Origin of the sequence: Paenibacillus sp. Marseille-Q4541, from assembly GCF_018310695.1 — a bacterium.
In the GTDB taxonomy this organism is placed as follows: Bacteria; Bacillota; Bacilli; order Paenibacillales; family Paenibacillaceae; genus Paenibacillus.
The window spans coordinates 57,672-140,205 of record NZ_JAGXCY010000009.1 but is presented as its reverse complement, the minus strand read 5'-3'; the positions used below and the strand labels follow the sequence as shown (position 1 = coordinate 140,205).

Sequence of the window (82,534 nt, the reverse complement as noted above, 5' to 3'; positions counted from 1 at the left end):
TAGAGCACCTGGTTTGGGACCAGGGGGTCGCATGTTCAAATCGTGTCATCCCGATTACGAAAAGGTTATTGCTTAGGCAATAACCTTTTTTTGTATATAAAGATTGGATCTCGGTCACAATAAACAAAAAGTGTGATAGAAGGGGATTCAATTGAACTTTCTTAGAAAATATAATTTAAAAAAGCGTTGGAAGCGAATAAAACGTACGCTGGTGACATTCACGATATGTATTCTACTAGCATTAATAGCCGGAGCTGGCCTACCTATTTCTCAAATGGTACAGTCGCTCTTAACTACACCAGGAAGTGTTGAAGTGCTTGAAGAGAATTCGAGTACAGAAGAAGAGACAGACTCCGTACAAACTAGTTTGCTTGAGCAAATCCGCTCCAGTGGAAAGTCCCTGAGCGTCTCTTTAGAAAAGAACTATGTTTGCGGGACAGAAACCGTAATTCTAGGAGATTTCACACCAGAAGAAATAGTGGCTCTAATGATGCAACATCCAGGATGGACAGGATATGTGGAGGCAGGAGACGAATTAGTAGTGCAAGAAACTGTCGATGATCTGTCTCCCCATTGCAAAGAAAATGCTTATATGAGCTTGGATAAAGAAGGGAACTTAACTCTCTTTGATGGAAAACCTAAAGAAGAGAAGGCAATCCGAACTTTTTTTCAACTTGATATTGGTTCAATGGAAACCTCATTACCAGCTGGGGTACTAGAACAATTGCAGGATGGCATTCGGGTGCAGGATATAGAGGAGTATAACAGTGTGCTCTCTACTTTTGGAGACTATGCAGTTGCTCCTGTAGGGAAAATTGTAGAATAAACTAATGAAAAGGCGGATGAATATCCGTCTTTTTTTGTTTTCATTCATGGAATATTCGGAGTTTTCGTCGAAGTGCAAACTTTTTCGTTATAGGGCTGGAACATTTGATATAATGAATAAACGATACATATGTTCGCAGTATGTTAAGGAGAGATGTGTTTGCGTTTTTTAGGAATTGACCCGGGTATTGCTATTGTTGGTTTTGGATTTATTGATAAAACAGGGAGCAAACTTACTCCCGTACAATATGGATGTATTCAGACGGAAGCCCATACACCAGATGAAGAAAGACTACTTCACGTGTATGAGGCAATGTTGCAATTAATTGATAAATATAAGCCTGATGCAGTAGCATTAGAAAAATTGTTTTTTAATCGAAATGTTACGACTGCGATGTCAGTCAGCCAAGCACGTGGTGTATTGATTCTTGCAGCTATACAGAGGGGATTGCCTATTGCTGAGTATACCCCAATGCAAGTGAAACAGGCTATTGTCGGTTACGGTAAGGCAGAGAAAAAACAAGTACAAGAAATGGTTCGCATGTATCTCAAACTGCAAGCGATCCCTAAACCGGATGACGTAGCGGATGCACTTGCTGTAGCCATCTGTCATGCTCATTCTTACGCCCTAAATTCCAAGTTAAATGAGGTTATGAAAAAATGATCGATTATATTAAAGGACCGCTTGTAATCGTTGAGAATGACTACGTCGTAGTTGATGTACAAGGAATTGGATATCAAATTTATTGCCCTAATCCATATATTTTTGCCAAACAGGAAGGCGTCGTTACGGTATACACACACCATCATGTAAGAGAAGATGCAATGCTTCTTTATGGTTTTGGAAGTCGTGAGGAACAACAGCTTTTTCGCAAATTAATTGAAGTCTCCGGTATAGGTCCTCGTGTAGCCCTAGGCATTTTAACTGGAGGTACACCAGAGCAACTGGTTACAGCAATTCATCAAGAGAATATTACCTTCTTAACCAAACTTCCAGGTATCGGCAAGAAAACAGCCCAGCGTATGATTCTAGACCTTAAAGACAAGCTGGATGGGTTTGGTGGGGCTATATTTGCAACAGGTCTGTTTGCTCCGAATGTAGCAGATGAAGGTGATGGCTCCTACTGGTCAGAGGCTAGAGAAGGCCTGAAAGCACTTGGCTATACAGACAGTGAGCTTGATAAAGTGTGGCTTCGCATGAAAAAGGATACAACCGCAGAAGATACAGCTGACTTGCTTATGAAGAAGGCTCTTAAAATGCTTTTCACAGGATAAACAGGATAGAATAGAGGGATAAGTATGGATGATCGGATTATATCCGCCAATCTGATGATGGAAGATCAAGCGGTGGAACTGAGTTTACGTCCCCGCTATTTAAATGAATATATTGGACAAGATCAGGTAAAGGAAAATCTTAAGGTATATATCGAAGCCGCCAAAATGAGAAATGAGGCACTGGATCATGTGCTTTTATATGGTCCGCCCGGTTTAGGTAAAACAACGCTGTCTAACATTATCGCTAATGAACTTGGTGTGAACCTTCGTACGACTTCGGGACCAGCGATTGAACGGCCTGGAGACCTTGCTGCTTTGCTGACCAATCTGCAGGAAGGGGATGTCCTATTTATCGACGAGATCCATAGGCTTAACCGCTCTGTTGAAGAAGTGCTGTATCCAGCAATGGAGGATTTTGCGCTCGATATTATGATCGGGAAAGGGCCGAGTGCGCGTTCTGTTCGATTAGATCTCCCTCCATTTACTTTGGTAGGTGCTACGACAAGGGCAGGCTTGTTATCTGCTCCACTTCGAGACCGGTTTGGTGTCATTAGTCGGCTTGAGTTCTATACGGTAGATCAATTAACGTACATTGTTTCTCGTACAGCTGATTTACTTGGTATTGAAATTGTTGGAGATGCAGCAGAAGAGATTTCGCTTCGGTCGAGGGGGACACCTCGGATCGCAAACCGGTTGCTCAAACGTGTCCGAGATTTTGCTATGGTGCGAGGGGATGGCATTATCACTTCGGCATTAGCTGAAGAGGCACTAAAAAGGCTACAAATCGATCCGCGTGGGCTTGACGATATTGACTATAAGATGCTGAAATCGATGGTTACGAGCTTTCGTGGGGGCCCTGTCGGACTAGATACCATCGCAGCTACGATTGGAGAAGAAAGCCAAACCATTGAAGATGTGTATGAACCTTATCTACTTCAAATTGGTTTTCTACAGAGAACACCGCGAGGCAGAATAGTGACACCGGCGGCTTATGAGCATTTAGGAATTCCGATGCCGACAGATAAGTAACTGGATGTTAGAGAAATGTAGATCTTTATGTACGTGCATCTTTCTGTTCCAGAATGATATAAAATAAGCAAAAGTTCGGGATCAACTATGGGGAGGAGAACGATAAATGAACCGAATGAAAAAAACTCAAAGTGTGCGTTCTTTATGGACAAAGGGAGCCAAAGTTACCCTTGCAGCGGTGCTACTGGCAGGTAGCTTATGGGGACCACTTACATCGGCGAGTGCAGCAGCAAACGACACGATTCGTGTCGCGCTTTTCGCCGATCTTGGAAGTAGCTATAAATCGACAACACCTGCGGTTACCATGCAAACTGCTGGAGATTGGTCTGCTGGAATAAACGGGGCTAATGGATATGAATCATGGATTTCATTGCCTGCTTCAACGCAAACTCGGTTTAGTGTAGATGGTTTTCGTGTGAAAGTGCTGGAAACAGATGCCTTCAAGACAGCTTCTGGAGCAGCGAAAGTGTTGCAAGGCACGGTAGATAAACCTATCATTTACCAAGCATCTAAAAATGGAAAAACAGTATATCAAGTCTATACTGGTAATTATACGACATCGGCTCTTGCTGAGGCGGCTGTGGTAAGAACGCAGAAGACAGCTGCTTCTTACCTAGCTGGACAAAAGCCAGTTGTGAAAGGAAGCAAGCATAGTCAGGCAGGTGTGTTTGCCAGTAAGAAAGACGCAGATACACTGCGTGATACCATAACTTCCAATGGCTACGATGCCTTTACGGTTATTCAGTCAGCAGGTAGCACTCCTGAATATGCGGTCTGGGTAGGCGAAGAAACAACAGATGCTTCACTTGCAGCTATAGAAAAGCTTATAAAACAGAAGTTACCCCAGCTTACACTGAGTTCTGTAGGAGCTGGAAGCAATGCTTTTATAATTCGGCAAGATGTGACTCTTAATTTGGTGTCTCCGGAAGTTACTAATCATTACATGGTAAGTGGGACAGGCACGAAGTTGATGTTGAACTCCAATGGTTCTGGTATACAAGTTACAGAGCGGTCGGCTCGCACGTACCGAGGGGATTTTGAAATAAGCACTTATAATGGACAACTTGCTCTTGTCAATCAATTACCCCTTGAAGAATACCTGTACTCTGTTGTAGGAGCTGAAGTGTACTCTTCTTGGCCTGTTGAATCATTGAAGGCACAGGCAGTAGCTGCACGGAGCTATGCACTGTATCAAGGGAATAAATTTAAGATCGCTAATGTGGTAGACACTACCTTAAGCCAAGCTTATAACGGAATCGGTACAGAACATCAGAATGTATCAGGTGCAGTAGATGCAACTGCTGGGGAAGTCATTCAAAGTGGTGGCAAAGTGATTGAAGCCATTTTTTCTTCTAATGCTGGAGGTAAAACCGCTGATCCATCAGAAGTATGGAACGGAGGCGGGACTCTTTTTGCAAGTGTAGATAGTACAGGGGATAAGGCAGCTCAAGAAGGTACATATAATTGGTATCACGTATTGCTAAATGACGGGAAAACAGGCTATGTTCGTGAAGATAATACCAAACTGCTTGAAGGCAAAACAGCAGCGGGACTTCCCAAACTCACGGTTACAGCCAAAAATACAAATGTTCGAAAAATTCCGCTGGTACAGTCGAACGTAAGTCCAGTCGCTCAACTGAATCCAGGGACAGAAGCCGTTGTGCTTGGGGTCACAAAAGAATCAGGTAGCTACAGCTGGATGCGCGGACCTTTTACATCTGCTGAGGTTGTAGCTATGTTACAGGGGAAAGTATCTACTACAGTTCCATCCACAATCGCTAGCCTTGAGGTAACGGGCCGTGGTCCATCTGGAAGAGCAACAGAAGTGAAGGCCAACGGTCAGGTGCTTGGAGTGAAATATGGAGATGCATATCGCAGCGCTTTTGGAAGTTTGCCGAGTACTTTGTTTGATATTACGAATACCGGAAGTTATACTGTACTAGGTGCAAATGGACAGACCCTAACGAAATCTGGGGCCTCTGGAGCTTCTGTTGTAACGGCATCCGGCACTTCATCTTATTCAGGAGACTCTATGGTAGTCATGAATGGAGATAACGAGGCGAGAGCTGTTAGTAAATCTCAGGCTTTTCTTTTTACAGGCCAAGGATACGGCCATGGTTTGGGATTGTCTCAATGGGGAGCCAAAGGATTGGCGGATGAAGGGTATGATTACCAGTCTATTTTGAAACACTATTATCAAAACGTTACTATAGTTAAGGAATGACGACCATAATGAATGTAGATTTATATGATTTTGAGTTACCTGAATCATTGATAGCTCAGACACCACTTGAGAATCGAACTGCATCGAGACTTCTAACGCTGAACAAAAACAGCGGAGAGATGGAACACCATACTTTTTCAGATATTATTAATTATCTTCATCCTGGTGATACTCTTATTCTGAATGATACGAGAGTTATTCCGGCCAGATTGTTTGGAGTAAAAGAAGATACAGGAGCAAAAGCAGAAGTTTTGCTGCTTCATAATCTTGGAGATAATCGCTGGGAAACTCTGGTGAAGCCAGGTAAAAGACTGAAAAAAGGAGCTGTTATTCGTTTCGGAGACGAGTTGTCAGCTACAATTGAAGAAGAAACGGACATGGGAGGCCGGGTCATCCGCTTCCACTATGAAGGTATTTTTCAGGAAATACTGGATCGTCTTGGTCAAATGCCACTTCCTCCCTATATTAAGGAGAAACTTGAAGACAAAGAGCGATACCAGACGGTTTATGCGAAGCATGAAGGGTCTGCAGCTGCTCCGACAGCAGGTCTCCATTTTACGAAGGAACTGCTTGAGGCAATTAAAGAAAAGGGAGTTTCCATTGGTTTTATTACACTTCATGTGGGATTGGGAACCTTTAGACCCATGTCAGTGGACGTAGTAGAAGAACATGTCATGCATGCGGAGCACTACTCTCTCTCTCAGGAGACTGCGGAGTTGATCAATGATACTAAGCGTAAAGGTGGCCGGGTCATTGCTGTTGGTACGACTAGCTGCCGGACATTGGAGACAGTAGGAAACCAATTTGAAGGCAAAGAAATTGGTGCAAGCAGTGGCTGGACAGATATTTTTATATATCCCGGCTATACGTTTAAAGTAGTAGATGCACTCATTACCAATTTTCATCTTCCTAAATCTACGCTTGTCATGCTGGTCAGCGCACTTGCGGGAAGAGATAAAATTATGAAAGCTTATGATGAGGCAGTAAGACAACAATATCGGTTCTTCAGTTTCGGAGATTCGATGTTTATTTATTCAGATAGAGGATGAGAGAACATATGTCAGCAGCGATAACCTATGAACACATTAAAACTTGTAAACAATCGGGAGCGCGTCTTGGACGTGTTCATACTCCACATGGAGTCATTGAAACTCCTATTTTCATGCCAGTAGGTACACAAGCAACAGTCAAAACTATGAGTCCTGAAGAACTGAAAGAGATGGAAGCACAGATTATTCTGAGCAACACCTATCATTTGTTCCTTAGACCAGGTCATGATATTGTACGCGAAGCAGGCGGATTGCATAAATTCATGAACTGGGATCGACCTATTTTGACAGATAGCGGTGGTTTTCAGGTATTCTCACTTAGTGAGATGAGAAAAATAACGGAGGAAGGGGTTCACTTCCGTTCCCATTTGAATGGGGATAAATTATTCCTCTCTCCTGAGGTTGCCATGGATATTCAGAATTCACTAGGTTCCGATATTATGATGGCTTTCGATGAGTGTCCTCCGTATCCGGCTGACTATGAATATGTCAAAAGATCATTAGAGAGAACAAGCCGCTGGGCTGAGCGTTGTCTTGAAAGCCATGCTAGACCGAACGATCAAGGACTGTTTGCGATCGTACAGGGCGGAATGCATGAAGATTTGCGTAAACAGAGCGCTCGGGATTTGACTTCCATGGATTTCCCGGGGTATGCTATTGGTGGACTGAGTGTGGGAGAACCCAAACATTTAATGTACGATGTTCTGGATTACACTATACCTTTGCTTCCTAGTAACAAACCTCGCTATTTGATGGGGGTAGGTTCACCTGACGCATTGATTGAAGGTGCAATTCGTGGCGTTGATATGTTTGATTGTGTGCTTCCAACTCGTATTGCCCGCAACGGGACAACGATGACAAGTCAGGGCAGACTCGTTGTTCGTAACGCGAAATATGCTCGTGATTTTGGTCCGCTTGATCCTGAGTGTGATTGCTACACATGCCGGAATTATTCAAGGGCTTATCTTCGTCACTTGATTAAGGCAGATGAAACGTTTGGCCTACGCCTTACAACGTATCACAACCTGCATTTCTTGTTAAACCTGATGAAGAAAGTACGTCAAGCTATTATGGATGATCGGCTGCTTGATTTCCGGGATGAATTCTTTGAACAATATGGATTGCATGATAATGACAAAGGGTTCTAAGTAACTACTTACAGTCCAAGTCTTGAAAGGGGGGAAACAGATGTTGAACTTCACAGCAGCAGCAGCACCTGCCGGTGGCGGTGGTTTGCAGCTCATTATTATGATGGTACTTATGTTTGCGGTGTTTTATTTCCTACTGATTAGACCTCAGCAGAAAAGACAAAAAGAACATCGTAACTTACTAGGGTCCTTGAAAAAGGGAGACAAAGTAGTAACGATCGGTGGTCTTCATGGAACGATCACAGAGGTAACGGACGATACCGTTGTTTTGCGTGTAAACGATGTCACGAAACTGACTTTTAACCGTAATAGCGTGAGCGCCGTATCTCCTAGAGAGAGCGTAGAAGACAAAGCGTAAGTAAGCTGAAAAGGGACTCCTGATAAGGGGTCCCTTTTTATTTTAGGGTCATATTCTGTGTTTAAGATTTGCCGGTGTTGACTCCAAAAATACCTCCAATAGCCCCAAGCACGAAGGCTGCACCCCATTGTAGCAGATCGTTTAGGTGGAAGGAGGAATCCAAAGCAAGAAACCCAATGATGAGAATAATAATTCCGTATACCGCTCCTGTTATTCCCCCATGGTACCATCCGCGTTCGTTTGATCGTTTACCTGAAATAAAACCTCCAAAAAGCAATGACACAGCATGCACCACGTAAGTATAGAATGATAAATCCTGTTCACGCATACCTGTAAGCCAAAGAAAGAGGGATAAAACGAATGCACCAACAAACATCCAGATGAAAGCAACATTTAATCCTGAGAGCAGAGGGCTGTTAAGGCGGATGGAAAACAAGCGGCGAACAAATTGCATGAAGGTGACCTCCTTGATCATTTGGATCTAATTAATACATTGTATGGCCAAGCTATCCATGATATGAACTGATTTTCCATTAATTAATTTGTATGACTTTCCCGCGTTCGGTCAAGCTATGAAATGTCATGAAAACAAAGGTTTTGACCATAACTGCGAGGGAGGTCTTTTTAGTAATGATGGAACACATCATGTTACATATTGGTAGAACAATACTCATGTATTTTATAGCCGCGTTTGCAATCCGACTGATGGGTAAAAGAGAGATTGGGAAGTTGTCTGTATTCGATTTGGTTATTTCGATCATGCTTGCTGAAATTGCGGTATTTGCAATTGAAGATGTAAAGCGGCCCCTCTATGAGGGGATCGTTCCCGTCATTACGTTGATCATATTACAAGTAGGTATCGCCATGATTGGTCTCAAAAGCCGCTGGTTTCGGCTCGCTCTAGATGGGAAACCGGTTATTCTTGTATCCAATGGCGAGCTGCAAAGAGAAGAAATGAGAAAGCAAAGATATAATCTTGATGATTTAATGCAGCAACTGAGAGAGCAGAGCATTGATAATGTAGATGATCTGCAGTTTGCTATTCTTGAGACGACAGGAAAGCTTACCGTTATTCCAAAAGAACAGAAACAATCTCATTCTTCTGGAACCTTGGGTGACACGAATGGGATGGGGAATAATAACAACAATCAATCCCAAGGAAATGAAGAAAGCAATGAACACATAAAAGCATTGCAAAACATGCGGTATGAAGCTTTGCCACTGCCCCTAATCATGGACGGAAAAGTGCAAGACTCCAACCTAGACTTAATTCAAAAAAATCGCTTCTGGCTTAAAAATCAGATTCAGGAAAAAGGGGTAAAAGATTTTAAAGATGTTTTCTTATGTTCTATTGATCATAAAGGACAGATCTACGTGAACGTAAAGAAAAAGCCATGACCTGTTTATTTACGCCCAATCCACGTACCTAGAATGGGAATACGGGACAAATCATGCAAATCAATTAAGCGACAAGCAGCCATAACCGATAAATAAATAACAAGACCTACAAAACTAGATGCTACAAACTGAAGGAACATTACATTTGACCACGGAAGGTGAATGAATAAATACTGGATTGCTGCGGCCATGATGATCATCCCAGCACCCACTTTAACGGCATCAAGCCAGCGAAAACGAAACCCAAGGAGCTGTTTAAGACTTCTGCCATGCAAAAGTGTGACCACCAGCGCATTAATACAGATGGCGATAATGGCTCCATAAATACCATATTCGGGTTTGGAAGCAAGGAAGAGAATGAGACTGATTTTTATAGTGGCACCGATTGCCGTATTAAATAATGCTTTACCCGGGTGTTCTAATGCTTGTAGTGCAGCTTGTAAAGGCGCTTGGGCATAAATAAACAGAGCAAAAGGTGACATTGTCCTCAACATATCAGCAATGGAACCATTGTTAAAAAGGAGCTGACATAAAGGTTCTGCGAGGACATACATAATAACAGCAAAAGGTCCACCGGTTACAAGAGCTAGCCGCAGAGATTGATGCATTCTTTTGTGGATCGTTTTGTAATCTTTTCTGGCGGCAGCTTCCGATAAAGAAGGAACCAGAGAAGTAGCAAGTGATGAGGTCAATGCTCCTGGCAGAAGCAAAAGTGGAATGACCATTCCTTGCATTGCGCCGTACTGTGCAGTTGCAATTGCCTTTGTAACTCCGGCTAATGCAAGGCTTTGTGTTGTTACAATGGTTTCAAGAAGATAAGAGATGGAACCAACTAAACGCCCAGCCGTTACCGGGATTGAAATAGACATGAGACGTTTGAAAATAGACATTCCTTCTTTTGATACTTGATTTGTTGGATCATTTACAGGCATTAGAACCCCGGATTTTCTATGACGCTCATGTTGCCAGAGTAAAACAAACATGCCTATAAGTTCTCCTGCTAGAGCTCCGAGCATCGCTCCGGCAGCTGCAAATTCGATTCCTTTCGGTAAGAGAAGGTAGGAGAACCATAAAACACATAGAATCCGTATGAGCGTTTCAGCGATGGAGGAACTGGCAGAGGGAATCATATTTTGTTTCCCTTGAAAATAGCCTCTGTATACCGATGAGACGGCCACAATCAAGATCATGGGTGTCATACTTACAAATGTGTAATAGACCCTTTCATCCGTAAGTATTTTACTGGTTACGAAAGGCGCGAATACGAGACATAAGGCTGTAAAGATGGCTCCTGCAGTTAACGTGAAAAACAAACTTGTTTTCAAAATCTTTTCGGATGCTTTTACGTCTCCAAGGGACTCCGCTTCTGCTACAAGCTTTGCGATGGCAAGTGGAATCCCGCCTGTAATGAGCGTAACAATGACGATGAAAAAGGGGTATCCTTGCTGATACAATCCAACACCTTCCGCACCAATAACCCTTGGCAATACGATCCGGGGGATAAATCCAAGGATTCGATTAATGAGTCCAGCAGCAAGCAGAATCATGGTCCCCTGGATGAACGTTTGTTTTTTCATAAGTGTTATTCCCTCTTCTCATGGGTTAGTACATAATAGAATTGTCATGTGGTACTAGCTCTTCTTCATAAATATGCCGAACCTGTCCAATCTCATGACTGGAAGTTAACAATCGGCTAATTTCCCTGATTTCACCAGTGGCTGCTCCTCTCATTTATGCAGGAAAACAGCAGGAAGAGGTCGAATACATAAAAAGGAGCACAAAAGGAGTGATTTGACGCCATGGAATCATCTATTGAAGAAATGGACGCCCACGAATTGGAGAAGGCAATTGAACTTTTATGCAGCAGTAAAGCTGAAGAGCTTCAATTAGTGGGATATGAATATGTAACTAGCAAGGATGTATGGAATTGTGTTAGTCATAAATACGAAAAACAAGGGATTCCCCCACTCCATCAACTGGTGAATGATATTTTGTCGCTGAAAGCTACCAGTTTTATGAACTATATGACAGTATCTGCATACCGCGGCTCCTCTTTCTAAAGGAAGAGGACTTTTTTAATGAAAATTGACTGAGATTTCCTGCATCGCTATAATGGGAATATTGAGAATGAAGGGGGAACTATGGACGGCATGAAGAGAATAGTCAGTTTCATTCTGGTCGTGCTTGTAATGGTCGGTTTAATGGCCTATACAAGTCCGGGGCTGCTGAAGGATATACGCTTGGGCCTTGATCTTAAGGGAGGCTTCGAGATTCTATATGAAGCACAGCCTCTTGAAGAAGGACAAGCAGTCACCAGAGAATCGCTTACACAAACCGCAAAAAGCTTGGAACAACGTGCGAACGCGTTAGGTACAAGTGAACCGGAAGTAACTACAGAAGGTACGAACCGCATTCGTTTGAAGCTTGCAGGTGTAACGGATGAGGTAGAGGTACGGAGTAAGATGAAAGAACCTGCTGAACTCACATTTCGGAGTGCAACAGAAGATGATAAGCCCGGAGAGTACAGCAAAATCGAGCTTCGCGGTAACGAATTTGTGGAGAACGGTGCTTCTGTCGTGTTTGACAGTCTGAACCAACCGATGGTTGACATTCAGGTGAAAGACAAAGAAAAATTTGCCGAGATCACAAAACGCCTTCAGGGTAAAGCTTTGGCTATCTACCTTGACGATGAGTTGTTGTCTGCTCCTGAGGTTAAACAAGCACTTACGGACGGCAAAGCTCAAATCTCAGGTAGTTATACAAGAGAAGAAGCAAATGAGCTTCGTGATACGATTAATCTAGGTGCATTGCCTCTTAAACTGACTGAGAAGTATTCCCAGAGCGTTGGGGCTTCTCTTGGACAATTATCGCTGGAACAAACGATAAAAGCAGGGATTATCGCTTCCGTCTTTATTCTGGTGTTTATGATTGCCCTATATCGTATTCCAGGCATTGTGGCAAGCTTTGCACTCATTACGCATACATGGCTTGTACTGGCTATATTCTATCTAGGTGATTTTGTTCTGACACTACCTGGAATAGCCGCCTTTATTCTAGGGATTGGGATGGCAGTTGATGCCAACATCATTACCTACGAACGGATTAAGGAAGAAATTCGCAGCGGAAAAAGCATTCTGTCTGCAGTTAAATCAGGTGAGAGAATCTCGTTCCGTACCGTCATGGATTCCAATATTACGACGATTATAGCTGCAGCCGTTATGTTCTGGCTCGGTACAGGAGCTGTAAAAGGCTTCGCTATTGTTCTAATTATTGATATTGTGACGAGTATCCTCACGAATGTCTTCTTCTCCCGCTTCTTATTGAATCTGCTTGTTAAAGCACATCTCATTAAGAAGCCTAGTTACTTCGGAGTGAAGGAGAGTGAAATTCGTGCGCTTTAATTGGGACTTTGATTATATTAAGGTTAGTAAATATTTCTATACTTTTTCCATTGTTGTTACATTGCTCGGTATTCTAAGTCTTGCGGTCTTTGGACTCAACTACGGAGTTGATTTTCGTTCAGGTTCAAACGTGGATATTTCAGCTTCCAAAACAGTGACGAAGGAAGAAATCGAACCTATTTTGGTTGAGACCGGACTCTCGGCCGATGAGCCTCAGATTTCTGCAGGAAGCGATCGAATTAGTATTCGGTTTCCTACTGTACTTAATGAAGAACAAGAAAGCAGTTTAAAGGCAGCATTTAATGAGAAAATTGATCCAAAGGCATCCTTTGAAGTCAATACCGTAGATCCAGAAATGGCTAAAGAGTTGGGTAGAAATGCGATTTACGCTGTTTTACTCGCAAGCTTGGGTATTCTTATCTATGTAACCATCCGTTTTGAATGGAGATTTGCGGTTGCGGCCATTGTGGCGCTTTTGCATGATGCTTTTATCGTCATTAGTGTTTTCTCCCTATTCAGGTGGGAAGTGGATCTTACTTTTATTACGGCAGTACTAACCATTGTCGGTTTCTCCATTAATGATACTATCGTTGTGTTTGACCGGATCCGTGAGAATTTACGATTCTCTAAAATTAAATCTCATAAGGATCTAAATGGAGTTGTTAATCGCAGTATTGCGCAGACGATGACTCGTTCACTGAACACAACGTTTACTGTATTTATCGCTTCGTTGTTTCTATTCCTGTTTGGCGGAGAATCCATACGGATGTTCTCACTTGCGATGGTCATTGGTCTAGTTTTCGGGGCCTACTCATCTATCTTCATCGCAAGTCCATTATGGGCAGTGCTTAAGAGCAAACAAAAACCAAATCAAAATAATCCTTCTAAGACGACTCCATAACTTACTAAAGGATTACCTGAAAGCCGCGTCTTCTTGTTATAGGCGCGGTTTTCTAATATTGCCGTCTTACGTGTAGAGGAGGGACACGGATGACCATCACACCACAACAAGCAATGAAAGTACCGTTTTGGACGGAATTTATTAAAAATACAGTGTTAACTATTCTAAAGGGGAGTGTAGGTTTTGCCTCGGGGAATAAGGCACTGCTGAGCGATGCTCTATATTCTGCAGGAGAAGCCGGATCACTTTTTACTCATCGATTTCATAAGCTGGGCGGTACAGGTTTATCTGAGGAATATTCGAAAAAAATGATAAGAACTGGGCTTTTTATGGCTTTAATTATTCCATTACTGGTTCTTCTGGGCGGGCTTCAACTTGCAATATCTGCTGTAAGAGTAATGATATCGGCGGAGCCGGAGCCCCCGCATATGAGTGCATTAATTGCTGCGATCATAGCATTTGCCATTGCTGAAATTTGGTTTCAGTATGAATGGCGCCATACATACAAAGACGCTGAGCGTTCCATCATGAACCATTATTTTGAGCAACATCGGTATGCATTTTACACGTCCTTACTTGTACTCATCGGAATTATTGTTGCCATGGTTGGTAAGACATTTGATTATTCTTTTCTATTGTATGCAGATCCCGTTGCCGCTTTAGTGACTTCAGGATTGGTGATCTGGAGGAGTTACTTACTGGTTGCTACCCAAGTAACACGCCAGGAAGAGAAAGATAGCCCTGTAGATACCTATGATTACATGGAGACAGTTCAGCGTGTTCATGGTATTGTTACCGTGGAGCACATTCGTGCCAGAGCGCGTGAAACAGGGATTAACATTGATATTACGATTACTGTAAATCCACGAATGTCTGTAGCGGAAGCTCAGGAAGTTGCGGAAAGATCCAAAGTGTTATTAATGGGACGTTTTGAACAAGTATCAGGGGTTCAACTTAAAGTCGTCCCATATCAGTCAGATTACCCATACAAAAGTAATTGTGAGCTTGCCGAAAGAGAGACAAACACGTTACTGCAATAAGAATGTAAAAGTAAAACTCAGGAAAATCTGAGTTTTGTTTTTTTTCTAGAAAGAAAGGTGATTAATGAGTGCTTTATTCTCAGTATCATTGGAACGAGCCGGATTTTACAGATGAGCAGGTAAGTAGCCTTTCGGAGGCGCTAGCTGTTTCTCACCTGATGTCAAAATTACTGCTAAATCGTGGAATCAGCAGTGTAGAAGCAGCAAAACAATTTTTGCAACCCTCTGATGAGGTGCTTCATGATCCTTTTCTTATGAAAGGAATGAAGGAAGCCGTTCCTCGCATCCGCGAGGCACTTGATCAGGGTGAACATATCCTTATTTACGGAGATTATGATGCAGATGGTGTATCAAGTACTTCACTTATGATCCATCTCATGCGAAAGCTATCTGCATCCTATGATATATATATTCCCCATCGTGCAAATGAAGGATACGGTCTTCACAATCACGCGCTGGATTGGGCACATCAACAAGGGGTTTCATTGGTAATTACCGTAGATACAGGAATCAGTGCGGTAGAACAGATCGCTTACGCCAAAACACTTGGGATGGATGTTATCGTAACGGATCATCATGAGCCACCGGAAGTTCTTCCTGACGCGTATGCCCTTATCAATCCTAAACAAGAAGATTGTCCTTATCCATACAAGGGACTTGCTGGAGTTGGAGTAGCAATGAAACTGGCAGAAGCGCTTCTGGGAACGATACCTCGTGCTTGGATGGAAATAGCTACGATTGGAACGGTTGCCGATTTAATGCCGCTTACGGATGAAAACCGAGTTATCGTCCAGCAGGGCCTCGAAGAAATGAGAAACAGCTCATTTCCGGGTATACGAGCTCTACTAGAAATCAGTGGTGTGGAAATATCCACAGTAAGTTCTACAAATGTGGCTTTTTCTCTTGCCCCTCGTATTAATGCCAGCGGTAGACTTGCTCATGCAGGCAGAGCAGTATCTTTGCTTACTACAGAGGACAGTGATGAAGCTGCCCATCTCGCAGAGGAACTGGACCTTCTTAATCGGGAGCGTCAGCAGGTGGTAGAGCAAATGACGCAGGAAGCATTTGAAATCCTTGAGCAGAAAAAAGTGAATGGTAAAGTTCCAGATGTAATTGTTGTTGCTGGTGAAGGATGGAATCCAGGAGTAGTAGGAATAGTTGCATCAAAAGTACTCGAGAGATACTATCGTCCTACTTTAATCTTAGGAATCGACCCCGTCACAGGGAAATGCAAGGGTTCAGCCCGTTCGATTCCCGGACTTGATATCTATGAGGCATTAACAGCTTGTAAGGACGTAATGGACCATTACGGTGGTCACCCGGCGGCGGCAGGAATGACGCTTCACCGCGATGAACTGGAATCCCTAGAGTCCAAACTGAATGAATATGCTAAAGAGGTCATGAAGCCAGAACATTTTATTCCGGTGTCCCAAACAGACGGGGAATGCAGGATATCAGAAGTACCACTTGCGGTTATTGAAGAGATGGAGCAAATGCAGCCTTTTGGTATGGATAATCCTACTCCTAAATTCATTATCCGGGATGCAAGATTGGTCGCAAGTCGTAAAATGGGGAAGGATCTTTCTCATTTAAAACTCACCATAGAGCAGGATGGACAGATGCTGGATGCCATCTCTTTTGGGAAAGGAAAGCTTGCTGATTATATTCCTGAGGGATCCGTTCTGGATGTGATGGGAATGCTCCAGATAAATGAATGGAATGGCTCTAGAAAACCGCAATTTATGCTCGAAGATGTCAGGTTGAAGGATCGCCAGGTGTTTGATTACCGGGGAAGTAGAGAACCTGCTCGTGATATGGAGACTATTGTGAAGGATCTATCTTTTAGAATTAATCCTAATGCTGGAAATATAGCTGTTCTTGTTCAAGAGAAAAACTTATTTTCTATAGAAAACCATTTGTATGAAAAGGCCGTTTGGGTATATGATAGGAAGGTTGGGATCGTTCCGTGGAACGATTCAGCCAAAGAATTTGGTGACAAGCATCCGGAAAGTCTGTTTGTGCTGGACACCCCTGAAACTGCCGAGCAATGGACAGCAATGCAAAGCATGATTGAAAAAGCGAATAATGTCATTCTTCTTCACGGTACGGTCCACCCAAAAGAACGATTACAACGGCCGAACCGTGATGACTTTAAACGTATATATGTCCTTATATCGAAGTGGGGACAGGAAGCTGTACCTGAAAAAGAGATGATTGAGGCTTTGAGCCGACAATGTGGATATTCTGTAAGAATGATGTCAAAAGTGATGGACGTGTTTGAAGAGTTGTCCTTTATTAAACGTCATTCAGGTACAATGACTTTTGTGACAAATCCGCCGAAGCAGAGTTTGACGGATTCTCGGAACTACCAGGCTATTGAACAGCTGGCTGAAATGGAAAAAGCCATGTTTGACTTGGCAACGCCCCAACTGATGCAATGGATGATATCGCGAATGAAGGGTGCATCCTAGCTCATTTAAATTAGGAGGAGATTATTTTGGATTTTAAAGAGTACATTCGGGTTATCCCTGATTTTCCACAGCCGGGAATTAGCTTTAAGGATATTACGACCCTGTTGAAAGACGGCGAGATGTATCGCAAAGCTATAGATGAAATGAAGGAACTTGTGTCTGATCTGAAAATCGATGTGATTGCAGGTCCGGAAGCACGTGGATTTGTAGTCGGTGCACCGCTTGCTTACGCACTAGGTGTTGGTTTTGCTCCAATTCGTAAAAGTGGCAAGCTGCCAGGTGAAACGATTGAGCTTGGATATGACCTTGAATACGGTAAAGACAAACTTGCTATGCATTCTGATGCGATTGAAAAAGGTCAAAATGTCTTGATCGCGGATGATCTGCTTGCAACAGGAGGAACGATTGCAACTTCGGTAAGCCTCGTAGAACAACTTGGAGGCAAAGTCGTTGGTGCTGCATTCCTGATCGAGCTTGAAGAACTAAAAGGCAGAAACAAGCTTAATGATGTAAATGTATATTCTTTGATGAAATACTAAGTTCTTTGCACTAATATTCTTCGAAGAATTTGAAGTAAACTTGATGCCAATAGGCGACAGGTTTCCCGGGAAATATTCATGGCTCTAACATTATAGTGTATGAAAAAAGGTATCCTTCGTTTATAACAAAGGATACCTTTTTTATTTAGTGGCTGCTTTTTTCAACGGATTCATTCATCCAACCGAGTTTTTGGAATAGTCCGAACAGAAGGCTAACGATCATACCAACTACAGTGGCAAGTGCCATCCCTTTTAATTGAATAGAATAAATTTGGAGCGTTGCTCCGCTGAGGCCAGTTACGAATACGAGTGTGGTTAACAGCATATTACTTGTTTTGGAGAAGTCTACTTTCTGTTCTACAAAAATACGGAAGCCGGATGCGGCAATGATACCGAAGAGTAGAAGAGATACACCGCCCATTACAGCAGGTGGGATATTAGCGATAACTGATGTGAACGTTCCCGAGAATGACAATACGATGGCAATGATGGCTGCACCGCCAATCACGAATATGGAGTATACTCTTGTCAAAGCCATGACCCCGATATTTTCTCCATAGGTCGTATTTGGTGTTGATCCTACAAAACCGGAAAAAATAGTTGAAATGCCGTTCCCAAGCAGAGAGCGATGAAGCCCTGGGTCTTTGGACAAGTCTTTCCCCACAATACTTCCCGTAACGAGCAGATGGCCGATATGCTCGACGATGACTACCAGTGCTACAGGTAAGATGGTAATAATGACACCAACATCCCATGAAGGGGTGGTCACTTGAGGCATTTCGAATAAGCGGGCTTCCGTAATGCTATGAATGTCTACTACTCCCATGAAGAAGGCAAGTACGTAGCCAGATACAATTCCGATCAGAATATGAATAATTTTGGCAAAGCCACGGAATAGAATGGCACCTAATACTGTAACGCCAAGGGTGACCATTGAGAGTGTAATTGTGGTAGCATCAGGAGTCCAATTGGGGTTCGCTACTGGATCCGAATTGATGAGTCCAGCCATTCCAGCGGCAACGGGGACAAGCTCAAGCCCAATCAGTGCAACTACGGCTCCCATCACAGCAGGTGGGAATAGGACATCAAGCCATTTAGTTCCCACTGATTTTACGATCAGGGCAATGAGACAGAAGATAATACCAGTGATGATAAATGCACCTAAAGCTAGGGAATATCCGTTGCCTGGGTGTTCTTTCAGTACCATAGATACAGGCGCAATAAAGGCGAAGCTGGATCCTAAGTAAGCGGGAATTTTCCCTCTACAGATAAAGATGTATAAGAGAGTTCCTATACCATTCATTAACAGAATCATGCCAGGGTCTACACCGAAGATGTTAGGAACAAGCACAGTGCTACCAAACATTGCAAATAAATGCTGGATACTGAGTAAAAATCCGGGTCCCAAAGGAAGTTTTTCATTAACTTGTATTTCGCGTTGCAAAATCGTCACTCCTTATTAAGTTTTCATGCACCCCGCTATGTAAGTCGTAGGCTCTACAATCTTTACTAGATTATACAGGTTCACGTCATTTTTCAATGAAATTTTATTCTTGATCAGAGATGACCGTGAATCCGTACTTTAGTAACGAAAAAAACAGGAAAATGTTGAGTATGATCAGAAGATGTCATCTTATGGCGATGGTTGACGTAGAAGCGGGTAAGCGTCATAATATTATAAAATCACTTTTTCGGGGAACCTGTGTAGATGTAAGATCGGCGGGTTCCATTTTATTATAGAAAGGAATCGGACAAATCTAGATGGGCATAGAGCAATTACTGGAGAAGGCTGGAGCCTATATCAAAGAACCTGAGCTTATCCTGATCCGTGAGGCTTATGACTTTGCAGAAGAAGCCCATCACGGACAGACTCGCAAATCAGGTGAACCTTATATATTGCATCCGCTGGCGGTGGCAGACATCGTGGTCAATATGCAGATGGACAGCATATCAATTATAGCTGCCTTGCTTCATGATGTCGTAGAAGATACTACAGTTCCTCTGGATGAAATCAGGAAAAAATTTGGCGAGACTTGTGCGATGTTGGTTGATGGTCTCACAAAGCTTGAGCGAATCAAGTTTCGTTCCAAGGAAGAACAGCAAAACGAGAACTATCGTAAGATGTTTATCGCGATGGCTCAAGATATACGTGTCATTGTTATTAAACTTGCGGATCGTCTTCATAATATGCGTACCCTTAAATATCAGTCAGAAGAAAGCCAGCGCCGTATTTCATACGAAACGTTGGAAATTTTCTGTCCTATTGCCAATCGGCTAGGTATTTCTGCGATTAAATGGGAGATGGAAGATATCGCCCTAAGATATCTGAACCCACAGCAATATTATAGAATTGCGAATCTCATGCATAAGAAACGGGCAGAACGTGAGCAGTATATTGATAACGTCATTGACCGGATTAACGAGAAACTGGGTGAAATGGGGATACAAGCCGATCTTTCAGGCAGACCCAAACACATATACAGTGTCTATAAAAAAATGACGACCAAGAACAAGCAGTTTAATGAAATTTATGATCTGCTTGCTATTCGTATTATCGTTGATAATATCAAGGATTGTTACGCAACTCTAGGTATTATCCATACGCTGTGGAAACCAATGCCAGGAAGATTCAAAGATTATATAGCTATGCCAAAAGCAAATATGTATCAGTCTCTTCATACTACCATTGTCGGACCGAATGGGGAGCCTACCGAAGTTCAGATTCGTACATGGGATATGCACCGGACTGCTGAGTTCGGTATCGCAGCTCACTGGGCTTATAAAGAAGGTGGAGCGAATAATCTAGAGGATAGTATTACTTTCTTCCGAGAGATCTTGGAGCTGCAAAATGAAGCGAAGGATGCTTCCGAATTCGTCGAATCACTTAAAATGGATTTCTTCTCTGATTTGGTGTTTGTATTTACTCCAAAAGGAGAAGTTATTGAGCTTCCAGCTGGATCGGTCCCGCTTGATTTTGCTTACCGGATTCATACCGAAGTCGGAAATCGGACGATTGGTGCCAAAGTTAACGGTAGGATTGTCCCACTTGATTATCAACTGAAGACCGGAGATATTGTGGAGATTCTGACTTCCAAACATTCGTATGGTCCAAGCCGAGATTGGCTGAAAATCGCACAATCGTCGCATGCACGCAGTAAAATCAAACAATGGTATAAGAAAGAAAAACGTGAAGAAAACGTTGAAAAGGGTCGAGAGAGCTTGGAGCGTGAGCTTAAACGCTTAAGTCTTGAACCTTCACAGTGGCTAACGGATGATAAGTTACAAGAAGTAGCCAAGCGGTTTTCTTTTAATGATATTGATGATATGTTATCTGCGATCGGATTTAGCGGTATTACTGCTTCTCAGATTGTCACTCGTCTTACGGAGAAGCTTCGTAAGGAGCAGGAAGAAGCAAGTCTTCTTGAACTGACTACGGAACGAAAAGAAATTAAAGTAGCTCCGGAGCGCAAAGCGCAGCATACGAATGGTGTACGAGTAAAAGGCATCGATAATTTACTAGTACGTTTTGCAAGATGTTGTAATCCTGTACCTGGTGATGAAATCGTGGGTTACGTTACACGCGGCCGGGGCGTATCTGTGCATCGAACAGATTGTCCTAACCTTCCATCGCTGGATGTAGAAGGTGAAGAGGCAGAACGTATCATTGAGGTAGAGTGGGAAACCGAAAGCGAAACAGCCAATTACAGCGTGGATATTGAAATTACGGGACATGATCGTAATGGTTTGCTGAATGAGGTACTTCAGGCTGTGTCTGAAAGCAAAACCAACATTTCCGCAGTGACGGGTAGAACGGATAAGAACAAACTGGCTCAAGTGCATATGACGATCCTTATTCGCAATACAGATCATCTTCAGTCTGTTGTGGAGAGAATCAAGAGAGTGAAAGATGTATACAGTGTACATCGAATTATGCAATAAGCGGTAAGTAAGGAGTTTGTAAAAATGAAAGTCATCATTCAGCGCTGCAGCAGCGCTAAAGTTACTGTGGACGAAGAGATCATTGGACAAATTAATCAAGGTCTTATGCTTCTTGTGGGTGTAACTCATGAAGACGTGGAGAAAGATGCGGATTACTTGGCCGATAAAATTGCTGGTCTGCGTATTTTTGAGGATGAATCCGGTAAAATGAACCACAGCGTGCTTGATATCCAGGGGGCTATTTTGTCCGTATCCCAATTTACGCTTTACGCGGATACACGCAAAGGAAAAAGGCCTAACTTCATGGGCGCTGCGAAACCGGATGTAGCGGAACCACTGTATGAGTACTTTAACGAACAGCTAAGAAAAAAAGGGCTGCAGGTAGAGACCGGAAAGTTTGGGGCAATGATGGACGTGTCTCTTATTAATGAGGGTCCCGTTACCTTGATTCTAGAAAGTAAAGCTTGAAGAACGCAAGGCGAGCTGATGGATTGAAGCTGTAGGTTAATAATAAAAGGACCAGGACATACTAGGGTTATAACAAAAGACCCGGTAAAGAGAAGGTGCTTCTATTATGCGTCAATCTTTTAAGCAAGCTAACATGAGCTACTCATCTATGCTATTACCGTGCAGTATTCCTGAAGCCATGCATATTGCACGGCTGGCATCGAGTAACATGCCTGCGATTTTTGAAACTAAACAAATGGACAAGCCGGCAAGAGAAAATATGCCTCGTCCATAACCATAGCTATCTTCCGTATAGACTGATCAACAGTCGATTAGGGGGATAGCTTTTTTGGTTTTTATGGCACTAAAATAAAAAGTTTGCTCATATTTTTTTGTCACCTCATGTTATAAATCCGGCACAGCAGGGTAATTACATCTCGAGGCACATTAGCCAGAGAGGAGACGATAATCGATGAGTAAAATCGCATTTTTATTAGCAGACCAATTTGAAGATTCCGAGATGAAGGTTCCTTACGATGAGGTGAAAAAAGCAGGACACGACGTCGTTATTGTCGGACTTGAAGCAGGAACGACAGTAAAAGGGAAACAAGGGAAAGCTGAATATAAAATTGAAAAAGCAATTTCCGATGTCAAAGCTAGTGAGTTTGACGGGGTAGTCATTCCAGGAGGTTCTTCACCAGAAGGTCTACGCGGTAATAAAGATATTTTGAACTTTGTAAAAGAAGTGAATAGTTCCAAAAAACCGATCGCTGCGATCTGCCATGGTCCACAAATATTGGCAAGCGCGGATCTGTTAGAAGGACGAACTATTACATCTTATCCACCGCTCAAAGACGACATGGTCAATGCAGGCTCCAAGTTCCGGGATGAAGAAGTTGTGGTTGATGGGAACTTCATCACTTCCCGTACACCAGAAGATGAACCGGCATTTGTTCGAGAAATTCTAAAAGCGATCTAAAGTGTAAATCTGATTTGCCTGGATACACCACATTAAAGGAGGGTTTGTCATGACAAAAATGATACAAGCGTACTTTAGAACCGAGGATGAGGCAGAAGGGGCAAGAACTTCACTACAAGTTTATGCGACAGAACAACTAGAGGTTGGAGCATTGGAATCCAATATTGGAAGGGAAAATCGCATATTAATTCCGTTTGTACCGAATAACACAGTAGGCGGAACGGGCACATCTGGGGGTGCTGGTGTAGCCGGTATGGGTACAGTCCAGGGAACTCCAGTTGTCCCAATCATTACAGATAACGAACGTGACGAAGTTGCTGCTGCTGATATTAACGGTAACCGGGAAGGCGGTATACTAAATGCGGAGGGTATATCATCGGATGATCTTGACGACCTCCATTATGTGCTGTCTTGTAAGGTGAAAGAGGATGAATATAATGATGTTGTAAACAAGATTCGTCAAAATGGCGGTTTTGTCGAAGTATTCGATTAAATCGACATTCATTTTGAACTAAAAAGTAAGTAACGGCTCAAGCATGATGTTCTTCCTTGATGGAAAGAGCATCATGCTTTTTTTATGAACAATAAGGAGTAAAATCGACAAAAAGGTTAAGCGCTTTCAATTCTGTAACATAGTTGTAATATAAACAACATCGTTCGTTAATATCCGCTGTTTATAATAACAGCATGACCCCCTTTTTTAATATATTTTACTTTTAACCTACAAACCGTTTTTGTAGGTTTTTTTCTTTTTTCTTTTAATATTGCAGATTAAAAGGAACTTTCAGATGGATATACATCACCTGCTGTGTAAATTTCTGTTGTGAAATGCTTGACTTTGACGTATGGGTTCATTACAATCGAACAATAATAGATGTTATAAATGATTTGATGACAGGACCAAGTACTCCGTGCCCCACATGCCTAGAGATGAATCCCACTGGCTGTAAGGATTCTCATGATGACCGGACGAATGACTTCCTCGAGAACGAGTGGCGAAAGAGATATCAACCGGTTTATAAGGTTTGGATATTCATGAGTAGCCATTACGCGCTGACGAGCGTTACACGTTGAAGCGATAGAAAGACTCGTTACTCTCATACGTTTGTATGGAGGATGAACTGGTCTAACTTTCGAAATGTGGGTGGTACCACGGTAGATTTGCGATTCAGCAATCTCTCGTCCCTGTTTCAGTAACTGAAACAGAGCGGGGGATTTTTTTGTTGTATAGATTTTATTAGGATGTAGTGGAGGGATGAAGATGGCATTTCAAAAACCGACAGGAACCCAGGATTTACTACCTGGTGTCGTGGAAAAGTGGCAATATGTCGAAGAGAAAGCAAGAGATCTCTGCAGACGATTCAACTATCGTGAGATTCGCACCCCTATTTTTGAACAAACGAATTTGTTTGAACGCGGTGTGGGAGAAACAACGGATATCGTAGAGAAAGAAATGTACACGTTCCGTGACAAAGGTGATCGTAGCATGACACTGCGCCCAGAAGGTACAGCAGGTGTTGTCCGCTCCTTTGTAGAGAATAAACTATACGGTGAACCTGACGTGACTAAATTGTATTATACAGGTCCCATGTTCCGCTATGAACGTCCACAAGCTGGGCGTCAGCGTCAATTTCATCAGTTTGGTGTTGAGGTGTTTGGATCAGTTGAACCAGCAATCGATGCTGAGGTCATTGCACTTGGATATCAATTTTGCCGTGAGCTAGGGCTTCAGGGCGTTAGTGTGGAGCTGAATTCTGTCGGAAATGCAGATAGCAGAGCTGCTTACCGGGAGACGCTGCTTAGCTTCCTGAATCCTATGAAGGATACACTGTGCAAGGATTGCCAATCTCGGATGGAGCGTAACCCACTTCGTGTACTGGATTGCAAAGTGGATCAGGATAAATTTACGGATGCACCTTCTATTTTGGATAGTCTTAGTGAAGAGGAAATGTCTCATTTCAAAAAAGTACAGCAGTTTTTGGATGAAATGGAGATTCCATATACACTTAATCATCGTCTGGTGAGAGGTCTTGATTACTACACCATGACGGCGTTTGAATTGAAAGCCGAAGGAATTGGTGCGATTGATACCATTGGCGGCGGTGGACGATACAACGGTCTTGTGGGAGATATCGGAGGTCCAGACCAGCCAGGTATTGGTTTTGGTATTGGACTTGAACGGATCCTGCTTATCCTGGATAAACAGGGAGTAGATCTGCAAGCGGTGAAACCACTTGATGTTTATTTTGTTGCCTTAGGTGAGGCAGCTGAGCATGAAGTGACTAAACAGATATTTAAACTGCGTCAAGCTGGCTTTAGCGCAGAACGAGATTATTTGGGTCGTAAGATGAAAGCCCAAATGAAATCGGCCGATCGCCTGAGTGCACGATATACCGCGATTCTTGGCGATGACGAACTTGAGCGCGGTGAAATTACGCTCAAATCCATGGAAAGCGGCGAGCAACAAGTCGTGAAGCTCAGTGATCTTGAGTCCACGCTCAAATAGCGCTGTTGTGCAATGTTGATCCTACTGCTCTAAGCGAAGCTAGAGCAGCACACCGCCGAAGGCGTTAAGCAGTCGAATGAAGCGACGTCCACGTATTTGCGAAGCAAATAGAGGACAGGGAGCGACTCCCAACATAAGCGTCAGTTTTTTTCCCATCCATCACCTGAGGTCATTTCGCTAGTTCCGGGTGTCCAGAGGGCAGAGCCCTATGGGGTCCTCCCTGGCAGGGAGAATTTAGTTGGGTGAATTTTCATTGAGTTTTCATATTTCATATAAGGGAGCAATTACAAATGCAAAGAAGTCATTATTGCGGTACGCTAACAACCGAACATATTGGACAAACAGTTACATTAAACGGATGGGTACAAACCCGCCGTGACTTGGGAGGCGTCCTTTTTATTGATCTGCGTGATCGCAGCGGGATTGTACAGGTAGTATTTAACCCGGCATACTCCGGTGAAGCGCTGCAAATCGCAGACCGCGTTCGTACCGAATATGTACTAGCGGTTTCTGGAACCGTTGTAAAACGTGATGATGAAACGATCAACGCCAACTTGCCAACAGGGCAAATCGAAGTTCAAATTACTGAAATTGAAGTACTGAATGCGGCGAAAACACCTCCATTTTTCATTGAAGATGGAATTGAAGTGGATGAATCTCTGCGCTTGAAATATCGTTATATGGATCTGCGTCGTCCAGAAATGCAAAAGACTTTAAAACTGCGTTCAAAAGCAGCTAAAGTGTTCCGTGACTTCTTGGATGAGCAAGATTTTGTTGAAGTAGAAACACCAATCCTGACAAAAAGTTCACCTGAAGGTGCTCGTGACTATTTGGTACCTAGCCGTGTGCATGATGGTGAGTTCTTTGCTCTTCCTCAATCACCGCAAATCTATAAGCAATTGTTGATGGTGGGCGGACTTGAGCGTTACTATCAAATCGCTCGTTGTTTCCGTGACGAAGACCTTCGTGCTGACCGTCAACCAGAATTTACACAAGTCGACATCGAGACTTCCTTCTTGCAGCAGGACGAACTGCTCCCAATGATGGAGGAACTGATGGTTAAATTGTTCCGTGAAACAAAAGGCGTTGAAATCGAGACTCCTTTCCAGCGTATTACTCATGCAGAAGCAATGGGCAAATACGGCTCTGACAAACCGGATCTTCGTTTCGGACTTGAACTCGTAGAAATGAATGATATTGTATCCACGAGTGGAGTGAAAGTATTTGCTTCCGTTATTGAAAAAGGCGGAGAAGTAAAATGCTTGAACGCAAAAGGTTGCGGTACTTGGACACGTAAGGAGATTGATGATCTCGGACCTTATGCTGCTCGTTACGGAGCCAAAGGACTTGCATGGATTCAAGTAAAAGAAGGGGAATTTAAAGGCCCTATCGTTAAATTCATGTCTCCGGAAGAGATTGAAGCAATCAGAGAACGTACAGGTGCAGAAGACGGCGACTTGCTGTTGTTCTCAGCAGATAACAAAAAAGTGGTAGCTGATGTACTAGGCGCACTTCGTTTGAAAATCGGACGTGACCTTGGACTGATCGATGAAAACAAATTCAAGTTTGCTTGGGTCGTAGATTTCCCTCTGCTTGGTTATGATGAAGATGAAAAACGTTATGTGGCAGAACACCATCCGTTCACACGTCCGAAAGAAGAAGACCTACACCTGTTTGAAACAGATCCAGGTCAAATCCGTGCTCAAGCTTATGACCTTGTACTGAATGGTTATGAAGTGGGCGGCGGTTCCATGCGTATTTACAAACGCGATGTACAGGAGAAAATGTTTAATGCCATTGGTTTGTCTCCTGAAGAAGCGAACGATAAATTTGGTTATCTTATGGATGCATTTGAATACGGAACTCCACCGCACGGCGGAATTGCATTTGGTTTTGACCGTTTGGTTATGCTCCTTGCTGGACGCACTAACTTGCGTGAAACGATTGCATTCCCGAAAACAGCGAGCTCAACAGATCTGCTCATGAACGCACCTTCCGAAGTAGATGCGAAACAACTGGAGCAACTTCATATCCGAGTGGCACGTAAAGTAAAAGCGGAAAAGAACTAAGTAAGGGGGACAAAAAGTCACCATGCTACATCAATTTTCACGAACGGAACTTGCCATCGGACCAGAAGGTCTGGAAAAGCTGAAGAACAGCACCATAGCTGTACTAGGAATTGGCGGCGTTGGTTCCATGGCGGTAGAAGCGCTGGCTAGAACCGGCGTAGGACGAATCATTCTGATTGATAAAGATGTCGTAGATATCACAAATATTAATCGGCAGATTCATGCACTGACAACGACAATTGGTCAGAAAAAAGCGGATCTCATGGTAGATCGGGTAAAACTGATTAATCCTGAATGTGATGCAATTGCACTGAATATGTTCTATACGGACGAAACATATGAAGAGCTTTTCAAATATGAACTGGACTACGTACTGGATGCATCCGATACAATTATGTATAAGATTCACCTGATCAAGGAATGCCGTAAAAGAGGGATTCCGATGATCTCCAGTATGGGAGCAGCGAATAAAATGGATCCTACGAAGTTTCAGGTTGCGGATATTTCTAAAACCTCAATGGATCCAATCGCAAGAGTGATACGTAACAAGCTTCGCAAAGAGGAAGGGATTAAAAAAGGAGTGAAAGTCGTCTTCTCTACGGAACAACCGATGAAACCACGTCAGGATGTGACCGAGAAGATTGTTCCTGAAAATGCACCCGAAATACGGAAAGCGAAGCAGCCACCGGCTAGCAACGCATTCGTACCTCCGGTAGCTGGACTGATTATGGTCAGTGAAGCGATTCGTGATCTGCTTGCTGACAACAATGCTTAATGTAAGACAAACATGCACAAACTAGTTTTAATCCGCGTGAACACTAGACGCTTGGTGTTCACGCTTTTTCTATGCCTCTATGTTCACGTGAGAGGAGATTCTTCCTCTAAGATAAGATCACACAAGCGTGAAGAAGAATGGAATGTAAAAGGAAAGAGGAATACAAATATGAAGCAAAATGGTTGGACTCGTTCTCTTGGAATGGGACAGGAAGATGTTTTGAAAACAGAACTGGGAGCAGGGATAATCTCGTACTTTGCCATTGTCTATATTGTGATGGTCAATGCTTCCATTCTGGCAGATGCAGGAATGCCGTTGCAGGCAGCAATGGTAGGAACGCTTCTGACCTCCATTGTAGGATGTTTATTGATGGCCTTTATCGGCAAATCGCCGATTATTGTTGTCCCAGGTATGGGGATTAATGCTTTTTTTGCTTATACTCTGGTTCACTCGATGAAACTGACCTGGCAAGAGGCACTCGCAGTAGTAACCGTGACGGGGATTTTGTTTGCGGTTGTTGCGTTTACGAGTTTGTATAAAGTGATCAGTGAAGCCATTCCCCACAATCTGCAACATGGAATTACAGTCGGAATCGGACTATTCCTTACGTTTATTGGACTACAAAAAAGTGGGATCGTCGTGTCACATCAGACGACATTTGTTACGATTGGGCATTTTGATGATCCAGGTGTACTTACAGCTTGTGTTACATTGCTACTGGCTTTTGTTTTATTTGTGCGAAATGTCCCAGGAGGACTACTGATTAGTATGGTGACAGGAACGGCCCTTGCTTACCTGCTTGGAGCAGCAGAAGCGCCTGAACAGATGATGTCAGCAGCAGAACCTCTTCAGCAATATGGACAACTCTTTGCCCAGTTATCACTTGGGGGGCTTGTTCAACTCTCGTTCTGGATTGCCGTATTTTTGCTACTGCTCATCGTTGTATTCGAGAACATTGGGCTAATTGCATCTCATACAAGCATTATAGGACGTCCGGAAACGTTCCGAGGCAGCCTTCGCGCTCTGTCCATTACCAATGTGTTTGCAGGAATATTCGGAACAAGTCCGGTCGTAGCCGCTGCTGAGACAACGGCAGGTATTGCTGCAGGAGGTAGAACAGGGCTAACGTCGCTTACCACTGCGGTCCTTTTTGGAGCTACATTCTTGTTCATCCCAGTGCTTACACTGATTCCTGATAGTGCGATTGCACCGATTTTGATTATCATCGGTGGACTTATGGTTCAAAGCGTCAAAGATATGAATTTTTCCGAGTATACGGAAGCTTTCCCTGCTTTTCTTATTATGGTTATGATTCCGTTCACGTACAGTATTGTAGATGGTATGGCGTTCGGATTTATTGCATATCCCGTAGCGAAAATTGCAGCAGGTAAAGGAAAAGAAGTACCCAAGGTAATGTACGGAATAGCAGTACTATTCCTGCTTAACTTTATTATCTATGCACTTCTATAAAATTGAATCTTCCAGCAAGTCGCTTTAAAGAAGCTTAGCCAGTTATGGCAAGGCTTCTTTGTTTATTTGGCATAGCTAAGCAGGAAATGAGAATAGCTTTTTTCCATCAATTGTGTTATATTGATACTCCTTTTGCGGTACGGATGTACGTCCGATGCAAAAAAATTCTTAGGAGGTAACTGAACCATGGAGGATACGTTTCAAAGTGCCTATCAAGAAGAAGAACAGAGGCTAAAAAACACGATGAAGGAAGTAGACCAGCAGCTCGCAAAGCTTACGGCCGTGCCTGTGTATACAGGGCATGATTTTACAGAGCAAGTGCTCGAAGCAGGCCGAGAAGAGCGTCGTCAGCGTCTATTCAAAAGTGTAAAAGAGCCTTATTTCGGACGTCTTGATTTTGAAGAACAAGGCACGAACAATAAAAAACCGCTGTACATCGGCAAGGTCGGAGTGGACCGAGAAGAATATACGGACCAGCCGCTTGTGATCGATTGGCGTGCTCCCGTGGCAAGTCTTTTTTATTCCTTTACCGGAGGAGAAGGCCCTGCGGAGTACGAAGCCCCAGAAGGAATGATCGAAGGGCTCGTTTACCTGAAGCGAAATATCGTGATCAGGCAGCAAATACTGGAACGAGTAGCGGATACATATAACCGCGATAGCGACCAACCGGCCGTATCAGATGAGTTTCTCGTGTATCGACTCGGTGAAAATAAAGATAATAAGCTGCGAGACATCGTTTCTACCATTCAAGCGGAACAGGATCGTATCATTCGGGCAGCTCGGAATACGGCCCTTATCATTCAGGGAGTTGCCGGTAGTGGAAAAACAACCGTTGCCTTGCACAGGCTTGCTTATTTGCTGTATCAGTATAAGGAGCAAGTGTCTGCAGATAAGATGATTATTTTTGCCCCCAATAATATGTTTCTCGATTATATTTCGAATGTATTGCCTGAACTTGGCGTTGGTGACATACAGCAAAGTACATTTTCCGATTGGGCACTTAAGATACTCGGTCTGGATTTGCGACTGGCAGATACCTCTGAAACTCTCTCCTACTGGTTTGAAGGTGAAGGAGAGTTGCCGGAGATTACCGATGAAGTTCCAGGCAGATTTAAGGGTTCCACGCAGTTCATGGACATTCTTCGTAGCTGCATAGAACAGATGGAGATCAGTTCGGTACCGGATATGGATTTCTCTCCATGGGATGGAAAAGTACTGCCGCGTGCTGAGATCCTAAAATGGTTTGAAGAAGAGTATAAGCCGTATCCACTTGCCAAACGTAAAGAACGGGTGATGGCCCGTATTCACCGCTGGGTAGAGATGGAACTGAAGAAGGCCCCGTCGGCAGCTGTACAGAAAGAGAGAAAGAAAAAAGCAGCAACCAGAGAAAAAGCATACGCAAACAAGTGGCCCAAATACGAGCCTCTCACTTTGTATAAGCAAATTTTTAAGGCAGCCAAGGGCGGAAGTGTTATGCCGGAAGAAATTCTTAAGCAGATTCCACTGCCTGTCATGAAGTCCACAACAGCTGATTTGAAAAAGGATATAGTTCGTGAAGATGACCTTCCGGGGCTTGTTTATTTACACGTACTCGTGAATGAGATATCTGGGGAACAGCGATTTGACCATGTCGTGATTGATGAAGCACAGGATTTCTCTCCGTTTCATGTGGCTTTATTGGATCTTTTTGTGAAGGGGCATTCTTTCACGATCCTCGGCGATTTGTCACAAGGGATTCATGCCTATCGCGGGGTTCATCGGTGGGAAGAGATGAGTACTCTTTTTGCAGAAGATAATAACGATTACTTTGCCCTCACCCGGAGTTATCGCTCCACGATGGAGATTATTGAGTTTGCCAATACCATTCTCGAAAAAGGGGTTCAGAGCGGGATTACGGCTGTTCCTGTGTTCCGGAGTGGTGACGGAGTAAGACTTATCGAGTACGGACAAGAGGCAAGAAATACAGCACTTCAAAAAGCAATGCAACATCTGATTGATAAAGAGTATCGGACCGTTTCTATTTTGACACGTACACTTCGAGAAGCAAAGGAACTATATGAGGAGCTGAAGAGCTCTGGAGTAGAGGTTAATTTGATTGATGATGGGAAAAAGCAGTATGAGGGAGGATACTCCGTATTGCCTGTGTATCTGTCAAAAGGTCTTGAATTCGATGCGGTTATTGTAGCTGATGCAGATCAGGCCCACTACGGTAATAGCTCATGGGATGCTAAGCTACTTTATGTAGGCTGTACTCGTGCGCTTCATGAGTTATGGCTTATGAATGGCGCAGAGCGCCCGGTTTATGTGGAGCAGGATGCCAATGAGGTTGTAACGATAGGATGGCCTAACGAGTAGCCACTTTCGTGATAGATGTTTATGTATAAATAAAAAGCTTGAGGATATTCATAATCTCCACTAAAAGGGGGTATGAGTAATCTTCAGCTTTTTTGTTTATTTGGTTATTAATAAATCCCCAAAGATGGTTCGGACAATGGTGAGGAGGAACAAGAGCATCAGCAGCAACCAGTTTTGAACAAAGCCCCATTGAATTGAGATCGCTCCATTCCGTCTAATTCAATAGGCTAGTCATGTGTTTCATTTTCAGGTAAAGTGGGGGGACCCATGAGCTGCTTCTTATGCTTCAGCTCTCGGTGCTTAAACAAGTTCTGAACCATATGGATACTCCAGAAGACAAGTAGATAGCTGTGAAATAAAATAGTATGCAAGATATCGGCTTCCTTGTTGTCTTGTACTAACCCCAGGTCTTTCAATTTTGGCAGCATCTGATGTAATTGAATAGAGCTACTGATATGTTCAATACTTATTAGAATCCCAAGCGCAGAGACAAGGTAGGCAGGCCAGATGGATTTCATCTCAGTCTTAATCATTGCATCTGTAAGAGCAACCATTTTTAGTTTGCGATATTCTCTTACAAAATGTACGGTCAAAAGAATGACTGTCATAATAAAGCAAACTGCATATTCTACAAAAAGGATTTCTCCATGGCGCTGATATGCGAGCAGAAAACGTCCCATTAGAATAACATTAAGGGTTAGGACTAGGGTCATCGGATAATATTTTCGTATGGACATATGCCCTCCTCTTTTGATTAACGCTCGATTGTATTATTTTACCATATAAGAAAAAGGGTTTCTTGCATTTAAACTGGAATGTTAGAAAGAAGCTTGTTATGGAGGTGTTCTTATGAAATGTGGTGCCAAGCGGTACGTAGTCATCACCGAAGTAAATGGACAGACAAAGGAAACGATCGTAAAAGCCAGAACCGCCATAGAAGCAAGGAAAGTGATTCGTAAACAATACGGACCTGGAGTTCCGATCCGGCATGTTTTTGTTATGACCGAAGAGCAAGTCAAAGAGAGCAATATGTTATCATAGAAGCTAGCATGAGGTAAGGTCTCAAGTAAGTAAAGGAAGTGAATGCATCATGGATTTATTCTCACTCAGTCAGGATTCAGAGCCACAAGCAAGGCTTCTCGCTGACCGAATGCGCCCTCAGAATCTGGATGAATATATAGGCCAGGAGCATATTGTAGGTCCCGGGAAACTTCTTAGACGGGCAATTGAAGCAGATCAGGTGTCTTCCATTCTACTTTATGGGCCACCTGGTTGTGGTAAAACAACACTAGCACATATTATTTCCCATCATACAAAGGGACAGTTCGTTCGCTTGAATGCGGTCGATGCATCTGTTAAGGATGTCCGTGAAGTGATAGAACAAGCTCAAAACAATAAGGCGATGTACGGAACGAAGACCATTTTGTTTCTTGATGAGGTTCATCGTTTTAACAGCTCTAGACAAGATGCACTTCTTCCTGCCGTTGAGAAAGGTACGATTATTTTTATCGGGGCAACGACGGAGAATCCCTTTCATTATGTAAATGGAGCCCTTCTTAGCCGTTCGACTTTATTTCAGCTGGGATCCTTAACGAAGGAACACTCTCTTATAGCGATGAAAAGAGCACTGCTGGATTCCGAGAAAGGGCTGGGATTCATGGACCTTGCCGCTGATGATGAAGCCCTGCTTCACATTGCGACAATGGCGAATGGGGATATTCGCAGGGCGCTCAATGCGCTTGAACTGGCTGCATTGACTACCCCTCCACAGCAGGATGGGTCTGTTCATATTACACTTGACGTAGCAGAAGAATCCATACGTCGACCGATTGTTAAAGCGGACGAGTCAACCCAATATGACGTCTTGTCCGCCTTTCATAAAAGCATTCGCGGTTCAAGTGATGCGGCTTTATTCTGGTTCTTGTATGCTGTAGAGAAACTCGGTATGGATCCGATGGTGTTTATCCGCAGGCTAATAGCGGCAAGCAGTGAGGACATAGGTCTTGCCAGTCCTAATGCAATGGTACAAGCCGTCGCAGCACTGGATGCCTATCGCAATAATGGCTGGCCAGAAGCCAAGCTGAACATCGCACAGGCTATTTTATTCGCAGTGGAAAGTCCCAAATCAAACCGAGTATATACGGCCATTTCAAGTGCAATGAATGCGATTGAAGATGTAAAGTCAGCCGACGTTCCTTTGCACCTCAGAGATGGTCACTACAAAGGTTCTGTACAGCTTGGACATGTCGGATATCAATATCCGCATAATTTTCCTGGTCATTACGTAGAGCAACAATATTTACCTAAGGAGATCAAGAACTACGTCTTCTATGAAGCTACAGAACAAGGAAATGAAGCCAAAATCAAAGCGAACCAAGACCGTAGACGTATCCGCAACCAGGGGCGATAACTCTTGAGTTCGGATCGTAAATCGCAGGGTACGAGATGAATACGATCGCATTCTTTGCTTCTAGCAAAGGGTAAAGAGGAGAAGTACGAAGTCATGAAAGAACTGGTTTATGTAGGGGCTGGAGGATTTTTAGGAACGGTTGTCAGGTATGGAGTGCAATTATGGCTGCAACCTGCCTCCTCCATTTTTCCAATGGCCGTTTTGTTTATCAATCTAGTGGGATGTCTCTTTCTAGGATGGTTCTTTACGGTTACCCCAGCGAAGTGGCGTATTCCTGCAGAATGGAGATTGCTGATCGGAACGGGGTTTACTGGTGCTTTTACAACGTTTTCTACCTTTACGGTAGACAGTATTCATTTGCTTGAGAACGAACACATTGTTATGGCAGCAGCATATATTTTGCTGAGTGTGTTTGTAGGGCTATTTATGAGTTACATCGGTATAAAAATAGGTGAATGGATGGTCCGTCCTCGTTTGCTTAAGGAGAACAAGCTATGATGTGGTGGGCAGGGCTTGGAGGAATTGCAGGAGCTATTCTGAGATACACTTTAGGGCGTAAACTAATGGCAAGAGTAGGGACAACATCGAAGCATCCATTTCCTTTTGGAACTTGGTTTATTAATATTAGTGGGTCGCTATTGTTAGGTATATTGTTTGCCCTCTCAAAAGCAGAGCTTATATCTTCTTTTTGGTGGGCAACGCTTGGTGTTGGATTTTGCGGAGCCTATACCACATTCTCGACGTTTGGATATGAAACCATGCAGCTGATCGCTGCAAACCAGGTAGGGAAGGCCGCTTTGTATGTTGTGAGTTCCGTTATTCTAGGGCTTATTGCTGCGTGGATTGGGATAGGGATAGCTCACATCTGGATTTCATAATGGATAGAATTTTCCTAGGAGGATTAGATGAAGCACAAAACATGGTTGTCAGGTGTAATCGTATTATCCGTTCTTTTATCAGGATGTGGAAACGGGAAAGCTGAAATGGAGCCTGTCTCTACAAGTCAGGAAACAAACGCAAACGATTCAAATAATGAACACAGCGGTCATGATCACACAGTGCTAGCTAACGGAGATATCCAGGAGAAAACACAATCACCGAAAGAACTACCTGCTTTTCTGGATGGACATTCCGAAGAGATGCGCAAGATCTATCTACTATCTGCTCAGTATGCGGATGTGCTAGAATTCATCCCTTGTTATTGTGGTTGCGGAGAAAGTGCGGGACATAAGAGTAACCTGAACTGTTTCATTAAGGAGATTGAAGCGGACGGTGCAGTCGTTTGGGATGACCATGGTACAAGATGTAATGTCTGTCTTGATATTGCCGTATCTTCAGCAAAAATGGCGCATGATGGGAGCTCTGTTCTTGAGATTCGAGAGGCCATGGATTCGGCTTACAAGCAAGGTTATGCAAAACCAACTCCAACCCCAATGCCAGAAGCATAATATTTTTTATTTATGAAGAATTATCTTTTAGGCAGGAAAAAAGCCATCCTTCATGGTAATACATGAGAGATGGCTTTTAACTTTGTTTTATAAATAGTGTTTATATCAGAACATCAGCTTCGTTCAACACTTTTTCAACTTGATCGATCGTTCCGCCTCCAAGACAAACGTCGCCGTCGTAGAAAACAACGGCTTGTCCCGGTGTGATCGCTTTTTGCTGCTGATCAAAAGCTACATGAACCGTGCCGTCTTCACGCCAAGTAAGTGTAACTCCCTGATCGGGCTGACGATATCTAAATTTGGCCGTGCAATGAAATGGCTCATTCGGGGTTTGATCGTTACCTGCAATCCAGTTTACACCTGTTGCGACTAGACCTGTAGAATACAGGCTAGGGTGCTGATCACCTTGTACGACATAAAGAATGTTCTTCTCTAGATCCTTGTCGGCTACAAACCAAGGTTGTCCGTTACCGGAACCTCCGATGCCAAGACCTTGACGCTGCCCAAGGGTGTAGTACATGAGTCCGTCATGGCGTCCTTTGACTTCACCACTTTCAATATCGACCATATTTCCGGATTTGGCTGGCAAATAACCGGACAAGAATTCCTTGAAATTACGCTCACCAATAAAACATACACCAGTGCTGTCCTTTTTCTTGGCCGTATATAGACCTGCCTGCTCAGCTAGGCGACGAACTTCCGGTTTAGGAAGATGGCCGATTGGGAACATGGCTCTTGAAAGTTGTTCTTGGCTGAGGGCGTTAAGGAAGTAGGTCTGATCCTTGTTGTTGTCTACTCCACGAAGAAGTGTGTATTTTCCATCTTCTTGAATGAGTCTTGCATAGTGCCCTGTCGCCACATAATCTGCACCAAGATCGAGCGCCTTATTTAGAAATTCTCCAAACTTGATCTCACGATTGCACATGACATCAGGATTCGGTGTCCGTCCGGACTTATATTCATCTAGGAAATAGGAAAAGACTTTATCAAAATATTCCTTTTCGAAGTTGACTGTATAATAAGGGATATCCAGTTGTTCACAGACGCGGCGGACATCTTCCGCATCATCTTCTGCCGTGCAGTGACCGAATTCATCGGTGTCGTCCCAGTTTTTCATGAAAATACCGATGACGTCGTAACCCTGCTCTTTAAGTAGCAGTGCTGTGACGGAGGAATCAACGCCTCCCGACATGCCGACGATGACGCGGGTGTTTTGGTTGTCGTTAGACATCGTCATCACCATCTTTAATTAGAATGTTTTTACGCGTTTTATTGTAACACATTCGTGGTTAACTTACGATAGAATGGAAAGGCTGTGTTTATGTCCATCCTGGACGGACATTTTTACTATTATCGTCAAGGTTTATTTTCCATATTCGCGTATCTTATGTTACCATTATCAAAGGGTTATGATCGGAATAGAGTGAATTGGTCAAATATAGAAAGACACAAATAGACTTCTACTGATATAACAAGCAAGTGACTATAAATTAATGAGGTGTACCTACTTGAAAATATCGACTAAAGGACGTTACGGTTTAACAATTATGATGGAACTCTCTGGGCGTTTTGGCGAGGGACCGACTTCTCTGAAAAGTATCGCGGAAAAAAATCAACTTTCAGAGCATTATTTGGAGCAGCTCATTGCACCGCTTCGAAATGCAGGGCTCGTTAAAAGTATTCGCGGTGCGTACGGCGGATATATTTTGGCACGTGAACCTTATACGATTACTGCGGGAGACGTGATCCGTGTACTGGAAGGACCTATCTCTCCCGTTGACTTCACAGAAGAAGATGATCCGGCTAAACGTGATCTATGGATTCGCATACGAAATAGTATCGCAGATGTTCTTGATTCTACTACGTTGCAAGATCTAATTTCCTACAAAGAACAGTCCGACGCGGACAATTACATGTTCTATATTTAACGCGGGGTGAAAAGAAAGTGAATATATACTTGGATCATGCTGCATCTACTCCTGTGCATCCAGAAGTTGCCACTGCAATGTTTGAGGTAATGACTGGCCAGTTCGGTAACGCATCAAGCGTGCACGCTTTCGGGCGTGCAGCTAAGCGTTCCGTAAGTGAAGCTAGGGATAAGATGGCGGCTTATTTGGGCTCTTCTCCTGACGAGCTTGTTTTTACTTCTGGTGGGACAGAAAGTGATAATCTGGCTATTTTCGGTACAGTAGCGGCTTTTGAAAATAAGGGAAAACATATCATTACGAGTCAAATAGAGCATCATGCAGTACTTCATGCATGTGAATCTTTGGAGAAGGAAGGATATGAAGTTACTTATCTGCCGGTTGACTCCTATGGAATGATAGATGTGACTGATCTAGAAGCAGCGATTAGGCCAGATACGGTTTTAATTAGCATCATGTATGTCAATAATGAAGTAGGAACCGTGCAAAAGATCGAGGAGATTGGACACATCGCCAAAGCTCACGATATTCCTTTTCATGTAGATGCTGTTCAGGCATTAGGTTCTATTCCTATCGATCTTCACCATCTTCCTGTTGATTTGATGAGTTTTTCTGCTCACAAAATCAATGGACCTCAAGGGGTTGGACTTCTATATGTACGCAAAGGCATGAAGCTTGAGCCGAGAACTCAAGGGGGCTTACAGGAACGTAAGCGCCGGGCAGGTACAGAGAATATGGCTGGAATTGTGGGCTTCGCCAAGGCACTGGAACTGCTTGAAAAGGATATGGAAGAACGTATGCAGCATGACGCTCAGCTGCGTCAAACCTTTATTGAAGAACTGAAAAATGAAGTTGGGGAAGAAGCAATTGTTGTGAACGGACATCCTAAGCAAGTTGTTTCCCATATTGTGAATGTGAGTTTTCCTCTAGTCAAAACGGAGACTATGCTCATGAATCTGGATGTAGAAGGTATTGCTGCGGCAAGCGGATCGGCTTGTACATCGGGTTCACTTGAAAGGTCTCATGTCCTTGAAGCTATGAATCTGCCGGAAGGAATTATGGATTCTGCGATTCGATTCAGCTTTGGTTTGGGTAATAGTAAAGAAGATTTGGTATATACAGCAAATAAAGTTGGAACCATTATGAGACGGCTGCGTAATAGAGCATAAGGGTTTCCTTGTATACGGGCAAAGGAGGGATTGTGCGTCCTGTTGTCATCAGCCGATGTAGCGGTAGCTTGTCTTAACGTGTTTTTTTAATACACACGGTGAAGAATAATTTATCGTTTCAAATTTAAATTAGGTGATGAAAGGGTTAATCCTGTCATGAAATTTCAAGAAATGATTGGACTTGCCGTATATGATGTAGAAGAAGGCAAGCACATCGGCAAAATTTGTGATTTTATACTAACAAATGACTGGCAACTTACCGGAATTGAATTGGATGGAAGAGCACCTTTTTCCAAACAAGTCAAAACGGTGTCTTGGGAAGACATCGTCGCTTACGGCAAAGATGCAGTGATGATTCGAAATAAACAGGCTGTCCGTAAAACGGATGCTGACAACATACAGTACAGCTATTTAAAAGGTCATCATAAACTTCGCGATATGACGGTGCTGACACAAGAAGGTTTGCAACTGGGACGTATCACAGATGTTTATTTTGACCAGCAAATGGGAAAAAATATATTAGGGCTCGAAATCAGTGACGGATTTGTGATGGATCTGATGGAAGGTCGAAAGTGGCTGCCTCGCACGAATGAGATGATGATGGGTGAACATACCGTCGTTGTTCCAACGGCAAGCGAGCAGCATTTAGTAGATGCTATTCATTCTGTTAACGGATAGGTGGAAATTTATGAAATGTCCAAACTGTAATTCAAAAGATATTGGTAAAATCGGCTCCCATCAATTTTATTGCTGGGGATGCTTTATAGAACTGAATGTAAATGGAGAAAAAATGTCTGTGTATCAAGTAGAAGAGGATGGAACCCTAAGTTCATTGGATGACCTTTTCTTTGGAGAAGAAATACCTCAGGAGTACCCAGGAATGCATCTTGCCCCTTAACTATTGCTAATAACTTCCTCTATAAACGGTCTAACACGCTTTAAGTTATGTTTCCTGTGAGTAACATAAACCGTGCTCTACAACATCAGTTTAGAGGTAGGGATACATAACGTGTAAGTAACGACTTTCTTAAACGAGGTTCACATTCAAACACTTGTGCAGCTAGAGTTTTTTTGACTTGCTGCATAAGTGTTTTCTGCTTTTTATTAGACAATTACCTCAGATAGGCTTTCTTCTCATAGGGTTAATTTATCCTCGTCCTACATATACTTACAAGGATAAGCCCGTCCGAGGAGGAATCTAGATGTGGAGCAACTAACGAAAAGCAAGCTGTTCCGTTATGGGCTGCTCGTGCTGCTTGCCCTCGTTATTTTATATTTTGTGTGGCTGCTGCGTCCTATGTTGCTGGGTGTATACGTTTTTCTGAAAGCCATTTTTGCCCCTTTTCTGGTGGCATTGATTATTTCATATGTTCTGAACCCGATTGTATCTATGCTGGGTGGCCGCAGAGTTCCTCGCAGTATAGCCGTATTGCTTATTTATGCGGTATTTCTGACCTGTCTGGCTGTCATATTAATGAATGTTATACCGATGTTTATGGAACAGCTGGAGCAGTTGAACGAACACTTACCCGAGCTAAATATGCATGCTCAAAGTTTGATGAACAATATGAATAACAACCTCATCCCACCGGGCGTTCGCGTCGGGATCAACGGATGGATGTTCCAGATGGAGAATCGTTTGGCAACTGGTATATCTGCCTTTATGGATAATATCGGAGCGACAATTAGCACGATTTTCAACATTTTTATCGTACCGTTTCTGATCTTCTATATGCTCAAAGACTTCGATGTGATGGAAAAGGCGATTGTTTCTTATTTACCCAGGACTCAGCGAAAATCAATAGTTATGCTTCTGAAAGAGATTGATGCTGCACTTGGCAATTACATAAGAGGTCAGTTCCTTGTGTGCATCATTGTTGGTGTATTTGCTTACATTGGTTATGTTGTTATCGGTATGCCTTATGCGCTCATTCTAGCAAGTGTGGTTAGTGTGTTTAACATTGTCCCTTACTTGGGACCTTTTCTTGGAGCAGCACCTGCCATTGTTATGGCCTCCACCATATCAGTGAAGATGCTTATCTTTGTCATTGTGGTGAATACGCTATGTCAGATTCTAGAGAGCAATGTTATTTCTCCTCAGGTGGTGGGTAGGACGTTACATTTACATCCACTGACCATTATCTTTGCTTTATTAGTGGGAGGAGAACTAGCAGGAATTGTAGGTTTGATTTTGGCTGTGCCGGTATTTGCAGTATTAAAGGTGTTATGCCAGCACTTCTTTTTGTACTATATCAAGCGTAAGACGATTGAATAGACAGAAGGCATAGACGAAACCAAAATTTAAAATCAATGCAGAGGTGAGGCTCGATAAATGGCGGAGAATAACCTACGGTGTCCGCTGGGCTACATTGACAGCTATATCCTCTAAAGATATAATTAAATATGTATGTATATCGTAAAATACAGTGATGAAATCAAGTACGTCAGGGTGTTTCCACAGAGAATGGACTCCTGCTATCGAAGTGCTTCGGGCACTCCTAAGATAGTTGGCTGTAAGAGTCCTGAAATGAAGCGACGGAAAGCTAATTTCGGAGTGCGGTTAAAGCCGCCGGATGACCTCCGTTACTGGGTTCTAACAAAGGCGATCGCTCGTCTACTCTAAGCTTAGGACATTCATGTATATGAATAATCCTTATGCCAAGAAGAGATAGCGATAACCAGGGTGGTACCGCGAACTTCTCGTCCCTGAACTATTCAGGGGCGTTTTTTTGTTTTTTCGTTGAAGCTCGCTAGTTTTTATGTGTATTTGTTACTCCTGTTTTTTCTTTTGTGTAGGGGAGTAACCTTTTCAATTTTATATTTTTTAGCCCGGGATTTATGGGCATGAACTATGCGTAGTAAACGAATTGGCTTAGAGGAGTGAAACGTTCGTATTTGGTTTGAAATTCAGGAAAGGGGAAATTTATTCTCCAGACCGGTATTCAAACCAACGACGACCGAGAGACAATTCGTTTACGGAGCAGCGGTAGTTTCGGCAATAAAATGTCCGGGCTAACCTAATATACAACTTAAACCGGAGGTTATGACCATGAAGGCAAGTGAAATCCGTTCCAAATGGATCGAGTTTTTCAAATCCAAAAACCACAAAATCGAACCGAGTGCATCGCTCGTACCTCATAACGATCCATCGCTGTTGTGGATCAATGCAGGAATGGCGCCACTGAAGCCTTATTTTGACGGCCGAGTGAAACCTGAGAATCCACGTCTTGCGAACTCTCAGAAATGTATTCGTACCAATGATATCGAGAATGTAGGGAAAACTCGTAGACACCATACTTTTTTCGAAATGTTAGGGAACTTCTCTATTGGTGATTATTTCAAAGAAGAAGCAGTTACTTGGGCTTGGGAATTCTTGACCGACAAAAAATGGATCGGATTTGATCCTGAACGTTTGTCAGTTACCGTGTACCCTGAAGATGAAGAAGCTTTCAAACTGTGGAATGAAAAAATCGGCCTGCCAGCAGAAAGAATCATCAAGCTTGATGAGAACTTCTGGGATATTGGTGAGGGTCCGTGCGGTCCATGTACGGAAATTTTCTATGATCGCGGAGAAGCTTACGGTAATGATCCGGAAGATCCAGAACTGTATCCTGGTGGAGAAAATGAACGTTATCTTGAAGTATGGAATCTGGTATTCTCCCAGTTCAACCATAATAAAGATGGCAGCTATACACCGCTTCCGAATAAAAACATTGATACAGGTGCGGGTCTGGAGCGTTTCGCTTCCATCTTGCAGGACGTAGACTCCAACTTTGATACGGATCTATTCCAGCCTACGATTCAGCGTACAGCTGAGCTGGCAGGCGTTAAATATAACGATAGTGTAGAAATTGATGTAGCGCTGAAAGTGATTGCTGACCATGTACGTACGGTTGCATTTGCCGTAGGTGATGGTGTACTTCCTTCCAATGAAGGGCGTGGATATGTAATCCGCAGATTGCTACGCCGTGCAGTCCGTTACGGAAAAGTGCTTGGACTTGACCGTCCATTCATGTATGAGCTGACACAGCAGGTAGCTGATGTAATGGGTGTTTACTATCCAGAAGTAATAGAAAAACGTGAATTTATCGCTAAGGTGATTAAAACGGAAGAAGAACGTTTCCATGAAACACTTAGTGATGGTCTTGCCATTCTTGCTGATATTAGCGGACAAGCGAAAGCAAATGGACAGAATATGATTAGCGGAAATGATGCTTTTAAACTGTATGATACTTACGGATTCCCGTTTGATCTTACGGAAGATTATGCGGCAGAGCACGGCCTTACAGTCGACCGAGAAGGTTTTGATAAGGCGATGGAAGAGCAGCGTAATCGTGCGCGTTCAGCTCGTCAGGATAGCGCTAGTATGAAGATTCAGGGTGGCGCGATCTCGGAACTGACGGTTAAAAGTGAATTTGTTGGATATAATGACCTCGTGACAGAAGCAAATGTCGTTGCCATTATTCGTGATGAAGTAATGGTTGATTCAGTAAGTGAAGGAGATACATGCCAGATCGTTCTGGACCGTACTCCATTTTACGCGGAGAGCGGCGGCCAAGTGAGTGACGAAGGTATTCTGCGCGGGGAAACTACATTTGTGAAAGTAAAAGGTCTTTTCAAGGCACCTCTTGGTCAACATATTCATATGGTAACGATCGATGCTGGTGAACTTCGTGTAGGAGATCAAGTCAAAGCTGAAGTTGATAAAACAAGTCGTGAAGCGATTGTAAAAAATCATACAGCTACACATCTGCTGCATAAAGCACTGAAAGAAGTATTAGGAGACCACGTTAATCAGGCGGGATCTCTTGTAGAACCAGGACGTTTGCGGTTCGACTTCTCGCACTTTGGCGGAATCACGCCGGAGGAACTTAGCGTAATCGAACGTAAAGTAAACGAACAAATTTGGAAACAACTGAATGTTGTCATCGAGTTCAAATCTATTGACGAAGCAAAAGCAATGGGCGCTATGGCTTTATTCGGTGAAAAGTACGGAGATATTGTTCGTGTCGTTCAAGTCGGCGATTACAGCCTTGAGCTTTGCGGAGGTTGTCATGTGAATAATACATCGGAGATTGGCTTGTTCAAACTAGTGAGCGAGAGCGGGATCGGTTCCGGTGTAAGACGGATTGAAGCCCTAACAGGACGCGGTGCATATGAATACTTGGAAGGCCAATTGGATCTACTAAAACAATCCGCGGCTCTGCTCAAGTCGAACCTAAATGATGTGCCTAAACGGATTGATGCACTGCATGCTCAAGTGAAAGACCTAACGCGTGAGAATGAATCCCTTCAAGGTAAACTAAGCTCCATTGAAGCAGGACAACTTACGGATAAAGTGGTTCAACATGGAGATACCAAAGTATTGACAGCACGTGTTGAGGCAGCAGGGATGGATGCACTTCGTACACTTGCCGATGAACTTAAGGTGAAATTACCGGACACTGTTATTGTTCTTGGTGCGGCAGCAGAGGAAAAAGTAAACTTTGTTGTCCTTGTACCTCAAGATCAGGTCAAGAAAGGGTTGCATGCAGGTAAGATTGTGAAAGAAGTCGCTGCAGTATGCGGCGGCGGCGGTGGCGGACGTCCAGATATGGCTCAAGCTGGTGGTAAAGATGCTTCCAAACTTGAAGAAGCACTGCGCCTTGCTGAACAAATCATTGCTGGGTAAGGTTTTGTACCGTTTACAAAAAACAAAATATTCTCACTTTCCTGCTATATTTACAGAGGACAGAATATGTTATTATAAAGAAGAAATCAATTCGGCATAGCAAAAATGAAAAGTTTTTGTTTTATGCAGAAGCGAGGTGTCGTATATGGACTCCATGGATAAGACAGTCAAATTTAATGTGAAGGGCGATGTGGAAGAAGCTTCTGCACAAGAGATTCTTCTTAAAGTGTACGACTCCCTTCAGGAAAAAGATTATAACCCGATTAATCAAATCGTTGGGTATCTTATTTCTGGGGATCCGGCTTATATTCCACGCCACAACAATGCCAGAAGTCTGGTCCGCAAAAAAGAACGCGACGAACTGATTGAAGAATTAGTACGTTCTTATCTGGCCAATCACCGATAAGAATAGGAGAACGAAATGAAGATTTTAGGTTTGGATTATGGCGACCGCAGAATTGGCGTTGCACTTAGTGACGCCTTTGGCTGGACTGCCCAGGGATTAGAAGTAATAGAACGGCGCCGCGAAGGGAATGAGATTGCACGGATCACTGAACTTGTTAAATTGAACGAGGTTAGTGAAATCGTCGTCGGATTGCCCAAGAATATGAACGGTACCGTTGGTCCTCGTGGTGAAATCTGCATTGAATTTGCAGAAGTGCTGCGGGAAACATTGGACTTGCCCGTTCACCTATGGGATGAAAGGCTCAGCACCGTTTCGGCAGAACGTACGCTGGTTGAAGCCGACGTAAGCCGAAAGAAGCGTAAAAAGGTTGTGGACAAAATGGCCGCAAGCTTAATATTGCAAAATTATTTAGATGCCAAAAGTACAAGGTGAGGGGGAGTTTACTATGACTGATAATCATGTGGGTATGGAAGAGGATCGCGAGATCATATATATTACGGATGAAGAAGGCAACGATGAGGAATTTGAGGTCCTAATGACCTTTGATGTAGATGGTTCAGATGCTAAATACATGATGGTTGTTCCCGTTGAGGTTGGCGATGACGAAGATGAATCTGAGGTATATGCCTTCCGTTATGAAGAAGACGGAGACGATATTAAATTGTTTATGATTCAAGATGAAGCTGAGTGGGCGATTGTTGAAGAAACATTTAATACTCTCGTAGATTCAGAAGATGACGAGGAGACTGTATAAATGACGGATTTTCCTTTTTCAAGAGCGGATCTGATCATAACGACTCGCTTGCGAGAAGCATTTGGAACAGAAGTTGAGCTGGAGGAAGCGAACGGTAAATCCGTTCCTTATGAATTGCTTGCTGAGTTTGAAGTGCATGGTCAAGGTTATGCGGTATTGCAATCTCTAAACAGTAAGAACGAAGAATATGAACTTTTGCGTGTGGAATTCACAGCAGAAGGACTTCCAGAGCTTCACACGATTGAAGATGATGAAGAATGGGAAAATATTGCAGAGCTCTATGATGAATGGTCCTTACCAGATGACCAAGGGTAATACGAGGAGGCACCTCTACCGAGGTGCCTGCTTTGTATGTTATTATAGAAATCTAGGTATACTTACTTAAAATACGGCTTATGAGAGGGCGGAGAAGTCCGCTCTTTTTGGCTGTGAAGGGGTTGGATTTTTTGAAAGCAAAATACTTCAGGCGATTCATTATCCTTATTGTGATCATGGTGGTGCTTGCAGGCAGCGCCTTATATGTATGGCAGTCAATGAGACCTGTAGCATCAGCATCAGAACCTGTTATTTTCACCATTGATAAAGGAACAGGTACGGCGCAGATCGCGGATAAACTGGAGGAAAATGGACTGATACGCAACAGTTTTTTCTTTAAAGTATATTTAAAACTCAACAATGAAGGTTCTAATTTTAAAGCAGGAACGTACGCTTTTGTGCCAGGTCAAAGCTACAAAGAAATTATTACTTCGTTAAATAATGGAGATGTACAGAAAGAAGAAACTTTGAAGTTCACTATTCCTGAAGGGTATACCCTGAAGCAGATTGCCGAGAAGCTGGATACAGATGGTGTGACGGTGAACAAGCTGTTCATGGATATGATTAATCAGCCAGAGTTGTTTCAAGATATTCCACTTGTAGCTGAGATCCCGGATAACCCAGACTATCTCTTTAAGCTAGAAGGTTATCTGTTCCCCGAAACGTATGAACTTAAAAAGGGAAGTACCGCAGAAGATATTATTATACGTATGCTGACGGAAATGCAGGCTAAACTGGATGCTATACCTGATTTTGAAGCTAAACTGAAAGCACGCGGCCTTACGGTGCATGAACTTCTTACGGTCGCCTCCCTCATTGAGAGAGAAGTTGTGGTTCCCGAGGAGAGACCTTTGGTAGCGGGTGTCATTTATAATCGCCTTGAAAAGAACATGAGACTTGAAATGGACGCAACCGTTCAATATTTGCTGGACAAGCAGAAAGAACGTTTGCTTTATAAAGATTTAGAAGTAAAGAGCCCATATAATACGTATCGGAACGCGGGATTGCCCCCAGGACCGATTGCAAGCCCAAGTTTGAGTGCAATTGAGGCAGCATTATCACCTGAAGCATCAGACTATCTATTTTATGTAACGAAAAAAGACGGAAGTTCGGAACATCTTTTTGCCAAAACGTATGAAGAGCATTTGGAGAATATAGAAAAAAGCAAAGAAAGCGCGGAATAACGGAGGGATGGCTTTGACTCGGCCTTACGAATTGCTAGTGACGGCAAGTGATTTAAAAGAAGCAGAAGTGCTACTTACTGCAGGAGCTGACGCGATTATTATCGGTGACGATCGTTTCGGTATGAGATTACCTGGAAGTTTTACCTTGGAACAAACCAAGGAGGCAGTTAAGCTTGCTAAAGAGCATCATGCCAAGGTTTACGTTTCCATGAATAACATTATGACGAATGAACTTCTTCCTGAAATACCGGATTATGTCCGTGGTCTTAAGGAAGCTGGAGTAGATGGTATCGAATTTAATGATCCCTCTGTTCTTCGGGCTGTACGTGAGATTGCACCGGAGATCAAACTTCATTGGAATGCAGAAATGACTTCTACCAACTATAGTACTTCCAACTATTGGGGGCGTAAAGGGGCATCCCGAGTAGTTCTTGCTAGAGAACTGAATATGGATGAAATTACAGAAATGGTACCCATGCTTGAAGTTGAAGCTCAGGTACAGATTCATGGTATGACCAACATTTATCATTCCAAACGCCAACTGGTTGCTAGCTACATGAAACAGCAAGGACGGCCGGTAGATGGAGATTTGAGTTTGGCAAGAGGCCTATTTCTGATTGAAGCAGAGCGTCGGGATGAGAAATTCCCTATCTATGAAGATGTGAATGGAACCCATATTATGAGTTCGGAAGATATTTGTATTATGGAAGATCTCCATCTCTTAATGAATGCAGGGGTACATTCTTTCAAAATCGAAGGAATTCTAAAAAGCACTGCATACAATGAGGCTGTTGTAAGGGCATATCGTAAAGCAATCGATGCTTACACGGTAGACCCACTAAACTACGAATATGATGAGTCTTGGCTGGATGAGGTACGGGAAATGCAGGATCCGGAGCGCGAACTGTCCTTTGGATTTTTCTATAAAGAACAAGTTTATTAATATGAGGTGGTAAAAGGAAATGGACACGATTACGAAACCAAAATATACGGGCAAACGTTATCGGCTGGACAAGCCTGAGCTGCTTGCTCCGGCAGGAAACTTGGAAAAGCTGAAGTTTGCTATTCATTATGGTGCGGACGCAGTATATATTGGTGGACAAAAGTACGGCCTTCGTTCAAATGCCGACAATTTCAGTTTTGAAGAAATGCGGGAAGGGGTCGAATTTGCTAAGAAGTATGGGGCAAAAGTGTTTGTTGCAACGAACATTTATGCACATAATGAAGATGTAGAGGGTATTGAAGCCTATCTTAACAAGCTTTATGAAGTTGGAATTTCGGCAATTATCGTAGCAGACCCTGCGATTATTGACGTTGCACAACGTGCTGTTCCGGGTCTTGAAGTACATCTTAGTACACAGCAATCGACCATTAACTGGCAAGCGGTGAAATTTTGGAAAGAAGAAGGGCTTCCACGTGTCGTTCTTGGACGAGAAGCGAGCCTAGAAGAAATTGCTGAGATTAAGCAAAATGTAGATATTGAAATTGAAGCATTTATTCATGGTGCGATGTGTTCTTCTTTTTCCGGAAGATGTGTGTTGTCCAATCACTTTACTGATCGGGATTCGAATCGAGGCGGATGCTGCCAATCTTGCCGCTGGAAATACGATTTATTCGAGGACGCGAGAGAAAATGAGGTATGGGTATCTGAAGAAGATACAAGAGATTCTCGTATTCTCAAAAATTTCGAACTTGGTGTAAATCAGCTTCCGTTGTATGAAGAAGGAGACCATTCGTTTACGATGGGTTCCAAAGATCTCTGCATGCTGGAAAACATACCGGATCTTATTGACGTAGGGATTGATTCCTTTAAAATTGAAGGACGGATGAAGTCCATTCACTATGTGGCAACGGTCGTTAATGTATACCGTCAAGCAATTGACTCCTACATGGCTGACCCAGAGAACTATGTTCTAAAGCCGGAATGGCTGGAAGAGATTCAGAAAGCAGCGAATCGTCCGTTGAATACTGGATTTTTCTATGATACTCCAGATCATGAGGATCATATTTATGAGCCGGAAGAAAAAGCAGTGCCTTATGACTTTGCAGGACTTGTAATGGATTATGATGAGAAGTCACAGATGGCTACGATTCAACAACGCAATTATTTCAAACCGGGACATGAGATTGAATTTTTTGGACCGAACGGTACTTTCTTTAAGCAAAAAGTAAGTGAAATCTATGATGAAGCTGGTAATTTACTTGATGCAGCCCGTCATCCATTGCAGCTGGTAAAAGTAAAAGTAGATCAACCTGTTGCCTTTTTTGATATGATGCGTAAGAAAAAATAATATTTTTCAGTAAGGACCCTCCGCAAAAAAGGGGGGGGATTAATGAAAAACAGGTCTAAAGCCCTCATCTATCGGAAGATGAGGGCCTTTTTTTATAGACATCTAGGAAAAAAGGTGCAATTTTTTTTCATAAAAGCAAAGGTTTTACCATCAAAATGTCGAAATAATAGTTATTAATGTCAGGTTTTGAAACGATAACGACTAATGGCGGTGAGCAGAATGAAAGGATTTGTTAAGTTAAGGAAAAAACGTGACTCAGAAGAAGGAAGTCAGACAAAAAAGAAGGGAGAGCGAACACGTTTTTCATGGAAACGGTTAAATAATCTAAATCCAATTCAATCTGTAGGAGTGCGATTGTTCCTTATTTTTATGATTGCTATTCTACTCGTTGTATTTGGACTCGGGACCTTATCCTATCAGACAGCCAAAGCGACGATTAAAGATAATGCAGCTACAGCGAATCAGGAAACGATGGAACAGATTACACAAAGATTAGATATTATCATGGAGCGTTATGTGGATATGTCAACACAGATTTTTTTTGACACGAACATTCAAAAGAATTTGACAGATCTCACGAAAAGCGGCGTCACAGAGTTTGAAGTTTATCAGGCGATGTCACTGATTTCTGAACAAATGATGAATATGCAATTTACGAATAAAACGGTAGCTTCCATTGCACTTATTCATCAGAAACCAGAAGTACCGATTATTAGCACAGGAGCAAGTGCAGGACTATCAGAGCTCCGTAACGAAGAGTGGTTTAAGGCTCTGCTGGAAAAAGGCGGAATCCAGTGGCTCCCGACTGTAGTAAGACAAGATGGATCAGAAGATACATACCGTATGGCGCGAGTGTTAAAAAATATTAGTACAAGCATTGGTACTTATGTGCTTGTATTCGATATTAAAGCTAGTGCTTTGGAAACCGAACTCAAAAAAGTGGATTTTGGAGAAAGCGGAGTCATTCAAACGATCGCTGAAGATGGAACTGTCGTTGGATCCTCAATATCAGATCGAGCAGGTAAAAAATCGGAACTTTCTTTTATTAATGATCTCACTGAGCAAAGCGGATTTAAAGACACGGAGAATACTATTGAAGGTCAACACAGGGAAGTACTAGCTGTATATAATACGCTGGGCATATCCGGATGGAAAATGATTGGGATGATTCCTGTAGATGAACTGCTTAAAGGTGCGAATAAGATATTAATAGTTACTGTTATTTTTGCCGTAGCCGCAGCGATTCTTGCTTTGTTAATCGGCATATGGATGGTGCGGATGATTGCGACACCTCTATCCAGGCTAAAGGATCTCATGTATCAAGGGGCTAAAGGGGATTTGACTGTTCGTACATCGCATCACTCAAAAGACGAAATTGGACAGTTGTCTGCTAGCTTTAATCAGATGATGGAGCAAATTACGGATCTTGTTAAGCAAACCAACCAGACTGCACAGGATGTATTGCATACAGCATCGGAACTAAGCTCGGCCTCTCAGAAAACTGCTGCCTCTGCTACCGAAGTAGCCGTAGCAACAGAACAAATTGCAGGAGGAGCAACGAATCTGGCAAGTGAAGCAGAACGAGGTTCCGAGATGACGGAGCAGATCTCTGCTCAGATGCAGAAAGTCGTAGTAACCAATGAAGAGCTAGGGAGTTCGGCACGAGAAGTGGAAGGCGCAAGCCAAGAAGGTAGCAAGTATTTAACAGGGCTTATTAGTAAAACGGAACAGAGTGAAGAGATGATTCGTTCACTTGTTCATAAAGTAGATCAACTCAAGGACAGTACAAGCTCGATCCTTAGTATTCTAGATGTGCTGCATAACATTGCAAGACAAACGAATATTTTGTCTTTGAATGCTACGATTGAAGCAGCAAGGGCAGGAGTAGCTGGACGTGGATTTATGGTGGTTGCAGGGGAAGTTCGTCAACTGGCAGATCAGTCCAAAGAATCCATTGATATGGTCGCGAGTATGACAGATCGCATTATGAATGAAATGAACGAAACAGTAGCTGCTTTGTCAGAAGCATACCCGTTATTCCAGGAACAAATTGTAGCAGTAAAAGAAACGGGAGAGATTTTTCAAACCGTGGAGGATCAAATGGGGCACTTCGTGAAAAGGCTGAATGAAACCTCGGTCTCCATAGAAGCGTTAAATGAGTCCCAGATTACGCTTTCCGAGACGATGATGAATGTGAGTTCCGTTGCAGAGCAATCTTCCGCGACATCACAAGAAGTAGCCTCATTGAGCAGTGAGCAGCAAAGTATCGGTAATCATCTGGTAGAGTTGTCCGCTAAACTTGAAAAGGTATCGGGAGAGCTGAAATCAACCTTGTCTGCTTTTCATTATTAATCATTACATGTAGATTATGAACACCAATCACACCCTGTTTCCTGAAATAAGGAGGCAGGGTTTTTAATATGGGCAAATAGGGGATAATAGCCAAAAAAGTCGAAAGAAGGCGACTGTATGGACCTGATAAGAAAAAGACGAATTTTTTATATGCTTCTTTTATTAGGGGGGCTGCTTCTTGTATTAATTATTCGTCTTGGGTACATTCAGTTTATTAGCGTCAATCAAGAGGTACTTGAAACTGGAAGAACGATGAGAGAGATGTCAGTATTACAGCGTGAACAAGGGATTATTATGGATTCGGGCCGTGGACAGTTTCTTGATCGCCACCATAAGTCGCTGACTGGACAAATGGTATATATACCTGTTTTGTTTCCACTGCCTGACCAGATTACAGAAGAAGAGAAAAACAGTCTGCTAGAGGTAGCAGACGTGCTGAAGATCAGTAATGAGGTACTGTGGGCGAAATGGAGCACCTTAACCTCACCGGAATGCTGGAAGGGTGCTTCTGGGGAGCCAATGATCCTATCAACTACAGAGGCTGAGTCCCTCCGTAACATGAATATAGACGTCATCAAGCCGCTGCCCTATATGAAGCGGTACTTGGGCGCAGAAAATGGAAGGCAGTGGCTTGGTTATCTTGCAGAACTCCCGGAAAAGACTGTGATGAGCAATCGTCATATGGAGGTTAAAGATCCTTTTAACGTGAAGTCAGGGGCAGGGGGCTTAGAGCGCAGCTTGGAACCCGTGCTGAAAGGACTTGGACCTACCATAGTATCCAATATGGTAGATGGACATAAAAATCCATTACAAGGAAATCTAGGGGCTAGGGTAATTGCACCCCGCAATCCGAAGTATCCTCTGAATGTCGAGACTACAGTGGATATAGATATACAAGAACAAGTAGAAAAACTAACCGCTCAGGCAGGTATTGCCGAGGGAGCAGTTGTCGTACTTGACGTACGGAATGCAGACGTTGTAGCTATGGTATCGAGACCTTTTTATGATCCGGAGCATATTAGTATGACGAAGAATGAATGGGGAAATCAGGCGCTGAAGGCTGCTGTTCCTGGTTCTATTTTTAAAATAGTAACTGCCGCAGCTGCTCTGGAACAAGGTGTGGTTCACCCTAATGAGAAATTCCACTGTACCGGCCATTATGGAAAATATGGACTAAGTTGCTGGAAAACAGCGGGCCATGGAATTTTGACATTCGAAGAAGGTTTTGCTCAGTCTTGCAATATTACTTTTGCCGAGGTGGCATCGCGATTGAGTGCGAAGCAGATAACAGATACAGCTAACTCCCTTGGACTTGGGAGAGCGGTTGGATTTGAACAGAATCATTATTTGGGACAAGAGCATTTCCGGCTGTTCGATCATGAAGAGAAAGGTAGCATCTTTAACACGAAAGAGAGTATTCAGCTTGATGATGAAGGTGCCAGGATACAAACAGCGATTGGACAGCGGGATGTAAAGGTCACTCCACTGCAAGCAGCCAATCTTATCGTGACACTTTTACATGGGGGAGAGGTGTTATCTCCGCGCATCGTCGCCCAAATTCATTATGCGGACGGAACTGTGCTGGCAGAACTTCCAGAGCACCGTTTATCGGGAAGCAGTATGCCTTCTATCCGCAAGTCTACAGCGAACAAGCTGCTGCATTTTATGGACAAGGTAGTGGAGGAAGGTACAGGACAAGCTCTAAAGCAGGCAACATGGCATCTTGCTGGAAAATCAGGCACAGCTCAAGTTTTGAAGAACTCACGAAAATTAAACCATCAGTGGTTTATCGGATATGGTCCGGTAGAATCTCCACGTTATGCAGTTGCTGTACTCGTAAAGCATGTGGAACCGACCTCTAAACACAAAGCTACGCAGTTATTTAAACAGGTAATGAACATGTTGGCTACAACTTAAATCGTGAATGGTGACTGAATGTAAATCAAATAAACCTCTACTTCCCTATTCAATAGGGACGGTAGAGGTTTTAATTTTGTTTTTTTATTCTTCCCGTGGGTTAACTGGGTCGTCTACAATAAAAGGAGAGGTTTGAAATTCATCTTCAGGAAGATGAATCCAGCGCTGCAAGTACCCTTGCTGAAGTAATTCCTTAATTAGAATCAGTAGGATTGGTGATAATATAACACCTGCAATGCCGAAAATGGACAAGGATATGAGCATAAAGGATAGCATTAAATAAGCAGATGTGACACCAATCGAATTACCGGAAATTTTTGGCTCTGCCAGTTGTCGAGTCAGCATGGTTACCACTAGAACAATAATGAGCCCGATTGCCGTTCCTGTGTTTCCTACGATAAACAAATAAATAATCCATGGGATAAAAATAACTGGTATACCAAGCAGAGGCAATAAATCAAAAAAGGCGGATACGAGTGCAATGGTAAGAGCATTTCCGGTTCCTACAATCAACAATCCTACATATACAAGTATAAATGTAATGGAGATAAGAATTAATTGAGCTTTTAAATAGGAACCAATAGAAATAAGTACGTGATTTTTCACAAATAAATACGCTTGTTTGATGGTATTAGGTGCTTTTCTTTTCGTTAGTGCCCGCCATATATCAATTTCAACACTGAGGAAGAACGCAAGGATCATGGCAACAGCAAAATTTCCTATAAATGAGGAAAAGGAGCTGAGCATAGTAATAATATAACCAATGAATATTTTTCCCCAGGCAGATAGTGTTTGAGTGACGACTTCAAAGTAATCATTTACCTGATTCGTCACGCTGGCTGGAAGTGCATCAATTTGTGTATGTAAAAAAGTCATGAACTGGTTGAACTGGGTCTGAATCATTTCGGTATAGTAAGGGATATTATCCTGAAATTGAACAATGGACGAGACGACGATAACACCAAGTCCAAAAAATATACCGAGTAATATACCGAGAAAGAGTAAGACTGAAATAGCTGAGGCAATCGCTTTTTTTATTCCTTTGCGATGTAGAAATTTGGCAAGTGGTTCAATAATTATAAAGACAAGAAAGGAAAGAAATACAGGCGCTGCGATCTGATACAACTTGCTTGAGACGAACATAATTAAAAAAACGGTGAGCGCAATTAGACCAATATCAAAAGCGGTGCGCCAATACTTTTTATACAGAGGAAGCATACGATAACAACGACTCCTTTATCTCATTTAAATATCAACATTTAAGGAAGTATACGCAAAATTTGAATTCAAAGGTTCATTTTATTCACAATATGATAAAATAACAATTAGTGTTGTTTTGATTTGCAGGCGAGACTAGCGAGAGAAGTGAGGAATAAGATTATGCAAAACTTGTTGCTTTTGCTTTTTTACATTACATCCTTTTATGCATTTATTCCCAGTTTGATTAGCCGGTTATTCGGTTTTCGTGTGTTTAGAAAAGGAAAAAACATAAAAGATTATGCTCTTACTTTTGATGATGGACCCGATCCATACTATACACCACTTCTTTTGGATCTGCTCAAAAGGTATGGTGTCAAAGCTACTTTTTTTGTAGTGGGAGAACATGCAGAGCGAAATCAAGATCTGCTAAAGAGAATTCATGAAGAGGGTCACCTCATTGGTATTCACAATTACAAGCATTACACGAACTGGTTAATGTCTCCTAAGCTTGTCCGACAGCAAATTGAACGTACAGATACCATTGTGTATCAGATTACGGGTTCGCATACTCAATTTTACCGTCCGCCATGGGGAATTACCAATTTATTTGATTTCTCGAAAAAGCATCATCATCGTATTGTTCTATGGTCAGGAATGTTTGGAGACTGGAAAGAACGTATCGGAGAGGAACGTTTAGCTGAACGAATGAGAAAAAAACTTCGTGGTGGTGAAGTTCTGGTACTTCACGATTGTGGAACTACACCGGGTGCTGATAAACATGCTCCCCGAATCATGCTTCTTGCACTGGAGAGAATTTTGGAGGAAGCGAAGCATAAAGGACTTCAAAGCATTCGCATCGATGAAATGATTGCTCTTCATAATGCAGCAAAGAAAGACGGAGTAATACGTTTCGGGAAGGATATGCTTATAAACATGAAAGCAGGAATGAAAAAAGTAGTAGTCACTCTGTGGTTAGGTTGGGAAAAAGTCTTCCATATGATAACCCATCTAAAGACAATTACCCCTCAGGATCCTTTTTTACATTATCGGATTCGTCCATACCAGGGTAATCGGGTACCAATGGCAGACGGAGCGTTTCTTGAAAAGGGCGATTCTATCATTGAGCTTCATTTTGACAATAAAAAATTGTATCAATTAGGTACTTCATCACGCACATCTGTTCATCTTGCGATTCGAATGATCCGGACGATGGAAAAACAACTTCCTGATCTAGCACGAATTGCAGCGGTGGATCCAGATGCTGCCCAGGTTAAGGCATTGTATGGAGTGACGATGATTAATCGCGGACCAGAGCAATTTGGATTCCTCGTTAAGGATTTGCCGAAGGGATGGTTTGCTGCATCTAGTTCAGTCTATCTGAAAATTCTACTTAGCGTCATTCATCCGCAAGGTCAGCAACGGTTAAAAGAGGGTAGTCAGCAAATGGTACCCAAAATGATTATCATGCCAATGGATGTTTTGTATGAACGATTCGGGAGTAAAAATAGTCCTGAGCCATCATCCCAAAAGGATGTAATGGAAGAAACTTATGAGGAAGATGAATCATCTATACTTACTGGAAGCACTGATTTAAGTAGAACACCACCTGTAGCTTGATACTTAATATCATAAAAAATAGGACATAAAAAAGGATCCCCAGCTCACTTAAGCTGAGGATCCTTTTATTCATGAGTGATTAGATTTTCAGTACTCCGCCATTACTTGCGTTGGTAACGAGTTTGGAATAACGAGCCAAATACCCTGTTTTCACTTTTGGTTCGAACTCAGTCCACTCGTCAGCACGGCGACGTTCCATTTCTTCTTCACTAACAAGCAGATCAATTTTACGATTGTTCAGATCAAGCTCAATCAGATCTCCGTCATGCACAAATGCGATTGGACCGCCTTCGGCTGCTTCTGGAGAAATATGTCCAATACTGATTCCTCTGGATGCACCAGAGAAACGTCCGTCTGTAATAAGGCCGACTTTCGCACCAAGTCCCATTCCAACGATCTGAGAGGTAGGAGCGAGCATCTCTGGCATACCCGGACCGCCTTTAGGGCCTTCATAACGAATGACAACGACATTTCCTTCTTTTACTTTACCATTTGCAATACCTTCGAGTGCTTCTTCTTGTGAGTTAAAGCAGATTGCAGGGCCTTTATGATATCCACCTACGGACGCATCTACCGCACCAACTTTAATAATGGAACCTTGAGGAGCGAGGTTACCAAAGAGTACAGCAAGACCTCCACGTTCTGAATGCGGATTGTCCAAAGCATGAATGACATTATGATCCTGAATCTCCTTACCTTGAACATTCTCACGAATGGTTTTACCGGTAACGGTAATACAATCGCCATGAATTGCACCTGGTTTTTTGAGGAGTTCATTCAGTACGGCACTTACACCGCCTGCATTCTGAACGTCTTCAATATGAAGATCGGAAGCAGGTGCGAGTTTTGACAAATGCGGAACACGATTTGCCACTTCGTTAATACGTTCAATTGGATAATCGATACCCGCTTCATGAGCGAGCGCAAGGGTATGAAGCACAGTATTGGTAGAACCGCCCATTGCCATATCAAGAGCGAACGCATTATCAATGGCCTCATGGGTTACGATATCACGAGGTTTCAGATCCAGCTTGATCAGCTCCATTAGCTGAGTGGCAGACTGGCGGACAAAATCACGACGTTCTGGAGAAACCGCAAGAATGGTACCATTACCCGGAAGAGCAAGACCCATTGCTTCGGCAAGACAGTTCATGGAGTTCGCTGTAAACATACCGGAGCAAGATCCGCATGTAGGACAACCAAACTGTTCCAGTTCAAGCAAACTTTTATCATCGATTTTACCTGCTTGATAAGCACCTACACCTTCAAATACAGAAGTGAGGGATAGAGCACGACCATTACTATCACGGCCTGCTTTCATCGGTCCACCGCTGACGAAGATGGTTGGAATGTTAACGCGCAGTGCGCCCATCATCATGCCTGGCGTAATCTTGTCACAGTTCGGAATACAAACCATACCGTCAAACCAGTGTGCCGATACGACAGTTTCAACTGAATCTGCAATAATATCCCGGCTTGGTAGGGAATAGCGCATACCAATGTGTCCCATTGCAATACCATCGTCGACACCGATTGTATTGAATTCAAAAGGAACCCCGCCCGCTTCACGGATCGCTTCTTTTACAATTTTACCGAATTCCTGAAGATGTACATGACCTGGTACGATATCAATATATGAGTTACATACTGCGATAAATGGTTTACCAAAATCCTCTTCTTTTACCCCTGCTGCACGAAGCAAGCTACGGTGCGGTGCTCTGTCGAAACCTTTTTTAATCATATCGGAACGCATTTTATTTGGTGCCATGATGACTGTTTCCCCCCAGAATCAAAATGAAATGAATAACTTTCCTCTGTGACGCTTTAATCGCAAATAGTAAAATATAATTTTTATGAGTCTATCACAGTTCACGTCATATTTCTACAAAATTAAGGGAACTAAGGTATACACAAACAGAAAAAGAGACTTGTATCTTCTCACATTGACTTAGATACACTGCCTGACGGACCACCAATTGTCTTCTTGGAAGGTCCATAGATCCATTGATATAAAGCAGGCGATAGGTCATGAGATGACAAGTCCCTTTTTTGTTAAAGGTAGATAAACAATATTGTTGAAAAAATACTTAACGAAGGCCCCCTTTACGTCCAATTTCACGATAAAAGCTACGATCATGAGAGCGGGCGGTAGCTTGTCCACCTTTACTACCAATCTCTTGATAGAAATCTGCATCATGATTTTCAGATGTGGTTATCCCACCTTTTCTTCCTATATTTTCGTAAAACGTTCGATCAAATTTTTTAGAAGTGGCTTCTCCGCCGAGACGACCGGCTTCAGCGCGGGTCATTTTTGGACGAGTTGGTTTTTCATTTGCCATTTCGATTCACTCCTTATCAAGTGTTTATTCTTGTACTTACCACGTCTAGATTACAGTGAAACGAGATTGAACCATTTTTTGTAAAAAGGAACGTGGCCAAGGTTAAACAAAGTTGTTATTTTACGATTGACAACGGTTCCATCCGGGATAACAATAGATATATCGAACCATAATGGAAGTTTATGAACCTAAATGAAAGTGGATTAGAAGTCAAAGGATCTTGAATTATTGTTTAGAAAAGGGAGGGCTCATCATGAAAACAGAGATCGGATTTACTCCGCCTGAAGTAGTCACCTTTGGAGAAAGCATGGGGCTGTTCACAGCACAAGATACGAGGGGACTTGAGTACGCTGCCACATTACATAAATCTTTTGGCGGGGCAGAGAGTAATGTAGCTATTGGTCTAGCGCGTTTAGGACATCAAAGCGGCTGGTGTGGGCGGCTTGGAAATGATCCGCTCGGGCAGATGATCTTGAAGGCGATTCGTGGAGAAGGTGTCGATGTATCCCGAGCGAAACTAAGGGATGGAATGTCCACGGGGCTTATGATTCGCGAGAATATGCCTGCAAAATCCTCGGTGCATTATTATAGGAAGCTGTCCGCCGCAAGTTACATGACTCCGGATGAACTGGACCCAGATTATATTGCGGGAGCAAGAATACTTCACATTACCGGTATTACAGCTGCAATCAGTTCTTCAAGCTTACAGACGGTTCAGAGGGCGATCCAGATCGCAAAAGATTCGGGTGTGAAAGTGAGTTTTGATCCTAATCTGAGGATGAAATTATGGTCGCTTGAGGAAGCAAGGCCGGTTCTTTTATCCCTTGCGGAGCAAGCAGATTATTTTTTGCCAGGGCTTGATGAGCTAAAACTTTTATATGATGAAGAAAGTACCGAACGAATTTTTGGGAAATTATCAAAACTGCAAGCGGTATCTATTGTAAAAGGTGGACCTAATCTCACTTATGTCCTGTATGAGGGTAAAGTACATCAAGTGCCTTATGTAAAAGCAGATCAAGTACTTGATACGGTAGGAGCTGGAGATGGCTTCTGTGCAGGATTTTTGTCAGGTTTGCTACAAGGGAAGGATCCTGTGGAAGCGACAAGACTTGGCAGTTTGACTGGAAGTATGGTCATTCAGGCTGTGGGAGACTGGGAAGCTCTTCCGACTTATAGTCAGGTTGAGGCAGCTTTAAATAACATTCAGCACATTGAGCGATAGATGGGAGTATATAGGCCTGCATCGGTACTTTTTGAAATAGTAAAGCAAATCATACATAATTAGAGGAGTTGTAAGAACGATGAAAAAGCTGGAGCTAATACAGAAAATAGTAGAGAATGGTGTCGTGGCTGTCCTTCGCGCAGATTCTGCGGAACAAGTGATCCAGATGGCAGAGCAAGCAATAGCAGGAGGAATTAAAGTTATTGAGATTACACTGACGGTCCCAGGTGCATTGCATGCTATTGAAGTGTTAAGCCGAACGTACAGCTGGAACACAAAAGATGAAAAACGCTTTGCGATTATCGGAGCTGGAACTGTACTGGAACCTCAGACTGCACGGGCAGCCATTATGGCTGGCTCCTCGTTTATCGTCGGGCCATCGCTGAATCCAGATACCGTTAAACTATGTAATCTGTACCGCGTACCGATTATGCCAGGTGTGATGACGATTGCCGAAGTACAAGCTGCGCTCGAGCTCGGTGTTGATGTTGTGAAATTGTTCCCAGGCAGTGTGTATGATCCCTCTATTATCAAAACAATGAAAGGACCACTTCCACAGGCAAATTTCATGCCTACTGGTGGGGTGTCCTTAAGCAATCTAGGAGAGTGGATTCAAGGCGGGGCTGTCGCTGTTGGTATTGGGTCGGATTTAACAAAGCAAGCAGTGGAGACAAGAGACATGTCTCATGTAAGGAGAAAGGCTGAAGAGTATATGGAAGCGTACCGAAAAGCCATTCTCAGTAAATAAGATAATGATAAGAAAAAGGGTGAACTAAATTGAGTAGCAGCAAGAGAAGAAAACATAAAAAGTGGAAAATTACAATTTGGAGCATCGTAATCGTATTTGTTCTTGTGATAGGAGGGATGATTGCCTATGTATCCCTGAGTACACTTGAGCCGCTGAAGTCCGCTCAAGCTGCGATGCAGCCCACGGAGCAAGTTGAAGTGGTGGACAAGAAAGAGTGGATCGAATTTCAACCGAAGCATCCCGAAGGTGTAAGTGTTATTTTTTATCAAGGGGCATTTGTTGAAGAAGCAAGTTATGCTCCCTTAGCACAGTTGTTAGCACAAGAGGGCCATCCGGTATATTTGATGAAAATGCCAGCGAACCTTGCTTTTGCTGGAGGGAATTCGGCAACCAAAGTGATGGAAGCTTACCCTCAGCAGTCCTTTGTCATTGGGGGACATTCGCTTGGTGGGGCTATGGCTGCAAGATTTGCTGCAGATCATGCGGACACACTTGCCGGAATGTTTTTGCTTGGATCTTATGCAGATGAAAAAGGCAGTGTACGTGATACGGGCCTTCCTGTCATTAGTATTATTGGTGACAAGGATAACGTTGTAAATCGTGAAAACGTAGAAAAAGGTAGAGACTATCTCCCTCCGGATACAATCTATTACAATCTGCCTGGTGGAAATCATGCACAGTATGGTGATTACGGCCCGCAAAAAGGGGATGGAACCGCGGATATTACGATGGAGGAGCAGGTTAAACTTACTGCTGATTCTCTACTTTCGTGGATGAATCAGATCAAACAGACGAAATAAGGGTAACAGATAATAGGGTATAACATGATTCTGACCGGTGATCCCGGTCAGATTTTTTTTCTATAAGATGACTATCATGAGATTGATGTATTCTATACATCATTTATTGTTTTATATTATGGAATAAAGGAATGTGGAGGAGATCGAAAAATGACTTTGCTGAGGACAGAAACGAATGCGGCACACGTTACGGGCATTTTGTTTGACAAGGATGGAACACTGCTTGATATTGATAAACTGTGGACGCCTTGGGCTACTTTTGTCCTGGATAATCTAGAGAACAAGCTGACAGCTATGGGACGTTCTTTTACAGGTCATAGAGATCAGGTGCTTGGGACGTTATACGATAGTAACAGGGAAGTGAGCGGGTATGATCCACAAGGTCCTTTTGCTATTGCAACTGTAAGTGAATCCACAGCAGTGCTAGCTTGGCAGCTATATTCGGCAGGAATGCCTTGGAATGATGCGATTAGCTATATCCGAACGATTAGCAGGCAAGCCATGACTACAGTGAAACAAGAGCACGCTCAGCCTATCTCGGGTCTCCTACCGTTTTTATCACGATGTAGAGAAAAAGGTCTCCGGCTCGGCGTGGTTACAGCAGACGCTAGTGACGCTGCAGAACTCCATTTAAGATGGCTTGGGATATTGGATTATTTTGATGTTATAATCGGTTATGACCAGGTGAAGAACAGTAAGCCTCATTCGGAAAGTGTTCACGTGGCCTGTACTAGGCTTGGACTATCTCCACAAGATTGTGCTGTCATTGGTGATAGCAATGGAGATATGCAGATGGCAAAGGATGCAGGTGCAGCCCTCGGGATAGGAATTATAAGCAAAGGAACTTCAATTTATTTACATGATGCAGATGCAATCATTACTGATTATGAGCAAATTTCGTTAGAGTAGAGATTAGGGAATGGAGGACATATGATGCCGGATTCAGTAGAACTATTAATGACTTGGATTAAACAAAGTTCCAAAATTGTTTTTTTCGGCGGAGCAGGTACCTCCACAGAGAGCGGCATTCCAGATTTCCGTTCCGCAGCAGGGATTTATCAGACAGAGCAGCATTCCCCGTATTCTCCCGAGGAGCTGTTAAGTATCGATTTCTTTAAACTGCATCCTGATATCTTTTATGATTTTTACCGCAACAAAATGTTGCATCCTTACGCGAGTCCAAACGGAGCACATCGATTGTTGGCCCGGCTAGAGCAGGAAGGGAAAATGTCAGCTGTCATTACTCAGAATATTGACGGACTTCATCAGGCAGCTGGTAGCAAAACAGTACACGAATTGCACGGTTCCGTTCATCGTAATTATTGTATGGATTGTTCCAAATTTTATAATTTGAACTTTATCTTGCAATCAGGTGGTGGGGTGCCCTACTGTGAGAAATGTGGAGGCATCATTAAACCAGATGTGGTACTTTACGGAGAAGCGCTTGATCAAAGTACGTTGTATCATGCTGTGGATGCCTTGTCTGAAGCGGATCTCCTAATTATTGGCGGTACCTCGCTAACGGTGCAGCCTGCCGCACAGCTCATTATGTATTTTCAGGGCAAACATATTGCACTGCTGAATGCTACGCCTACGGCCTATGATAAAAAAGCCGATTTGCTGATAACCGAACCTATTGGAAAAGTAATGGATCAAGTAAATGCATTGCTGTAACGGCTACGAAAGTGATAGCCTGTCTTGAAGTTGAAGATAGGCTTATTTTTTTATCGCATTATATGGAAACGGTTTCTTGCCAGTGAGGGAAATAAAGTCTATCATAAATGGTGGAAATAAATAGTTGTATGAGCATGCATAGGAGAGGATGAATCAAAATGGTCTATGTAGCGAATGAAACAAGATATGACACAATGAAATATAATCGTCTGGGTCGTTCAGGATTGAAATTACCTGCGATTTCACTTGGACTCTGGCATAACTTTGGTGGAATCAATAATGCCGAGAATGGCCGTGAAATGATCCGGACTGCTTTTGATCTAGGAATTACGCATTTCGATTTAGCTAACAATTATGGACCGCCCCCAGGTTCAGCCGAGCAAATGTTTGGGCAGGTACTTGCTAGTGATTTGAAACCTTATCGCGATGAGCTTGTGATCTCTACCAAAGCAGGGTATCACATGTGGCCAGGACCCTATGGGGAGTGGGGCTCACGTAAATATTTAATATCAAGTCTTGATCAGAGCTTGAAAAGGATGGGTCTGGATTACGTAGATATTTTCTACTCCCACAGATTTGATCCCGATACTCCGCTTGAGGAAACAATGCAGGCACTCGACCATATCGTTCGTTCCGGTAAAGCGCTATATATCGGTATTTCTAGCTATTCTGCTGATCAAACTAAAGAGGCTGCTCGTATTTTGAAAGAACTCGGTACACCGCTTCTTATTCACCAGCCTCGATACTCCATGCTAGATCGCTGGATTGAGAACGGTCTGCAAGATGTACTGGAAGAGAGCGGAGCAGGAAGTATTGCTTTTTGCCCATTGGAGCAAGGTGTTCTTACGAATAAATATTTAAATGGCATCCCTGAAGATTCAAGAGCAAAAAGTTCTTCGGTATTCCTGAACGAAAATCAGATTACACCTCAAACGTTGCGTAAAGTTCGTGCTCTGAATCAGATCGCGGCTTCAAGAGGCCAAAGTCTGGCCCAGTTCGCACTGGCTTGGGTGCTTCGCGAAGGGAAAGTAACCTCCGCCCTCATTGGGGCGAGCCGTCCGAGTCAGATCAAAGAGAATGTAGAAGCACTTCAAAATCTTGATTTCACCCAAGAAGAAATGGACCGGATCGAGACGATTCTTCAAGATGACAAATCCTGAGTTACGCTAACGCTACTAAGTTGTGTTAATGGTACAAGTTTACAAAAAGAAGAGCCTACCTTATGATCTACATAAGGTGGGCTTTTTTTCCATATTCATGTAATTGGTCGTTTTTTATCAACGGGCTGTATCTGAACCTGTTTTCGATAAGCGGTGGGCGATTGTTTGTAGAAACGCTTGAATTGTCTTGAAAAGTAAAGTGCATCTGGCAATCCAACAGAAGCGGATACTTGCTCCACTGACAGCTCAGGTCTTTCCCTTAGCAATTGTCTAGACTTGTCTATCCGCAATTTAAGCAGGTAGGTGACAGGGGACAAGCCGGTTTCTTTTTTGAAAATGCGGGACAAATAGGCCCGGTTATATCCGAGACTTGCACACATTTGTTCGATAGAGACAGGATGGGCATATTGAGTCGACATGTACTGAATCATTTGTTTCACCGTTCCTCCGACTCTTGCATCAGTGAGCGGCAAAGCCGATTCCATTAAAAGTCGTTCTTTTGCCAAGGCCAGAACAAGATATAAACAACCAAGAGATGTGAGATGTGCGCTTTCTTTTTTATCGTAAAAGGCCTCTTGCATCGATCCGAGAAGCTTAGAAAATTGATCCTGTTCACCTGCTGACGACACAGGCAGATCTAAAGTGAAACCGGTATAACGTACCTGTTCATCTGCTTCAGCTCCTGTAAAAGCAATCCAGCGATATTTCCAAGGTTCGCTCTCATCCGATACATAACTGACTAGCTGGGAAGGGTGAATGAGAAACAGATCACCTCGTTTCAGATGATAAGTGTGATGTTCTGTTTTAAACGTCCCTTTACCAGACTCTACATAATGAAGCAGATAATAATCATATATTTTGGGTCCGAGTGCATGACTTGGTTTTGTCTGACTTTCCCCTGCAAAAAGAACGTGTAAGGAACCATTCTCATAAGAAACAGGATTAGAGGCTACGGAATAGGTATATGGAATTTCGTTTTGTGACATGGGATATACTCTCCCTCTTGGATCTATCTAGTGATAATAAGCAGAGTATACCATAAAAAACAGGGCAAAGACTCAAATAATCCCAATGTTTTCCACATGTAATTATGTTTAGAGGTCACATTTATCCATATATAAAACACATCACTACATTACTCTTTGTAACGCTTTCAATTATACTAAACCTATAAATCAAAACAACTTATACAAGAGGTGAAGATGCCCGTGAACGTGCAAAAGCTTACAACTTCTTTTACGAACCAATACGGAAATAATTCTTCTGACATTCGTGTCTTTAATGCTCCGGGACGTGTAAATCTTATCGGAGAACATATCGATTATAACGGCGGTTATGTACTGCCGGCTGCACTTGAATTTGGAACAACCATGCTTATTCGTGAGCGAAACGATAACGAGATTCACTTTTTCTCTACGAATCTTCCCTTTACAACGAGTATTAAGGTATCGGAAATAGGATCATCAAAAACAGGGGAATGGGTCGATTATCCAATCGGCGTTATGGTTGAACTGAAAAAAGCAGGAAGCCCGGTAACAAAAGGGTATGACATCTTGATCCATGGTGAAATTCCAAATGGCGCTGGCTTGTCTTCTTCTGCTTCTCTTGAGGTCGTTACTGCATACGGTCTTCTTACGATGGAAGGCGGCAATATTGATACCGTGGAGATTGCGCTTCTCTCCCAGCGTGCGGAGAACCAGTATGTTGGTGTGAACAGCGGCATCATGGATCAGTTTGCTGTTGCGAACGGGGCGAAGGACCACGCGATTTTGCTCATGTGCGATACGCTTGAATATAAACATGTTCCTTTCCAAACAGGTTCTTACAAACTCATTATCGGAAACACAAACAAACGCCGGGGGTTGGTTGATTCGGCATATAACGAACGCCGTGAACAATGTGACCGTTCCCTTTCCATCTTGAAAGAGCATGTGCCGACACTTCAGTATCTTGCTGAATTGACGCCAGAACAATACCAAGAGCTCGAAACACATCTAGGTGAAGACGTATTAAAAAACCGGACTCGACATGTAGTTGAAGAAAATGCGCGAGTACTCGCTTCCGTCGAAGCACTTAGCGCAAACGATCTGAACACATTCGGTCAGTTAATGAATGCATCCCATGAATCCCTGAGTGATCTGTATGAAGTAAGCTGTACAGAACTCGATGTAATGGTCGAGGAAGCACGAAAAATTCCAGGTACACTGGGTGCACGGATGACAGGTGCAGGATTTGGTGGATGCACGGTTTCACTCGTACACGAAGACGACGTAGAACGTTTTGTTAAAGAGGTGGGTACAGCTTATAAAGAGCGTACAGGTCTTGATGGTGAATTCTATGTATGCGGTGTAGGCGATGGAGTAAAAGAATGGAATGGGGAGGAATAAACGATGGCAATTCTAGTTACAGGTGGAGCAGGATATATTGGATCTCATACGGTAGCTGCATTACTTGAACGTGGAGAAGAAGTAGTTGTACTGGATAACTTGCAGACTGGACACCGTGAGGCGGTGCTGGGAGGCACGTTTTATGAAGGCGATTTGCGAGACAAAGTCTTTTTAGATAAATTGTTTGCTGAAAATAATATTGAGGCAGTCATCCATTTTGCAGCCAACTCATTGGTTGGAGAAAGCATGCAAAAGCCGGCAAAATATTACGACAATAACGTGTTCGGTACGTTAACTCTTCTTGAAGCAATGAATACAGCGGGCGTTAACAAAATCGTGTTCTCTTCTACAGCAGCTACCTACGGCGAACCGGAGAAAGTGCCGATTGAAGAAACAGATCGTACGGAGCCAACCAATGTATACGGTGAAACCAAACTGATGATGGAACGCATGATGTCTTGGTTTGACAAAGTACTTGGCATCAAATATGTATCCCTTCGTTACTTCAATGCAGCAGGTGCTCATGCAGGAGGTAAAATCGGGGAAGATCATCAGCCGGAGAGCCATTTGATCCCACTCGTACTTCAAACTGCTCTTGGACAACGTAAGCAAATCGCTATTTTCGGTGATGATTACGGTACGGAAGACGGCACTTGTGTCCGTGACTACATTCATGTGAGTGACTTGGCTGATGCGCATCTGCGTGCAGTAGATTATCTCCGCAAAGGTGAAGAGAGCAATGTCTTTAACTTAGGGAACGGTACAGGATTCAGCGTAAAAGAAGTGATCGAAACGGCGAAAAAAGTGACAGGACTTGATATTCCGGTTGTGATGGAACCACGCAGATCAGGAGATCCAGCAGTCCTTGTAGCTTCTTCCCACAAAGCTCGCTCTGTTCTTGGCTGGGATCCAAAATATACAAATCTCGAAGATGTGATTGCGAGTGCGTGGGGCTGGCATCAGTCTCATCCAGAAGGTTACAGTACAAAGAATAAAGGAGAGTAAACCTATGTCTGATATGAAAATGAACGCCGGTGCAGGAACAACTCAAGAAATTTCACAGTCATCTTCAGCTGCAGAAGTTGCGCTTCATGCCATTGAAAGGCTGGTGTTGTTTGCTCACGAACACACACTGATTGAGGATACGGATATGGACTACAGTCGCAATCAGCTGCTTAGTTTGTTTCAATTCGACGAACCCTTTGCAGGGAAGGTGGATAAGTCCGAACTTTCCGGACCGCAGTCAGTCCTTGATGTACTGATCGATTATGGTGTTCAGATTGGTCTTATACCGGATAATACGGATACGTATCGGGATTTACTTGATGCTCAGATCATGGGACTTCTAATGGCTCGTCCTTCTGAGATTATTCGAGAGTTCAGAGAGAACGAAACAAAAGGTGGAATTCAGGCAGCTACGGATCGGTTCTATCAGCTATCGATTGATTCGAACTATATTCGCATGGAACGCGTTAAGAAAAATGTGTACTGGAAACAGTCAACCGAATACGGGGACATGGAGATTACGATTAATCTGTCCAAACCGGAGAAAAGCCCGAAAGAGATTGCCATGGCAAAACTTTTGCCACCTCCGGTTTATCCGAAATGCCAGCTATGCCGTGAAAATGTTGGATACCGGGGCCGGATTAATCATCCAGCACGCCAAAATCTAAGAACGATTCCGCTGACTCTCAATCAAGAGAAGTGGTTATTCCAGTACTCACCGTATGTATATTACAATGAGCACTGTATCATTTTCCATCATGATCATGTACCTATGAAACTGACGAAAGATACGCTTCGTCGTTTGCTAGGGTTTGTAGATCAGTACCCGCACTACTTTATTGGATCGAACGCTGATCTTCCCATCGTTGGCGGAAGTATTTTAACACATGATCATTTCCAGGGTGGACGTCATACGTTCCCGATTCAGAAGGCGGTACAGGAAGCGTTATTTACGAGTGAAAAGTCTCCGGAAGTTCAGTTAAGTCTTGTGAAATGGCCGATGTCGGTATTGCGCCTTACTTCCAACAATTCGGATGCACTGCTTGAAACAGGGAACGAGATCTATGAAGCTTGGAAGGGATACAGTGATGCAGCAGTTGATATTCTATCCCATACCGAGCAAAACGGAGAACAGATTCCTCACAATACGGTAACTCCTATCGTACGCCGCACGGCAGACGGTCAGTATGAGATGGATCTCGTACTTCGCAACAACCGTACAAACAGTGAGTATCCAGATGGAATTTTCCATCCGCATCCGGAAATGCACCATCTTAAAAAAGAAAATATCGGGTTGATCGAAGTCATGGGACTTGCCATTTTGCCAGGACGTTTGAAAGAAGAACTGGATCTCATTGCTGAGATGATGGCAGGGAATGATGAACTGAGAGAACAGACCCTAACGAACGAAAACTCAGATCTCTTTAAACATAAAGTATGGATTGAAGAGCTTACTGGTAAATATGGAACTTCCCTATCTAAGGAAGAGGCAGTAAACAGAGTTCAAGAAGAAGCGGGAATTAAGTTTGCACAAATTCTGGAGCATGCCGGTGTATACAAAAGGGATGAAGCAGGAAAAGAGGCATTCCGCCGTTTTGTACAGCATGTCGGGTTCACAGAAAAGAACTAGCAAAAGTAAGCATGCCCTCGGAAGAGGGTATGTTTTTTTCTTACTATATGGATTGCATTTATATTCCTCACATTATTTTAGTTAGTTCGTGAAATTTGTTTTACTACTCTTCAAGATTTATAATGGGAAGGCGTCTTTTGATTTAGACGCTATTCTTCTAAACTATTTGGAGGCGATTCTCAAGATGAGATCATTTCAATTTTATAATCCGACCCGTCTGATTTTCGGAAAAGGTCAGCTTGCAGCATTAAAAACAGAGGTGCCGAAATACGGTAAAAAGGTTCTGCTTGTGTATGGCGGAGGCAGCATTAAACGCAATGGCCTTTACGATCAAGTGATTTCTCTGCTGAACGAAATTAGTGCAGAAGTGCACGAATTGGCTGGTGTTGAACCCAACCCACGTTTATCCACCGTACATAAAGGTGCAGACCTTTGCAAAACAAAAGGGATTGAATTGATCCTCGCTGTAGGGGGAGGCAGTGTCATCGACTGTGCTAAAGCAATCGCTGCAGGTGCTAAATATGATGGAGACATGTGGGATTTCGCTACTCGAAAAGCGCAACCACAGGCTGCTTTACCACTGGCAACCGTGCTAACTATGGCAGCAACAGGTTCAGAAATGAACAGTGGTTCGGTAATCACGAATCAGGACACGCAAGAAAAATTGGGATGGGGGAGTCCTTTAGTATCTCCGGTATTCTCTATTCTTGATCCAGTTCATACGTTCTCCGTACCACAAGATCAAACGGTATATGGAATGGTTGATATGATGTCTCATGTGCTTGAGCATTATTTCCACCTAGATCCGAACACACCGGTTCAACTTGGATTCTGTGAGACACTACTTCGTACGGTCATGGAAGCTGCACCAAAACTCATTAATGATCTTGAAAATTATGAGTTACGTGAAACGATTCTATACTGCGGTACAATGGCACTAAACAACATGGTGAGTATGGGGCTTGCAGGTGACTGGGCGACTCATAACATTGAGCATGCCGTTTCTGCCGTATATGATATCCCTCATGGCGGAGGACTTGCAATCTTGTTCCCGAACTGGATGAAACATAACCTTCATGTGGATGTTGCTCGTTTCAAGCGACTAGCTATCAATGTGTTTGACGTGAATCCAGAAGGTAAAAGCGATGAACAAATTGCAATTGAAGGAATTGAAGCCCTTCGTACATTCTGGACTTCGATCGGCGCACCAAGCCGCTTAGCAGATTATGATATTGATGAGAGTCAAATCGAAGCTATGGCTGATAAAGCAATGGTGTTCGGACCGTTCGGTAACTTTAATAAATTGCAACGTGAAGATGTTGTGGCTATCTACAAAGCTTCGCTATAATCGTAAAATTTAAAGTATCCCTAACCAAAAGCCCTTTGCAGGTGTTTACTCTGCAAAGGGCTTTTTTATTAGCTTCCCTGGTGATTTGAAATTATTGAAACATTTTCCTAATTGATACGTATTAATTTACATGTACATAAAGACGAGAGGGGGTGGAACATGGAAACTTTATACTGGTCTTGTCTGATTGGGGGAGCATTATTTGCTGTAATCGGAGTCCTGTTTGGTGATTTGCTTGATGGGTTGCTGGAAGGCGCTGCTGAATTACCGGGTTTTGATTTTTTGAATACAACGGTCTTGGCGAGCATGGTCACGGTATTTGGAGGAGCCGGAATTTTGTTATTCAGATATACGGAGTTAGGAACCGCGCAACATGTGCTTCTTTCTTTGCTAATTGGATTGCTTGGTGGGGTACTAGTCTTTTTTGCTTATATTAGACCTGCACGAAACAGTGAGGTGTCCACTGGCTTTTCGATGAAAGAGCTGACGGGCAAGATGGGTGAAATTACGATTCCTGTTCCAGCGAAAGGATATGGAGAAGTTATGATAAAGCTTGTGAGCGGAAACACGATACATACCGCTATGAGTTTTGAAGCCAAACCCATTCTAGCCGGAACCCAAGTCGTTGTCGTCGAAGTGGCTGATGGAGTAGTCCATGTGGCCGAACTTGATTATTAAATTTTATACTTGATAAGGAGAGATGAGAATGCCAGATGTGTTTTTGATTCCTGTGATTGTTGTAGGTGTGATTCTTGTTTTAGGTATTGCTTTTTGGGCGAGGTACAAAACGGTGGGGCCGGATGAGGCCATGATCGTAACAGGTTCCTTTTTAGGGAACAAAAATATTTCAGATGATGATACTGGGCGTAAAATAAAAATTGTCCGCGGCGGCGGTACGTTCATATGGCCTGTATTCCAGCAATCCGAATTTATTTCTCTCTTATCTCACAAACTTGATGTGACTACTCCAGAAGTATATACAGAGCAGGGTGTTCCTGTTATTGCCGATGGAGTAGCGATTATTAAAGTAGGTAGTTCAGTAGAAGACGTGGCTACCGCAGCAGAACAATTTATCGGGAAGCCGGTAGAAGCATTGAGAGGAGAAGCCCAGGAAGTGCTCGAAGGCCATCTACGTGCGATCCTAGGTTCAATGACGGTGGAAGAAGTGTACCGTAACCGTGATCGGTTTGCACAGGAAGTACAGGGTGTAGCGGCTAGGGATCTCAAAAAGATGGGTCTGACCATCGTATCCTTCACGATTAAGGATGTACGTGACAAACATGGATATTTGGATGCACTCGGTAAACCTCGTATTGCTATGGTGAAGCGAGATGCCGAAATTGCTGAAGCTGAAGCGGTACGTGATGCAAGAATTCAAAAAGCGAATGCAGAAGAGCAAGGGCAAAAAGCTGAGCTTCTTCGAGACACGAACATTGCAGAGGCTGCGAAGGAAAAAGAATTGAAAGTCGCTTCCTTTAAGAAAGATCAAGATACAGCAAAAGCAGAAGCGGATCAGGCATACCACATCCAAGAAGCACGTGCTAAACAAACGATGGTTGAAGAGCAAATGAAAGTAGAGCTTGTACGGAAAGAACGCGAAATCGACTTGCAGGAGAAAGAGATTACTGTTCGTGAGAAACAATATGATGCAGAAGTGAAGAAAAAGGCAGAAGCCGATCGTTATGCGGTTGAGCAGGCTGCAGAAGCGGATAAAGCTAAAAAAATGCGCGAAGCAGATGCAGTCCAGTACTCTATTGAAACACAAGCAAAAGCGACTTCGGAACAGAAAAGACTTGAAGGTCAAGCGATGGCAGACGCAGAACTGGCAAAAGGTACAGCCGATGCGGAAGTTATTCGTCTCCGCGGTTTGGCAGAAGCCCAAGCCAAGGAAAAACTGGCAGAAGCTTTCCAAAAGTTTGGCGAAGCGGCTGTACTCGATATCATTGTCAAAATGCTGCCTGAACTTGCAGGTAAGATAGCAGAGCCGATATCCTCTATAGATAAACTTACCGTAGTTGACACAGGTAAGGGTGAGGGAGCAGCACGGGTAAGTAATTATGTAACTGAACTGATGGCGACTGCACCGGAAATGCTGAAAAGCGTATCAGGCATAGACGTAGAGCAGCTCATCCAAGGGTTTACGAAAAAGGTTATTAAAGATGAGCCAGCAGCGATCGAACATATGAACATTCCTGCTGAAGTTGCAGTGACCAAAGACCCTGCATAAAAAAAAAGCGTATGTGAATAAGGAAGTTGACCTCAGCCTCATAATTTGTTACTTTTAGCAGGATGCCTTATCATTATTTACTGCGTGGATGTTACAAGAATTATGGGGCTAAAAGAGGTGCAAAAGTGAACCTGAAAGTAGCGAAAGTACTAAATAACAACGTCATCATTGCGACAAACCCCGAACATCAGGAAGTTGTTGTTATCGGTAAGGGGATTGGTTTTCATCGTAAGTCTGGCGATAGCATTCCACTGCAAACAGTAGAAAAAATGTTCATTTTGACTAGTCAGGAAGAGCAAGAACAATACAAACAGCTCGTTCCGAGGGTCAGTGAGAAACTGATAGAAACCATTAACGACATCATTTTATATATAACAAGCCAGAGCAACGTTCAGTTAAATGAACATATTCATATCGCTCTAACCGATCACATTGCATTTGCGATCAAACGAATGGAGCAAGGCATTATACTGCACAATCCATTTCTGTATGAAACCAAGGAAATTTATCCGATGGAATATCGATTTGCAGCATATGCCATCGATTTAATTAAGGAACGGCTTGGTGTTGATCTCGGACAGGAAGAAGTCGGATTTGTAGCCCTCCATATTTACAGTGCAATGACGAATCAGAATATTACAGAAGTACAGGAACATTCCAAATTGATTGCAGATCTTGTTGCTGTGGTGGAAGAAAAGTTGGAGTATCAAATTCCTCGTCTTTCTTTAGATTATTCCAGGCTCGTCACTCACCTGAGGTTTGCAATTGAACGAATTAAGCGTGGAGAAGAAGTGGCTGAGGTTCAAAAACTCGATTTATTACTGAGTCAAGAGTATCCTGAGATGTATTCACTTTCATGGACACTTACCAAAATTATGGAAAAAAGGATGAAACATCCGGTTTATGCTGCAGAAGTCAGCTATTTAACATTACACTTACAGCGATTATCACAGAAAAAAGAACAGGAAACACAAAATTAAAATTTTTGTGTTGAAAAGGCTTGCACTCTTTTTTAGATGGTGCTATTATGTAGTCCTTAACAAGTTCTACAACTTAATACTTACAACGTGTTACTGATACGATCAGGCATGAGTTGAGAAAAGTATGATTGATGCAGACCAATTTTGGGTAAGATAACCCGGAGGTTGACCAAGCATACTCTATTAACTCGTGCTTTTTTGCGTTTTCAGTTAACACTACGTGCATCTTATTGAAGGAGTGACGAACATGTTCAAAAAGCTTTTCGGCGTGTTGCAGCGTGTCGGTAAAGCGGTCATGCTTCCGGTAGCAATATTACCGGCTGCGGGTTTGCTTCTCGGGATTGGTAACTTATTTGTAAATCCCGACTTCTTGCAGTATGTTCCTGTGCTTGAAGCACATTGGGTACAGGTCATTGCCAACGTTCTCATGAACTCAGGGCAAATTGTATTTGATAATCTTTCCTTACTGTTTGCAGTTGGTGTAGCGGTAGGGCTAGCAGGTGGAGATGGCGTAGCCGGACTCGCCGCCATTATTGGATATCTCATCATGAACGTAACCATGGGAACCGTAATGGGTGTGAATAGTTATGTACTTTCACAACAGGATTATGCCTATGCAAGCGTTCTAGGTATTCCTACGTTACAGACCGGGGTATTCGGTGGTATTATCATCGGGATCTTGGCAGCGTCCATGTACAATAGGTTCTACAAAATTGAACTACCTTCGTACTTGGGGTTCTTTGCAGGTAAGCGGTTTGTACCTATTGCTACAGCAGCGATGGCTCTGTTAATCGGTTTGCTTCTAACACTTGTATGGCCACCAATTCAAAGTGGTATGAACTTTATATCACAAAGTATGATTGATACTAACAAAACGCTTGCAGCGTTCATTTTTGGTGTCATTGAACGTTCTCTGATTCCGTTCGGGCTTCACCATATTTTCTACTCACCGTTCTGGTTTGAGTTTGGGGAATATATAAACAAAGCAGGTGAAGTTGTTCGTGGTGATCAGCGCATATTCATGGCTCAGCTTCGTGATGGTGTAGAATTCACGGCGGGTACGTTTACTACAGGTAAATATCCGTTCATGATGTTCGGACTACCAGCAGCAGCACTTGCCATTTATCACACAGCTAAACCAGAGAACAAAAAAGTAGTAGGTTCCCTGATGGTATCTGGTGCGCTTACGGCGTTCCTCACAGGGATTACAGAACCACTTGAATTCTCTTTCTTGTTTGTTGCACCACTATTGTTTGCAGTTCACGCGGTTTTCGCTGGTCTGTCCTTTATGGTAATGCACATTCTCGGCGTTAAAATCGGGATGACGTTCTCGGGCGGTTTGATTGACTTTATCTTGTTCGGGGTGATTCCTAACCGTACACCGTGGTACCTTGTCATTGTTGTAGGGCTTGTGTTTGCGGTTATTTACTACTTCGGTTTCCGTTTTGTTATTCAGAAATTTAATCTCAAAACACCGGGCCGTGAAGATAAAGTTATTGAAACTGGATCAAAAAATGTGGGAACAAAAGATGAATTGCCTCACCAAATCTTGAAAGCATTTGGCGGTTCCGATAATATTAAGCATCTGGATGCATGTATCACCAGACTTCGTATTGAAGTTAAAGATAAATCGACTGTGGATAAGAATCGTTTGAAAGACTTAGGCGCTTCAGGTGTCCTTGAAGTAGGGAATAACGTACAGGCTATATTCGGTACACGTTCGGATACGATCAAGTCGCAAATGAAAGACATTATGGATGGTCGCACACCTGCGGCACCAGAAGTTGAACCACAACCAGAAGTAGAACAAGCTCAAGGGGAGTCTGGTGAATCCATTATTCCTGAGCAAATTGTGATGCCGGCAAACGGTGAGCTTCTAGATATCACGAAAGTGCCAGACCCTGTTTTCTCTGAGAAAATGACAGGCGACGGTTTTGCTTTCCTGCCACATGAGAATACGATCCACTCCCCGGTTAACGGTAAAGTGTTTAATGTGTTCCCAAGTAAGCATGCAATCGGCATTATGTCCGACGGTGGAAAAGAGGTACTTGTTCACATTGGGGTTAACACTGTAAAACTCAAAGGGCAAGGATTCAAAGTGTTGGTTGAAGAAGGCGAGCTTGTATCTGCAGGTCAACCAATTATGGAAGTGGATGTCGAGTATGTGAAACAACATGCACCATCCATCATTTCCCCGGTAATTTTCTCCAATTTACCAGAAGGTGCTGTTGTCACTTTGGAAAAATCAGGTGTACAAAAGGCTGGAGAAGACAAAATTATCACAATAAAGTAATATTTTTATGGTTCGTAAGCATTGAAAAACAGGTAATATGTATTAGTGATTTTATGACTAATATGAAATCCAAAACACAAAAACAGAAAGTGGGATGAAAACATATGCAACAATCATTCAGAATTACAGACGAAGACGGTATCCACGCTCGCCCAGCAACGGCACTGGTAAACACAGCTAACAAATTCAAAGGTGCAGAATCTTTCGCAGAAGCAAAAGGTAAAAAAGTAACTTTGAAATCCATCCTGGGCGTACTTTCCCTTGGACTTGAAAAAGGTGATGAAATCAGCATCATCGTTAACGGTGAAGGCGAAGCAGAAGCGCTTCAAGCTTTGACTGATGTAATGGTTAACGAAGGGTTGGGCGAAGTTAATGCCTAATGTTTCCGGGATTGCTGCTTCGGCTGGTATTGCCATTGCCCGAGCGTTTATCTTGGAGCACCCTGATTACTCTGTAGAGAAACGCTCGATTAACGACGTAGATGCAGAGATTGCAAAACTGGAAGCGGCTTTGGAGAAATCCGAAGCCGAACTCCAGGCAATCAAAGAACGCACATTACAAGAACTCGGTGAGAAAAAAGCGGAAATTTTCGCATCTCATCTTCTTATCCTAAGTGACCCAGAACTCATCGAGCCAGTAAAGTCCAAAATTGCAGATGAAAAAGTGAATGCTGAATTTGCTTTAGATGAAACGGCTACGACGTTTATTCAAATGTTTGAGAACATGAAGAGTGCTTACCTTCAAGAACGTGCTGCTGATATGCGTGACGTTACCAAACGTGTGCTTGGTCACTTGCTTGGTCTGAAAGTAACAAATCCTGCTGAAATCAGTGAAGAAGTGGTTGTTCTTGCAGAAGACTTAACTCCATCTGATACAGCGCAACTCAATCGTAAATATGTTCTCGGTTTTGCAACCAACATTGGAGGACGTACTTCTCACTCCGCTATTATGGCAAGATCGCTTGAAATTCCTGCAGTTGTGGGAACGAAAGAAATTCTAGCTCAAGCTAAAAGTGGAGATCTGATCATCGTAGATGGATTGGATGGACAAGTTCTTGTAAACCCGGAAGATTCCGTGGTGGAAGAATACAGAGCTAAACAAACCGCTTACGCTGCACAAGTTGCTGAATGGAGAAAACTTCGTGACGAGCCAACAGTAACAGTTGACGGAGTTCACGTTGAACTTGCTGCTAACATTGGTACACCTAATGATGTAGCTGGTGTTCTTGAAAACGGTGGCGAAGGCGTAGGTTTGTATCGTACAGAGTTCCTTTACATGGGACGCGATAAACTTCCTTCTGAGGATGTACAATACAATGCTTACAAAACCGTTCTTGAGAAAATGGAAGGCAAACCGGTAGTTGTTCGTACACTGGATATCGGTGGCGATAAAGAACTTCCTTATCTTGATCTTCCAAAAGAAATGAATCCTTTCCTTGGCTTCCGTGCGGTTCGCCTTTGTCTGGATCGTCAGGATATCTTCCGTACGCAGCTACGCGCATTGCTGCGGGCGAGTGTCCATGGGAATCTGAAAATCATGTTCCCGATGATTGCAACACTTGGTGAATTCCGTGAAGCGAAAGCAATCCTTCTTGAAGAGAAGGAAAAACTCGTGAATGAAGGCATCGAAGTTGCCAGCGACATTCAGCTGGGAATCATGGTTGAGATTCCTTCAACTGCGGTACTAGCAGATCAATTTGCTAAAGAAGTCGACTTCTTCAGTATCGGAACGAACGATCTGATTCAGTACACTATGGCAGCGGATCGAATGAATGAACGTGTATCTTACCTGTACCAACCTTATAATCCATCTATCCTTCGTTTGATCAAAATGGTCATCGATGCAGCGCATCGCGAAGGTAAATGGACAGGAATGTGCGGTGAGATGGCGGGTGATACAACCGCGATTCCACTTCTGCTCGGTCTCGGTCTTGATGAATTCAGCATGAGCGCAACTTCTATTCTTCCTGCTCGTAGTCAGCTGACGAAGCTGTCTCAAGCACAAATGAAAGAACTTGCTGCAAAAGCGCTGGACATGCAAACCGCTGAGCAAGTTGTTGAACTTGTTCATAGTATTGAACAGTAGTTTTCAAGATCTCTATCATTTTCCAACGAAAAAAATGGCTGCACTTGTAGCAACTCCGGTATCCGCATTATGCGGGTACCGTTTTTTTATGGGTGAAATACAAAACAAGGGAGCGGATATCCGCTCCCTTGTCATTTTACAAAAGCCATATTGAAATTGATGAATTAGCTGCAAGCACAGTTCAGAACGGGCTTTCTTGCAGCCGTCGTTTCATCCAGACGAGTTACTGGAGTACCATACGGTGCATTCAGCAGCAGATCCGGATTTTCTTCCGCTTCCTTCGCGATTCGAATCATCGTATCAATAAATCCGTCGAGTGTTTCTTTACTTTCTGTCTCGGTCGGTTCAATCATGATACATTCCTCTACATTCAGAGGGAAGTAAATTGTAGGTGGATGATACCCGAAATCAAGTAAGCGTTTGGCTACATCCAGCGTACGAATGCCGTACTTTTTAAGTCCTTTTCCTGACATAACAAATTCATGTTTACAAACACCTGGGTAAGGAATTTCATAATAAGGCTCAAGGCGCTTCATCATGTAGTTCGCATTGAGCACAGCGCATTCGGATACACGGCGCAGACCCTGAGGTCCATAGGTACGCATGTAAGCATAAGCGCGGACTAGAATACCAAAGTTACCATAGTAAGCTTTTACCCTGCCGATCGATTGATCTTGTTCACGGTCGAGGTAAAAGGAGCCGGCATCCGTACGTTTCACATGTGGTTTCGGCAGGAATGGGACAAGTAGGCTTTTTACACCAACTGGACCTGAACCAGGACCGCCGCCGCCATGCGGAGTACTCATCGTTTTGTGTAAGTTAAGATGTACCACATCAAAGCCCATATCTCCTGGACGCGTAATACCCATGATCGCATTGGAGTTCGCACCATCATAGTATAGAAGTCCGCCAGCATCATGGACAATTTCAGCAATCTCTACAATTTGTTTTTCAAATAGACCGAGTGTGTTCGGGTTCGTAAGCATGAGGGCAGCTGTGTCGCTTCCTACCGCTTTCTTCAGTTCATCTAGATCAACGAGTCCTTCCGAGGTCGAAGGGATCGTGATCGTATCAAAGCCAGCAACGGTAGCACTTGCTGGGTTCGTTCCGTGTGAGGAATCAGGTACGATTACCTTTGTACGTACTTCTCCGCGGCTTTCGTGGTAGGCACGGATCATCATCAGTCCGGTCCATTCCCCGTGTGCACCCGCAGCCGGTTGAAGCGTAACTTCATCCATTCCAGTAAGTCCGGCGAGATCTGTCTGTAAAGTATGAAGAAGCTCAAGTGCCCCTTGCACACTTTGTTCAGGCTGATAAGGATGGATTTTGGCAAACCCAGTATACCGGGCTACATCCTCATTGATTTTCGGATTATATTTCATCGTGCAAGAGCCCAGTGGGTAGAATCCGTTATCTATACCAAAGTTACGGCGAGAGAGGCTCGTATAGTGACGCACAACGTCTACCTCAAACACTTCTGGCAAAGCAGCAGCTTCTTTACGTAAAAAAGTGGAAGGAATCAGCTCTTCTGCTGCCGTGATGGGAACATCGATTTCTGGTAATGAGTATGCTACTCGGCCTGGTTTGCTTAGTTCAAAAATAAGTGCTTGCTCAGGTGCGTCTTGTGCTTGTGATCTTGAAAAATCAAGTTCGGATGCTTGTTGTTCCACTTGTGGTTTCTCCGCTTCAATCTTACTCACAGCAATCCCTCCAATACCCCTGTAAATTCATCGATCTCTTCTTTGGTCCGGCGCTCTGTAACAGCAATCAGCATATGACCTTCAAACTCTGGATACTCACGGGCAAGGTCGTAGCCCCCAATAAAACCAGCGTCCAAGAGCTTGGATTGCAGCTGGTCAATATTTGTACCTTCGGGCAGTTTGATGACAAATTCATTAAAGGTTGGTGCTGTAAATGGAGTGGATACTCCTTTTATGGAAGTCAGCTTATTTTTCGTATAGTGACTCTTTTGCAGGTTGAGCTGAGCGACATCAAGCATTCCTTGTTTACCGAGAAGGGACATATACACAGATGCACTTAGTGCGAGTAGCGCCTGATTAGAGCAAATGTTAGAAGTCGCCTTTTCACGGCGGATGTGTTGTTCACGTGCTTGCAATGTAAGCACAAAACCACGGCGTCCATAGCGATCGGTCGTTTGACCAACGATTCGTCCTGGCATCCGGCGCATATGATCTTTGGATACAGCGAAGAATCCGCAGGTAGGTCCACCATAAGAACCAGAAATTCCGAGTGGCTGAGCATCACCTACAACAATGTCAGCACCTAGATTTCCAGGAGCTTCAAGGAGTCCAAGGGAAATCGGGTTGCTGCTAACGATGAGCAGTCCTTTCTTAGCGTGGGCCAGATCTGCAGCAGCCTTAATATCTTCGACACTACCGAAAAAGTTCGGACTTTGCATCATTACAGCAGCTGTATCCTCACCTATTGCTGCGGCGAGAGCTTCCATATCGGTAATTCCGTTTCTTACGCCGATTTCTACCACTTCAATATTCAATCCGTGAGCATAGGAAGCAAGAACCTGACGAGATTCTGGATGTACAGAACGGGACACAATCAGTTTTTTACGGCGAGTTGCACCGGCAGCGAGATTGCCCGCTTCAGCAAAAGCCGTTGCTCCGTCATACATACTTGCGTTGGCTACTGCCATACCTGTGAGTTCGCAAATATAAGATTGGAATTCAAAAATGGCTTGTAATTCTCCTTGGCTGATTTCCGGTTGATAAGGGGTATAAGCCGTATAGAATTCAGAACGAGAAATCATATGATTGATAACAGAAGGAACGTGATGATCATAAATCCCTGCACCTAGAAAACTAGCATGCGTATCTGCATTCGCGTTACGTCCAGCAAGACGGGACATGTGGCGTGTCAGTGCATATTCGTCGAGCTTGGAGGAAACGGGCAGTTCTCCTTTAAAGCGAATTTTCTCCGGAATGTCTTGAAACAGATCCTCGATCGTTTCGGCTCCAACCGCTGCCAGCATTTCCGTCTGGTCTTGATCAGTCATCGGAAGGTAACGGTTTTTCATCATTCATTCGCTCCTTTTGTTGTGCTTGTAGTTTGTTTCGGTCTTTTATAAAAAGGGGTTTTGATCACTTCCGCTTGCAGAAGTTTTCCCCGAATTTCAACTTCAATTGGGGTACCAGGCTCTGTATACTGAATATCAATCAGTGCAAGGCCAAGGTTCCGCTTCAGTGTCGGAGACTGCGTTCCTGTCGTTACTTCTCCAATCTGTTTGCCTTCAGCATAGACCGGATAGTGAGAACGAGGAATTCCGCGATCCGTAATTTCGAGCCCCACTAGTTTGCGGGTAAGACCTTCTGTCTTCTGCTGTTCAAGTGTAGCACGGCCGATGAAGTCGCCGGCATTCCATTTTACAAACATGCCTACGCCCGCTTCGAGTGGTGAAATGGTAGGAGAGAGTTCTTGACCATACAGTGGCAGACGAGCTTCAAAGCGAAGCGTATCCCGTGCACCAAGTCCAATTGGCAAAATCTCAAAAGCTTCTCCAGCTTCCATAAGACCTTTCCATACCTGAACCGCTCCATCAGCAGGAACATAAATTTCAAATCCGTCTTCTCCGGTATAACCTGTGCGGGATACAATCGCATTTATACCGCATACTTCAGCTCCATCGATAAAACGGAAGGCACCCAGCTCAGCTACTTGTTCCTTCGTCACTTTTGCTATCACATCAGCAGCGTTTGGACCTTGAAGTGCTAGTAGTGCAGTTTGGTTCGATTCATTTACCATATGAA

General features: G+C 43.2%; 74 protein-coding genes (1 of these 74 running past the window's edge). 62 read left to right on the top strand and 12 right to left on the bottom strand.

Annotated features, from left to right (window positions below; translation table 11 throughout):
• Window positions 1-151: 151 nt before the first annotated feature.
• The 8 genes from KFT32_RS12670 to yajC all read left to right on the top strand — a co-directional run bounded on the left by KFT32_RS12670 (window position 152) and on the right by yajC (window position 7,908).
• Window positions 152-826: a BofC C-terminal domain-containing protein gene (locus tag KFT32_RS12670; protein WP_249435847.1), complete on the top strand. Its 675-nt coding sequence runs from the start codon at window positions 152-154 to the stop codon at window positions 824-826.
• A gap of 159 nt (window positions 827-985) precedes the next feature.
• Window positions 986-1,489 carry a crossover junction endodeoxyribonuclease RuvC gene (ruvC, locus tag KFT32_RS12665; protein WP_211747578.1) on the top strand — a complete coding sequence of 168 codons (504 nt, stop codon included), beginning with the start codon at window positions 986-988 and terminating at the stop codon, window positions 1,487-1,489.
• Window positions 1,486-2,100 (top strand): Holliday junction branch migration protein RuvA, encoded by a 615-nt coding sequence (gene ruvA, locus KFT32_RS12660; protein ID WP_211747577.1) that lies wholly within the window; start codon window positions 1,486-1,488, stop codon window positions 2,098-2,100. The genes ruvC and ruvA overlap by 4 nt, the downstream gene beginning before the upstream one ends.
• Window positions 2,101-2,124: 24 nt before the next feature.
• On the top strand, window positions 2,125-3,129 hold the full coding sequence (gene ruvB, locus KFT32_RS12655; protein ID WP_211747576.1) for a Holliday junction branch migration DNA helicase RuvB: 1,005 nt from the start codon (window positions 2,125-2,127) through the stop codon (window positions 3,127-3,129).
• A 106-nt stretch (window positions 3,130-3,235) separates the two neighbouring features.
• Entirely contained in the window at window positions 3,236-5,353 is a 2,118-nt protein-coding gene (locus KFT32_RS12650) for a SpoIID/LytB domain-containing protein (protein ID WP_211747575.1), read from the top strand.
• 8 nt (window positions 5,354-5,361) lie between these two features.
• Entirely contained in the window at window positions 5,362-6,402 is a 1,041-nt protein-coding gene (queA, locus tag KFT32_RS12645) for a tRNA preQ1(34) S-adenosylmethionine ribosyltransferase-isomerase QueA (protein ID WP_211747574.1), read from the top strand.
• Between the two features lie 8 nt (window positions 6,403-6,410).
• Window positions 6,411-7,550 (top strand): tRNA guanosine(34) transglycosylase Tgt, encoded by a 1,140-nt coding sequence (gene tgt, locus KFT32_RS12640; RefSeq protein WP_211747573.1) that lies wholly within the window; start codon window positions 6,411-6,413, stop codon window positions 7,548-7,550.
• A 40-nt stretch (window positions 7,551-7,590) separates the two neighbouring features.
• Window positions 7,591-7,908 (top strand): preprotein translocase subunit YajC, encoded by a 318-nt coding sequence (gene yajC / locus KFT32_RS12635; protein ID WP_211747572.1) that lies wholly within the window; start codon window positions 7,591-7,593, stop codon window positions 7,906-7,908.
• Window positions 7,909-7,969: 61 nt separating this feature from the next.
• Here the strand turns inward: yajC and KFT32_RS12630 are convergent, their stop codons facing one another.
• Window positions 7,970-8,362 carry a TIGR04086 family membrane protein gene (locus tag KFT32_RS12630; protein ID WP_211747571.1) on the bottom strand — a complete coding sequence of 131 codons (393 nt, stop codon included), beginning with the start codon at window positions 8,360-8,362 and terminating at the stop codon, window positions 7,970-7,972.
• A 176-nt stretch (window positions 8,363-8,538) separates the two neighbouring features.
• On the opposite strand from KFT32_RS12630, the gene KFT32_RS12625 reads away from it, so the two are divergent.
• Window positions 8,539-9,306 (top strand): YetF domain-containing protein, encoded by a 768-nt coding sequence (locus KFT32_RS12625; protein ID WP_481856333.1) that lies wholly within the window; start codon window positions 8,539-8,541, stop codon window positions 9,304-9,306.
• A gap of 5 nt (window positions 9,307-9,311) precedes the next feature.
• On the opposite strand, the gene spoVB is transcribed toward KFT32_RS12625, so the two are convergent.
• Window positions 9,312-10,883 carry a stage V sporulation protein B gene (spoVB, locus tag KFT32_RS12620; RefSeq protein WP_211747570.1) on the bottom strand — a complete coding sequence of 524 codons (1,572 nt, stop codon included), beginning with the start codon at window positions 10,881-10,883 and terminating at the stop codon, window positions 9,312-9,314.
• A 222-nt stretch (window positions 10,884-11,105) separates the two neighbouring features.
• Between spoVB and KFT32_RS12615 the strand changes: the two genes are divergently transcribed.
• The 6 genes from KFT32_RS12615 to KFT32_RS12590 all read left to right on the top strand — a co-directional run bounded on the left by KFT32_RS12615 (window position 11,106) and on the right by KFT32_RS12590 (window position 17,658).
• Window positions 11,106-11,366 (top strand): post-transcriptional regulator, encoded by a 261-nt coding sequence (locus KFT32_RS12615; RefSeq protein WP_211747569.1) that lies wholly within the window; start codon window positions 11,106-11,108, stop codon window positions 11,364-11,366.
• A 90-nt stretch (window positions 11,367-11,456) separates the two neighbouring features.
• Window positions 11,457-12,707 carry a protein translocase subunit SecD gene (gene secD / locus KFT32_RS12610; RefSeq protein WP_211747568.1) on the top strand — a complete coding sequence of 417 codons (1,251 nt, stop codon included), beginning with the start codon at window positions 11,457-11,459 and terminating at the stop codon, window positions 12,705-12,707.
• Window positions 12,697-13,608, top strand: a complete 912-nt coding sequence (gene secF, locus KFT32_RS12605; RefSeq protein ID WP_211747567.1) for a protein translocase subunit SecF — start codon at window positions 12,697-12,699, stop codon at window positions 13,606-13,608. The genes secD and secF overlap by 11 nt, the downstream gene beginning before the upstream one ends.
• 89 nt (window positions 13,609-13,697) lie before the next feature.
• Window positions 13,698-14,648, top strand: coding sequence for a cation efflux transmembrane domain-containing protein (locus KFT32_RS12600; protein WP_211747566.1), 951 nt, complete (start codon window positions 13,698-13,700; stop codon window positions 14,646-14,648).
• A gap of 68 nt (window positions 14,649-14,716) precedes the next feature.
• Window positions 14,717-17,119, top strand: a complete 2,403-nt coding sequence (recJ, locus tag KFT32_RS12595; protein ID WP_211747565.1) for a single-stranded-DNA-specific exonuclease RecJ — start codon at window positions 14,717-14,719, stop codon at window positions 17,117-17,119.
• A 26-nt stretch (window positions 17,120-17,145) separates the two neighbouring features.
• Window positions 17,146-17,658, top strand: a complete 513-nt coding sequence (locus KFT32_RS12590) for an adenine phosphoribosyltransferase (protein ID WP_211747564.1) — start codon at window positions 17,146-17,148, stop codon at window positions 17,656-17,658.
• Between the two features lie 145 nt (window positions 17,659-17,803).
• On the opposite strand, the gene uraA is transcribed toward KFT32_RS12590, so the two are convergent.
• Entirely contained in the window at window positions 17,804-19,102 is a 1,299-nt protein-coding gene (uraA, locus tag KFT32_RS12585) for a uracil permease (RefSeq protein ID WP_211747563.1), read from the bottom strand.
• A 317-nt stretch (window positions 19,103-19,419) separates the two neighbouring features.
• Here uraA and KFT32_RS12580 point away from each other — a divergent pair, with 317 nt between their 5' ends.
• From KFT32_RS12580 to KFT32_RS12535, 10 genes are all read left to right on the top strand, one after another.
• A complete protein-coding gene (locus tag KFT32_RS12580) occupies window positions 19,420-21,597 on the top strand; it encodes a RelA/SpoT family protein (RefSeq protein WP_211747562.1) in 2,178 nt (725 codons plus the stop codon).
• A 24-nt stretch (window positions 21,598-21,621) separates the two neighbouring features.
• Entirely contained in the window at window positions 21,622-22,065 is a 444-nt protein-coding gene (gene dtd / locus KFT32_RS12575; protein ID WP_211747561.1) for a D-aminoacyl-tRNA deacylase, read from the top strand.
• A gap of 106 nt (window positions 22,066-22,171) precedes the next feature.
• Window positions 22,172-22,339 (top strand): hypothetical protein, encoded by a 168-nt coding sequence (locus KFT32_RS12570; protein ID WP_211747560.1) that lies wholly within the window; start codon window positions 22,172-22,174, stop codon window positions 22,337-22,339.
• A 177-nt stretch (window positions 22,340-22,516) separates the two neighbouring features.
• The gene (locus KFT32_RS12565; protein ID WP_211747559.1) at window positions 22,517-23,023 is read left to right on the top strand and encodes a type 1 glutamine amidotransferase domain-containing protein; all 507 of its coding nucleotides are present in this window, start codon (window positions 22,517-22,519) and stop codon (window positions 23,021-23,023) included.
• Window positions 23,024-23,072: 49 nt separating this feature from the next.
• On the top strand, window positions 23,073-23,516 hold the full coding sequence (locus tag KFT32_RS12560) for a hypothetical protein (protein WP_211747558.1): 444 nt from the start codon (window positions 23,073-23,075) through the stop codon (window positions 23,514-23,516).
• Window positions 23,517-24,284: 768 nt separating this feature from the next.
• Complete coding sequence (gene hisS / locus KFT32_RS12555) at window positions 24,285-25,529, top strand: histidine--tRNA ligase (RefSeq protein WP_211747557.1); 1,245 nt, start codon at window positions 24,285-24,287, stop codon at window positions 25,527-25,529.
• 290 nt (window positions 25,530-25,819) lie between these two features.
• Window positions 25,820-27,598 (top strand): aspartate--tRNA ligase, encoded by a 1,779-nt coding sequence (aspS, locus tag KFT32_RS12550; RefSeq protein WP_211747556.1) that lies wholly within the window; start codon window positions 25,820-25,822, stop codon window positions 27,596-27,598.
• Between the two features lie 22 nt (window positions 27,599-27,620).
• Window positions 27,621-28,373, top strand: a complete 753-nt coding sequence (locus tag KFT32_RS12545; protein ID WP_211747555.1) for a tRNA threonylcarbamoyladenosine dehydratase — start codon at window positions 27,621-27,623, stop codon at window positions 28,371-28,373.
• A 168-nt stretch (window positions 28,374-28,541) separates the two neighbouring features.
• Window positions 28,542-29,843, top strand: a complete 1,302-nt coding sequence (locus KFT32_RS12540) for an NCS2 family permease (protein WP_211747554.1) — start codon at window positions 28,542-28,544, stop codon at window positions 29,841-29,843.
• 186 nt (window positions 29,844-30,029) lie between these two features.
• Complete coding sequence (locus KFT32_RS12535; protein ID WP_211747553.1) at window positions 30,030-32,198, top strand: HelD family protein; 2,169 nt, start codon at window positions 30,030-30,032, stop codon at window positions 32,196-32,198.
• Window positions 32,199-32,425: 227 nt separating this feature from the next.
• On the opposite strand, the gene KFT32_RS12530 is transcribed toward KFT32_RS12535, so the two are convergent.
• Entirely contained in the window at window positions 32,426-32,935 is a 510-nt protein-coding gene (locus KFT32_RS12530; RefSeq protein WP_211747552.1) for a hypothetical protein, read from the bottom strand.
• A gap of 112 nt (window positions 32,936-33,047) precedes the next feature.
• Between KFT32_RS12530 and KFT32_RS12525 the strand changes: the two genes are divergently transcribed.
• The 5 genes from KFT32_RS12525 to KFT32_RS12505 all read left to right on the top strand — a co-directional run bounded on the left by KFT32_RS12525 (window position 33,048) and on the right by KFT32_RS12505 (window position 36,056).
• Window positions 33,048-33,239, top strand: a complete 192-nt coding sequence (locus tag KFT32_RS12525) for a hypothetical protein (RefSeq protein ID WP_211747551.1) — start codon at window positions 33,048-33,050, stop codon at window positions 33,237-33,239.
• A gap of 49 nt (window positions 33,240-33,288) precedes the next feature.
• Window positions 33,289-34,608, top strand: a complete 1,320-nt coding sequence (locus KFT32_RS12520) for a replication-associated recombination protein A (RefSeq protein WP_211747550.1) — start codon at window positions 33,289-33,291, stop codon at window positions 34,606-34,608.
• Between the two features lie 93 nt (window positions 34,609-34,701).
• A complete protein-coding gene (crcB, locus tag KFT32_RS12515; protein WP_211747549.1) occupies window positions 34,702-35,106 on the top strand; it encodes a fluoride efflux transporter CrcB in 405 nt (134 codons plus the stop codon).
• A complete protein-coding gene (crcB, locus tag KFT32_RS12510) occupies window positions 35,103-35,486 on the top strand; it encodes a fluoride efflux transporter CrcB (RefSeq protein ID WP_211747548.1) in 384 nt (127 codons plus the stop codon). Before crcB (KFT32_RS12515) ends, crcB (KFT32_RS12510) begins: the two co-directional genes overlap by 4 nt.
• A gap of 27 nt (window positions 35,487-35,513) precedes the next feature.
• Window positions 35,514-36,056, top strand: a complete 543-nt coding sequence (locus KFT32_RS12505; protein WP_211747547.1) for a PCYCGC motif-containing (lipo)protein — start codon at window positions 35,514-35,516, stop codon at window positions 36,054-36,056.
• Window positions 36,057-36,156: 100 nt separating this feature from the next.
• Here KFT32_RS12505 and mnmA read toward each other — a convergent pair whose 3' ends face one another.
• Window positions 36,157-37,287, bottom strand: coding sequence for a tRNA 2-thiouridine(34) synthase MnmA (mnmA, locus tag KFT32_RS12500; RefSeq protein WP_481856332.1), 1,131 nt, complete (start codon window positions 37,285-37,287; stop codon window positions 36,157-36,159).
• A gap of 277 nt (window positions 37,288-37,564) precedes the next feature.
• Between mnmA and cymR the strand changes: the two genes are divergently transcribed.
• The 15 genes from cymR (at window position 37,565) to KFT32_RS12425 (ending at window position 54,040) form a co-directional block, all read left to right on the top strand.
• Window positions 37,565-37,984 carry a cysteine metabolism transcriptional regulator CymR gene (gene cymR / locus KFT32_RS12495; protein WP_211747545.1) on the top strand — a complete coding sequence of 140 codons (420 nt, stop codon included), beginning with the start codon at window positions 37,565-37,567 and terminating at the stop codon, window positions 37,982-37,984.
• A 17-nt stretch (window positions 37,985-38,001) separates the two neighbouring features.
• The gene (locus tag KFT32_RS12490) at window positions 38,002-39,150 is read left to right on the top strand and encodes a cysteine desulfurase family protein (protein ID WP_211747544.1); all 1,149 of its coding nucleotides are present in this window, start codon (window positions 38,002-38,004) and stop codon (window positions 39,148-39,150) included.
• A gap of 156 nt (window positions 39,151-39,306) precedes the next feature.
• Window positions 39,307-39,828 carry a PRC-barrel domain-containing protein gene (locus tag KFT32_RS12485; RefSeq protein WP_211747543.1) on the top strand — a complete coding sequence of 174 codons (522 nt, stop codon included), beginning with the start codon at window positions 39,307-39,309 and terminating at the stop codon, window positions 39,826-39,828.
• Between the two features lie 10 nt (window positions 39,829-39,838).
• Window positions 39,839-40,048 (top strand): hypothetical protein, encoded by a 210-nt coding sequence (locus KFT32_RS12480; RefSeq protein ID WP_211747542.1) that lies wholly within the window; start codon window positions 39,839-39,841, stop codon window positions 40,046-40,048.
• A 306-nt stretch (window positions 40,049-40,354) separates the two neighbouring features.
• The gene (locus KFT32_RS12475) at window positions 40,355-41,425 is read left to right on the top strand and encodes an AI-2E family transporter (protein ID WP_211747541.1); all 1,071 of its coding nucleotides are present in this window, start codon (window positions 40,355-40,357) and stop codon (window positions 41,423-41,425) included.
• A gap of 774 nt (window positions 41,426-42,199) precedes the next feature.
• The gene (gene alaS / locus KFT32_RS12470; RefSeq protein ID WP_211747540.1) at window positions 42,200-44,821 is read left to right on the top strand and encodes an alanine--tRNA ligase; all 2,622 of its coding nucleotides are present in this window, start codon (window positions 42,200-42,202) and stop codon (window positions 44,819-44,821) included.
• Between the two features lie 145 nt (window positions 44,822-44,966).
• Complete coding sequence (locus tag KFT32_RS12465; RefSeq protein ID WP_211747539.1) at window positions 44,967-45,227, top strand: IreB family regulatory phosphoprotein; 261 nt, start codon at window positions 44,967-44,969, stop codon at window positions 45,225-45,227.
• A gap of 15 nt (window positions 45,228-45,242) precedes the next feature.
• Entirely contained in the window at window positions 45,243-45,659 is a 417-nt protein-coding gene (gene ruvX / locus KFT32_RS12460; protein WP_211747538.1) for a Holliday junction resolvase RuvX, read from the top strand.
• A 13-nt stretch (window positions 45,660-45,672) separates the two neighbouring features.
• The gene (locus KFT32_RS12455; protein WP_211747537.1) at window positions 45,673-45,981 is read left to right on the top strand and encodes a DUF1292 domain-containing protein; all 309 of its coding nucleotides are present in this window, start codon (window positions 45,673-45,675) and stop codon (window positions 45,979-45,981) included.
• Window positions 45,982-46,296: a DUF1292 domain-containing protein gene (locus tag KFT32_RS12450; RefSeq protein WP_211747536.1), complete on the top strand. Its 315-nt coding sequence runs from the start codon at window positions 45,982-45,984 to the stop codon at window positions 46,294-46,296.
• Between the two features lie 131 nt (window positions 46,297-46,427).
• Window positions 46,428-47,480, top strand: coding sequence for an endolytic transglycosylase MltG (mltG, locus tag KFT32_RS12445; protein WP_283246430.1), 1,053 nt, complete (start codon window positions 46,428-46,430; stop codon window positions 47,478-47,480).
• A 13-nt stretch (window positions 47,481-47,493) separates the two neighbouring features.
• Complete coding sequence (locus tag KFT32_RS12440; protein WP_249435846.1) at window positions 47,494-48,423, top strand: peptidase U32 family protein; 930 nt, start codon at window positions 47,494-47,496, stop codon at window positions 48,421-48,423.
• A 19-nt stretch (window positions 48,424-48,442) separates the two neighbouring features.
• Window positions 48,443-49,771 carry a peptidase U32 family protein gene (locus tag KFT32_RS12435; RefSeq protein ID WP_211747533.1) on the top strand — a complete coding sequence of 443 codons (1,329 nt, stop codon included), beginning with the start codon at window positions 48,443-48,445 and terminating at the stop codon, window positions 49,769-49,771.
• Window positions 49,772-49,990: 219 nt separating this feature from the next.
• Window positions 49,991-52,123, top strand: a complete 2,133-nt coding sequence (locus tag KFT32_RS12430; RefSeq protein WP_249435845.1) for a methyl-accepting chemotaxis protein — start codon at window positions 49,991-49,993, stop codon at window positions 52,121-52,123.
• Between the two features lie 117 nt (window positions 52,124-52,240).
• Window positions 52,241-54,040 (top strand): peptidoglycan D,D-transpeptidase FtsI family protein, encoded by a 1,800-nt coding sequence (locus KFT32_RS12425; RefSeq protein WP_211747531.1) that lies wholly within the window; start codon window positions 52,241-52,243, stop codon window positions 54,038-54,040.
• An 84-nt stretch (window positions 54,041-54,124) separates the two neighbouring features.
• On the opposite strand, the gene KFT32_RS12420 is transcribed toward KFT32_RS12425, so the two are convergent.
• Complete coding sequence (locus KFT32_RS12420) at window positions 54,125-55,258, bottom strand: AI-2E family transporter (RefSeq protein WP_211747530.1); 1,134 nt, start codon at window positions 55,256-55,258, stop codon at window positions 54,125-54,127.
• Between the two features lie 162 nt (window positions 55,259-55,420).
• Here KFT32_RS12420 and KFT32_RS12415 point away from each other — a divergent pair, with 162 nt between their 5' ends.
• Complete coding sequence (locus KFT32_RS12415; protein WP_211747529.1) at window positions 55,421-56,857, top strand: YkoP family protein; 1,437 nt, start codon at window positions 55,421-55,423, stop codon at window positions 56,855-56,857.
• 79 nt (window positions 56,858-56,936) lie between these two features.
• On the opposite strand, the gene ilvD is transcribed toward KFT32_RS12415, so the two are convergent.
• Window positions 56,937-58,625: a dihydroxy-acid dehydratase gene (gene ilvD, locus KFT32_RS12410; protein WP_211747528.1), complete on the bottom strand. Its 1,689-nt coding sequence runs from the start codon at window positions 58,623-58,625 to the stop codon at window positions 56,937-56,939.
• Between the two features lie 319 nt (window positions 58,626-58,944).
• Window positions 58,945-59,196 (bottom strand): con-10 family general stress protein, encoded by a 252-nt coding sequence (locus KFT32_RS12405; protein ID WP_211747527.1) that lies wholly within the window; start codon window positions 59,194-59,196, stop codon window positions 58,945-58,947.
• A 253-nt stretch (window positions 59,197-59,449) separates the two neighbouring features.
• Between KFT32_RS12405 and KFT32_RS12400 the strand changes: the two genes are divergently transcribed.
• The 6 genes from KFT32_RS12400 (at window position 59,450) to mgrA (ending at window position 64,800) form a co-directional block, all read left to right on the top strand.
• Window positions 59,450-60,418 (top strand): sugar kinase, encoded by a 969-nt coding sequence (locus tag KFT32_RS12400; protein WP_211747526.1) that lies wholly within the window; start codon window positions 59,450-59,452, stop codon window positions 60,416-60,418.
• A gap of 79 nt (window positions 60,419-60,497) precedes the next feature.
• Window positions 60,498-61,166, top strand: coding sequence for a bifunctional 2-keto-4-hydroxyglutarate aldolase/2-keto-3-deoxy-6-phosphogluconate aldolase (locus KFT32_RS12395; protein WP_211747525.1), 669 nt, complete (start codon window positions 60,498-60,500; stop codon window positions 61,164-61,166).
• 29 nt (window positions 61,167-61,195) lie between these two features.
• Window positions 61,196-61,966: an alpha/beta fold hydrolase gene (locus KFT32_RS12390; RefSeq protein ID WP_211747524.1), complete on the top strand. Its 771-nt coding sequence runs from the start codon at window positions 61,196-61,198 to the stop codon at window positions 61,964-61,966.
• Between the two features lie 150 nt (window positions 61,967-62,116).
• Complete coding sequence (locus KFT32_RS12385; RefSeq protein WP_211747523.1) at window positions 62,117-62,875, top strand: HAD family hydrolase; 759 nt, start codon at window positions 62,117-62,119, stop codon at window positions 62,873-62,875.
• Window positions 62,876-62,896: 21 nt separating this feature from the next.
• On the top strand, window positions 62,897-63,640 hold the full coding sequence (locus tag KFT32_RS12380) for an NAD-dependent protein deacylase (protein WP_249435844.1): 744 nt from the start codon (window positions 62,897-62,899) through the stop codon (window positions 63,638-63,640).
• Window positions 63,641-63,798: 158 nt separating this feature from the next.
• A complete protein-coding gene (gene mgrA, locus KFT32_RS12375) occupies window positions 63,799-64,800 on the top strand; it encodes an L-glyceraldehyde 3-phosphate reductase (protein ID WP_211747522.1) in 1,002 nt (333 codons plus the stop codon).
• A 95-nt stretch (window positions 64,801-64,895) separates the two neighbouring features.
• Here the strand turns inward: mgrA and KFT32_RS12370 are convergent, their stop codons facing one another.
• Window positions 64,896-65,786 (bottom strand): AraC family transcriptional regulator, encoded by an 891-nt coding sequence (locus KFT32_RS12370; RefSeq protein WP_211747521.1) that lies wholly within the window; start codon window positions 65,784-65,786, stop codon window positions 64,896-64,898.
• Window positions 65,787-66,008: 222 nt separating this feature from the next.
• Between KFT32_RS12370 and KFT32_RS12365 the strand changes: the two genes are divergently transcribed.
• The 10 genes from KFT32_RS12365 (at window position 66,009) to ptsP (ending at window position 78,755) form a co-directional block, all read left to right on the top strand.
• A complete protein-coding gene (locus tag KFT32_RS12365) occupies window positions 66,009-67,187 on the top strand; it encodes a galactokinase (RefSeq protein ID WP_349304902.1) in 1,179 nt (392 codons plus the stop codon).
• 3 nt (window positions 67,188-67,190) lie between these two features.
• Window positions 67,191-68,192, top strand: coding sequence for a UDP-glucose 4-epimerase GalE (galE, locus tag KFT32_RS12360; RefSeq protein WP_211747519.1), 1,002 nt, complete (start codon window positions 67,191-67,193; stop codon window positions 68,190-68,192).
• 19 nt (window positions 68,193-68,211) lie between these two features.
• Window positions 68,212-69,822, top strand: coding sequence for a UDP-glucose--hexose-1-phosphate uridylyltransferase (locus KFT32_RS12355; RefSeq protein ID WP_481856334.1), 1,611 nt, complete (start codon window positions 68,212-68,214; stop codon window positions 69,820-69,822).
• 184 nt (window positions 69,823-70,006) lie between these two features.
• Window positions 70,007-71,170, top strand: a complete 1,164-nt coding sequence (locus tag KFT32_RS12350; protein ID WP_211747517.1) for an iron-containing alcohol dehydrogenase — start codon at window positions 70,007-70,009, stop codon at window positions 71,168-71,170.
• 159 nt (window positions 71,171-71,329) lie between these two features.
• Complete coding sequence (locus KFT32_RS12345; protein ID WP_211747516.1) at window positions 71,330-71,848, top strand: NfeD family membrane protein; 519 nt, start codon at window positions 71,330-71,332, stop codon at window positions 71,846-71,848.
• A 28-nt stretch (window positions 71,849-71,876) separates the two neighbouring features.
• A complete protein-coding gene (locus KFT32_RS12340) occupies window positions 71,877-73,397 on the top strand; it encodes a flotillin family protein (RefSeq protein WP_211747515.1) in 1,521 nt (506 codons plus the stop codon).
• Window positions 73,398-73,522: 125 nt separating this feature from the next.
• Window positions 73,523-74,377, top strand: a complete 855-nt coding sequence (gene glcT, locus KFT32_RS12335) for a glucose PTS transporter transcription antiterminator GlcT (RefSeq protein WP_349304901.1) — start codon at window positions 73,523-73,525, stop codon at window positions 74,375-74,377.
• A 247-nt stretch (window positions 74,378-74,624) separates the two neighbouring features.
• Window positions 74,625-76,670, top strand: coding sequence for a glucose-specific PTS transporter subunit IIBC (ptsG, locus tag KFT32_RS12330; protein WP_211747513.1), 2,046 nt, complete (start codon window positions 74,625-74,627; stop codon window positions 76,668-76,670).
• Between the two features lie 104 nt (window positions 76,671-76,774).
• The gene (locus KFT32_RS12325) at window positions 76,775-77,050 is read left to right on the top strand and encodes an HPr family phosphocarrier protein (protein WP_211747512.1); all 276 of its coding nucleotides are present in this window, start codon (window positions 76,775-76,777) and stop codon (window positions 77,048-77,050) included.
• Window positions 77,043-78,755, top strand: coding sequence for a phosphoenolpyruvate--protein phosphotransferase (ptsP, locus tag KFT32_RS12320; RefSeq protein ID WP_211747511.1), 1,713 nt, complete (start codon window positions 77,043-77,045; stop codon window positions 78,753-78,755). The genes KFT32_RS12325 and ptsP overlap by 8 nt, the downstream gene beginning before the upstream one ends.
• A gap of 164 nt (window positions 78,756-78,919) precedes the next feature.
• Here the strand turns inward: ptsP and gcvPB are convergent, their stop codons facing one another.
• The 3 genes in view from gcvPB to gcvT are tightly spaced (at most 26 nt apart) and all read right to left on the bottom strand, a layout consistent with a single transcriptional unit that may run on beyond the window.
• Window positions 78,920-80,425, bottom strand: coding sequence for an aminomethyl-transferring glycine dehydrogenase subunit GcvPB (gene gcvPB / locus KFT32_RS12315; protein WP_211747583.1), 1,506 nt, complete (start codon window positions 80,423-80,425; stop codon window positions 78,920-78,922).
• 26 nt (window positions 80,426-80,451) lie between these two features.
• Entirely contained in the window at window positions 80,452-81,807 is a 1,356-nt protein-coding gene (gene gcvPA, locus KFT32_RS12310) for an aminomethyl-transferring glycine dehydrogenase subunit GcvPA (protein ID WP_283246429.1), read from the bottom strand.
• Window positions 81,804-82,534: the 3' portion of a glycine cleavage system aminomethyltransferase GcvT gene (gene gcvT, locus KFT32_RS12305; RefSeq protein WP_211747510.1), read on the bottom strand. 403 nt of this gene lie beyond the right edge of the window; only the last 731 of its 1,134 coding nucleotides appear in the window; the start codon falls outside the window, past its right edge; its stop codon occupies window positions 81,804-81,806. Before gcvT ends, gcvPA begins: the two co-directional genes overlap by 4 nt.

Bases quoted from the DNA above. Each gene is read 5' to 3' on its own strand.
- KFT32_RS12615 (WP_211747569.1), top strand. From the start codon at position 11,106: ATGGAATCATCTATTGAAGAAATGGACGCCCACGAATTGGAGAAGGCA.
- KFT32_RS12385 (WP_211747523.1), top strand. From the start codon at position 62,117: ATGACTTTGCTGAGGACAGAAACGAATGCGGCACACGTTACGGGCATT.
- KFT32_RS12425 (WP_211747531.1), top strand. From the start codon at position 52,241: ATGGACCTGATAAGAAAAAGACGAATTTTTTATATGCTTCTTTTATTA.
- KFT32_RS12420 (WP_211747530.1), bottom strand. From the start codon at position 55,258: ATGCTTCCTCTGTATAAAAAGTATTGGCGCACCGCTTTTGATATTGGT.
- KFT32_RS12400 (WP_211747526.1), top strand. From the start codon at position 59,450: ATGAAAACAGAGATCGGATTTACTCCGCCTGAAGTAGTCACCTTTGGA.
- mgrA (WP_211747522.1), top strand. From the start codon at position 63,799: ATGGTCTATGTAGCGAATGAAACAAGATATGACACAATGAAATATAAT.
- ruvX (WP_211747538.1), top strand. From the start codon at position 45,243: ATGAAGATTTTAGGTTTGGATTATGGCGACCGCAGAATTGGCGTTGCA.
- KFT32_RS12345 (WP_211747516.1), top strand. From the start codon at position 71,330: ATGGAAACTTTATACTGGTCTTGTCTGATTGGGGGAGCATTATTTGCT.
- ruvA (WP_211747577.1), top strand. From the start codon at position 1,486: ATGATCGATTATATTAAAGGACCGCTTGTAATCGTTGAGAATGACTAC.
- KFT32_RS12525 (WP_211747551.1), top strand. From the start codon at position 33,048: ATGAAATGTGGTGCCAAGCGGTACGTAGTCATCACCGAAGTAAATGGA.
- KFT32_RS12450 (WP_211747536.1), top strand. From the start codon at position 45,982: ATGACGGATTTTCCTTTTTCAAGAGCGGATCTGATCATAACGACTCGC.
- KFT32_RS12455 (WP_211747537.1), top strand. From the start codon at position 45,673: ATGACTGATAATCATGTGGGTATGGAAGAGGATCGCGAGATCATATAT.
- yajC (WP_211747572.1), top strand. From the start codon at position 7,591: ATGTTGAACTTCACAGCAGCAGCAGCACCTGCCGGTGGCGGTGGTTTG.
- KFT32_RS12395 (WP_211747525.1), top strand. From the start codon at position 60,498: ATGAAAAAGCTGGAGCTAATACAGAAAATAGTAGAGAATGGTGTCGTG.
- hisS (WP_211747557.1), top strand. From the start codon at position 24,285: ATGGCATTTCAAAAACCGACAGGAACCCAGGATTTACTACCTGGTGTC.
- KFT32_RS12430 (WP_249435845.1), top strand. From the start codon at position 49,991: ATGAAAGGATTTGTTAAGTTAAGGAAAAAACGTGACTCAGAAGAAGGA.
- KFT32_RS12600 (WP_211747566.1), top strand. From the start codon at position 13,698: ATGACCATCACACCACAACAAGCAATGAAAGTACCGTTTTGGACGGAA.
- KFT32_RS12340 (WP_211747515.1), top strand. From the start codon at position 71,877: ATGCCAGATGTGTTTTTGATTCCTGTGATTGTTGTAGGTGTGATTCTT.
- dtd (WP_211747561.1), top strand. From the start codon at position 21,622: ATGAAAGTCATCATTCAGCGCTGCAGCAGCGCTAAAGTTACTGTGGAC.
- alaS (WP_211747540.1), top strand. From the start codon at position 42,200: ATGAAGGCAAGTGAAATCCGTTCCAAATGGATCGAGTTTTTCAAATCC.
- tgt (WP_211747573.1), top strand. From the start codon at position 6,411: ATGTCAGCAGCGATAACCTATGAACACATTAAAACTTGTAAACAATCG.
- KFT32_RS12530 (WP_211747552.1), bottom strand. From the start codon at position 32,935: ATGTCCATACGAAAATATTATCCGATGACCCTAGTCCTAACCCTTAAT.
- KFT32_RS12465 (WP_211747539.1), top strand. From the start codon at position 44,967: ATGGACTCCATGGATAAGACAGTCAAATTTAATGTGAAGGGCGATGTG.
- KFT32_RS12505 (WP_211747547.1), top strand. From the start codon at position 35,514: ATGAAGCACAAAACATGGTTGTCAGGTGTAATCGTATTATCCGTTCTT.
- KFT32_RS12545 (WP_211747555.1), top strand. From the start codon at position 27,621: ATGCTACATCAATTTTCACGAACGGAACTTGCCATCGGACCAGAAGGT.
- secD (WP_211747568.1), top strand. From the start codon at position 11,457: ATGAAGAGAATAGTCAGTTTCATTCTGGTCGTGCTTGTAATGGTCGGT.
- KFT32_RS12520 (WP_211747550.1), top strand. From the start codon at position 33,289: ATGGATTTATTCTCACTCAGTCAGGATTCAGAGCCACAAGCAAGGCTT.
- KFT32_RS12380 (WP_249435844.1), top strand. From the start codon at position 62,897: ATGATGCCGGATTCAGTAGAACTATTAATGACTTGGATTAAACAAAGT.
- KFT32_RS12625 (WP_481856333.1), top strand. From the start codon at position 8,539: ATGATGGAACACATCATGTTACATATTGGTAGAACAATACTCATGTAT.
- KFT32_RS12355 (WP_481856334.1), top strand. From the start codon at position 68,212: ATGAACGCCGGTGCAGGAACAACTCAAGAAATTTCACAGTCATCTTCA.
- KFT32_RS12435 (WP_211747533.1), top strand. From the start codon at position 48,443: ATGGACACGATTACGAAACCAAAATATACGGGCAAACGTTATCGGCTG.
- spoVB (WP_211747570.1), bottom strand. From the start codon at position 10,883: ATGAAAAAACAAACGTTCATCCAGGGGACCATGATTCTGCTTGCTGCT.
- crcB (WP_211747549.1), top strand. From the start codon at position 34,702: ATGAAAGAACTGGTTTATGTAGGGGCTGGAGGATTTTTAGGAACGGTT.
- galE (WP_211747519.1), top strand. From the start codon at position 67,191: ATGGCAATTCTAGTTACAGGTGGAGCAGGATATATTGGATCTCATACG.
- KFT32_RS12570 (WP_211747560.1), top strand. From the start codon at position 22,172: ATGCGTCAATCTTTTAAGCAAGCTAACATGAGCTACTCATCTATGCTA.
- KFT32_RS12485 (WP_211747543.1), top strand. From the start codon at position 39,307: ATGAAATTTCAAGAAATGATTGGACTTGCCGTATATGATGTAGAAGAA.
- aspS (WP_211747556.1), top strand. From the start codon at position 25,820: ATGCAAAGAAGTCATTATTGCGGTACGCTAACAACCGAACATATTGGA.
- KFT32_RS12535 (WP_211747553.1), top strand. From the start codon at position 30,030: ATGGAGGATACGTTTCAAAGTGCCTATCAAGAAGAAGAACAGAGGCTA.
- KFT32_RS12540 (WP_211747554.1), top strand. From the start codon at position 28,542: ATGAAGCAAAATGGTTGGACTCGTTCTCTTGGAATGGGACAGGAAGAT.
- KFT32_RS12630 (WP_211747571.1), bottom strand. From the start codon at position 8,362: ATGCAATTTGTTCGCCGCTTGTTTTCCATCCGCCTTAACAGCCCTCTG.
- KFT32_RS12325 (WP_211747512.1), top strand. From the start codon at position 76,775: ATGCAACAATCATTCAGAATTACAGACGAAGACGGTATCCACGCTCGC.
- KFT32_RS12415 (WP_211747529.1), top strand. From the start codon at position 55,421: ATGCAAAACTTGTTGCTTTTGCTTTTTTACATTACATCCTTTTATGCA.
- ruvB (WP_211747576.1), top strand. From the start codon at position 2,125: ATGGATGATCGGATTATATCCGCCAATCTGATGATGGAAGATCAAGCG.
- KFT32_RS12480 (WP_211747542.1), top strand. From the start codon at position 39,839: ATGAAATGTCCAAACTGTAATTCAAAAGATATTGGTAAAATCGGCTCC.
- KFT32_RS12370 (WP_211747521.1), bottom strand. From the start codon at position 65,786: ATGTCACAAAACGAAATTCCATATACCTATTCCGTAGCCTCTAATCCT.
- KFT32_RS12405 (WP_211747527.1), bottom strand. From the start codon at position 59,196: ATGGCAAATGAAAAACCAACTCGTCCAAAAATGACCCGCGCTGAAGCC.
- KFT32_RS12580 (WP_211747562.1), top strand. From the start codon at position 19,420: ATGGGCATAGAGCAATTACTGGAGAAGGCTGGAGCCTATATCAAAGAA.
- gcvPA (WP_283246429.1), bottom strand. From the start codon at position 81,807: ATGATGAAAAACCGTTACCTTCCGATGACTGATCAAGACCAGACGGAA.
- ilvD (WP_211747528.1), bottom strand. From the start codon at position 58,625: ATGGCACCAAATAAAATGCGTTCCGATATGATTAAAAAAGGTTTCGAC.
- queA (WP_211747574.1), top strand. From the start codon at position 5,362: ATGAATGTAGATTTATATGATTTTGAGTTACCTGAATCATTGATAGCT.
- KFT32_RS12650 (WP_211747575.1), top strand. From the start codon at position 3,236: ATGAACCGAATGAAAAAAACTCAAAGTGTGCGTTCTTTATGGACAAAG.
- mnmA (WP_481856332.1), bottom strand. From the start codon at position 37,287: ATGTCTAACGACAACCAAAACACCCGCGTCATCGTCGGCATGTCGGGA.
- crcB (WP_211747548.1), top strand. From the start codon at position 35,103: ATGATGTGGTGGGCAGGGCTTGGAGGAATTGCAGGAGCTATTCTGAGA.
- KFT32_RS12565 (WP_211747559.1), top strand. From the start codon at position 22,517: ATGAGTAAAATCGCATTTTTATTAGCAGACCAATTTGAAGATTCCGAG.
- KFT32_RS12560 (WP_211747558.1), top strand. From the start codon at position 23,073: ATGACAAAAATGATACAAGCGTACTTTAGAACCGAGGATGAGGCAGAA.
- ptsP (WP_211747511.1), top strand. From the start codon at position 77,043: ATGCCTAATGTTTCCGGGATTGCTGCTTCGGCTGGTATTGCCATTGCC.
- KFT32_RS12350 (WP_211747517.1), top strand. From the start codon at position 70,007: ATGAGATCATTTCAATTTTATAATCCGACCCGTCTGATTTTCGGAAAA.
- ptsG (WP_211747513.1), top strand. From the start codon at position 74,625: ATGTTCAAAAAGCTTTTCGGCGTGTTGCAGCGTGTCGGTAAAGCGGTC.